67 protein-coding genes and 1 riboswitch (1 of these 68 cut by a window edge) are annotated in these 87,030 nt (G+C 51.2%); of the genes, 32 read left to right on the forward strand and 35 right to left on the reverse strand.

Annotated elements, in window-relative coordinates:
• The 3 genes from FCL47_RS09610 to yhbY all read left to right on the forward strand — a co-directional run.
• A protein-coding gene (locus tag FCL47_RS09610; RefSeq protein ID WP_167496438.1) for a LysM peptidoglycan-binding domain-containing protein crosses the window boundary here: on the forward strand, window positions 1-185 show its final stretch. The gene continues 1,348 nt to the left of window position 1, outside the view; 185 of the gene's 1,533 nt are visible here — the last part of the coding sequence; its start codon lies beyond the left edge, outside the window; it ends in the stop codon at window positions 183-185.
• Window positions 186-341: 156 nt separating this feature from the next.
• Window positions 342-1,547 carry a TraB/GumN family protein gene (locus FCL47_RS09615; RefSeq protein ID WP_136813280.1) on the forward strand — a complete coding sequence of 402 codons (1,206 nt, stop codon included), beginning with the start codon at window positions 342-344 and terminating at the stop codon, window positions 1,545-1,547.
• A gap of 164 nt (window positions 1,548-1,711) precedes the next feature.
• A complete protein-coding gene (yhbY, locus tag FCL47_RS09620) occupies window positions 1,712-2,059 on the forward strand; it encodes a ribosome assembly RNA-binding protein YhbY (RefSeq protein ID WP_136813281.1) in 348 nt (115 codons plus the stop codon).
• A gap of 22 nt (window positions 2,060-2,081) precedes the next feature.
• On the opposite strand, the gene FCL47_RS09625 is transcribed toward yhbY, so the two are convergent.
• From FCL47_RS09625 to rimP, 11 genes are all read right to left on the reverse strand, one after another.
• Window positions 2,082-2,849 (reverse strand): MBL fold metallo-hydrolase, encoded by a 768-nt coding sequence (locus tag FCL47_RS09625; protein WP_136813282.1) that lies wholly within the window; start codon window positions 2,847-2,849, stop codon window positions 2,082-2,084.
• 5 nt (window positions 2,850-2,854) lie between these two features.
• Window positions 2,855-3,310 carry a dUTP diphosphatase gene (gene dut, locus FCL47_RS09630; RefSeq protein ID WP_136813283.1) on the reverse strand — a complete coding sequence of 152 codons (456 nt, stop codon included), beginning with the start codon at window positions 3,308-3,310 and terminating at the stop codon, window positions 2,855-2,857.
• A gap of 106 nt (window positions 3,311-3,416) precedes the next feature.
• Entirely contained in the window at window positions 3,417-5,495 is a 2,079-nt protein-coding gene (gene pnp / locus FCL47_RS09635; protein WP_136813284.1) for a polyribonucleotide nucleotidyltransferase, read from the reverse strand.
• A gap of 198 nt (window positions 5,496-5,693) precedes the next feature.
• Entirely contained in the window at window positions 5,694-5,963 is a 270-nt protein-coding gene (gene rpsO, locus FCL47_RS09640; protein WP_136813285.1) for a 30S ribosomal protein S15, read from the reverse strand.
• 428 nt (window positions 5,964-6,391) lie between these two features.
• Window positions 6,392-7,144, reverse strand: coding sequence for a tRNA pseudouridine(55) synthase TruB (gene truB, locus FCL47_RS09645; RefSeq protein WP_136813286.1), 753 nt, complete (start codon window positions 7,142-7,144; stop codon window positions 6,392-6,394).
• A 49-nt stretch (window positions 7,145-7,193) separates the two neighbouring features.
• Window positions 7,194-8,207: a bifunctional oligoribonuclease/PAP phosphatase NrnA gene (locus FCL47_RS09650; protein ID WP_240744190.1), complete on the reverse strand. Its 1,014-nt coding sequence runs from the start codon at window positions 8,205-8,207 to the stop codon at window positions 7,194-7,196.
• On the reverse strand, window positions 8,176-8,598 hold the full coding sequence (rbfA, locus tag FCL47_RS09655; protein ID WP_136813287.1) for a 30S ribosome-binding factor RbfA: 423 nt from the start codon (window positions 8,596-8,598) through the stop codon (window positions 8,176-8,178). Before rbfA ends, FCL47_RS09650 begins: the two co-directional genes overlap by 32 nt.
• 15 nt (window positions 8,599-8,613) lie before the next feature.
• Window positions 8,614-11,409 (reverse strand): translation initiation factor IF-2, encoded by a 2,796-nt coding sequence (gene infB / locus FCL47_RS09660; protein ID WP_136813288.1) that lies wholly within the window; start codon window positions 11,407-11,409, stop codon window positions 8,614-8,616.
• A 100-nt stretch (window positions 11,410-11,509) separates the two neighbouring features.
• On the reverse strand, window positions 11,510-11,713 hold the full coding sequence (locus FCL47_RS25610; RefSeq protein ID WP_136813289.1) for a YlxR family protein: 204 nt from the start codon (window positions 11,711-11,713) through the stop codon (window positions 11,510-11,512).
• A 2-nt stretch (window positions 11,714-11,715) separates the two neighbouring features.
• Window positions 11,716-13,113, reverse strand: coding sequence for a transcription termination factor NusA (gene nusA / locus FCL47_RS09670; protein WP_136813290.1), 1,398 nt, complete (start codon window positions 13,111-13,113; stop codon window positions 11,716-11,718).
• Window positions 13,114-13,193: 80 nt separating this feature from the next.
• Window positions 13,194-13,649, reverse strand: a complete 456-nt coding sequence (gene rimP, locus FCL47_RS09675) for a ribosome maturation factor RimP (RefSeq protein WP_136813291.1) — start codon at window positions 13,647-13,649, stop codon at window positions 13,194-13,196.
• Window positions 13,650-14,424: 775 nt separating this feature from the next.
• On the opposite strand from rimP, the gene FCL47_RS09680 reads away from it, so the two are divergent.
• From FCL47_RS09680 to FCL47_RS09715, 8 genes are all read left to right on the forward strand, one after another.
• On the forward strand, window positions 14,425-16,884 hold the full coding sequence (locus tag FCL47_RS09680; protein ID WP_136813292.1) for a DNA topoisomerase III: 2,460 nt from the start codon (window positions 14,425-14,427) through the stop codon (window positions 16,882-16,884).
• 30 nt (window positions 16,885-16,914) lie between these two features.
• A complete protein-coding gene (gene rsfS / locus FCL47_RS09685; RefSeq protein ID WP_136813293.1) occupies window positions 16,915-17,292 on the forward strand; it encodes a ribosome silencing factor in 378 nt (125 codons plus the stop codon).
• A gap of 55 nt (window positions 17,293-17,347) precedes the next feature.
• Window positions 17,348-18,745 carry a threonine synthase gene (gene thrC, locus FCL47_RS09690; protein ID WP_136813294.1) on the forward strand — a complete coding sequence of 466 codons (1,398 nt, stop codon included), beginning with the start codon at window positions 17,348-17,350 and terminating at the stop codon, window positions 18,743-18,745.
• Between the two features lie 168 nt (window positions 18,746-18,913).
• On the forward strand, window positions 18,914-19,105 hold the full coding sequence (gene tatA / locus FCL47_RS09695) for a twin-arginine translocase TatA/TatE family subunit (protein WP_136813295.1): 192 nt from the start codon (window positions 18,914-18,916) through the stop codon (window positions 19,103-19,105).
• A gap of 54 nt (window positions 19,106-19,159) precedes the next feature.
• Window positions 19,160-19,414, forward strand: a complete 255-nt coding sequence (gene tatA, locus FCL47_RS09700) for a twin-arginine translocase TatA/TatE family subunit (protein ID WP_136813296.1) — start codon at window positions 19,160-19,162, stop codon at window positions 19,412-19,414.
• A gap of 324 nt (window positions 19,415-19,738) precedes the next feature.
• Complete coding sequence (locus FCL47_RS09705; protein WP_136813297.1) at window positions 19,739-20,878, forward strand: glutamate synthase; 1,140 nt, start codon at window positions 19,739-19,741, stop codon at window positions 20,876-20,878.
• Window positions 20,836-22,476: a glutamate synthase-related protein gene (locus FCL47_RS09710; RefSeq protein WP_136813298.1), complete on the forward strand. Its 1,641-nt coding sequence runs from the start codon at window positions 20,836-20,838 to the stop codon at window positions 22,474-22,476. The genes FCL47_RS09705 and FCL47_RS09710 overlap by 43 nt, the downstream gene beginning before the upstream one ends.
• 227 nt (window positions 22,477-22,703) lie before the next feature.
• Window positions 22,704-25,061 carry an FAD-dependent oxidoreductase gene (locus FCL47_RS09715; RefSeq protein ID WP_136813299.1) on the forward strand — a complete coding sequence of 786 codons (2,358 nt, stop codon included), beginning with the start codon at window positions 22,704-22,706 and terminating at the stop codon, window positions 25,059-25,061.
• Between the two features lie 378 nt (window positions 25,062-25,439).
• Here the strand turns inward: FCL47_RS09715 and FCL47_RS09720 are convergent, their stop codons facing one another.
• Window positions 25,440-25,712, reverse strand: a complete 273-nt coding sequence (locus FCL47_RS09720) for a hypothetical protein (protein WP_136813300.1) — start codon at window positions 25,710-25,712, stop codon at window positions 25,440-25,442.
• A gap of 205 nt (window positions 25,713-25,917) precedes the next feature.
• Between FCL47_RS09720 and FCL47_RS09725 the strand changes: the two genes are divergently transcribed.
• The 3 genes from FCL47_RS09725 (at window position 25,918) to FCL47_RS09735 (ending at window position 30,267) form a co-directional block, all read left to right on the forward strand.
• Window positions 25,918-27,996 carry a metallophosphoesterase gene (locus tag FCL47_RS09725; RefSeq protein WP_136813301.1) on the forward strand — a complete coding sequence of 693 codons (2,079 nt, stop codon included), beginning with the start codon at window positions 25,918-25,920 and terminating at the stop codon, window positions 27,994-27,996.
• 301 nt (window positions 27,997-28,297) lie between these two features.
• Entirely contained in the window at window positions 28,298-28,984 is a 687-nt protein-coding gene (locus FCL47_RS09730) for a TIGR00153 family protein (protein ID WP_136813302.1), read from the forward strand.
• Between the two features lie 17 nt (window positions 28,985-29,001).
• Entirely contained in the window at window positions 29,002-30,267 is a 1,266-nt protein-coding gene (locus FCL47_RS09735) for an inorganic phosphate transporter (RefSeq protein ID WP_136813303.1), read from the forward strand.
• Between the two features lie 28 nt (window positions 30,268-30,295).
• Here the strand turns inward: FCL47_RS09735 and FCL47_RS09740 are convergent, their stop codons facing one another.
• A complete protein-coding gene (locus FCL47_RS09740; protein ID WP_136813304.1) occupies window positions 30,296-32,194 on the reverse strand; it encodes a transglycosylase domain-containing protein in 1,899 nt (632 codons plus the stop codon).
• 87 nt (window positions 32,195-32,281) lie between these two features.
• On the opposite strand from FCL47_RS09740, the gene mutL reads away from it, so the two are divergent.
• From mutL to trmFO, 4 genes are all read left to right on the forward strand, one after another.
• A complete protein-coding gene (gene mutL / locus FCL47_RS09745) occupies window positions 32,282-34,195 on the forward strand; it encodes a DNA mismatch repair endonuclease MutL (RefSeq protein ID WP_136813305.1) in 1,914 nt (637 codons plus the stop codon).
• A complete protein-coding gene (locus tag FCL47_RS09750) occupies window positions 34,177-34,812 on the forward strand; it encodes a 3D domain-containing protein (RefSeq protein WP_240744192.1) in 636 nt (211 codons plus the stop codon). The genes mutL and FCL47_RS09750 overlap by 19 nt, the downstream gene beginning before the upstream one ends.
• A 40-nt stretch (window positions 34,813-34,852) precedes the next feature.
• Window positions 34,853-36,079 carry an MFS transporter gene (locus FCL47_RS09755; RefSeq protein WP_136813306.1) on the forward strand — a complete coding sequence of 409 codons (1,227 nt, stop codon included), beginning with the start codon at window positions 34,853-34,855 and terminating at the stop codon, window positions 36,077-36,079.
• A gap of 68 nt (window positions 36,080-36,147) precedes the next feature.
• Window positions 36,148-37,476, forward strand: coding sequence for a methylenetetrahydrofolate--tRNA-(uracil(54)-C(5))-methyltransferase (FADH(2)-oxidizing) TrmFO (gene trmFO, locus FCL47_RS09760; RefSeq protein WP_136813307.1), 1,329 nt, complete (start codon window positions 36,148-36,150; stop codon window positions 37,474-37,476).
• Between the two features lie 11 nt (window positions 37,477-37,487).
• On the opposite strand, the gene FCL47_RS09765 is transcribed toward trmFO, so the two are convergent.
• The 8 genes from FCL47_RS09765 to FCL47_RS09800 form a co-directional block, all read right to left on the reverse strand.
• On the reverse strand, window positions 37,488-39,275 hold the full coding sequence (locus FCL47_RS09765) for a DnaB-like helicase C-terminal domain-containing protein (protein WP_136813308.1): 1,788 nt from the start codon (window positions 39,273-39,275) through the stop codon (window positions 37,488-37,490).
• A 49-nt stretch (window positions 39,276-39,324) separates the two neighbouring features.
• Window positions 39,325-42,699 carry a cyclic nucleotide-binding domain-containing protein gene (locus tag FCL47_RS09770; RefSeq protein WP_136813309.1) on the reverse strand — a complete coding sequence of 1,125 codons (3,375 nt, stop codon included), beginning with the start codon at window positions 42,697-42,699 and terminating at the stop codon, window positions 39,325-39,327.
• Window positions 42,700-42,765: 66 nt separating this feature from the next.
• A complete protein-coding gene (locus FCL47_RS09775; RefSeq protein ID WP_167496439.1) occupies window positions 42,766-44,148 on the reverse strand; it encodes a TIGR03013 family XrtA/PEP-CTERM system glycosyltransferase in 1,383 nt (460 codons plus the stop codon).
• A gap of 191 nt (window positions 44,149-44,339) precedes the next feature.
• The gene (locus tag FCL47_RS09780) at window positions 44,340-44,966 is read right to left on the reverse strand and encodes a nucleoside triphosphate pyrophosphatase (protein WP_136813311.1); all 627 of its coding nucleotides are present in this window, start codon (window positions 44,964-44,966) and stop codon (window positions 44,340-44,342) included.
• A 128-nt stretch (window positions 44,967-45,094) separates the two neighbouring features.
• The gene (gene fabL, locus FCL47_RS09785) at window positions 45,095-45,838 is read right to left on the reverse strand and encodes an enoyl-[acyl-carrier-protein] reductase FabL (RefSeq protein WP_136813356.1); all 744 of its coding nucleotides are present in this window, start codon (window positions 45,836-45,838) and stop codon (window positions 45,095-45,097) included.
• Window positions 45,839-45,914: 76 nt separating this feature from the next.
• Entirely contained in the window at window positions 45,915-46,850 is a 936-nt protein-coding gene (locus tag FCL47_RS09790; protein ID WP_136813312.1) for a DUF362 domain-containing protein, read from the reverse strand.
• A 332-nt stretch (window positions 46,851-47,182) separates the two neighbouring features.
• Window positions 47,183-48,364: a phosphoglycerate dehydrogenase gene (locus FCL47_RS09795; protein WP_136813313.1), complete on the reverse strand. Its 1,182-nt coding sequence runs from the start codon at window positions 48,362-48,364 to the stop codon at window positions 47,183-47,185.
• A gap of 125 nt (window positions 48,365-48,489) precedes the next feature.
• Complete coding sequence (locus FCL47_RS09800) at window positions 48,490-50,205, reverse strand: B12-binding domain-containing radical SAM protein (protein ID WP_136813314.1); 1,716 nt, start codon at window positions 50,203-50,205, stop codon at window positions 48,490-48,492.
• A gap of 158 nt (window positions 50,206-50,363) precedes the next feature.
• On the opposite strand from FCL47_RS09800, the gene FCL47_RS09805 reads away from it, so the two are divergent.
• Together FCL47_RS09805 and FCL47_RS25425 are read left to right on the forward strand one after the other, a co-directional pair.
• Window positions 50,364-53,447 carry a ChaN family lipoprotein gene (locus FCL47_RS09805; RefSeq protein ID WP_136813315.1) on the forward strand — a complete coding sequence of 1,028 codons (3,084 nt, stop codon included), beginning with the start codon at window positions 50,364-50,366 and terminating at the stop codon, window positions 53,445-53,447.
• 247 nt (window positions 53,448-53,694) lie between these two features.
• Window positions 53,695-54,660, forward strand: coding sequence for a peptidylprolyl isomerase (locus FCL47_RS25425; RefSeq protein ID WP_304992073.1), 966 nt, complete (start codon window positions 53,695-53,697; stop codon window positions 54,658-54,660).
• 85 nt (window positions 54,661-54,745) lie between these two features.
• On the opposite strand, the gene FCL47_RS09815 is transcribed toward FCL47_RS25425, so the two are convergent.
• The 5 genes from FCL47_RS09815 to FCL47_RS09835 form a co-directional block, all read right to left on the reverse strand.
• Window positions 54,746-55,312, reverse strand: a complete 567-nt coding sequence (locus FCL47_RS09815; protein WP_136813317.1) for an HDIG domain-containing metalloprotein — start codon at window positions 55,310-55,312, stop codon at window positions 54,746-54,748.
• 35 nt (window positions 55,313-55,347) lie between these two features.
• A complete protein-coding gene (trpS, locus tag FCL47_RS09820; protein WP_136813318.1) occupies window positions 55,348-56,313 on the reverse strand; it encodes a tryptophan--tRNA ligase in 966 nt (321 codons plus the stop codon).
• Window positions 56,314-56,514: 201 nt separating this feature from the next.
• Window positions 56,515-58,422: a molecular chaperone DnaK gene (dnaK, locus tag FCL47_RS09825; protein ID WP_136813319.1), complete on the reverse strand. Its 1,908-nt coding sequence runs from the start codon at window positions 58,420-58,422 to the stop codon at window positions 56,515-56,517.
• Window positions 58,423-58,580: 158 nt separating this feature from the next.
• The gene (locus FCL47_RS09830; RefSeq protein ID WP_240744193.1) at window positions 58,581-59,210 is read right to left on the reverse strand and encodes a nucleotide exchange factor GrpE; all 630 of its coding nucleotides are present in this window, start codon (window positions 59,208-59,210) and stop codon (window positions 58,581-58,583) included.
• Window positions 59,211-59,440: 230 nt separating this feature from the next.
• Window positions 59,441-60,817, reverse strand: coding sequence for a sigma-54 dependent transcriptional regulator (locus FCL47_RS09835; protein WP_136813320.1), 1,377 nt, complete (start codon window positions 60,815-60,817; stop codon window positions 59,441-59,443).
• A 197-nt stretch (window positions 60,818-61,014) separates the two neighbouring features.
• Here FCL47_RS09835 and FCL47_RS09840 point away from each other — a divergent pair, with 197 nt between their 5' ends.
• The gene (locus FCL47_RS09840; RefSeq protein WP_136813321.1) at window positions 61,015-61,503 is read left to right on the forward strand and encodes an asparaginase domain-containing protein; all 489 of its coding nucleotides are present in this window, start codon (window positions 61,015-61,017) and stop codon (window positions 61,501-61,503) included.
• Window positions 61,504-61,547: 44 nt separating this feature from the next.
• Here FCL47_RS09840 and FCL47_RS09845 read toward each other — a convergent pair whose 3' ends face one another.
• Together FCL47_RS09845 and FCL47_RS09850 are read right to left on the reverse strand one after the other, a co-directional pair.
• Complete coding sequence (locus FCL47_RS09845) at window positions 61,548-65,348, reverse strand: translocation/assembly module TamB domain-containing protein (protein WP_136813322.1); 3,801 nt, start codon at window positions 65,346-65,348, stop codon at window positions 61,548-61,550.
• The gene (locus FCL47_RS09850) at window positions 65,348-67,042 is read right to left on the reverse strand and encodes an autotransporter assembly complex family protein (protein ID WP_167496440.1); all 1,695 of its coding nucleotides are present in this window, start codon (window positions 67,040-67,042) and stop codon (window positions 65,348-65,350) included. The genes FCL47_RS09845 and FCL47_RS09850 overlap by 1 nt, the downstream gene beginning before the upstream one ends.
• 161 nt (window positions 67,043-67,203) lie before the next feature.
• Between FCL47_RS09850 and rlmD the strand changes: the two genes are divergently transcribed.
• From rlmD to FCL47_RS09870, 4 genes are all read left to right on the forward strand, one after another.
• Window positions 67,204-68,565: a 23S rRNA (uracil(1939)-C(5))-methyltransferase RlmD gene (rlmD, locus tag FCL47_RS09855; RefSeq protein ID WP_167496441.1), complete on the forward strand. Its 1,362-nt coding sequence runs from the start codon at window positions 67,204-67,206 to the stop codon at window positions 68,563-68,565.
• A 15-nt stretch (window positions 68,566-68,580) separates the two neighbouring features.
• Window positions 68,581-68,692, forward strand: a riboswitch (TPP riboswitch).
• Between the two features lie 267 nt (window positions 68,693-68,959).
• On the forward strand, window positions 68,960-70,003 hold the full coding sequence (locus tag FCL47_RS09860) for a thiamine ABC transporter substrate binding subunit (RefSeq protein ID WP_136813325.1): 1,044 nt from the start codon (window positions 68,960-68,962) through the stop codon (window positions 70,001-70,003).
• Window positions 70,004-70,042: 39 nt separating this feature from the next.
• Entirely contained in the window at window positions 70,043-71,734 is a 1,692-nt protein-coding gene (locus FCL47_RS09865; protein WP_240744194.1) for an iron ABC transporter permease, read from the forward strand.
• A gap of 17 nt (window positions 71,735-71,751) precedes the next feature.
• A complete protein-coding gene (locus FCL47_RS09870; protein WP_136813326.1) occupies window positions 71,752-72,816 on the forward strand; it encodes an ABC transporter ATP-binding protein in 1,065 nt (354 codons plus the stop codon).
• 12 nt (window positions 72,817-72,828) lie between these two features.
• Here the strand turns inward: FCL47_RS09870 and FCL47_RS09875 are convergent, their stop codons facing one another.
• The gene (locus FCL47_RS09875) at window positions 72,829-73,575 is read right to left on the reverse strand and encodes a DUF4197 domain-containing protein (RefSeq protein ID WP_136813327.1); all 747 of its coding nucleotides are present in this window, start codon (window positions 73,573-73,575) and stop codon (window positions 72,829-72,831) included.
• A gap of 236 nt (window positions 73,576-73,811) precedes the next feature.
• On the opposite strand from FCL47_RS09875, the gene FCL47_RS09880 reads away from it, so the two are divergent.
• From FCL47_RS09880 to FCL47_RS09885, 3 genes are read left to right on the forward strand one after another with little or no spacing between them, the layout of a single operon-like run.
• The gene (locus FCL47_RS09880) at window positions 73,812-74,456 is read left to right on the forward strand and encodes a LysE family transporter (protein ID WP_136813328.1); all 645 of its coding nucleotides are present in this window, start codon (window positions 73,812-73,814) and stop codon (window positions 74,454-74,456) included.
• 10 nt (window positions 74,457-74,466) lie between these two features.
• Complete coding sequence (locus FCL47_RS24535; protein WP_167496442.1) at window positions 74,467-74,637, forward strand: hypothetical protein; 171 nt, start codon at window positions 74,467-74,469, stop codon at window positions 74,635-74,637.
• Between the two features lie 39 nt (window positions 74,638-74,676).
• Window positions 74,677-75,318, forward strand: a complete 642-nt coding sequence (locus tag FCL47_RS09885; RefSeq protein WP_136813329.1) for a thiamine diphosphokinase — start codon at window positions 74,677-74,679, stop codon at window positions 75,316-75,318.
• 214 nt (window positions 75,319-75,532) lie between these two features.
• Here FCL47_RS09885 and FCL47_RS09890 read toward each other — a convergent pair whose 3' ends face one another.
• Window positions 75,533-76,222 carry a glycine zipper domain-containing protein gene (locus FCL47_RS09890; protein ID WP_136813330.1) on the reverse strand — a complete coding sequence of 230 codons (690 nt, stop codon included), beginning with the start codon at window positions 76,220-76,222 and terminating at the stop codon, window positions 75,533-75,535.
• A gap of 867 nt (window positions 76,223-77,089) precedes the next feature.
• Between FCL47_RS09890 and FCL47_RS09895 the strand changes: the two genes are divergently transcribed.
• The 3 genes from FCL47_RS09895 (at window position 77,090) to FCL47_RS09905 (ending at window position 80,409) form a co-directional block, all read left to right on the forward strand.
• Window positions 77,090-78,391 (forward strand): Nramp family divalent metal transporter, encoded by a 1,302-nt coding sequence (locus tag FCL47_RS09895; protein WP_136813331.1) that lies wholly within the window; start codon window positions 77,090-77,092, stop codon window positions 78,389-78,391.
• A gap of 12 nt (window positions 78,392-78,403) precedes the next feature.
• Window positions 78,404-79,318: a universal stress protein gene (locus tag FCL47_RS09900; protein WP_136813332.1), complete on the forward strand. Its 915-nt coding sequence runs from the start codon at window positions 78,404-78,406 to the stop codon at window positions 79,316-79,318.
• Window positions 79,319-79,533: 215 nt separating this feature from the next.
• Window positions 79,534-80,409, forward strand: a complete 876-nt coding sequence (locus FCL47_RS09905; RefSeq protein ID WP_136813333.1) for an alpha/beta fold hydrolase — start codon at window positions 79,534-79,536, stop codon at window positions 80,407-80,409.
• Here the strand turns inward: FCL47_RS09905 and FCL47_RS09910 are convergent.
• The 4 genes from FCL47_RS09910 to FCL47_RS09920 form a co-directional block, all read right to left on the reverse strand.
• Window positions 80,402-81,295, reverse strand: a complete 894-nt coding sequence (locus FCL47_RS09910) for a polyphosphate kinase 2 family protein (RefSeq protein WP_136813334.1) — start codon at window positions 81,293-81,295, stop codon at window positions 80,402-80,404. The genes FCL47_RS09905 and FCL47_RS09910 overlap by 8 nt on opposite strands.
• A 57-nt stretch (window positions 81,296-81,352) precedes the next feature.
• Window positions 81,353-83,035, reverse strand: a complete 1,683-nt coding sequence (locus tag FCL47_RS09915) for a SulP family inorganic anion transporter (protein ID WP_136813335.1) — start codon at window positions 83,033-83,035, stop codon at window positions 81,353-81,355.
• A 231-nt stretch (window positions 83,036-83,266) separates the two neighbouring features.
• Window positions 83,267-83,422, reverse strand: a complete 156-nt coding sequence (locus FCL47_RS24380; protein ID WP_153306364.1) for a hypothetical protein — start codon at window positions 83,420-83,422, stop codon at window positions 83,267-83,269.
• A 299-nt stretch (window positions 83,423-83,721) separates the two neighbouring features.
• Window positions 83,722-84,333, reverse strand: coding sequence for a hypothetical protein (locus tag FCL47_RS09920; protein ID WP_136813336.1), 612 nt, complete (start codon window positions 84,331-84,333; stop codon window positions 83,722-83,724).
• Between the two features lie 696 nt (window positions 84,334-85,029).
• On the opposite strand from FCL47_RS09920, the gene FCL47_RS09925 reads away from it, so the two are divergent.
• On the forward strand, window positions 85,030-85,704 hold the full coding sequence (locus FCL47_RS09925) for a hypothetical protein (protein ID WP_136813337.1): 675 nt from the start codon (window positions 85,030-85,032) through the stop codon (window positions 85,702-85,704).
• 190 nt (window positions 85,705-85,894) lie between these two features.
• Here FCL47_RS09925 and FCL47_RS09930 read toward each other — a convergent pair whose 3' ends face one another.
• Window positions 85,895-86,713 carry an SDR family oxidoreductase gene (locus tag FCL47_RS09930; RefSeq protein WP_136813338.1) on the reverse strand — a complete coding sequence of 273 codons (819 nt, stop codon included), beginning with the start codon at window positions 86,711-86,713 and terminating at the stop codon, window positions 85,895-85,897.
• Between the last annotated feature and the right edge of the window lie 317 nt (window positions 86,714-87,030).

Here is an 87,030-nt window from a genome sequence, read left to right on the forward strand (position 1 = left end):
ACAAGACCTTACTGTCACAAGCTGTACCCGAGTCACCGTTTGCGCAATATAGCGTGCAGGACGGCGATTCGCTCTGGACCATCTCGAGAAAATTCAGTGCATCAACTGCAGAAATCAAAAAATGGAATAATTTGACCTCCGATTTGATTCAGCCGGGTTCCATACTCAAACTGAAAAAAGTGTAGCCGCAGACACGCAACATGAATTATGCATGACAAAAGGAATGTTAATGCCTACCTTGAGTCATGCTGCAGGCAACCGTCTCGATGTATCTAATGCCTCTGAAAGGCCCTACTCCGCACCCAACCGGTGTACCTCTCCCGAAATAACGAAAAATACTCATGTCAACAATCGATGCACCTTACCCAGCTCACCAAGACTATGGCAATGATGTTCATGTGGTCGAATACGGTGAGCAAACAATCATTGTAGTAGGAACGGCTCATATATCCCAGGAATCGGTAAACCTGGTAAAGAGGGTCATTGAACAGGAACGGCCTGACTGTGTCTGCCTGGAACTCGATGACAAAAGATATCAGGCCCTTACGCAAAAACAGCAGTGGGATGCTCTCGACCTGAAAACAATTATTAAAAACAAGCAGCTTTCAACCCTGCTCATTAGTCTGCTTATGGCTTCCTACCAGAAACGACTGGGGGGAAAGCTCGGCGTGATACCGGGGGCGGAACTGCTGATGGCTGCCCAGACGGCAAAAGAATTGGATATCCCTGTTTCATTGTGTGATCGTGACGTGCGTATCACTCTGCGACGGGCGTGGAAATCCACCTCTTTTCTCAAGAAGGGGTATTTAGTCGCCTCACTGCTGGCCAGCCTTTTTGATAAAAGTGAAATATCGGCGGAAAAACTTGAGGAACTCAAGCAAAAGGATGTACTTACCGAGTTGATGGATGAAATGGGTGACACCCTGCCCGATCTCAAACGGGTGTTGATCGACGAGCGGGATCTGTATCTTGTTGAAAAAATAAAATCCTCTCCCGGTAAAAGAATAGTTGCCGTCGTCGGTGCCGGCCATGTTGCCGGTATGCTCGATAAATTCGCCATCGACAACAGGCATAAAATAGCGGAGGTCACCCTCATCCCTCCGGTATCAAAAGGATACAAAATTGCCGGCTGGACCATTCCTTTGCTGATAATCGGGTCTATCGGGGTGATCGGATCCCAGAAAGGTGTCGCCGAAGCAGGCCACAACATTCTGTTCTGGGTCCTTGCAAACGGAATCCCATCGGCTATCGGCGCGCTGCTGGCCCTCGCTCATCCATTGACGACACTGAGCGCCTTTGCCGCAGCCCCCCTGACCAGTCTGACTCCGGTCATCGGTGCAGGCTATGTCACCGCTTTTATCCAGGTGCTCACCTGCCCGCCGGTTGTTAAAGAGTTTGAATCCGCCGGTGAAGATATCGGCTCCTTTGCCGGATGGTGGAAAAATCGTCTTCTCAGAATATTTCTTGTTTTCCTTTTTACCGGCCTGGGTTCCGCCATTGGAACCTGGGTTGGCGGTTACGAAATATTTAAAAATCTGGTCAGCTGATTACACCACAGATGAGAGTATTTAAAACATATATCAGAATACAGGCACTACAAGTTGCAGTTAACGATCACGGAGCAGAAAGCCGTAGGTGAGGATTGCTCACGCCGTTGGCTCGCTTTTATCACACCCTCTATTATTATTTACAGGAAAAAGGTACCCTTTCAATGTCAGAAAAGAAGACGCAAGCAGCACCAACATTAACCACCAGACAAAAACAGTTCCTTAAGGGGCTTGCCCATCCACTCAATCCGCTGGTACAGATCGGCAAAGACGAGTTAAGTCCGGGCGTTATAGAAACTATAAAAACAGAACTGACCCGTCACGAGCTTATCAAGGTAAAGATCGGCAGTAATTGCGGTCTTGATAAAAACGAGACATCTGTCACCCTCTCCGAACTGACGGCAAGTGCTCTGGTGCAATTAATCGGCAAGACAATAGTGCTCTATAAACCAAATCCGAAAAGAGCCAAAGACAAGAGAATTCTTCTGCCCAAGGCAAGCGTAACCATGTGAATGGCCAGTGTCTACGATGCCATCATAGCTCCACCAGAGGGGTGGCGATATCCTGGCCCGCGATAACCAGCGAGGTTTCTCCCCATTGCTCAACTGCCTGAAGGGCCGCCGCACGAGCCAGTTCAGGGGTGTTATTGATGGCACTGAGATGGGCCAGAACTGCCGTACGGAGATGCTCGCCGATGAGTCCGGCCAGGAAGTCGGCGGCATCCTCATTTGACAGATGCCCCCGACTGGAACGGACCCGCTGCTGGAGCGGTAAAGGGTAGGGTCCATTTTTCAACAACTGCAGATTGTGATTGAACTCGAGAATGAGTCCATTGCATTGGGCCAGGCGTTGGCCTATCAGGTGTGAGACCTTCCCGGTATCGGTTAGGTAGCCGAGACTGCTCTTGCCATCACTGATTACATAACCGACCGGGTCGGCGGTATCGTGGGAGATGCGAAACGATCGAACCTGCAGGTCGCCGATCTGCAGAATATCACCGGTCTCAAACTCCTTATGCACGGCAAGTCGCCCTATCTTTTTTTCTCCGGCCGCAAAGGTCCCGCCATTAATATAGGTAGGAATTTTACATCGCCGTGAAAGAACACCGACGCCGCAGATATGGTCGTTATGCTCATGGGTAATGCACAGTGCATGCACCCTGGCCAAATCACGGCCAATCGACTGCAAGCGCGCCTCAATTTCTTTACCGGAAAACCCGGCATCTATTAAAATACCGGTCCGGCCACTTTCAATATAAACGGAATTGCCTCGACTTCCACTGCCCAGAACTGAAAAACGCATCCCTGTCAACCTCCGGTATGACCAAAGCCGCCGGCATCCCGGTCGGTCTTGTCGAGCACCTTTACTTCGCGAAGCACAGCCCGGACAACAGGGGCCAGGACAAGCTGGGCAATACGAGCACCTCTGTGTATGGTGTAGGGATCCTTGCCAAGGTTTACGAGGGCAATCTTGACCTCACCCCGATAGTCGGCATCTATTGTACCCGGACTGTTGAGGATAGTTATACCATGTTGCACGGCCAGTCCGCTGCGGGGGCGCACCTGTAGTTCGTATCCCTCGGGCAGCGCAACCCCGAAGCCGGTTGGAATCAAGACCCGTTCCCCGGGCTGCAGCACGATATTCTCTTGAACCCCGGCTTCGACATCCATGCCCGCCGCACCGATGGTCTCGTAGTGCGGAGGATGCAGATCCCGTTCGTTGGCCGGGATCAGCCAGCACAATTTCACTTCTATTCCATCCATATTTGCCACCGTCTTGTCCTTGACCCACGGTCGATTCATGAATAAAAAAGCCGACATTCTTTGCAGAACGCCGGCTCATTATCAACACCTTACACCGCTGATAGTCTTATTCTTCCATCAGGGCCTTACGGCTCAGGCGGATCCTGCCGCGGTTATCTACGTCGAGAACCTTGACTTCAATCACATCGCCTTCTTTTACCACGTCGGTAACCTTCGCCACCCGTTTGGTATCCAGTTCGGAGATATGCACCAGTCCATCAGTGCCAGGAAGAATCTCGACAAACGCACCGAAATCCTTAATGGTTTTAACAACCCCTTTATATACGGCACCAACTTCAGCTTCGGCGGTAATTGCCTTTACCCTGGCAACAAGGGCATCGGCGAGTTCTCCGCTCAACGCGAACATTTTTATAAGTCCGGAATCATCAACTTCAATCTTGGCATCAAATTCAGCGGAAAGTTCCTTGATGATCTTACCACCAGGACCAATGATATCGCGAATCTTATCCGGATTGATTTTGTGAACCATATACTTAGGCGCGTGTTCCGCAACATTGTCACGTGATTTGGAGATTCCTTTCTCCATTTCAGCAAGAATATGGACCCGTCCTTCTTTTGCCTGGTCAAGGGCTTTCCCCATGATAGCCCGATCGACACCATCGATTTTAATGTCCATCTGCAGCGAGGTGATCCCGTCGCAGGTGCCGACAACCTTGAAGTCCATATCGCCGAGATGATCTTCGTCACCGAGGATATCTGAGAGGACGACAACTTTATCCCCTTCTTTGATCAACCCCATGGCAATACCGGATACCGGCCGTTTCAAAGGCACACCGGCATCCATCATCGCCATACTGCCACCACATACCGTGGCCATGGAGGAGGAACCGTTGGATTCAAGAATTTCTGAAACCACCCTGATCGAATAGGGAAAGTCTTCTTCCGCCGGGAGTACCGCTTCAAGTCCACGGGTCGCCAGATTGCCATGACCTATGTCACGACGGGATGGACCTCGTAAAAATCGTGCTTCCCCTACGCAGTAAGGAGGGAAATTATAATGCAGCATGAACCGATTGGTCTGTTCGCCCTGCAGGGTCTCAACTCGCTGCTTATCACGTTCGCTGCCGAGGGTGGTAGTCACCAGCGCCTGGGTCTCGCCACGGGTAAACAGTGCTGATCCGTGGGTACGCGGCAGATACTCTGTTTCGCAGCTGATCGAGCGAACTTCATTAAATTTTCGTCCACCGATCCGAATCTCACTGTTGACTATCTTCTCGCGCATAAAAGATTTTTTATAGGCAGAAAGCAAATCTTTAACCTTACCGCTCATCTCCCCATCAGGATCAATCGCAGCGAGAACCTCTTCCTTGAGAACGTCATAAACATTGCCCCGTTCAAGTTTATCGGAGGTATTGAAAACCTTCTCCATTCCTGCGGCGGCAACTTCGCGAATCTTTGCCAACAATTCTTCGTCAACCGGCGGTGTCTCAACGTGCTGTTTCGGTTTGCCGGAAGATTTCTGCAGCTCGTCCTGCAAATCGATTAACGGCTGCAGGTGCTCAAAGGCGTAAAAAATACCGGAAAGGACTTCATCTTCACTCAATTCATCAACCTTTCCTTCAACCATGACTACCGCTTTTCTGGTACAGGCAACAATGATGTCCATTGAAGATTTAGCCAGTTCAGCAATTGTCGGATTAAGGATATACTCCCCGTTGACCAAGCCGATCCTGCCTCCGGCAACTGGACCGGCAAAAGGGACATTGGAAATGGTCAGGGCACAGGAAGCACCGGTGAGCGCCAGAACATCAGGCAGAACGTCGTGGTCTGCGGAAAGAACGGTTGCAATAACCTGCGTTTCTGCGGAATATCCCTTCGGGAAAAGGGGTCGAAGCGGTCGATCGATAATTCTGCAGGTAAGCACTTCATTATCGCTTGGCCTGCCGATTTCGCGTCGGAAGTAATTTCCAGGTATTCTGCCAACCGAGGCAAGTTTTTCCTGATATTCAATGGTGAGTGGCAAAAAGTCGGCATCCGGTTTACTCAAACCTGCGCCGACGACAGTGACCAGCACAATGGTGTCCCCTGAACGTATGACGACAGAGCCTGATGCCTGTTTGGCAATTTTTCCTGTTTCGATGGATATTTTTTTTCCACCAATTTCAGTTTCAACTTTATTAAACATGTTTTCTCCAGATGTGTAGCATCAGGGAAAGGCGCAGCGCCAATTTATCCGACTGGATTATCCACCAGCCCCGTATGCTTTTTTTCTCGGTTTTCCTTAAACAACAAAAACCCCAAACAATCCTTAAACTGGGGGACTGTTTGAGGTAAAAAATGGCACTATGCCCAGTTCAACAAGTGAACCGTCCGGCAACAAAATCTATTTACGAAGACCAAGTTCCTGCAGCATCGTTCGATATTTGTTGACGTCTTTCTTCTTCAGATAATCAAGCAGACTGCGTCGCTGTCCGACAAGTTTAAGGAGTCCCTGTCTTGAATGATGATCTTTTTTGTGCACCTTAAAGTGCTCGGTGAGGTACTGAATTCGATCAGTAAGAAGGGCAATCTGCACCTCTGATGAACCGGTGTCGGTCGGATGAATCTTGAACTTCTCAATTATTTCATTTTTACTGACTGCTGACTGTGCCACGACACTCCTCCTGAAACTTTATAAAAAACCTTTTAGTTTACATTCATTAGATACATATTACAACAATTGGTCTGCGCAATCGGTGGCGAACCTGCAGACCTGCTAGATACTTTATTAGTGACTTAGAAATAATTTTCCTGTGTTTTTTACAAGACGATTATTTCGTGAAGGAACTTATCCCGCAAGGCTATTTGGCGGAGTGAGCACCTTAGAAATTCTTACCTGCTCTGCAAGAATAGAATTTCATGTCGAAGGGAGAACTGTACCGACTATTATATAGTCATTTTGTTAAAAAACAACCTGGCACAGGAACTTCCATCGCCCAAAGAGACATGATCGTTTCCCCCCATTCATGTCCTGTCGCACAGAATCTCTGTTTACGGTAAAGGATCTTCCCCTGAACGCCGCATACTAGCTAACAAAAGACATTATTGCAACAGATTACATACCTGTTCGACCGTTATCATTTTCTTAAGACATGCATTCAATGCATCATCGCCGCTTAAATCATCCCAGGTCAAACTCTCATCCACTGAAAAACAGCCACTCCGCGTCCTTCGCAGCTGGACCAGATGGGCACCACAGCCAAGAGACCGGCCGATATCAGCCGCCAGGGTCCGGATATACGTACCTTTGCTGCACACGACCCTGATACAGAGTTCTGCTTCTTCTCCGCTGAGGGTTCGGTTTGCATCGGTGCGCTCAAGGGTTGATATATTTACTTCGCGCGCGTCTTTGCTGATCTCAATTCCCTTCCGGGCATAATAATAGAGAGGTTTGCCGTTATGCTTGAGTGCGGAATATGCAGGAGGTACCTGCATCTGCCTGCCCCTGAATCCCTGCAGGCATTCCTCCACTTGAAGGCTTGATATCTCACCTACCGGACAGCGTGCAGTCACTGCCCCTTCCGTGTCCAGCGTCTCGGTTTCAACTCCCAGCCGAAGCGTCGCCAGGTATTCTTTTTCTCCGTCCATAAACCGTGAAATCAACCTGGTCGCAGGGCGTCCGGCACAGAGGATGAGCAGTCCCGTCGCAAAAGGATCAAGGGTTCCCGCGTGACCTACCTTTTTTATCTTGAGGATTCGGCGTAACCTGCTTACCACCTTAAAAGAGCTGATGCCGACCGGCTTATCGACTAGAAAGACACCGGCGGCAAAGTCTTGAGCAATATCTGGGGCCATGATAACCGTCATTGTGTCAGTCTGTCTCAGAAAAACGAAGCATCGGCACTCAGTTGTTCTCTTGCAATGCCTTGGAGAGTACCTCAACTATTTCCCGGCGTACCCGCTCAATCGATTTTCCCTGACAGCTATAGCCAGCGGCATTGCGGTGACCACCACCATCAAACAGTTTCGCAACTTCTGCGACATCGCATCTGCCTTTGGCGCGCATACTGACGGAAACAAAGCCATTTCCTGTTTCTTTAATAAAAACTGCCACTTTGACGGATCGAAGAGATCGAGGATAGTCTATAAAACCTTCCACATCCTGCAGTGTTGCACCACTTTCCTTAATCATCTGATCCGACACATGCATGAAAGCGATCTGATTGGACTCGTAGAGATTGAGCGTCGAAAGGACCATCTCCATCAATTTCAACCGCTCACGACTATAGTTATCGTAGAGATGACTGCAGACCACCGCCGGTCGGACACCTCTTTCCAGAAGTTCAGAGGCAATCTGCATAGTTCTCGGCCGTGTTGCCTCATAACGAAAAGAACCGGTATCGGTGCAGATGGCAACATACAGGTTAAAGGCACATTTATAGCTTATCGGAACATCAAGCGCCATTGCCAGCTCATACACCATCTCGCCGGTAGAGGAACGTCCCGCTTCAACCCACCGGGCAGTACCGAACTCACTATGCGATTGATGATGATCAATAACGACAAAAGGAGAAACCCGCAAGAACTCCTGTTTGCTTTTACCAAGGCGATCGTCATCACCGCAATCCAGGGCAATACTCATTAAGTTTTGACCGGCAGCAGCAACGAAAGCGCGATACTCATCCATTCTGGTATGGGCCTTGTCGATATCCGGCATGAAAGCATACAGGTGCGTGACCTGTTCTTCCAGGTAACAGAACACATTTTTACCGAGAGTTTCCAGAATATCCGCCAAACCAAAAAGTGATCCTAGAGCATCGCCGTCGGGATGTACATGTGTGAAAAGAACAATATTATCAATTGCTCTAATATCCTGAAGTATCCGTTCAGGAATCATCCTCGCGGGATTCTCTCTCATTGGCTATTTCCTGAAAAATTTCCTCCAGCTCGGCTACCTTCTCCACCACATTATCATAACGGAACTGCAGAGCTGGGGTAAAACGCAGATTAAGCGTTTTGGCAATATGACTGCGCATGAATCCCTTGGCCGCATCAAGGCCTATTCCCGCCTCTTTGATTTCTTTTTTCCCGCCGAGAACGGTGAAGAATATCTTGGCCGTGCTCAAGTCATCCGGCACCTCCACCCGAGAGAGGCTCACTCCCTGCAGACGTGGATCACGCACCTTGTTCAGCAGCAGAATAGCCAGTTCGTTTCTGATAGCCTCGGCCACCCTCGATGAACGCTTTTTTTCACTTTTTCCACCTATACCGATGGAGTCCAGTGTCTGTTTGGGATCCCAGATTGTCACAGTGTAACCTTTTCTCTAAAGGGTCGCCTCGACTTCGTTCATAACGAAAGCCTCTATATTGTCGCCCACTTTTATATCATTAAACTTCTCGACGCCGATACCGCATTCATACCCCGACGCAACTTCCTTCACATCGTCTTTAAAGCGCCGCAACGAATCGATCTTGCCGGTATAAATAACCACTCCGTCTCGGAGTACGCGAGCCTTGGCAGTCCTGAGAATCTTGCCGTTAAGCACAGAACAGCCGGCGATTGTACCAATTTTCGGGACACTGAAGGTTTCGCGAACCTCCGCCAGACCAATCACCTCTTCTTCAAAGGTAGGTTCGAGCATCCCGACCATTGCCTTGCGAATATCGTCAAGGGCATGATAAATAACATCATAGGACCGGACATCGACGTTCTCTTTGAGCGCCAGTTCCTTAACCTTCACACCAGCCCGGACATTGAAACCGATGATGATGGCGTCAGATGCGGAGGCGAGCAAAATATCAGATTCGGTAATCGTACCGGTCCCTTCGTGCAGGATCTTCACCTTGATTTCCTTGGTGGACAAATCAGCAGCGGCTTTGGCAAAAGCCTCCAGGGTACCCTGTACGTCTGCTCGCAGCACGATACGCAGTTCCTGAACATCGCCTTCGCTCATCTGTTCGAACAACTTATCAAGGGAAATCTTGCTGTTGGCGCCAAGTTCACTTTCTCGCGCCTTCAGGGATCGAACCTGCGAAACACTTCTGGCCATTTTTTCATCCGGCACGACAATAAACTCATCACCGGCACTCGGCACGCCTGAAAGTCCTTGAACTTCCACGGGAATTGAAGGCCCGGCCTCTTTGATTCTCCGCCCCTTATCATCGAGCATCGATCGCACTTTACCACTGTACTGGCCAACAACAAAATATTCGCCGAGACGCAGGGTACCGTCCTGAATCAGAACAGTAGCCACCGGCCCTCTGCCTTTATGCAGCTGCGCTTCGATAACCCGGCCTCTGGCCTTGCGGCTGCTGTCAGCCTGCAGTTCCAGGACTTCCGCCAGCAGCTGAATGGATTCAAGCAGATTATCAATACCGATATGTTTCTTCGCTGACGTCTCACAGTACATGGTGTCGCCGCCCCAATCTTCGGGCATCAGATTGAGTTCAGAAAGTTCTCGTTTAACCCGGTCTATATCCGCATTGTCCTTGTCTATCTTGTTGACTGCGACGAGGATCGGTACTTCGGCAGCCTGGGCATGGTGTATGGCCTCTTTGGTCTGATCCATGACCCCATCGTCGGCGGCTACGACCAGCACGACAATATCGGTAACCTGGGCGCCGCGCGATCGCATTTCGGTGAACGCAGCATGTCCAGGTGTATCAACGAAAGTCACATCCCCAGAGGCGGACCGCACGTGATAGGCACCGATGTGCTGGGTAATACCGCCTGCTTCGCCTTCGGCAACATCGGTTTTTCGAATAGCGTCAAGAATTGAGGTTTTTCCGTGGTCAACATGGCCCATAACCGTAACAACCGGTGACCGGGTTTTCTGCACACCGCCTTCCTCAGCCTCGTTAAGCATTTGCATACCGAGTTCTTCGGTAATCCCCTGCTCGACTTCATAGTCGAAATCAGCGGCGATGAGTACGGCCGTTTCCACATCAACTGATTGATTGATCGTGGCCATCACCCCAAGCCCCATGAGTTTGGCTATAACATCACTGGCTTTAATCTTCATCCGCTGAGCAAGATCGCCAACCGTTATGGCGTCATACACTTTGAAGCGCTTTTTGCTCGCCTTCATTTCCGCGGGCGGTGAAATCACTTTTGCCGCCTTTCTGCTTCTCTTGCCGCGGCGTCCACCTTCTTTCGCCTGATAGTCTTGAGCAAAATGGGTGAATTTGACATTTTTCTGCCCCTTTTTTCCTCCTCGACGAACTTCGGCATTTTTCTCTTCTTTTACCAGCACATTTTTTTTGCCTTTTTTCTTGATCCTGCCGGTATCATCGACGGTGGGTGCAATGGGCGTTCTTGAGGGCGCCGTATCGGGCTGTCTCTGCTGAACCGGTCGTACCCCTTTTTTCTTCACCGGGCGGGGGGACCTCTCCTCAACCGTCGGTAATTCGATAGTGCGCACGACCCTGGCCATAGGTTTTTTCTGTGCCGGCAACTTTTCTTTCTTTCCGGGGCGGGAGACCGCTGCTACTTTCACAGCTTCCTTTGCTTCGCTTACAGCGGAAGAAGGAACTGCTGTTTTCTCGTCAGTTGCTGCCTCGCTGGCAGCAACTGTCGGCTTTTTGTCCTCTGCGGCGACTGTCTCCGCAGAGACGCCACTCTTCGGTGCGTTGATGCTCTCAGGCTCCTCCACCGGGGGTGCTACTGGAGCGGCGGCTACAGGGGCCTGGGGCGTGACAGGCTGTTTCTCTTCTATAACCGTAACAGTTTCCTGCAAAGAAACCTCCTCTGCTTGTTTTTCTTCTACACTTTCGCGCACGGCGACCGGAGGTTTCTCAACAACCTCTTCCGGCTTTGTCGCGGACAGGTCGGTCTCTGGTTCAGTTTCCGGAGCGTCCTCAACAACGGCAGGCCTGCGCCTGATTACCGTTGCCCTGCGCCGGATTACTGTCGGGCCATCTTTATCGCTATCAATACGCTTTTCGACAAGCTCGGTATTTGCCGATTTCAGAATGGTATTCCGAATCATCTCAGCTGTTTCGTCGTCAACAGATGAACTGTGGCCTTTAATGTCAAAGCCCTGTTCAATCAGTTTATCCGTCAACGCTTTACTGCTCATGCCAGCCTCCTTGGCCAACTCATACACCCTGATTCTGCTCATCCTTTACTCCCGTATTGCATCGCAACCATCATTTCATTTATCAATTACCTAGGTGAACACAACCACCCGACTCCTGACAAATCATTTTAAATCTCTTTGTTCAAAGACGAAACAACCTTTTCCACTTTTTTTTCCTGTCAAGCAAAAGCCTCAAACATTGTTCGCTTTTACAACAATAGGCGCCTCTCCCGGGCTGTATCTGCCTTGGATCGAGTTCCACCATTTCATTTTTCCAGACAAAACGCTGAAGCGATTCTTTTGGTTTTTTAATTCCGCATGAGCAACAGGTTCGTAATGGCACCATTATTATTCAGCTTTGTCGACAGTCCCTGCCTCTTGTGTCCCTTCCACTTCGCTTTCATTTGTTGGCGGGACTTCGACTGCACCTTCTATCTCAACTTCCGGAGCCTGTATTCCGCTTTCCGGTTCTTTCATCGGTGCAATTTCTTCTTGTGTACTTTCTTTGGCAACAAAAGGAATTAACTTCGCCTCGTCGATCAGCCTTTGGGCAAAATCTTCATCAATGGATCGTATGACTATCAGATCGTCAACACTTTTTTGTGCGAGTACCGCCGTTGAAAATATATTTTTGCCGAAAAGCTGGTCGGCCAGGGATTCGTCGACCCCAGGTAATTTCAACAGAGATTGATAGCCTTCATCCTGAAGATTATTATAACGCTGTTCACTTTTTACATCTATTCGCCAGCCGATAAGTTTCGAGGCCAGTCGAACATTCTGGCCCTGACGGCCGATAGCCAGCGAAAGTTGATCGTTTGGTACAACAACCAGCAGTGAGTTGGCGTCCTCGTCGGCCATAACCATACTGACATGGGCAGGGGCCAGGGCATTGTAAACATATTTGGCAGGGTCAGGGCTCCAGGTAACAATGTCAATACGTTCGCCCTGTAGTTCCTGGACGACGTTTTGAACACGGGACCCTTTCATGCCGACACAGGCCCCTACCGGATCGACATCTCCCTCGGAGGAACTGACAGCTATTTTCGCTCTGAAACCAGGTTCCCTGGCGACACCCATGACGCGGACAATTCCTTCCGCCATCTCCGGGACCTCCAGCTGAAACAGTTTGCCGAGGAAATCATCACAGGTTCTGGACAGGATCAGCTGTGAATCACGACTGGTCTGCCGAACTTCTTTGAGATATGCCCTGATTCGATCCCCCTGTTTAAAAGAACGTTTGGGAATCTGTTGGTCTTTCGGTAAAATTGCATCGGTCCGGCCAAGATTAACGATCATATTGCCCCGTTCAAACCGCTGCACTATGCCACTGACCACTTCACCGATACGATCCTTGAACATATCATAAATGACTTCTCGCTCAGCATCCTTCATGCGGTGAATGATCACCTGCTTGGCGGACTGGGCAGCTATTCGGCCCAGATCGGAGATATCCAGCATCTTTTCCCCGAGTTCATCGCCAATCTGCACTTCAGGATCAAGCTTTATGGCTTCATCGAAAGAAATCTCAGTCTGTTCATCTTCAGCTTTCTCAACAACAATCCTGAACTGAAACACTTCAACTTCGCCAAATTCTTCATTATAGCGAACTTCCATGTCCCGGCGGCTCCCGAATTTTTTCCTGGCAGCAGACTGGACCGCCTCTTCGATGGCCTCTATCAGTAATGTTTTATCAAAACCTCGATCTCTACTGATCTGGTCGATTATGCGTTTCAAATCTGATAGCATTCTCTTACCCCGTCATAATGACTTGCAGCTCCGCTACGCGGAGAAACATTGCATTGTTCAAAAAAATGGACCCGTTCTGCTTAAATTGCCAGCCTGGCCTTGTTTATCTTTTCAAATGAAAACTCTATAAAACGACCATCGTCGAGTTGCAGTTGTACCAGGTCATCAATTCCTTGCTGAATAATACCTTCGAACACTTTCTCGCCGTCAATGGCCTCGTGCACTTTAACCCGGGCCTTTTTACCGCAATATCGGCGAAAGTCTTCGATTGACCTCAGCGGTCGTTCCAATCCTGGGGAAGATACTTCTAAATAATATGCATGATCGATGATATCTTCCACATCGAGATAACGCCCAAGTTCACGACTGACAATACTGCACTCCTCCAATGTCACTCCCGAAGCCGAATCTATGAAGACACGCAGCACCCAACCATGACCTTCCCGGCGAAACTGCACATCAAAAAGTTCAAGTTCCATCGTCGGCAGCAGACCGCGAAGATAGCCCTGCACTGTATCGATAATTAATTCACTCATTACTAACCTAACAAAACCAGCCGCTCAGACCCCATGGACCAAAGAATGATCTCCTGCCATAAACACCTGTTGCGACCAATATGTGGACATAAAAAAAAGCGGGCAAAGCCCACTTCCAAAAGCCGTCCCGAAGCGAAAAGCAACGGAAGGTATGGCCAAATAATCCAACCCCGGTAGAAGGGAGTAAAGCCGGGATTCTTTCTAATGCTCGATTGCCTGCATCAAAAAACTACCAGGTATGCCACATGGAGATAACACCGTAAACGGCTCCAAAAATGAAGCAAAATCAGATTACTCAACCAGCAAACTAAACATAAACTTTCCGGATTGTCAAGCCGAAAGGCATTTTGTCGTTGTATATGCTTCATTATTCAGGTTTGCTCTCCGAGGTGGTTTTGTGTCAAAAGATTGCATATTGGAACGCTGTTGCTCTTGTTCCGTGGCCCTCGGTCATCAAACATCAACCGCTGATCCTTGCCCGTCTGATTCTGTTTTGTTATTTTACCGTCAGTTACACTCTCCAGCACACCTTCTGAATTCTACTTTTACCTGTGTATTTTCATATAGTTGCCCCATTGAGATTGACACACGGAAGCATGCTCCAGATTCCTTCAAAATCGGGAATAGATAAAAAATTCTATTTGACAAACAAACCTTGTACCTTTATTTAATCCACTGTTCGTAGCACCTTCCAATGTTGCACTGTTTACCGCATCTCAGCTAAGCAGCATCAATATTCCTCTGTAATTTTACATAAAAATAAACTTTCGATGTCATGCCAGAGAAGACTCTCATAATTGCAGAAAAGCCAAGCGTTGCTGCTGATATAGCTAAGGTACTCCCCGGGAAATTCAAGAAAGAGAAGACCCATTTTGAAGGGGATCAATATGTCGTCTCCTATGCTATCGGCCACCTTGTCTCCATTTGTTATCCGGAAGAAATTGATCCGGCATTCCAGAAATGGAATATGGAAAATCTGCCCATTTTGCCCGAATCTTTTCCATTGAAAGGTCTCGAAGGCACCAAAGGACAGCTGAATGCACTGCAGAAACTGATCCGCCGTAAAGATATCACGGCAATTGTCAATGCCTGTGATGCCGGCCGCGAAGGTGAGTTAATCTTCAAATATATATTGAAGTATGTGTGGAACAGCTCCGTCGCGAAAAAATCCCTGAAACGGTTATGGCTGCAGTCGATGACCACCGACGCTATCAAAAAAGCCCTGGATTCTCTCAGGGAGAACGAAGAAATGGTGCCGCTGGAAGACACGGCCCTCTGTCGTTCTGAATCCGACTGGCTGATCGGCATTAATGCAACCAGGGCGCTCACCGGTTTTAACTCTCGCCGCGGCGGTTTTTTCCTCACCCCCTGCGGCAGGGTGCAGACCCCGACCCTCTCTCTGCTGGTCAAGCGGGAAAGGGTGCGTCATGAATTTGTCTCCCGACCCTACTGGAGCCTGCTGGCCCACTTCTCCTTCAACGACGAATCGTACGACGGCAAATGGACTGATCTTACTTTTACCAAGGATCCGGCCGATTCCTATAAAAAAGCCGATCGTATCTGGAAACGTGAGGACGCCGATGCGATCATCGCTAAATGCACCGGCCAACCGGCTTCCGTCTCAGAAGAGAGCAAAAAGACCAGCCAGAACGCGCCGCAACTCTATGACCTAACCTCACTGCAGAGAGAAGCCAACTCACGGTTTGGCTTTTCCGCCAAAAATACGCTGGGGATTGCCCAGGCGCTCTACGAACGGCACAAGGTGTTAACCTACCCGCGAACCGACAGCAAACACCTGCCCGAGGACTATATTGCCACGGTAAAAAATACTCTGAAGAGCCAATCTGACTGGCAGCTTGGTAAATTTGCCAGGCAGGCACTGGATAAAAATTACGTCCAGGCCAATAAGCGGATATTCAACAACACCAAAATTTCAGATCATCATGCCATTATTCCCACCATTCTGCTTCCCACCAATCTGGGGGAACCTGAATTCAAGATCTACCAGATGGTGGTTCAGCGGTTTTTAGCAGTTTTTTTTCCAGCGGCTGAATTTCTGAACACCAGGCGCACCTCGTGCGTCATGGACGAGACTTTTCTCACCGAGGGCAAGATTCTGCTGGAAGCCGGATGGAAAGCTATATACGGGACGATCGGCGGCGAAGGCCAGGACAAGATACTTGCACCCGTACCGGAAAACGCTGCAGTCTCCTGTCATGCCATAGACAGAGAGAACCAGGAGACGAAACCGCCCCCCAGATTCAATGAAGCGACTTTGCTGTCGGCCATGGAAAATTCCGATAAGCTGGTTGAAGACGATGAACTCGCCGATGCCATGAAGGAAAGAGGCCTGGGCACACCGGCCACCCGGGCGGCCATCATTGAAAAGCTTATCAAGGAGAAGTATGTTGTCCGGGAAGGAAAGGACCTCACTCCCACCGGCAAAGCATTTGAGCTTCTGGCCCTGCTGGAAGCAATGAAAATTGACGTGCTGGCGTCTCCGGAAATGACCGGCGAATGGGAATTCAAACTTAATCAAATTCTCAAAGGTGAATTCACCCGGGACAAATTTATGGCTGAAATCAGATCGATGACCAGGCATATTATCGATCAGGTCAAAAATTTCGAAAACGACGAGGTCCGCAGGGAAGCACCTTTTAGCCCGGTCAACGGAATCCGCATTTTCGACTCCCCTACTGCCTACATCTCGGAGGATCAGAAAATAAATATCCGCAAGATTCTCGGTGGCCGCATGCTGACGGAACAAGATGTGGTGGCCCTGCTCAAGGGGGAAACTATCGGGCCTTTCAGCGATTTCAGATCAAAAAAAGGCAAACCTTTTACCGCCTCGGTAAAACTGACCGATAATAAAATCGATTTTATGTTCGCCGATTCAAACGCCGATCTCGACATTGATGCCATCAAAAACGGCCCATCCCTCGGGAAATCGCCGATTGACGGAACCAAAGTGTTTACTGCACCGATGGCTTTCATGTCTGAATCTGCGCTCGATGGAGATGCAAAAGGGCTAAAAATAAATAAAATAATTCTCTCTAAGGAGATCACTGAAGAAAACATCACCCAACTTCTCAGAGACGGCAGAACAGAATTGATTGAAGGTTTTATCTCCAAAAAGAGACGACCTTTCGATGCCTATCTGGTTCTTGCAAAAAATGGTAAAGTAAGTTTTGAGTTTCCACCGAGGAAATCAAAGCGCGAAGAACAAAAAAATTGACAGCCCTGGCAGAAAAGGGAAGAAATAGATATGAAACAAATAAAAAAAGAGTACCAAGATAAGTCAGGCCATGAACTGGCACAGATTTGTGCCCGCGCCGCACTCGACACGAAAGCCGAAGAGCTTGTCATTCTCGATGTCCGCGGCCTGACAACTTTCACCGATTATTTTTTAATCATGAACGGCACCTCGACCCGCCATGTCCAGGCCCTGGCGGAATCGATCGAAGGGCAATTACGATCGAAACGAGTCAAAGCATCAAATGCTGAAGGTCTCCGGGAGGGCATGTGGGTTCTCCTGGATTTTGATGATGTAGTAGTCCATATTTTTTATCATGAACAGCGGAAATTTTACGATCTGGAAGGACTCTGGTCCGATGGCAAGCGCGTAGAAGTTGAATTGTCATAAACAGGAGAGCCTTCGGGCAGAAATCTGTTGAACAAATAGAGAAAATAATAGGATTATGCAATACTTAAGCACAAGGGGAGGAATTACTCCAATCTCCTTTACCAAGGCTGTAATGATGGGTCTGGCCAACGACGGCGGTCTGCTTCTTCCTCGCACCATCCCCAGGATAGGCAGCGAAACATTCAATTCCTGGCAAAAACTGAGCTATGGTGACCTGGCCTTCGAAGTGATGTCAAGGTTTATCGATGACATTCCCAGCAGCGACTTGAAGGATATCATCAAACGCTCCTATGCAACCTTTGACGTTGAGTGCGTGGCCCCGCTGGTTCACAAAGGCGGTCTCCACATCCTGGAATTGTTCCATGGGCCCACCCTGGCTTTCAAGGATGTGGCACTGCAGTTTCTCGGAAATCTTTTCGAGTATCTGCTGGCTAAAAATCAATCGGTCCTGAATATACTCGGGGCAACTTCCGGAGATACCGGTTCGGCAGCGATATATGGAGTACGGGGCAAGGAAAGAATTAACATCTTTATCCTCCATCCCCATCATCGGGTAAGCGCGGTGCAGGAAAAACAGATGACCACGGTACTCGATAACAATGTTTTCAATATCGCTTTTCGGGGCTCTTTTGACGACGGCCAGACGATCATAAAAAAAATATTTGGCGATATTGAGTTCAAAAAAACCTATAATCTTGGCGCCATCAACTCCATTAACTGGGCCCGTGTTCTGGCTCAGGTGGTCTACTATGTGCACAGCTGTCTGCATGTTGCCATGCATGAGAAGGATTCATCGGTCGATTTTGCCATCCCAACCGGGAATTTTGGCGACATCTTCGCCGGATTTATCGCAAAAAAGATACTCCCTGCCGGCACCATCCGCCAACTGATCCTGGCGACCAACGATAACGATATCCTGAGCAGGTTTGTCAACCATGGCGATTATTCGCTGGGGGAAGTGAAGACAACCTCCAGCCCGTCTATGGACATCGGAACCGCCTCCAATTTTGAAAGATATCTTTATTATCTTATGGATAGCGATGCGATACGAACCAGAGAGCTGATGGAAGAATTCGCCAGGAATGGCAAAATCGATCTTGCCGGTTACCAGGATCAGATTCGCCGGGACTTTGTCGCCACCTCAGTCTCTGAAGAGACCGTCCTGGAAACAATCAGATCCTTTTACAAAGAGCATGACTATGTGCTTGACCCGCACACCGCGATTGGGGTGAAGGCCGCTCAACAGTTCAGGACCGGCGGAGTACCGATGATCTGCCTTGCCACAGCACATCCGGCAAAATTCGCCACTGTAGTTGAAGATGCCATAGGCATCCCACCAAGTGTTCCGGATTGTCTCGTCGGCATTATTGACAAACCTGCCCGTTGCGAACTGATGGATGCCGAGCTGCAAAAAATAAAAGAATTTGTAGCAAAAAATGCACTGCAGCAATAAATGGCTGGTAAATTCACGCCCCGAAGAACGGATGCAGAGAAGTACAGACTGATGCGGACCTTGACAAGTACAGTAGACTACTCTAATGTCATCTGCACGAACAATCCCCGGAGCCTCGAAATTTTAAAGGCCCTGTTTATTCACAGTATTTTTTGATGAGGTAGAGATATGTTTGGATTAGGAATGCCGGAACTTATCGTAATTCTGGTGATAATAGTCATCATCTTCGGAGCCGGCAAACTCCCTGAAATCGGCTCCGGCATTGGTAAAGGAATAAAAAATTTCAAAGAGGCCACCAAGAAAGAGAGTGAGCCAGACAAAATAGATAAAGACGACAATCAAACAAATAACAAGGCCTGACAGCCTGACGAAATGGGAAATAATCTTTAGACCTTAACCTGGAGGAAAACGAACATGTTTGGCCTTGGAACCCCGGAACTTATAGTCATCTTAGGCATTGCCTTTCTCATCTTCGGCGGGAAGAAACTTCCTGAAATCGGAGCAGGTCTTGGCAAAGCGATTTCTTCCTTTAAGCACGGCCTGCGCGATGTTGAAGAAAGCGGCAAAGAAATTATCAATGATATCCCTGGAATAAAAGAAGCAGCAGAAGTCAGGCAACAGGTTGATTCAGTAAAAAACCTGGGCAAGTTCGAAAGTATTCTCAAATAAGCACCCAGTCTCGTCCTGTGCAGCCCCCTTTGTGACAACTCCCGGCAAATGCCGGGAGTTGTCCTTTTTTACCGCTTTTCATCCTTATCCTTTCAGCCAAGCCCCGGCAAATACGCCGAGAGATCGGCGGTTAAACCCTGCCCCGGAATCACCAGCTCTCCCTCTTTGCAATACTCTTGACTTTTTTGTCGTTACTGGATAAAAAAACCATTCAGTCATACGTTTTTGTCCTTGTTTATCAAGCAGGAATCCCCCAGCAGATCTGCATCCGACAGACGTTTACCGCAACCGACTACCAATTAAGCCAAGCATCAGGAGAGAGGTATGTGTCGTTTAGCCCTGAAAACCGCCAATGAACCGTTTTCACCTTACGAGGTTCTTTCGGCAATGGAAGCTATGCAGGAAGGGTACGATGGATCTGGACTAGGTCTGTTGCTCCGGGGTATGGAGTTTGAAGATTTCAAATATAATCCCCGCTTTCCTATTCTGTCTGGAATCGCCCATACGGAAACAGCATGGAAAAGAGTTACTGAATATATGGAAAAACGCGGTTACGAGCTGAAATATGACCACCGTTTCCACATGGAACCGGACCTCATTGAAGCCGACGACCGTTTTCGCTATTTCCTTCGGGCTTACCGTATGCCGGTTGCCTTCCGGGATCAAAGTGACGACATACGAGAAGCCGAGCTGCTGCGCACCCGCCTGGCACTCAGAAATCTGACCGATGAGGTCGACAAGGTTACTATCTTTTCTTTTTATCCGGACGTCGCCATGATCAAGGAAGTCGGCTGGCCAATGCAGATCGGCAACGCGCTCTGCCTGCACGACGGCCAGATAAAATCCCGGGTATGTATGGCCCAGGGGCGTCAGAACACCAATTACGGCATCAACCTTTACGCCTGCCATCCCTTTTTTATTCAGGGTATTTCTACCATGACCAACGGCGAAAACACAGCTTTTGTGCCCATCCGTGACTGGCTGGTCGGCAAGAAGTTTTCCGGGTATACCGGCTATCAAAGCGACAGTGAAGTCTTCACCCACATCCTCCACTATACCCTGAAAAAACTGAAGCTGCCGCTTCAGGCATACAAACACATCATCACCCCGCTCAATCCTACGGAGCTGGCCGAGCATCCCCAGGGAGAATTCCTTGCCGGGCTGCGCCAGGTCTGCAAACGGCTCATCATCGACGGCCCTAATGCCGTAATCGGCAGTTTGCCCGACGAAACCTGCATGCTGGTCATGGATCAGAAAAAGCTCCGCCCGGCGACCGTTGGTGGTCGAGATGGGGTATGGGCAATCGCCTCCGAACTTTGTGGCGTCGATGCGATGATCCCGGATCGAGATCCGTCCCTCGATTTTCAACCGATGCGTGAACATACAGTTATCATCCCCCCCCATAGAAAGGAATTAGAAATATGGTCTCAGTACGATCCGTTTCCATTACCCCTAGCAGCCTGACCCCTGCAGATCTACCCTGGATTATTGAGCACCGGGAAGACCGATGTACCCTCTGTGGCCGATGCACCGCGGTATGCCCGAAAGGGGCCATCCGGCTGGCCCATATGCGGCAGAGAGTCCCGAAACTGGATGTCTTTAACAAAAACAGGGGTAACGACTACCGAACCTTTACCGGCATCCGTCAAGAGACCGATCCGGCGAAACTTTGTATCGGCTGCGGCATGTGTTCCATGGTCTGTCCCAATGAAGCGATAGCTCCCGTACCCGGCACCAACGAAAACCGTACCGCCTTCTTTCAAAATCAGAAAGGCGAGCCAATGAAGCGTGGCGGCCGTCGCAATACAACAGGCCCAACCCTTCTTGACCGGATCATGTTCAACCGGATTTCCATGCTCACCGATCCAGCGCTTGATGCAGGCCGACATGAATTTACGACCACGACAACCCTCGGCCGGATACTCTCCCCCGAAGATTTTCTCGACCGCACCTTAAATGGCGGATGGATTCCACCCTCCAGGGAAGTTTTCCCCTTTATTATTGGATCAATGTCCTTTGGGGCCCTCTCCCCGAACATGTGGCTTGGTCTGCTGCAGGGGGTCGCCTACTGCAACGAGGTCCTTGGAATTCCCGTTGTCATGGGTACAGGAGAAGGCGGATGTCCTCCCTGGGTCCTCAGGAGCCCGTATCTGAAATATATCATTTTACAGATTGCCTCCGGCTATTTCGGCTGGGATGAGATTATCCGTGCCATTCCGGAAATGCAATGTGACCCGGCGGCGATTGAAATAAAATACGGCCAGGGTGCAAAACCTGGCGATGGCGGCCTGCTCATGTGGTACAAGGTTTCCAAGCTCATTGCCCGCCTGCGCGGTGTCCCCGAAGGAGTAGACCTGCCGTCCCCGCCGGTCCACCAGACCCTATACTCCATTGAGGAAAGCGTCATGAAGATGATCCAGACGCTTTCCACCGCTTTCCAGCATAAAGTACCAATTTATCCGAAGATCTCCGCCTCGACATCGGCCAAATCAGTCTTGAACAACCTGGTCCGCAACCCGTATGCCGGTGGACTGATGATCGATGGCATAGACGGCGGCACCGGGGCAGCCTATAACGTCTCCATGGACGCCACTGGGCATCCGATAGCCTCCTGTGTGCGGGACTGTTATCTGGATCTTGCGGCTCAGGGCAAACAGAATGAAATTCCCATCTTTGCGGCTGGTGGTATCGGCAAAAACGGCAACGTCGCCCAGAACGGTATGGCGATGATCATGCTGGGCGCCTCCGGTGTCCATATCGGCAAATATATCATGCAGGCCGCCGCCGGTTGCCTGGGGAACGAAAAAAATCGCTGCAACGTCTGTAATCTTGGCATCTGTCCGAAAGGAATCACCAGCCAGAATGCCAAACTGTATCGGCGGCTCGATCCCGACAAGGTGGCCGAAAGGGTCGGGGACGTTTTCATGTCGATTAACACCGAGGTCAAAAAAATAATGGCACCGCTGGGGAGATCCCAGAGTCTGCCGATCGGCATGTCTGATGCCATTAGTATTCCCGACAAAGACGCTGCCGACAGATTACAGATAAGATATGTCTGTTGATGGCGTCGTAAAACTCTTCATCTGGGTCGTTGTTACAATTTTTCTATTATTACGACGTACTTTGGTACGCCGAAATAATAGAAAAATCTTACACCTCGCAGATGAAGCTTTTTACTTAGCCATCTCTGATTAGGGTTTTTATTGAACCATCAGATTATAAGTGAATTAAAAGAGGCGGTGTTTCATGAGGGTACTCCCTCCCGCACCCCTGCACTAAGGAGTTTCCAGTGGCTACTACGGTTGTAAAAGGTCTCAATGAAAAAGGTGAGCGCATCGGCTCAATGGTATTCGAGAAAATGGTGCGACACGCTGCGTCATCGTCGGTCGACCTTACCCTCGAAACATATGGCCAGCACAATATAGGCATCAGACTCCAACGGGAAGAAGGACTGAAAATTACCGTCAAAGGTCCGTCCGGACAGCGTCTCGGCTGCATGGGGATGCCCGGCACCACCATCGTTTGTGAAGGGTCAAGTTCCGATGATGTCGGATATCTCAACATTGGTGCGGAAATTGCCGTTCTCGGCGATGCAACCAACGGTGTCTGCAACGCCATGGCCAATGGAAAAGTATTCATCGGCGGCTCCATCGGCGCACGCGGGTTGACCATGACCAAATGGAACCCCGAGTATGAACGACCTGAGTTGTGGGTTCTGGGCTCCACCGGCGACTCGTTTGCCGAGTTCAACTGCGGCGGCATTGCCGTTGTTTGCGGCATCAATCCCAAAAGCCCCGATAATATCCTCGGCTACCGTCCCTGTGTCGGCATGGTTGGCGGCACTATCTATTTCCGCGGCAAAATCGATAACTCGTTTTCTAAAACCAACGCCAAACTGACTGTTCCAGATGATGAACAATGGCAGTGGCTCCAGTCCAATATCGGCAACTTCCTGGACAAGATCCGCCAGCCCAAGCTTCTCGAGACCCTCACCAAGCGCGATGAATGGCAGATGCTCTTACCGATAACCCCGCAGGAAAGAGCACTGATGTTTGCCGGCCCCATGCCCATGGCAGAATTCAGAAACGAGCACTGGAACAAAGCCTTCGGTGGTGATCCCTTGCGCGATCTGGCACCGGGCCTTGACCGCAGCGTCATCGACACCATTGTTACCGGCGAACTGCGCCGAAAAAAACCGTATTGGGCCAACTGTGAATCAGCTGCCCCGTGCACCTACTACTGTCCGGTACATATCCCGACGGTTGACCGCCTGCGGCTGATACGCGAGGGTCGAATTGATGAAGCCTATGAAATGCTCCTACGCTATACGCCGTTGCCGGCGTCGGTCTGTGGTGCAGTCTGCCCTAACCTCTGCATGGAAAACTGTTCCCGCCAGGGAGTAGACGATTCCATTGATGTACAGGTACTTGGCAGGTCGGTCAATCGTATTGCTGCACCGGCTGTAGCTGATTCTCTTGACAGGAAGGTGGCCATCATCGGTGGAGGCCCTGCCGGAATGAATGTAGCATGGCAACTGGCCCTGGCCGGAATTGAAGCACATATCTTCGAGCAGGACGACAAAATCGGCGGCAAACTTGCCCAGGTTATTCCCTGGGAACGCCTTTCTCAGGCCATCTGGGACCAGGAAATAAAACGGTTTACCGAAATGCCCAACATTTTTATCAATACGGGCGTTACCATGACCCAGGAAAAATTCATCGCCCTCAAAAAAGACTTCGATTATGTCGTGGTAGCTGTCGGGACCCATGTCCCCCGGAAATTAAATTTTCCCGGCAGTGACAAGGTGTTGACTGCCCTGGAATTTCTGAAAAAGGCCAAAAGTGCATCTCCTCTGCCGGTTGGCAAGGAGGTGGTCGTCATCGGTGCCGGTAACGTCGGATGCGATGTCGCCTGCGAGGCATACCGCCTTGGGGCCCAAAACGTTACCCTGGTGGATATTCAAAAACCGCTGGCATTCGGTAAGGAAAAAGAGGCCGCTGAAGCACTTGGGGCCAGATTCAAATGGCCGGTTGTCACCAAAAAAGTGACCGGCAGCGGGCTGCTCACCGATGAAAACGAGCTCATTCCCGCCCAGACCGTCATCATCTCCATCGGCGATATCCCCGCCCTGTCTTTTCTGCCGAAATCAGTCGAGACCATAACCGTCGGCGGAGCAGCCTGGGTTACTACCGACAAGGCCCACCGTACCTCGGATGCCCAGGTTCTCGCGGTAGGAGATGTGGAAAGGCCCGGGCTTGCCACACACGCTCTGGGGGCTGGAAAATCTGCAGCAGAATATATTATTGCCGATTGCAAAGGGATCACCTGGAAACCTTTTGACAAACCCGTCATTCCGCAAAAGGCCTTGACTATCACCCACTACATCCCGATGGAAACCGGCAGTACCGAAACCGACCAGGCCAACCGTTGTCTTTCCTGTGCCTCTTGCCGCGACTGTCACCTCTGCGAGACGATTTGTCCCACCGGCGCCATAAGCCGGCGAGAACTGGAGTTCGGTTCGAAAAGCGGCTATCAGTTTGGCCTGGAAGCAAGCTACGAATATGTGTCAGACGATAAAAAATGTATCGCCTGCGGATTTTGCGCCGATACGTGCCCCTGTGGAATTTGGACGATGAATGTGTATTAGTGACTTAGAAATAATTTTCTTGTGCTTTTTACAAGAAAATTATTTCGTGAAGGAACTTATCCCCGCACAGCACGGGGACTGAAAAGAGCACCCCTCAAGGGGGTACTAAAAAGAGTCCCGCAGCGCTTTTGGGCGGGATTAGTGAGCTATTATAGCCATTGATTGACTCTTCCAAGACGAAAATTTCGTGAAGGAACTTATCCCCGCACAGCACGGGGACTGAAGAGAGCACCCCTCAAGGGGGTACGGAGAAGAGCACCCCTCAAGGGGGTATTGAAAAAATCCCGCAGCGCTTTTATGCGGGATTAGTCCCCCAAATCCATTCAGTCTCCGGTTTTTACACGAATACCCCACCCGCCATCCCAGCCAATCCCATACCTACCGGCGAACAAACCGCAGAGAAACCTCATACCGTCCACTGTCAATATCAGCCGGCAACTGTCGACCATCCGCCACCATAAGCGTCAGTACCCGACCTATCAGAGGATCGTTTACCGGTTTATTTCGCCGCTCCATTCCTGACGGACCGGAAATGCCTTTTCTCGGCGGTCTGACATGAAGCAATTGCGCCGCAATGAAAGAATTATTTCCCTGGGTCACCTTTTGACTCTGCGCTTTCAATGGGGGAACGGAACCGATAATTATTTTCATAATACCCTCTTGCTATCAGGATGCAGTCAACCCTCGTCTAGCCAATTATATCAAAAAACCATATCATATTGGAAATTCGAGTGTATATTTAGCTCACCTGTTTTTTTCCACAACTGAACCAGACAGGCGGCAATGTATTCATCATGATTTATCTTTACCGATAACGGCAGGTAACTCAACAATCTTTGCAAAATCTACCAGGACAATGACTGATCCTTTAAAAAAAATCCTCGAACCGATCAAGAAGCTGCAAAACATCCGTGGCATTGAACTGCCTATCGGCATGGAGTTTCTGCAGCTGGTGGTAACTGGACCGCCAGGGGCCGGCAAATCTTACTATATCGAACAGATACGAGGATGGCCCAATGAAGGATATCTTGACCTGTCCCTCAATGGCTGGTGGAAAGATCAATCACTTATTTACCGCCCCCGCGAAGTCCATCTCGGTTTGCCGTTCCATGGCTATAAAGAGGCACTGACAGTCTTTGATAAAGAATGGCTGGAGAGCACTGTTCCCCTCGAACTAGAGCTTAATCGAATCAGGATTCCGCCTCGCAAGAAAAACTTTCTCCAGACCAATTGGTTGAACCGCTATATCTTTGAATTTTTGATTCCAAGTCCATCAATTATATACCAGCAACGACTTGACCGACAAAGCAAGGGCTATTTCCCGGTCGACGAAAAGCTCAGCCTCGACATGGTAAAACGACAGGTCGAAGTATACCGGGAAGTAGCCCTCTATCTGCACCGGGCAGGAGTCAATGTCTATGTGCGCAAAAGTCTTGATAAGCAGCCGATGCGCATCGCGGAAAAAGGGATAGCCAATGTGCCCAGCTGGATCCTGGACCCGAAACCTGCACGCCCCAGCTTAAAAAGTGCGGCTGGATGGAAATGGCTCATCCGCAGGCGCTACCCGATCCAGTGGCTGACCCTGGGGAACAACCCGCTGACTCTGACGCGCGAAGGGAGAATTGCCCATGATGGCAGAGGCTTCGAACTCATAGTTGGTGACGTGCATTTGCGGTTCCTGCCGGAAATTGCCCTGGGCGTAAAAAAGAAAGCCGCACATAAAAACTGGATTATTAACACGGAGCAAGGCTGTTCTACGCGAAAAATCAACGGCTTCATCCGGGTTCGCGTAGGCGAAACGATTATTATCGGGCAATCGAATAATGAGTTGAACGAGCTGTTCCATTTCAATGATTCAGTCGCCAAACGGCACGTGAGTGTAACCAATCGCCGGGGGGATCTCATCCTCGCGCCTTTGGCACCTGACCGGGAAACGAAAATTGTCAGATACGACAATCTTGATTATCGTGAACAGTTGGAACGCGGCAGATATCATGCGCTTGTCGAGATTCGCCGTATTTATGGTCAGAAGATTGAGCCTCTCCCCGCGGAAAAAGCACTGCAAACCATAAAAGCCGTCAATGCAATGCAACACGATGCGTATCGGCCGAAAAACAGGTTGGGCGATCCCGGCGGGCTGGTGGAAATTACCGGCAGCACGGTCCCGGTCATTATCGGGGATCTCCACGCCCAGGTAGATAATTTTCTGAAAATTCTCAGCGAGAACTGCCTGCTCGACTGTCTGCGCTTGAAAACTGCGACGCTTATTATTCTCGGTGATGCCATCCATTCGGAAAATATCGACGAGATGGACAAATTCGACACTTCCATGCTCATTATGGATCTTATTTTTCGATTTCATCTCAGGTTCCCCGACAACTTCTTTTATCTACGGGGCAACCACGACAGTTTTGATCCGGAAATCAATAAAAACGGGTTTCTCCAGGGGGCCCTGTACCGGGAGAAGCTCCTTGAAATTCGGGGCGCAGAATATGTTGAGCAGATGCAGATCTACTATGACCGACTCCCCTATATCATCTGTTCCGATACCTTCATCGCCTGCCATGCGGGGGCACCCCGCAATGAGATCAGCAAAGAAAATCTTATCAATATCGCCGAAGACAGAAAACTGGCGGGACAATTGACCAACAATAGACTCCAGCGGACAAATTATCCAGCGGGCTATTCCAAAAGAGATGTGAAAAATTTGCGGAAATGCCTTAATCGACCGCCGAAAACCAGGTTTATTGTCGGCCACACCCCCCTTGATCCTTTTGGCAGTTTCTGGCTGCACGCCGGTGCCATTAAAAATCACCATATAATTTACAGTGCCCAGATCGAGGGACCGAGTGTCTTCATCCAGAGTGGCGCGAACTTTATGCCGATCAGTTTCCCGGCTGAACCGCTCACCGATCTGATAAACGACCTGCAATGATCTGTTGCCTGTTCCTGCCCCCTTTGACAACAGGCAACAGCATATTTTCCTGAAAGGATGGGGATATTGCTGAAGAAAAAAGAAATACAATTCGCCGGCCGTGGAGTTTGCGCCCCGGCACTTTACCAGAGCTGACAATAAAACAATTGACATTCCTGCAGAACTTAGTAATGAATCGATCAAATTTAACACCCTTGTAATATAGTTCTACTCTTTAAACCGCCGACGGTTCCACCGTCACGCCGGCGCGTTTTATCGACAGCTCGAAAAGAGCATTTTGTGCTCAGGAGGTTGCCGTATCATGCCAATCATGTCTAATCGTCACTTGTCCGGCCTTCTTCGCGGTTCGCCATTCAAACCTATCCAGGAGCATATGCGAATTGTTTTTTCCTGTGTATGCCTGATACCACCGCTGTTTGATGCGGTCTACCGCGAAGACAGTGCATCGGTTGCCGATTTTGCCGAACAGATCAAACTACTGGAAACTGAGGCGGACAAGCTGAAATCGACCTTCCGGCTGAACATGCCGAGATCCCTTTTTCTGCCCGTCGATCGCAAAGATCTTCTCAGCCTTATCGGCGATCAGGATAAAATCGCCGACATCACAGAAGATATAGGCAAGATCTTCCTCTTCAGAGAGATGACCGTGCCGACCGAGATAAAAGCGCTGTTGGACGAACTGCTGGAAGGGACGATGGAGATTGCCGCTGCCGCCAAAGACATGATCGAACAGCTCGACGAACTGCTTGAGGTAGGTTTTGCCGGACGGGAGCTGGACAAAGTTTCGCTGATGATTGCCGGAGTTCGTCGAAGCGAGCACAACATCGACGAGATAATGCATCGCATCAAAAAGAAACTTTTTTCCATCGAAAAAAACCTGGATCCCGTTTCCGCCATGTTCTGGTACCAGATGATCGATCTGGTGGGGATCATTTCCGATCAGTCGGAAAATCTGGCAGATCGGCTGCTTCTTTTTCTTTCTAAATAAACTACAAGAGGCTTTCTATGGAAATTATAGCTGCATATGGAACGGCCATGATGATTCTGGCAGTTATCTTCGGCCTCTATATGACCTGGGGTATCGGGGCAAACGATCTTGCTAACGCGATGGGAACATCGGTTGGTGCCGGTGCGGTATCAGTGAAACAGGCTATCTTCATTGCCATGATTTTTGAATTCCTGGGTGCCGTCCTGGCCGGCGGCCACGTTACCGAAACCATTCGGAAAGAGATCATCGATCCAACGGGAATCATCAACAATCCGGAAATTCTTGTTTATGGCATGCTGGCATCGCTGCTGGCTTCGGCGGTATGGCTGATGATTGCCTCAGCCAAGGGCTGGCCGGTCTCGACCACCCACTCGATCATCGGTGCACTTATCGGCTTCGCCCTTGTCGGCATCGGTCCCGATGCAGTCAAGTGGAGCAAGGTCGGAAGCGTGGTCATGAGCTGGATTGTTTCTCCGGTGGTTGGGGGGACCATCTCGTTTTTGTTGGTGATGAGTACCAGGAAACTGATTTTCAATACCGACGAACCTCTAAAAAATGCCAAGAAATACGCCCCGGGATATATCTTTTTAGTCGGCTTTGTCATCTCGTTGGTCACCCTCTTTAAAGGGCTCACCCACCTCCATCTCAAACTCACCACCCTGGAAAGTTTTGCGGCCGCAACTGTTTTCGGGCTGATAACTGCTACCATTGGCTGGTCTTTCATCCGTAAGGTTAAAGACGATCCTCGGGCGAACAAGTCCTTCAGCTATGCCAGTGTGGAAAAAGTATTCACCCCGATGATGCTTTTCACCGCATGCTCCATGGCTTTTGCCCATGGTTCCAACGATGTTGCCAACGGTATCGGGCCCCTGGCTGCCATATACAGTATTGTCAGTTCCGGGGGGCAGGTGATGCAATCGTCGGCGCTTCCTTTATGGATTCTGCTGCTCGGTGGCGGAGGCATAGTACTCGGCCTGATAACCCTTGGTTACCGGGTGATGTTAACTGTCGGCAAAAAAATCACCGAACTGACTCCTTCCCGCGGCTTCTGTGCGGAACTTGCCGCAGCTACCACGGTGGTCATCGCCTCAAGGACCGGTCTTCCCGTCTCCACTACTCATATTCTGGTTGGTGCCGTGCTTGGCGTAGGGCTGGCGAGAGGCATTGGCGCCCTTGATCTGCGAGTTGTCCTGAACATTGTCATCTCCTGGCTGGTAACCCTGCCTGCCGGGGCACTTATGGCGATGCTCTTTTTCTTTACCCTGAAAGGCATCTTCGGCTGATGGCCTGACAGATTCACGAGGAGCACTATCATTCAGTTCGGGCCGCGAGCATAAAGTCACGCCAGATGGGTGCAGCGGTGGTACCGCCGCTCTCCTTGTTGCCCATCGACTGGTTATGGTCGTTGCCCACCCAGACCCCCGTAGTATACCGCCCATCGTAGCCGACAAACCAGGCGTCGCGATTGTCATCGGACGTCCCTGTTTTACCACCCCTTACACCGGGGACGTCGGCTACTTTACTGCCTGTCCCGCCGGTTACAACCCCCCGCAGCATAGTCCGCATCTGTCCCATTACCGGTGCGCTGGCAATAACCTGTTTGCTTCTGCTCTTCTCAGGTAACAGGATGGTCCCGTCTGCTGCGATGATTTTGCTGATGAACGAGGGCTCGGTAAAACTTCCATCGCCGGCAAAAGGGGTATAGGCGGCGGTCAGCTCCAGAAGGGACACATCCGCCGCCCCGAGTGCGAGCGAGAGATCCGGCTGCAGTTTGCAGGTAAAACCTACCTTTCTGGCAATTTTATGAACCTCTTTATAGCCGATCTGCTGCATCAGCCGCACCGTTGCCGCATTGAGGGAATGAGCCAGGGCATCGGCGAGGGTGGTCTGCCCATGGTACTTCCCGGAGTAATTCTTCGGGCTCCAGCTTCGACCATCCCGGCCGGATATCGAGAGCGGACTGTCGTCGATACTCGATTGAGAAGACCAGCCCTGGTTCAATGCCGCTGTAAAGACAAAGGGCTTAAAGGTCGATCCTGCCGGTCTTTTTGCCTGACTTGCCCGGTCAAAGGGCGATTTGCTAAACGAAGTGCCCCCGACCAGAGCCCTTACTCGCGAAGATGCTGTTTCAATGCAGACCAGACTCCCCTGCGGCACAGCCTCAATTTTATCTCCCGCCAGGGTTTTTCGACTGAGCCCCGCCCTCACCCCGCGTCGCACCGCACTGAGCGCCTGGGCCTGCATTTTTGTATCGAGATTGGTATAAATTCGGGCTCCGGCGGTCTGCAGCGCGCCTTGCAGAATATCCCGTGCCTGCTTCTTCACCAGTTCCAGGTAATATCCGTTTTCGTCAGTTGCCTGCTGCTTTCGCGGATTGAGGGCAATCACCTCATCATAGGCTTTCTGAGCCTCCTCCGGGGTGACAAAGCCATCGGCCGCCATGCGATTGAGAACATACTTCTGTCGTTCTACCGCACGATCAAGATGGTCAAAAAGCGAGTATCTGCTCGGTGCCTGGGGCAGACCGGCAAGCAGAGCACATTCACCTAAGGTGAGGCTCGCGGCGCTTTTATCAAAATATACCTGTGCCGCCGCCTCTATCCCGTGAGCCCCTTCACCAAGATAGATCTGGTTGAGATAAATATAGAGGATTTCATCTTTGCTGAGCAGCTTATCAATGCGCCAGGCGAGAATGGCCTCTTTAAATTTACGGACGTAGGTTTTTTCCGGAGTCAGCAGCAACGATTTGGCGACCTGCTGGGTAATGGTCGATCCCCCCTGACTCTTTGCCCCATCTTGAAAATTATGCATTGCAGCCCGAAATACCGAAATAAAATCGAGCCCCGGATGCTCATAAAAGCGCCCGTCCTCGGCCGCAACAAAGGCTTTCGGCAGAAAAGGCGACATGGCTGCAAGCGGTATCACCGTTCTGTTTTCGGTAAACATCCGCTCGACAATCATGCCCTTACTGTCGTAAATGATAGTTGCCTGCGCCGGTCGATACCTGGTCACTGACCGGATATCAGGCATATTCAAGCTGATGAGGAGATACAGCAGGCTGCCGAGGAAGGCTGTCTGCAGCAGACAGATAATAATAAGAAAAGTATAGATATGTTTTTCAGTATAGACGTTTCGTCGTGGCGCGGGTTTTCGAGTCGGCCTCTTGCTTGTGTTCTGTGGTTTTGGGGGTGACACTTTCCGGACACTCATGGTAATATTCAACTGCTCACTTGGGTTTTTGCCAATCTGGAGCAATGTAACATCTGCCTATGAACTATCAACAGGAAAGTCGGTACCATGTCAAAAATACGTATACTTCCCGAACAACTTGCCAATCAGATCGCGGCCGGCGAAGTCGTTGAACGTCCCGCCTCGGTCGTTAAAGAACTCCTGGAAAATAGTCTGGATGCGGGGGCAGATCGTGTTGAAATTGAAATCGAGGGTGGCGGCACCAGGTTGATCCGCATCATCGATAACGGCGAAGGAATGGATGAGGATGACCTGCTGCTCAGCCTGGAACGCCACGGCACCTCGAAGATCAAGACCCAGGAAGACCTGGGGGCCATCGGCACGCTTGGTTTTCGCGGAGAGGCGGTTCCGTCTATTGGATCGGTTTCGCAAATGACCATAACCTCCCGCCCTGAGCAGGCTGAACTCGGCACAAGCGTGGTGCTGCACTTCGGCAAATTAAGCAAGGTGCATGAAAGCGGCTGCAGTTTCGGCACGACCGTTGAAGTGCGTAACCTTTTTGGCAATACTCCGGCCCGGCGAAAATTTCTGCGAACCGCGCGCACCGAACTTGGCCATATCGAGGAAGTGGTAAAAAATTACGCCCTCGGCTCCCCTGGTGTCACCTTTATTCTCCGTCTTGACGGCAGAGACGCAATTTATCTGGATAATTCTCTATCAATAGAGCAGCGTCTTGCCAATATCATGCACTATGACGGCCCTTTTATTCCCGTCGGCAAACCTGAACACACCCAGGCGCTACGCCGGGTATCCGGTTTTTTGGTGCCCCCGGAGAAGGTAACCGCAGGACCTTCCAGAATGCGCCTCTTTGTCAATGGCCGGGCGGTGCGGGACAGAATGATACTGCATGCGGTTACCGAAGGTTTACGCGGCTTCCTGATGAAAGGCAAGAATCCATCCGGTCTGATACATCTCACCCTGCCCCCGGAGGAGGTTGATGTCAATGTGCATCCGGCCAAGCATGAGGTCCGATTTCGCAATTCCCGTGACATCCACGCCCTGCTCAGTCAATCGGTTACCGACGCCATGCGGGCCCATCAACTGGCAATCAAAACAGCAATCTTCGGTCCGGATCGAATACAGGAAAGGACTCGATTTCCCTCAGACTCAAAGCCGGAACATCCCCCCTCTTTCGCCTCGCCCGATTATTCTACCGAGCTGCCGGATGACCATTTGAGCCAGAGAAGACAAGACAGCCCCTCCGGCGCGGTCAATACGCGCCGGAGTACTCCGGTTCGGGAAAAATCGCTCTCCTCGAACGTACGTGCACCGGACCCGGTTCAACCACTCTTTGTCACCGCCGAGCCGATGCAGCGATTATCGTCCGAACCAGAAACGGTCCCCGTTCAACGGGACAATCATCAGCAGGATAAGAGGGCAGTCGGCCACAACCTGATTATTGTCGGTCAGTATGACGATCTCTATATTTTCTGTAAAACAAGCGAAGGACTGCTGGTCATTGATCAACACGCCGCCCACGAGCGATTGCTCTATGAAAAACTGCGCAAGCAGTATCTGGCCAATACGGTCGTCCGCCAGACCCTGATGTTTCCGGAAACGGTCGAGTTGTCGATTTTCCAGGCGCAGCTGGTGGAAAAAAACGAGGAGGAGATCGACCGGATCGGTTTTTCCATTCGGGAATTTGGCGGCAACACGTATATAATATCTGCAGTTCCGGCCCTTGCCGGTCTGGCCAATGGTCGCGAACTCTTTCTCGATATTCTCGAACAGTTCGGCAGCGAAAGCAGTAAGGGGGATACCGGCGGATACCTCGATACGATACTCGCGACCATGGCCTGTAAAGCGGCAGTGAAGGCCGGGACGAAACTTTCCAATCCGGAAATAGATACCCTTCTCAATGAGATGACCAGGGCAGATTTATTTTCCCACTGTCCCCATGGACGGCCGGTGGTCAAACTGTTCACCAGAGATGAGGTGAAAAAATGGTTCTACCGCACCTGAGAACGGCAGCGCGTACCCCTGAATCGCCAGGCAGGGATGGACGGAGAGACACCGTATGGGTCTGGGAAACAAGCAGCTTTTCAGGCCGTGCACTCCTTTTCCTGGCTCTGCTGGCGGTTCTGCTGCAGAGCGGCTGCGCCAAACCTCCGGTCGCCAAAATTATGGAGACGACTGCCTATTGCGGCTGCTCCTCCTGCTGCAGTTGGGAAAGAGGGAGCTGGGCCATGCTGAAGCTTGATTTCTGGAACCGCTATGTAAGTGCCGGCCCGAATGCCGGCAGGCCGTACAGCGGTCTCACCGCCAGCGGTACGGTTCCTTACGAGCCCGAAGAGGGGCTGCTTTCCGTAGACTCCATCTACCGCCCCTGGATGATACCGGTTCGCCTTATCCTGTTCCCCTGGTACCTGCTGCCGCATGACGGTACCATTGCCGCAGACACCAAATATTACCCTTTCGGAACCCGGATGTACGTTCCGGGGTATGGCCAAGGCGTTGTCGAAGACCGTGGCGGAGCGATTAAAGGGCCCAACCGGATCGACCTTTATTTCGATTCGCACAGCGATGCACTCGCCTGGGGCAGGAAAAAGGTTCGAGTTACCATCGAATATCCCCGATAATTCCCTGAGGGTCAATGGACCTTAATTGGCAAAACAGCTTATGAAAATCCACCCCATGACTCTCTTGCGTGTCTTTCTGCCCTTTGCCGCCGGTTATTTTATATCCTATATCTACCGGGTAGTGAATGCGGTAATTGCCCCCGATCTCGTCGCCGATATAGGCGTCGGCCCTTCCGCTCTCGGCCTGCTCACCGCGACATACTTTATTTCTTTTGCCTCCTTTCAACTGCCACTGGGAGTTCTGCTCGACCGCTTCGGCCCCAGAAAAGTTGAAGCCGGCCTGCTTTTTTTTGCCGCTCTCGGGGCCTTCATTTTTGCCCGGGCTGAAAGTCTCGCCGGCCTTATCACCGGCCGGGCTTTTATCGGGTTTGGGGTATCCGCCTGTCTTATGGCAGCGTTCAAAGCCTACACCCTCTGGTTTTCCAGGGAAAAATGGCCGCTGGTCAACGGATTCCAAATGGCTGCGGGTGGGCTCGGCGCACTCGCTGCGACTTCCCCGGTGGAGGCAGCCCTGCAATTCACCGACTGGCGCGGCGTATTTATCGGACTCGCTCTCCTTACCCTGATAATCGCCGGGTCAATTTTTTTCATCGTCCCGGAAAAAACAAGCGAAGGCACCGGAGAAAGTCTGCATAACCAGATGCGAGGTATCCACGAGGTGTTTGCCAGCCGAAAATTCTGGCGAACGGCACCGCTCACCACCGTGTCGCAGGCGACGTTTCTTGCCATTCAGGGTCTCTGGGCCGGCCCATGGCTTACCCATGTCGCCGGCTTTGAGCGCACCCAGGTAGCCCGCCTGCTGTTCTGGGTCGCCGTGGCCATGATTGCCGGCTTTATCGTACTTGGCACCATTGCCGAGCGGTTGAGTAAGCGTGGTGTCTCCGTTGGTGCTACCGCTGTCACCTGCATGTTTTTGTTTATGATCGTCCAGGTACTGCTCATCCTCGGCCCACCAGCCTGGTGTGTTCCCGTCTGGCTGGCCTTTGGATTTCTGGGTACCTCCAGTATTATTGCTTATTCCGCACTTTCTCAGTCTTTCCCGGTCCATCTGTCCGGCCGGGTTACCACCGCCGTCAACCTGCTGGTCTTCATCACTGCCTTTGTCGCACAATGGGCTCTGGGAGGAATCATCGATTTTTTTACCAGGGGAGAGTCGACTCTTTCTCCCACTGGATTTACCGCCGGATTTTCCCTGTTGCTGCTGCTCGAACTGGCGGGAATCGCCTATTATGTCCTGGCCGGCCGAAAACAAATTGACCACTCCTGAGACATGCTTACCATAAGCCAGGTTGGACGACGCATCTCCCCTGTAAACTTTTACTGCGAGAATTCCCCATGACTGAGAAAAACACAGTCACCATTATAGGTGGCGGGCTGGCTGGCTGCGAGGCGGCATGGCAGATTGCCGAAAGAGGCTGCAAGGTCTGCCTGATAGATATGAAACCGCTGCGATTCAGCCCGGCCCACCATTCGGAAAAACTCGGTGAACTGGTCTGCTCCAATTCGCTTCGATCAAATGACCGAACCTCTGCGGTCGGACTGCTCAAAGAGGAGATGCATCGGTGCAACTCCCTGATGATGCGCATTGCCTATGAGACACAGGTACCTGCTGGCAAGGCTCTGGCAGTCGACAGGGAAAAATTTGCCGCCCGGATCACGGAGATTATGGCAAACCATCCCCTGATAGAGATTACCCGACAGGAGATTTTTGCCATCCCTACGCCGGCGCATGGCAACCCCCCGGTAATTCTTGCGACCGGACCACTCACCTCCGATCCCTTAGCCGAATCCCTTGCCGAACTGACCGGCAGAAAAAGACTGGCTTTTTATGACGCCATTGCGCCGATTGTTGCTGCCGACTCGTTGGATATGTCCATTATCTACTGTAAATCACGCTACGATGATGGCCCAGGCGATTATTTGAACTGTCCGATGGACAAGGATACCTACCTGAAATTTATCGATGCACTCGGCAAGGCAGAATGTATGCCCTTGCAAGAATTTGAGGAAGCCAAATACTTTGAAGGCTGTCTGCCGGTGGAAGTAATCCGTTCCCGGGGTGATGACACCCTGCGTTTCGGCCCGATGAAACCCGTTGGCCTGGCCGATCCCAAGACAGGAGAGGATCCGTACGCGGTGGTCCAGCTTCGCAAGGAAAACCGGGAAGGCACTACCTATAACATGGTCGGTTTTCAAACCAAATTGACCTACCCGGAACAACAGCGCATTTTTCGACTTATCCCTGGCATGGCAAAGGCCGAATTTGCCAGACTGGGGTCGATCCATCGCAATACCTTTGTCCTCTCGCCTGAATTACTGCAGCCGACCCTGCAGTTCAAGATTCGTCCGGATCTGCTGCTGGCCGGCCAACTCTCCGGGGTCGAGGGATATGTTGAATCTGCGGCAATGGGCCTATTGGCCGGAATCAATGGCGCCCGTCTGGTACAAGGTCTCGCCCTGGTTGTCCCTCCCCGCGAGACGGCTCTCGGATCGCTCGTCTTTCACCTTACCGAGAGCGATCCCCTTCGTTTTCAGCCGTCAAACATTAACTTCGGTCTCTTTCCCGCCTGGGAAAAGAAAATCAGAAAAAAATACAGAGGAGAGGAACGGGCGCAAAGATCACTGGCAGCACTTGAAAAATGGCAGCTTGCGGTAAATCTTTAACCAGGAAAAAGTCAGTCTTTTTCCGATACAGGATGCTCGGTAAAACCCCAGTAAGGAAAATCCTGACGATATTCAGCAACCTGACCGGGACTATGTTCCCTGCTTGCCACTAAAAAGAGCCTGTTGGCGTTTCCTGCTGCCTTGGCGGAGCCATCTCTTTGAGGAGATGCCGGGTAGAGCACCATAGCATTATCCGCACTGTACTCGATGTCTCCGGATCCTTTGAAAACACCGAGGTGTGGCTCTTCAAGATAGGCGCCCGCCTGCCCTCTGGACAATTCTGAGATAACCAGGAAAGACACCTGCAGTTCATCACGGATAGATTCCATCTGCCGCAGCCAGGCATCAATGCCGGTGCGCCTCTCGGTAAACTCGTTAAACGGCAGTTTATGCAGGCTGTCGACCACTACGACTGTATAGTCGCTTCGTGTCTCATGACGGATAAAATCAATATGTTTGCGCATCAACTCAGGCGTCACCTTCCGGTCGTTGATCACCCGCCAGAAAAAGAGCATTTTCTGCAGTTTTCGCCGGGCTGCCTCGAAGTTGATTTTCTGCTGTTCCGGCAGGCTCTCGTCGCTTAGCTGCTCCGTGGACAAACGGGCCAATCGACTCAAGGTCCGCCGATAAATTTTCTGTCGACCATTTTCAAAATCATAATACAGCACAGGAATATGCCGCAGGGCCATCTCTGATCCAATCTGGATAAGAAAAGTTGATTTGCCGACTTTAGGAGCCCCGCCAATCACATTAATGCCGTGTATTCCACCAAGAGCGTCATCTAAACGAGAGAATCCTGACGAGAGGTTCCGGTACTGCTCTCCCTGTTCCTGCTCAAGAGACTGGAGGAAATGACGATACTCACGTTCAGGTGAAGAAAAAGGCGAGAAAGAACGGGAGTTTTTGACCATTTCACCAAGAGCCTCAGCGAACCCTCGACCCGAGTCTCTTGCCAGCTGCCAAAGTGAATATTTCCGGGGACTATTTTTTTGCCAGACCAGGATTCTGGCCTTGTAGCCGATAATCGAGGCCAGATTTCTGGCGGCATTCTCCGACTCCAGGCTATTGGCGACACAGATAAACAGTGTTTTTACCTTATCGAACAACTGCCCTGGCATCCTCTCAAGTTGAGCATAATGGGAAACCGCCACCCCGGGAAAACCGAGTTGCTTCAGAGGAAGAAGATTTTCCTCACCCTCGCAAATAAACAATGCTCCGTTCTCGCAACGCGCGATGTCCTGAACATTAAAGATATTGTGCGGTTCTTTACTGAATTGTTCAATGCCGTGCCAGAAAGTGTCTTCCGGTCGCTCCGGGTGAACGCAACGGGCGGAATAGCAATTGCCATCGTCCTGTATGTAGGGGTAAACAAGATAGCGCCCGTTGAATCCGACCTGCATTTCTTCAAGAACACTCCGGGAGACAGTGCTCTGCTGGAAAAGGCTATAGATGGCATCGGTGATCCTGTCCCGGTATCCACGTATCTCGTCGTTGATGTTTTCTGCGGGGTACAGTAGCTGCTCGGTGATAATTTCCTGGTCCGGATCATACTCCGGCACTTCAGTGAGGGGGATGCCGGCAAGACGCGCAAACCAGAGAGGAAAACCACCTGGCACACAACGGTTCACACAACGAAAGTAACCATGGAAGAAACTGGCGGTGTTCAGAACAACGCTCAACCTGCCGTCGGCAGAGCCATGTTCTTTACAAAAGGGGCAATCGGCACTGAACTTTTCCTGCCATCGTCCCTTGAGATGGGTGAGGTAAAACCGGGAAACAGCATCTTTGCCTTCAGCCATTCCCTGCTCCACATGAGGTTACGAAAGAGATTCTAACCGGCAAAGACATTTATTTCATCACCTGTGGCATCTCACGCATGGTCAGAACAATTTCGTGAAGAAGTTTCCGGTTAATCAATGCATCGAATTTCAAATGGAGGGAATAGTCATTTCCTGAAGCCTGGCTGATTTTAACTGCGAGCACATCACCGGTAAGCGCCACCCCTTCCGCCGAACCACCAACGGCCGGGATCACAATCTGCATCTTTCTCCCGAGCAATAGACGGCCATTGATTTTCTGGGCGATTCTGACCAGAAACGAAAGCCCTCCCTCGGAAATATCACAGAGGTCCACCTTAAAGTCAGTGCCGAGACTTCGCCCCCGGCTGTTTATCAGGGTGGTTATGACTGTTCCTGAAATGCGGTATCGCTGATACTCCCGCCGATCATTTGTGCTGAGCTTGATGAAATCTTCTATGCTTTGAAATTTTCGACAAAAGGTATGTAATTTTGCTTCGAGCCCAGGGAAATTTTCCCGCCACTCACGTAGCGCATCGAGCTTTAAAATCGATATGTCCGCATTGCTGATGGAGGCAACCGATATGGTCGACACTGAAGCTTCAAAAAAAGCCTCCGCGCCGAATATTTCTCCTCTCCCCATGGTTTTGACTAAAACTTCATTCCCCTTGTCGTCGAAATAAAGTTTAACCTGTCCGGAATTTATGAAGAAAAGGGTTTCCTGGAGAGCACCCTGCTTGATGATACTCTCTCCATTCTGATACTTTTTATGTTTTAAGGCATGATACACCGCACTGAATTCATCCGTATTTAAGATATCATACAGTGCGCTCCATATCTCTAAATGACCTTTATCTATCGCCGCAACTTTTTCCCGATCAATTATCTCAGCTGCCCGCAGTATGTGACTGACCGCAGTGGAGTCAATCTCGATGAGCCATTCACGCAATTTTTGTGCCTGCATGAAATTGCGCTGACGGGCGACTCGTTCGATGAGTATCAGCAGCTGTTCCACCGCTGCTTCTTTATCTCCGCGGGCAAGAAACGTTCGTGCAGCCTGTTCTTCCGGTAAGCTGGTGACAACCCACTGGGAAATCGGTGTCTTGCTTATTTTTGAGGCCTGTTTGAGGGCGTTTTTGCGCAGCTGACTGGCCTGGACATGTTTTTTCCGGGTTTCCTGCAGTTCTTTCTGCAAAAACTTCAATGCCTTTTCCGCTGCACCCCAGACCTGCTCGGAAATTTTTTTCGATCCCCGCTGCCCCCGCGTCTCGAGAAATGTCTGCACCCCTTTATATGCCTGCGGACAGGGACAACGTCCGAGAGTCTCCATTAATTGCAGAAGAAGACCATTCCTCAAGGTGTCGCTGAATTTTTCATGGGATTCGAGCAGTTCAACAAGCTTATCAGCGATTTCAGGATCGCAAAAAGCGGCAAGTGCATCGATAATCTGCACTTTAATCTGTTCAGATGACTCGTCTAATGCTCGCAGCAGAAGTTGTTTCCTGTTTTTTCCACCGATCTTGTACAGAGTAAGAAACGTTTCACGCTGTACCCGAAAATCCTCATGCTGCAGATAAGGAAGGATACTTTCAGCATCCTCTTCGGTTCCAGTCTCGCCGAGCAGTTTGATGAGATTGCGCTTGCCATACCAGACCATGTGCTCCTGGAGGCGCTCATGAACAAGGGAAGGCACGTAATCCGGGCTGTCGGTGAGCAGATCGATTATTTTCAGGCGATCGGCCGCATTGTCGGCATTAATTAACGATTCGACGAGGAAACGCCCAGCGACCGGTCCCTGGTATATCAAGCGAAAGCTCAACTTCTTATCCTGGGGCGCTGCAAGGCACTGACTGAGCAGGCCTGGCAGGCTGGCCCTTTGGATTCCACGATCCTGCACCTTGGCAACAATGGCTTTTATTGACGCGGAATGCGCTGTCAGCCCGGAGCGGATCTGATGCAGCAACGTGAGAATCTTATCCCCGCGAGAGGTATCTCCTGCCTGCCAGCTCTTTTGCATCACCTGCTGCAAAAAAATGATAATTTGTTCGGCCAGTTCTTTCTGGCATCCGGATCGTCGAATTTTTTCAACGAGCGGAGAAAGAACGAGATCGAGATGACGCCACTGCCCCGTAGCCAGAAGGTTTTCGCCAATAGCTATCATACTTTTCAGCAATGGTTCCTGCTCTTCTTTACCCACATCCGAAAGATAGGCAATCATCCCGTGCAGCAGCTGAGAAGCCTGGTCACCATCGTTATGTTTCTGCATCCGGCGAAACGCAGCAGGCAGATACTCAACCAACTCCTCGCTTTGCAGCAGGCTGGTATTGCCCTGTAAAAAACTTTTAATACCCGCCTCCAGGCGACGTTTTTTCCTTTCTCTTTCGCCTTCATCCATAAGGTTTCTGGCTTTTTCAGTACTGAGGAAATGTTTTCCTTTCCTGCTGCCCGTCAGCTTCGTCAACGCCCTTTCAAGAAACTGCACCTGAAGTGAATTTTCTCCATCAATGCGCTTTGCTTTTGACAGTTGCTCTCTAAAGAGCAGTATCATTCCGGAGATTTTTTCATGGGTCAGAGCCACAAGCAGCCCTTCAAACACCTCCCCGCCCCAGCCGGCAGGATAGTCCTGTGCCGCCAAAACACACAAGGCAGGTTCCTTGAGGCTTTCAACATATACTGTTGCCAGTCCCAGGGCGACCTCCTGCCTGCTGCCCGGCGCAATAAGCGTCTCGGCCCGGCTCAGCATCAAGGGGAAATATCGTGAGGCAACAATCATTTTTCTTTTCTGAATGTCCTGCAGTATGTGCGCTGTACCCGCAGCCAGGATTTCGATTGCCGTTGTCGGGCTGGCCATCTTCTTCTCCAGCTCAGCCACGATGACCGGTCTTTTGTCCTTACCGAAAAGACAGGCGACAATTTCCGGCCGAACCTTTACCAGGTTTCGGGTCCTGAGGCCGTCAGCCTGGCCGTTTTTACCACTCTTTTCTCCCGTTTCTTCTTTTTTTTCCGGGAAATAGCCAGCCAGACCAAGACTGGTTATATACTCGAGTCCCCCTCCCTCGTTTTTGATTTTTTCAACTGAAGCGTTAAAAACCGAAAGAAGCTGGCTGAAAGCCAAACGATCCATCTCCGCACTGATATCCAGTTCAGATAAACCCAGCAGGCGCAACTGCCGATAAATGACAAGATTGGAAAAGGATTCGACTATTTCCTGGTGCAGAGGCTGCCCGCACAAGTAGGGATTCCCCTCTTGCAGGGAGTACGTCAGACGGCCATGCTCGCGGAGATAGTTTTTGATACTTTTGTAACCGCGGTCTACGGCGGCTGCGGCCTGGGGAGCATCCGGGGGATAAATACGGCAGGTGACAATAGTGTTATTAAATGATTTCAGTATGTCAATACTTTTACCCAGCAACTCAATCTGATTCATTGTTCGACACCATTCTGCAAAATATCTGCCGTTCGATGCTGTGCATCAGAACAGCCTTTTTCCAGATCACCTGGAACCTTTTTTAAAAAGGACTGTTTTAACCGTCTTGAAAATTACCAGCAGGTCTAAAGCGATGGATACGTTTTTCAAGTAATACAGATCGTACTCCAGTTTTTTCAATGCATCCAGCTCAGATGCGCCATAAGGATAACAGACCTGCGCCCAGCCCGTCACTCCCGGCTTGAGGGTATGGCGGATGGAGTAATAAGGTATTTTTTTCTCCAACTCATCAACGAAGATTTTTCGCTCCGGCCGTGGACCAACCAAACTCATTTCCCCTTTCATCACATTCCAGAGCTGTGGTAACTCGTCAATTCTCAGACGTCGAATTATCTCACCAACCCTGGTTACCCGATCATCATTTACCTTGGCCCAGACTGCACCATTTTTTTCCGCATCCTGACGCATGGAACGAAATTTAATTATTTTAAAGATCCGGTTTCCCTGTCCGACTCTTTCCTGTAAATAGAAAATCGGGCCCGGGGACTCCATCTTGATGAGGATAGCTGTTATCAGCAGGACAGGCAGGGTGATTACCAGCAAGACAGCGGAAAACAAGAGATCGATAAACCTCTTTACATGATATTTCCAGCGGCTGAGAGAGAAGCCATCAGAAAAGATAATCCAACTCGGGGCGATCCTTTCCACCAGAATCTTCCCGGTAATCCGTTCATAAAAAGTGGTGCTCTGTTCGATGGTTATTCCCCGCAGCTTGGCATTCAAGAGAGCGGTTATCGGTGTTGCTCCCCGTGGATTATCAAGCGCGACGATGATTCGTTCAAGATCCTGCGTCGAGAGAAGCTCTTCGAAGTCATCAAGAGAGGCACGAACCGGCGCATTGTGCGGATTATAGGCGGGTTTTGTATCCCCGACAAATCCTCTTACCCGGTAGACTGAGTCCTGTACCCCCTCAATCTCCCTGGCAATATCGGACGCCAGGGCTCCGGTGCCGACCAGCAGAATATTCTGGACAAAAAGCCTCTTACGCAGAATGTGATTGTAGGCGCCTCGCCAGAGAGCAACCGACAAACAGATCACCAGGTAACCAAGCCAGAAAATCCGGGTGGAAATTATCATAAACGGAATCGAATAATAGACTCCGCCTAACAGGATGCAACCAACGCCGAAGGCAAGGGTCATCCGGGTAAAAGTATTGATTAGCGACACCTCATTTCTCAGATCATATTGATCGAAAAAATAGAGGCAAAGCTGAAAGATAATTGTGACGAGAATAGCCCTGAAGGAATTAGGCAGAAGATCAAGAAAGAATAATCCCGGTCCCAACATGACCCAGTCTACGATAAGAAGCGATGAAAAGATCAGTGCCCCTTCACCCAAAAAGAACACGATCGTTCGCAGCGGATAATATTTATTGACCAATGTCGGCATTGTTATGATCTCATCTCTTTTAAAACTCCCCCCGCCAAATAGCATAGCAGGACTTCATTCCGTACGCACTTGTCGGGTCTACGTTTTTTCACGAAATACTTTTCCTCGAGAAAGCACAAGAAAAGTATTTCCCGGTCACGAATGAACCTTGATAACAGTATATTGCAAATTGGATCAGACACCAAAAATATTTATGAAAATTTTCTATTCCTTTTAGAGCCTGCAAACACCGTTGGCGCAATAACTCCATGTGCCTGCAAAACTGTCAGCAGCTCATGAAGCGGCAGGCCAACGACATTGGAGTACGACCCTTCAATAGCCTTAACCAGGAAAATACCTTTACCCTGTATGCCATAGGCTCCTGCCTTGTCAAGGGATTCTCCCGCGGCAACATAGGCGCGAGCGACTTCCTTCGAAAATCCGGCAAAAACCACCTTCGTTGAAACGACCTGCAGAGTTTTGACACCACGCAATTCATGCGCTACACAAAAACCTGTTTTGACGCAATGCTCCCGCCCGGAAAGATCCATGAGCAGGGCAACGGCGTCATCTTCATCAACGGGTTTGCCGAGAATTCTATCACCAAGACACACCACGGTATCGCCACTTATCACCCAGGAATCCGGAAACTCTGCGCTCACCACAGCCGCCTTCTCCAATGCCATCCTCAGGACAAAGCTTTCAGGGTTTTCCTTATCGAACGGGTGTTCATCGACCAAGGCCGTCTGGATGGTAAATTTTATCCCCATTTCAAGCAGGTACTGCCGTCGGCGCGGGGAGCCCGATGCGAGAATTATCGATTCTGTATTTTGATACATACTCTTTTTCTGGATTTTTTGCTGGTAATGCACGAAATTTATCAAACAACGGTATCTTGCAATACGGGATTGCTATGCCCAGGTGAAATAAAGTGGAGGTAAACGTCACTGCCTGGCACCACCCGGGCTTATCCCCTGATGGCGTACCCGCCATCGACGGTAATCACCTGGCCCTGAATCATGGCTGACAGATTGCTGCAGAGAAACAGTGCAATATCAGCGACATCCTGAGGTGTTGTCAAACGCCCGAGCGGGGTCCTGGATATAGCCGTATTGAGGATCTCGTCCCGATTGGGGAAATGCTTGAGTGCATCGGTATCAACGGCACCGGCACTGATGGTATTGACATTGATCCCCTGGGGACCAAGCTCCACGGCCAGATGCCGGACGAGCGATTCCAGCGCCGCCTTTGACGCTCCCACCGTCGTATAATTTTCAATAGCCCGAACGGATCCAAGGCTTGAGACAGCCATAATTCGACTCCCCCGGTTCATCAGCGGCAATCCGTGCTGCACCAGTGTCAGCAAGGCCCTGGCATTTATCTCCATCGCCCAGTTCCAGTGGCGTTCTGTCAATTCAAGAGCAGGTTTCAAGACCCCCGAAGCGGCATTACTCACCAGGATATCCAAACGGCCGAATTGTTCAACTATGGCAGCAAACATCTTTTGAACATCACCATTATTGGCAACATTAGCCTTGACCAGAAGACATTTCCGACCGATTTTTTCCACTTCTGCTGCCGTTTCTTCGGCATCCCGTCGATGACGAACATAATTTACGATAACATCCGCACCCTGTTCGGCTAACCGAATGGCTATAGCCCGGCCGATACCCCGCGACCCTCCGGTAATCAGAGCGATTTTCCCTTGCAAATTAAACATGTAAAGCTTCCTTTTCAGGTACTGATTAATAATCTTTATTTTCTGTAATAGAGTGCACTACACCACCTCAGCCGGCGATTTTTATAGCCACTCTCTTTACCAATCCTCGTACAAATCGCCAAGGATTAAACCGGATAGCCTGCAATTTATAAGGCGCCAGAAATCCGGAGCCATAAAAATCCCGAGGGACAAGAAGAGGATAGTCAAGCCTGGCTGCATTGCTGCCAGCCATCCCCCGCTTCGCTGCTGCCTGCCAGAGAGGGCTTCTGGTCCGGTCCAGTTCCAGCAGCTCGAGCAGTGCGGTATCGAGTGCTACCGGATTACGGGCCGCGGCGATACAGCCAAGCATCAATGGGCTGCCGTCAAGGGGACCGGAGCCGTGCATTACCTCGATACCGTCCACCAGATGTATCTGGTGCGGTAAAAGCGTCAGCAGATCAAGAATTATTTCGGAAAATTCTGCATGGCTATCGCCATGCACCATGTGCAACATAGCTTTGTTGACACCTTTTACAATGCCAAACATGTTCTTGACTGCCATGGTCACCAGCATCTGATTATGCGCCTTTATTTTGGGCAGCCCGACAAAAAGATCACACTCCAGTGCCTCACGAGCTATCGATACACTGACTCCGCCGGCAAGCCGTCTTTGTACCGGAGTGGTGAAATTGATCACCTTGACCTGCAGACCACAGAGGGCCTCAGCAATTCCAAAGGTGCGACACACCTTTTGCGCGGAACCAAAGGCCGGAGAATCGCCAACAAGCACCCGGGCACCCTGATCGAGAAACCAACCGGCAACAGCGGCAATAAAACGCCCGTCCGTGCACGCAAGGGCCGGGCCGTGGCTGCTGATGAAATTTGGCTTGAGCAGCACAACTTTACCATGGAGCGAGCCAGACAGACCGAGATGTTCCCCGATTTTATCGGTGCATGCAGCTATGGTCAATGGGTCGTAGGAGGTGCACCTCTGCAATACCACTTGATGTAATGCGTCATTCATGGACGTGCAGATGAAGAGACCGGAAAGGAAGGCTGAAAACAGAAAAACCGGACCCTAGCAGGGGAGTCCGGTTTTTCCAGGAGAAAAGAGAGAAGAGATAAAGCATAAACAGTGTTGCATATCACATGCCACCTTCCTGTAAATATCTCACAACGTTGCATTTGGGGTGTTAGAGCCGATATTGGTCGCAGAGTTGGCAATTTCCATCCGGCTTTTATACAATTTTTTATACTATAATTGCTCTTAAAACACCAAATCAAAGTCTCTTTCCTGTAATATCAACACAATAGGCTATCTAGTTTTTTATACCGTCCTGTACCGTTTTTTTACTCTTACTTGAAAGAAATGACCCGGGTACGGATTACATCGGAATTTTTCACAATTTGCTCAAGTACTATTGACGGAATCGCCGACTCGACATCGATAATATTATAACCGACCTTGCCGTTGGACTGGTTCAAATAACTGGCAATATTCACCTCGTTGTTGGCAAAAATATTTGACACAAAGGCAATCATGCCCGGAACGTCCCGGTTGATGACAATCAACCTTGAATGCACCTTATCACTCGGAGTCGATTCGATGTTGGGGAAATTAACGCTGTGGGTGACATTGCCGTATTTGAGATAGCTGGAGATTTCTTTGACCGCCATGACGGAACAATTTTCTTCCGATTCCGAAGTCGACGCCCCCAGGTGCGGCGTTGTCAGCACTTTGTCATGTTTCACCAGGGCCGGCGTTGGGAAATCGCAGAGATAGGCCTCCAGGTAGCCGCTGTCCAACGCCTCGATAACCGCTTTTTCATCGACAATCGGCCCCCGGGAATAATTGATCAAGATGGCCCCTTTCTTCATTCTGGCAATAAACTCGGCATTGACCAGATTGCGGGTTTGATCGATGAGCGGCAGATGCAGGCTCACCATATCGGCATCCCCGACGGCATCCCCAAGATTCCGACACACCCGGACTTCAGGAGAAAGCTGATGAATATTGGCAAGGGAAGGAGCCGGGTCAAAGCCCTTGACCTTCATGTGCCGAAAGACCCCGCCGTTGGCCAGGCGGACACCAATCTGGCCAAGCCCGACAACTCCCAGGGTTTTTCCGGCGATTTCTTCGCCTTTATATGCGGCCTTGCGGGCCTCGACTTCTTTACCGACCTTATCAGGGGCCATTGCCGCAAGGGATTTACAAAATCCAATACCTCGATAAATATTTCTTTTCCATACCCCAATCATCGGAAAAACCAGATCGACGACCGCATTGGCATTGGCTCCTGGAGTATTGAGGACACAGATACCTCTTTCTGTGGCTCTTTCAACATTTATGTTATTGGTGCCAGCTCCAGCCCGGGCAACGACCAGAAGGGTCGGATAATCATCAACATTTAAGGGAGAACTGCGCAGGATAATGCCGTCGGGAGCCTCTTCCTCTGCGGAAACCGTAAATCTGTCACTAAACAGTTTCAAACCCTGCCTGGCAATGCTGTTGATTTTCTTTATTTTATAAACCGGCATCAAACTCTCCCTGGCTCTTTTTAGTATTTCTTTCGGAATCTGCATTGGTTGGAATAAAAGTAGCTGTCCACTATATAAACGGCTATCGAGAAGATCAACTTTTTTCCACAATTTATTTATTTATATCAAAATATCAAAATCTTATTAAATTTATGCAAAGACATTTCCCGCTCCTGCAAAATACAGAGACATGGTTGGCCGGAGTGTTCCGGCATCCCGATTTCCGGCAGCATTGCCTGAGAAATCCGGAGAAAATACGATTTCCGGAAAAACTGGTTGCGATTGTTTTTACGGTACACGCCATCAAGCTCCGCAGGCAGGCTCTGATAGAGGATGGATTTGGTCTGTTCCGGCGCCTCCCGGCTTCCCTCCACCTGGAGACAGTCGGGCAGAAAGCGAAAACCACAACGCAGCCAATCATAGCGCAGCAGCTCAACGACCAGATCCCTGTCATCTCGCCCGGCGGCGAGCTGGACCAGCTTTGTGCACATCAGCTCCTGGGTCGCAGCGAGCTGAAAGAAACCGCTGCTTTGACAGATCACCAGGAGTTCTTTGAAAAACAGGGCAATATCTTCCTGCCGCCGGCGCAAATAGCGCCACAGCGAAACGAAGTATCGATTGTTATGAAATTTTTCAACAAGCTCAGAAAACCAGAACAACCCACGCAAAGTTGCGTGATCCATCCAGTTGGTTTGCAGGACGGCATAGGGCGGCTCGTGACAGAAAAGGTACCCTGAAGCCTGCGCCTCGCGAAAAATGGGTGTATCCGGCAGAATTTTCAGCAGGCCCATCTGGATATAGTGGGCATCCATAGCGAAAACATCCCTGAAAGAAGCCATAAAGCTTTCCTGTGTCTCATAGGGCAGGCCGAGAATGAGATCGACATGGAGGTGAATGGTACCAAGCCCGGCCAGCCGATAAATCGTCTGATGGGCCTGGACCGGATCGACTCGCCGGTTGACGGCGGCAAGTGTTCTTTCATTGGTTGACTGAATCCCCAGCTCAAACTGAAATCGGCCCGGTTCAAGTGTCGCCAGAAAAGCGTACATCTCCTCGGTAAATCGATCCGGGGCCATCTCAAAATGAAAAAGCGTTGCACCACCCCGAGCCGCAAGAAATTTCCAGATGGCCAGGGATCTGTCCGGCACATCATTAAAGGTGCGGTCAATAAACCGGACCACTCCGGGCTGATGGCTGAGAATATCGCCCAGTTCCTTTTTCACTTTCTCTAAGTCTTTATGATACAATCCTGTTTCTGCAGCGGACAGACAATAGGTGCAGCCGAAGGGACACCCCCTGCTGCTTTCATAGTAGATATGCCGGTTTTTGAGGTGGTCGGCAAAATCAGTTGGCCGATACGGATAGGCAAAAGTGCGGTCTTTCATGGCAAAAAAAGATCCTGCATAGCGAGGCTGCATTCTGCCGGCCTGCAGGTCACGATAAAAGGTTTGATCCACCGCCTCGATCTCACCCAGCACCACGGTGCAGGTGTCCTTGTCGCCAGGTGCACCATGGTTGAGCCGCTCCCCCAGCACTGTGGCCTGAGGTCCGCCGATGACAACCCGGCAGGCTGGAAGACAGGCACGCAGATCAAGCGTTAATCTGGCAATAAGACTGCTGTTCCAGATTGCCGCTGAGAAAAATATATAGCCGGGGTTCCCCTCGCTCAGACGGAGGAGCATCTCGTAGTAATTGTCATTGATCGTAAACTGGAGCAGTTCAAGAGCTACAGCAGGACAGTTTTTTTCCAGTTCGTTGCGGACATAAAAAAGTGCCAGGCAGGAATGGGTAAACCTGGCATTGATACCGACTAATTTGATCTGTTTATGTATATCGTTCACCTGGAGTACCTTGCAGTGGTTGTGAAAGCACAAAGATTTTTAGCGGAATGGGACTATTGATCTTACTTTGTTTCCCATGCGATTTGAAATTTACCTGCGTTTTTAAAATAACAGCAAGAAACGTATGACATATTCATCTATTTTATGAGAGAGCGCAAATGACATATTATACCCATCACTTCCCGGCCGCGTCCCTCTTCCTCGCCCTCGTCCTCATCTCCTGCGTATGTTGCAGCAGGGTTGCCGAGGCGACAGCGCCGCAACAGAGCAGCTATGACCTCGCACTGTCCTTTGTCCCTGAGGAAGGACGGCTGATCGGGACAGCCAGAATTACCATCGAACCAGGCCAGGAACTCAGCCTGTATGTGGCCGGGCTCGAGATTACCGGGTCGCTGCTGCGAGACGAAAGCGGCAACGAGCTGAGCATTCAGCCAGTCCAGGAGAATCTGGTTCTCGCCGCTGTAAAAGTGCACCGGACTCTCTATATCTCGTATACGAAAACGAGTAAAAATGATTTTGACGACCTCATCAGTCCGCAGGGAATTGCCCTGACCGGTCACTGGTATCCTGCCCCCTCACAACCGATGCGATTCCACGTTACGGCCACCTTACCCGATCGTTTCTCAGCCATCGTGGAAGCCGACAGCTTTCCTCTGGCCCAACAAGGCAACACCGTCAGCGCAGTTTTTTCCATGCCGGCAACCGCTATCCACTTCATCGCCGGACCATACGCCCTTGACAAACAACAGGTTCGCGAGGGTCTCGTGGTCTATTCGATGTTTTTTAAAGAAGATCAAGGCCTGGCCCGCGGCTACCTGCAGGCGGCCACCGATTACCTGCGCCATTACGAGCAGGAGATCGGCCCATATCCCTACAATCATTATGTCATCGTCGCCAACCGGCGTCCCACCGGCTACGGTATGCCGACCTTCACCCTGCTCGGCCAGGCAGTTCTGCGTCTCCCCTTTATAAAGGAGACCTCCCTTGGTCACGAGATTGTCCACTCCTGGTTCGGCAACGCCGTGGAGGTCGATTACACCACAGGAAACTGGTGTGAAGGACTGACTTCCTTTCTGGCCGACCATGCCTTCCGGGAACAAAAGGGCGAAGGTGTAGCCGATCGACTGGAAAGTATTACCAGATACCTCAGCTATGTGCACAAGGATTCGGCTATTCCCCTGGCGGCTTTTACCTCTGCCAGCCATAACCAGCCAATGGCCCAAGCGCGGCGTGCGGTTGGGTATGACCGGGGGGCCTATCTTTTTTATGAGCTGCGGGAAAAAATCGGCCGCCAATCATTTGCCCAAGGGTTGCACCAGTTTTATAGAGACAATATCGGTCGACACGCCAGCTGGGAAGACGTAGAAAAAAGCTTTGCCACGGCGTCGGGACAGAATCTGGCTGATTTTTTTTCCGAAAGACTACAGAGAAATTATATTCCATCGTTGGCAGTAGAAGACATCAGGACCGAATATGCCAACGGCACACCAACGCTTTCTTTTGATGTGCTCCAGCTCCAGGAAAAACCGTATTCGCTGGTTGTGCCCATCCGTATTCAAACCATGACATCGACTGTCAATCGCATCGGCGAGATAACCGGACCAAAGACCCGGCTCTCCATTCCCCTTGAGGCGGCGCCTTTAGAGTTCACCGTCGACCCGGACTACTCATTTCTCAGGCAAGTGTCAGAGGAGGAACTGCCCGCCGTCTGGTCGCGTTTTCTGGGTGCGGAAAAACAACTGATCATTCTCGCAGATGAGAGCGACCGGCAGCTGTATCAACCGCTGCTTGACGTCCTCGCGGACACTCACCCGACCGTCAAAACAGCAGCCCAGGTCAGCAACCTGGAGCTGAGCGACAACGACCTGCTCTTTCTTGGAATTAACCAGGCTCCGAGCAGAGCCCTTTTTGCGCTGCCAAACCATCCCGACGAAGGTTTTACCCTCGATGTCCGGCGCAATCCCTTAAACGGCAAGCGTGTTGCCGTGCTGGTTTCGAGCAGCGGCAAGGATCAAAGTGCGGCTGTTGCAAGGCGACTCAGCCATTACGGAAAATACTCCTACCTGGAGTTTAAAAAAGGCCGCAATGCGGTAAAGAGGATACAACCAGCCCGGTCCGATCTCCACTTCGTTGTCGAAGAACTCCCCACCGGGGGAGCAACATCCGCCTTATCTCCTTTTACCCAGGTAGTTGCCAGGCTTGCCGATGCCCGGGTGGTGTATGTGGGAGAAACCCATACCTCACTTGCCGACCACCTGCTGCAATTGCGCATTATCGAAGCAATGCATAAAAAAAATCCGCACCTGGCAATCGGCATGGAGATGTTCCCTGCGTCATCGCAACCTGCGCTCGACAAATACACACTCGGGGTCGAGACAATGGATGAACGGACTTTTTTAAAGGAATCGGATTACTATAATGTCTGGCGATTCGACTACCGGTTTTTTCAGGAGATACTGAATTTTGCGAGGAAAAACCACCTGCCGGTCATCGGTCTCAACCTTGATCGGCAGGTTGTCTCCGAGGTTTTTCGTGCGGGCGGAACCGACAGTCTGACCAGGGAAGTACAGGACTCGCTGCCAAAAGACCGGGATCTCGATATGCCCGGTTACCAGGAGCGACTGCTCATGATGCATGACGTCCACATGCAGGGCAGCCATGGCAGTGGTGCGGCAAGCGGCTTTATTCAAGCCCAGGGGCTGTGGGACGAGACGATGGCGAAAAATATCACCACTTTTCTGACCAGTCATCCCGATTACCGGATGGTGGTTCTGGCCGGTACGCAGCATACCCGCAAAGACTCCGGCATTCCTCCGCGGGTGGCGCGAAGGATCCCTGTACAGCAGGTCTCGGTTGTCAACATCTCTGATGAAAATGCACCCGGCAACCTGGCCCAGCTTGCTGACTATTACTTTCTTGCAGCACCGGCAGAGCTCCCCGCAGCGCCCAAAATCGGTATCGTCGTCGATGAACAGACCAAAAACAAGCAGAGCTTTCTGAAAATCAGTCAGCTCAGCCCCCACGGCAAGGCCGCGGCCGCCGGCCTTCTTAAAGGAGATATTGTAACAGAAGTCAATGGGTTTGCTGTTTCCGACATGGCCGATCTGCGCATTGCCATGCTTGGCACCCGCGAAGGGCAAACGATCGATGTACGGATCAAGAGATTGGAGGGGAACCAGGAGCGGGAACTTCATCTCCCGGTAGTACTGACCATCCCCCCGATTGGACAAGCGCATCCTTAATAAACCAGGCAGCGATCAGTCATTGTAATTCGTGGCGTTCATCCGTTATAGTGGCAGACAAAACTCTCCCCGCCAATCACTGGGAACGTTTGGCTTATCACCTGGCTGGCAGGAAGATGGTGATAATTAATACCGCAAAATGGTACTATTTTTCTCTTAAAACTTTGCAAAAGGAGAATCCATGCATAAGGTTTGCACCCTGTTTGTACTTATTTTTACTTTTATACTTTTATCTGGAGAATATGGAATGGCAACAACAAAGCTCAAAGACGGTCTTTACGCAAAATTTGACACCTCGAAGGGAGAAATCCTCTGCAAGCTCGAATTTGAAAAAACTCCCCTCACCGTGGCCAATTTCGTTGGTCTTGCCGAAGGAACGAAAGATCTCGGCGGCGGCGCCAAGGCCAAAGGCGACAAGTATTACGACGGTCTGAAATTTCATCGGGTCATCCCCGACTTTATGATCCAGGGCGGCTGTCCACTTGGCACCGGAACCGGCGGCCCTGGCTACACCTTCCCTGACGAGATTGACCCGAGCCTGACCCATTCCGGACCCGGGATCCTGTCCATGGCCAATGCCGGACCGGGCACCAACGGCAGCCAGTTTTTCATCACCCATGTGGCGACCCCCTGGCTCGATGGCAAACACACCGTCTTTGGTCATGTCGTCTCCGGGATGGATGTAGTGAATAAAATTGTCGCCAACGACGTCATCCATTCAGTAGAGATCATCCGGGTCGGCAGTGCTGCCGAAGCTTTCCAGAGCGACCAGAAAGCCTTTGATTCCCTGTTGGTCAATGTTGACAAAAATAAACGGGACAAAGAACTGGCGGCAATGGAAGAAGAACAGGCCCTCATCAAAAAACAGTGGCCCAAAGCCGTAACGACTCCATCCGGTCTGCAATACGTGGTTGTTGCAGAAGGCGAAGGTGAAACACCCAAAAAAGGCGCAGTCGTCACCGTCCACTACACCGGAAAACTGCTCAATGGTCAAAAATTCGACAGCTCCTATGACCGCAAACAGCCCATCGACTTTCCCGTTGGCGCAGGTCAGGTCATCAAAGGCTGGGACGAGGCATTACTCGGCATGAAAAAAGGCGAGAAGCGTGTTCTTATCATCCCGCCAAGTCTTGGTTACGGTCCATCCGGACGCGGGCCGATCCCACCGAACGCGACCATGATCTTTGATGTTGAACTGGTAAACTTCCAGTAAGCAGCACGGGTATACCGAAAAAGAAAGGGGGCTGATGGAACACCTTTTCCATCAGCCCCCTTGTTACGTTGTGCCGGCAAGCAGGTCAAAGACCGATATCTTCAGCGATGGCCTGCATGGCAACGAGACTGATCTCACAAAATTCGGCCAGCGGAATCCCCGCCTCCTCGCACTCGGCAATGATCTCGCGGTCGGCCCCGCGGGCAAAGGCCTTTTCCTTATAGCGCTTCTTCACCGATTTCGCTTTGACCGCAGACAATTTCCTGGCGGGATTAACCAGAGCAGACGCTATGATCAATCCGGTTATAGTCTCTCCTGCGGCAAGAGCGTGATGAAAAACGGTCGTCCGCCGCTCCCCCGGCCAGGCGGCCAGATTATGCAGCTTTATGGCCTCAATTATCTCCGGATCGACTCCCTTTGCGGCCAGGATCCCCGCCGCCTCTGAGGTGTGGGTAGCCAGATCAGGCTGGGTTTCACTATCGAGGTCGTGGAGCAGCCCGGCCAGTCCCCACTTCTCCTGGTCTTCGCCAAGCCGCTCGGCCATGGCGCGCAACACGGCCTCAGCTGCCAGTGAATGGTTGACAAGATTGTCATTTTTCAAGTAGGTACGAACGAGTTCCAAGCCCTCGTCACGGGTCACACCATAGCTCATATCTTCTCCTCAAAATTGAGCTTTTTACCACACCATCAATATTTCAATCCAACACGACTGCGTACCAGGTCAAGCGTCACAACGGCTTTCGCCCGGGCTTTTTCAGCACCTTTGGCGAGAATCTCCCGCAGCATGGCCGGGTCCGACAGATACTGCTGCTTTTTCTCTCTGGCCTGGCCGAACTTGTCGTTGAGCAGATCCAGCAGTTCTAGTTTCAGATAGCCATAGGCTGCACCACCATTGACATACAGTCCATGTATTTCCTGCATTCTTGCCGGCGAGGCAAAAAGCTGCATAATCTTGTACAGATTACACTTCTCCGGGTCTTTCGGCTCGTCGACGGGCGTTGCATCGGTCTCAATTGCCATCACCCTTTTTTTCAGCTCCTTGCCCTCCATAAAAATAGGGATAGTGTTGCCATAGGATTTGGACATCTTCTGTCCGTCGAGACCGGGTACTATCGCCATGGTTTCACTGATCGATGGTTCCGGCACAACAAAGGTGTCGCCGTACTGGTTATTGAATTTAATAGCCAGGTCGCGGGCGACCTCCAGATGTTGTTTCTGGTCTTTGCCCACCGGTACCTGGTCCGCCTGATACAGAAGGATATCGGCTGCCATCAGAACCGGATAGGAAAAAAGTCCGTGGCTGGGAACAATGCCCTTGGCTACCTTATCTTTATATGAGTGGCAGCGTTCAATCAGTCCCATGGGAGCCAATGTTGACAGCACCCAGGTCAATTCGCACACCTCCGGCACATCGGATTGCACCCAGAAAGTACATTTATCCGGATCAAGCCCCAGTGCCAGAAAATCCGCGGCCGCTTCGAGGGTCCCGGTCGCAAGCCTGGCTGGATCACGTACGGAGGTGAGCGCATGAAGGTCGACGATAAACACATAGAGGTCATCGCTCTCCATATGGGCGATCATGGTTTGCATCATACCGAAGTAGTTGCCGATATGGAGCTGGCCTGAAGGTTGAATGCCTGATAATATTTTCATGGGTATCTTTAGAGGGTAAAAATTTGATAAAAACTGAATAAACGACCTGTAAGCCGCATACAATAACGTAAAAAACAAAAAAAAGGGAGAAGAGAATTACTCATTCTCCCCTCCCTTTATCAGCAGTGCGAATACCCCCGGGGTGAAAACGGAAACTAAGCCGGGATAAGTACTCTGTAAGGTACTAACGCAACCTGAGAGTTACTTCACCTCTTCAAAATCGGCATCTACCACATCGTCATCGTCATCTTTCTTAGGCTTTTTGCCGCCTTCAGCACCTTGGGCAGCATCAGGATTTTCCTTTGCCGCCTGGGCATACATCAGCTCGGCCAACTTATGCGAAGCCTGGGTCAGGGCTTCAACCGCCGCTTTAATTGCGTCAAGGTCGTCGCCATCTTTTACCTTCTTGAGGTTTTCCATCTCTTTTTCAACACTGGCCTTTGTCTCCGCATCAACCTTATCGCCAAGATCTTTCAGGCTTTTCTCTGTGGCATGAACGAGTGCATCCGCAGAGTTACGGGTCTCGACCAGCTCCTTGCGCCTCCGGTCTTCATCGGCATGGAGCTCCGCATCCTTGGTCATCTTCTCGATTTCTTCTTTGGTCAAACCGGAGGACGCGGTGATCTTAATGGACTGCTCTTTGCCGGTTCCCAGATCTTTGGCCGATACACTGAGGATACCGTTGGCATCAAGATCGAAGGTAACCTCAATCTGTGGCACCCCGCGTGGCGCGGTCGGAATATCTGTCAGCTCAAATCGACCGATGGTCTTGTTATCCTGAGCCATTCCACGCTCACCCTGCAGTACGTGAATGGAAACCGCCGGCTGGTTGTCGGCCGCGGTGGAGAAGATCTGGCTCTTTTTGGTCGGAACCGTAGTGTTCTTTTCGATCAGTTTCGTGGTTACCCCGCCGAGAGTCTCAATGCCCAGAGACAGCGGTGTAACATCAAGCAACAGCACATCTTTTACATCACCGCCAAGCACACCGCCCTGGATTGCCGCACCGATGGCCACAACCTCATCGGGATTGACTCCTTTGTGCGGTTCTTTACCAAATATTTCCTTAACCTTTTCCTGTACTTTGGGCATCCGGGTCATACCCCCGACGAGGATAACCTCATCAATATCAGAGGCCTTCAGCCCGGCGTCTTTTATCGCCGTCCGACAGGGACCAACCGTACGCTCAATCAGGTCGTCAACCAGGCTCTCGAGTTTGGCTCTACTCAGTTTTAAATTGAGATGCTTGGGACCGGTGGCGTCTGCGGTAATAAACGGCAGATTGATGTCAGTCTCTTTGGTCGTCGAGAGCTCCATCTTGGCTTTCTCTGCCTCTTCTTTCAGGCGCTGCAGAGCCATCTTGTCGGACCTGAGATCAATGCCCTGCTGACGTTTGAATTCATCGGCCAGCCAGTTGACAATTCTCATGTCGAAATCTTCCCCGCCAAGAAAGGTATCACCGTTGGTCGATTTAACTTCAAAGACGCCGTCACCGATTTCCAGTACGGATATATCAAAGGTACCGCCACCAAGATCGAATACGGCAATTTTCTCCTCGCCTTTCTTATCCAGTCCATAGGCAAGCGAAGCAGCGGTCGGCTCGTTGATGATACGTAAAACATTGAGGCCGGCAATCTTTCCGGCGTCTTTGGTTGCCTGGCGCTGGGAATCGTTGAAGTAAGCGGGGACCGTTACCACGGCGTCGGTCACCTCTTCGCCCAGATACTCCTCGGCGGTCTGCTTCATTTTGGTGAGAATCATCGCCGAAATTTCTGCCGGCCGGTATACCTTGCCGTCGACATCGACAGAGACACTGCCGTTGCTGCCCTCAACAATTTTAAATGGACTGACCTCGATCGAACGTTTGACCTCGGCGTCGGAAAACTTCCGGCCGATGAGACGTTTGATTGCATACAGCGTCCGTGTTGGATTGGTTACAGCCTGACGCTTGGCAACCTGGCCCACTAATCTTTCTTCATTGTCCGTGAAGGCCACAATCGAGGGAGTTGTTCTGTTTCCTTCAACGTTGGCAATCACCTTTGGTTCGCCCCCTTCCATTATTGCCACACATGAGTTGGTGGTACCGAGGTCAATTCCAATAATCTTAGCCATCTTTTTTCTCCTTAAATCATTCTCGGCGGATATTGTATCCGTCTACCATTCCATAAATGTTATTTTAATTACTTTACCTATCGTGGCAACCCCTTGTAAAGTTGTCATCTTCCCCTGTTTGTCAAGGGATTGTCACGGTTTTCGGTATTACTTCTCGGTTATGCCTTTTCGTTCGATTCCTCGTTTTTTTTCCCTGAAGAGACCACAACCTTGGCAGCTCGCAGCAGCTTGTCCTTGTAGTTGTATCCCTTTTCGAATTCGGTAACGACGTGATTGGCGGGGACGCTGTCGCTTTCAGCCATGGTCAGTGCTTCCTGATGTGTGGGATCAAACGGTTTGCCGACACTATCGATGGACTTCACTTCAAACTTTTCCAGCGTTGCAATGAGACTCTTCAGCGTCAACTGAACCCCCTCCAGCAAAGCCGCGAGATTCTGTTCTGCCGGGGCACCTTTGGTTATTCCCTGGTCAACAGCCCTTTGCAGATTATCCACGACAGGCAGCATCTCTCTGAAGATTGTCTCCCCGGCGTACTTCAGGCTCATTTGTCGCTCGCGTTCCACCCGCTTCTTGAAATTCTCATTTTCTGCTGCCGCCCGCAGCATTCTGTCGCGAAGATCTGCTATTTCCTTCTGGGCATCAGCAAGTTCTTTTTCTATATCACGTTCCAACTCAGCCCCCGCTTCGTCTCCGTTCATGGTTTCCCCGGGGCCGGTTGGACCGGTTTCAAAATCAGCCTCAACATCGGAATTATCCAAAGGCTCTACATTTACTTTTTCCTGGCTCACCCACTCCTCCCTTCTTTCTACAAATTAGCATTGTTGTGCTGAGTGTCTGAATAATCGACAGCAGCCACCCCAAATTCAAACTTGTCCAACAATAAGGAGCTGCTTTTTCATTGTCAAGTAAGCCCCAGCCAATAATAATAAACGCGGGGAAGTCCTGGGAAACTAAGGAAAATGGAGTAAAAAAGAGAGCTGATCAAGCAAGAGAAGCGACAGTCCGGCATTCCACCAGGCTATTGTTTCCCATATCTGTTCAACTTGCTCTGCAGCGTCTTACGGGTGATCCCCAATCTTCTTGAGGCCTCACTCTTATTGCCGGCAGTGTCGGCAAGTGTTTTAAGGATGAGCTGTTTTTCAGCATCAAAGAGAGATACAGGTTCGGTGGGGTGAGGAGCGGTGTATTTCATGGCTTGATTCTGGATGGGCAGGGGCAGGCTTTTTTCCGTCAGTTCCGTTCCCCGCATAAGAATAATGCCCCGTTCAATGGCATTCTCCAGCTCCCTGACATTGCCGGGCCAATCATACTGGACGAGAAGGTCCATACATTCGACAGTTATCTTGTCGAGAACCCGCCTGTTCTTGTCGGCAAACTTGCGGGCAAAATGTTCAACCAGCAAAGGGATATCTTCCCGCCTCTCCCTGAGCGGGGGGACAGTCAGCATGACCACATTCAATCGATAATAGAGATCCTCGCGGAAATTATTTCCGGCGACCGCTTCTTCCAGGTTTCTGTTGGTGGCGGCGATAATACGAACATCCACATGGATCGTCTCTTCACCGCCCACCCGCTGCAACTCCTGCTCCTGAAGGACGCGAAGCAGTTTAACCTGCATTGCCTGCGACGTCTCACCGATCTCGTCGAGAAACAGGGTGCCGCCATCCGCCTGGACGAACTTGCCCTCACGCTGTTTCTCCGCCCCGGTAAAAGCCCCTTTTTCGTGGCCGAAGAGCTCGGACTCGAGCAATCCTTCGGCCAGGGCGGCGCAGTTGACCTTGACAAAAGGCTGACTGTATCGCTCGCTGTTGTTGTGCAGGGCCTCGGCGATCAACTCCTTGCCGGTGCCGGATTCGCCATACACAAGCACCGTCGCCTCGGTTGGTGCCACATACCCAACCATCTCCAGTAATTCAATCATCGGCGGGGACGTGCCGATAATAGTCGTTTTCAGCTTCAACCCGCCTGGCGCTGCCTGCAGTCGGCTGCTCACGACCTGGTGGTGATCAACCGCCCGCAGCAAGGCCAGACGCAGGCGATCGAAATCAAGCGGTTTGGTAAGGTAGTCATGCGCCCCCTGCTGAATAACCTCCACGGCGGCATCCACTGACGAATAAGCGGTCATGATGATCACCGGCAGGCTGGGATAACGGGCATGAATGCGCGTGAACGCCTCGCGACCATCCATTCTGGCCATGCGCACATCCATCAGGACCGCGTCGTAGCTGTTCTTGTCTACAGCCGCCACCGCCGTTGCACCGTCATCCGCCTCAACACAGCGCCAGCCCCACTTTTTCAGCAAAGAACAGAGCATATAGCGATGCACCTGATCGTCATCCACCACCAGAATTGTCACCGGATTTTTTTTCACTCCTCCTCCAATATATCGATCCATGTCAAAAGCTACTCCCTTCAGTACCTTACAGATTGTGTTGTTGTTTTTGCAAAAAAGACAACCTGTCTCAAGGCACCTACAATATATGTGGCGATCTCCTTTGAAAAGCAAGGCAAAAAACTGCGATTACTGGTACATATACAATTCTGGAATTTTCCCTTGCCAGTCAAATTATCCTATTTTTCCGGAGACATATAATGCACGAAATTTCGATAATCACCGTTGGCGGTACAATCGACAAGGTCTATTTCGATGCTAAAAGCGAATATGAGGTCGGCCCGCCGAATATCGAAAAGGTTCTGCTGGAGTTACATCTTTCCATCAGCTACAGGATCAACTCTCTGATGCGAAAAGACAGCCTCGACCTGACCGGGGAGGACCGGGCATTGATCGCCGCAACAGTCGCCGCAGACCCATGCAACCGGATTGTCATCACCCACGGAACCGACACGATGGTGGAAACGGCACGGCAACTGACAAAAATCAGTCACAAAACCATCGTTCTTACCGGCGCCCTGGAACCTGCACTTTTTAAAACCAGCGACGCAGTTTTTAACATAGGCTGTGCCTTTGGCGCCGTTCAATCGCTGGGACCGGGGGTCTATATTGCTATGAACGGCAAGGTTTTCCCTGCAGACAATGTGCGGAAAAATCTGCAGGAGAACAGATTTGAAACCGTATCCTGAGGTTGCTTCTCGCGCCACATCACTGTTGTTTGTGTCCTGTACGGCTATCGTTCAAAGGAATAAATCAGATCTGTTCCAGTCGACTCTGACGAGCTTCTGGTCTCCACGGAAAAACCGCGTGTCAGATCGTATCGGACCCGAAACTGACCGAGTTGATTGAACATATTCAGGTCATAACCGATATACAGGTCCTTGGTAAGGCGTTTACCGACGACCAGTGACACATTTTCCTTGGTACTGCTCCCCTCAAGGTGCAGGTCGTCGAGAAACAAGAGGTTCCCAAGCTTCTTGACAAAACCGGTACTGCCGTTCACCCCAAGCATGACTGCGGCAGCCTCGAGAACACTTCCCTCCGATTGCGTGGAGCCGGCCAGGGAATGTCCAACCATCATCATCGACAGGATCTCGGTATCCTCCATAAATGGATCGGAAAAAAGATGATATTTAAGGTCCTGGACCAGGCCGCTGATGTCCACCCCCACAACATAAGCCACCCCGCTATTATTCTGGCCATCCACTTTTACCTGGGCCCTGACATCAACACCGGGATTATCGATAGGCCCTCCGGTAAACAGCATTCGCCCCCTCTCAATACTGAGGGACCGACCGTAAATGGTAAAGGTGCCGCCGACAAGATCGAGTTCTCCCCGGCCGGCCAGGGAATTGTCGGGATTGGTGTTGACCATCAATTGTCCGCCTAACCTGCCGGCCAGTCCATAGCCATTGATACGGACATCGTCCCCCAGTCGGACCTTAATTTGCAGACGTACTGGCCAGCCGGCAATCTGCTCTTTTGCCGTATCATCGACGAGAACAACATCATCGGAAACACTGATCGAACCACTCATCTGCTCCGGAGTTATCCGTCCATACGGCACGTCGATGGTGCCACGAACCTGAACATTTTCGGCGGAGAAGGTTACCTGGATATCCGGATTGACCCGAATAAAATACTCGGGAAGATTCACCAGAAGGAATTCGTTGCCCTTTATATCTACCGTACCTTCTATCCCTTTCGGGCCATATTGCAATGTACCCTCGGCGGTCAGTTTCCCGGAACCGGAAGTCGCTGCAGCGGTTATCTTTGCCGATTTCTCTCCAGCCTGAATGGATAAGGTCACATTTGTCAAAGTGATTCCCTGATAGGGCAGATCGATCCCCCCATCCTGAATGCTCACGGTCCCGTATATCTGCGGCTTCCCAATCGTACCGGCAAGGGTAAACGAATTGTTCACCCGGCCAGACGGTTCCACCCCATAACTGGTAAAGGCGGTGACGGAAGACAGATCGAAATGATGCAATTCAAGGCTTCCATGCACAGGCAGAGAGCCTAACGGGGTCGCAAAGCTCCCCACTCCGCTGGCATCACCATTCAGGATAACCTGGCTGCCATTGCGCATGCGGATATCCGCATGCGCCTGCACAAGCGAGTCAGCCAGCTGAAGAGACAGCACGGAACCGGCAAAGTAAAAGGGGGTCTGCTCATTTTCCTTGATTTTTGCCAATGCCCCAGAGGCCTGAACACGACTGTCCACTCTGGCTGAAAGCAGGCGATGCCTGTTGCCGGCAGCCTCTATGTCCGCATGAAGCTGGCCTCTGACCGGAACAGCAATCAACTTGAGACGATTAAGCCACTGCAGGGGCAGCGAAGTAAGTTTGCCATGCATCCGCCATGCGGTTTCTTTTTCCAGCTGTACATCGCCTCCGAGACAGACTGCGCTTTCGCCATTCGACAGACAGAATGCATCAACAAGAGCGCCATGACTGTCGGCGGTAACTGCGCTGTCTTTCTGCTGCCGCCAGATGCCATAGTCGAGCGTAGACAACTGAAAATGAGACAATACCCCCTGCCATGTATCACGATACCGGCCATGAATTCTTCCTGCCAGACGGCCCAGCGGCCCGACACCTTCCACCTCAGCGGAATGGTTCGCCGTCGTCCCATGCAGCGTAAGCCCGACTTTATCCAGAGGTACCCCGGCCAGAGACATTTTTTCCCCGACCAGCGAACCGCGCAGTTGTCCTTTACCGGTAAAATCAGCCTTGATTTCTGCCTGCATCCGGCCAAAAGCATAGTCCTGATAGCTGAGCCCCTTCCCCTGGAACTGCGCACTCAGCTGCGGGGTGTTACGATTGCCCTGCAGGTTACCCCGAAGCGATACGCTGCCGGCAGCTTTCGGCAGAAGCGCGCCGATCCCCGGAGAGACAAAGGAGAAATCCAGGGCCAGACGATCTCCCGCCCGGCCATTGACCACCAGCTGCGACAAGCCGCTTTTCAGCACCAGACCGGAGGTTGTCAGGATCTCGTCGGTGAGGGTGATTTCGCCTCCCCCGGAAAGTTTGTTTCCGCGCAGCGTACCGCCAATTTTTTTTATATTGAGAGAGCCCTCCGGTCCGTTTTTCCCCAGTTTGCCCTCTGTTGCAAATTCACCGTTGATACTGCCCGGAAATTCGGCATACAACCAGGACGGGTCAAAGTTGTCCAACCGTACCTTAGCTGACCAGCCTGGCTGTGCCGCCCATGAGAACGAGCCTTCTTCGATCAGGGCAAGACCGGTCACCTCGCCGCTGCGAATGGTCAGGCCATCGGTGTACACGTCGTTTTCACGGAGAAAGACATTGCCGGATGCCGAAACCTTGTGATCACGCAGCAGGCCATCGAGGCGGGAAACTGCGAAAGATGCGACAACACCATGCTCTTTAACGTCTCCCTTACTGACCAGTTCGGCGTTGAGTTTCCCCTGCAGCTCCGTGGTTATGACGGAAGGATCGAAGTTTTTGAACAGAAAACGCCCCTGCCAGGAAAATATATCCCGCCAGGAAATTTTTCCACCCATTGCTTCCGCGGAACTGTCTTTGCCGTAAATACGCAGGGATTGAAAATCGATGCCCCAGCCATCGCCATCAATATCGCTGACCAGATGCTTGTCAGTCAGGGCATCCCATGCCCCGTCCGCCTCGACATGCCCCCGATAGCTGGAAAAATCACCGGTGAGCTCGCCGGTTACCGCCGCCAGCTCTATTTTCGGACAATATTCGATAAGGGTCGACAGATCGACATCTTTGGCATCAAGTCTTGCCGTCCACGTCGGCACGGTCAGAAGATTGACGAAATCGCCTTTGACCCGGATGGAGCCGGGACTATGGATACCGATCTCCACATGGGGAGCCTCGAGCGGTCCGCCGATCGAAAAAGTGCCGGCCATCGGATAAAATCCGAAACCGGCCAGGCGCCAGTTACCGAGCAGATCCACGCGCCGGTTCTCCTGCACTTCGATATTTCCATGCAGCGTCAGTCCGAGGTCCGGACCCTGCATGTCAAATTCATTGACGGTAAGCCACTCGGCATCGCCCGAAAAGGCGGCAGTGAGGCTGTCGATCCGCACCAGCTCCACCCCCTTACTGTCAACTACATCCAGCCTGTTCACGACCAGGCGGTCAACTTGAACAGAAAAAGGCAGACCCGTGGCAAACAGGTTATTGGCGGGCTGCCGGGCTGCATCGCCTGACTGTTTATTGGCCGGACCAGCATCGAGAACGACACTCACCCCGTTCACGGCAATTTCTGCAATAGCCAGCTTCGCCCTGAAAAGGTTTGCCGGACGCCAGGACACGTCCACCTGTTGCACATCGATATCTACACCTGCGCCCGGCAGTCGAACACCTTTAAAGCGCATGTCACCAAGCAGGCGCCCTTCAACCTGGCCAATAGAGACAATGCCACCGCCAAACCGATTGACCCCCTTCTGGATAACAAGCAGACCGCGCTCTGTCGAGAAGAGGAACACGAAACCGACCAGCAGCAGGAGTAACATCGATAACAGGAAGAATGAGGCGTGTTTCATCACAGATCGCCTCCTACGGTGATATGAACGTGAAGCGGATATCCATCTTCCGTTACTGCCGAGGCGAGGTCGAGGCGTATCTGACCGAATGGTAACCGAAACCTGACCCCAGCTCCCGCGCCCTGGCTGAAATCAAGTGACAGATCATCGGTCGCCGTTCCAACATCCCAAAACGTGGCGAGACTCCATCTTTCGGTGACAACACGCTCGAGCTCAATACTGCCTACCACCAGGTAACGACCGCCGATGACCGTGCCGGAAGAATCCTCAGTACCAATTGATTTATAACTATAGCCACGGACACTGCTGTCACCACCGGTATAAAAACGTAAGGATGGCGGAAGTTTATCTATCGAATCTACCAGGGTGACTCCGAGCGAGCCTCGGCCGATTACCCGCCAGTCTTTGAGCGGCGTAACGATCGCCTTACCATTTACCGTAGTCTGCAGAAAATTGACGTCGGAAACCAGCCCGTCGACGCCCCCCAGAAAACCAACCGATGTCTGTAGACCGTTTCTGGTATACAAAATATCGTCGGCCAGCACCATTCCGGCTTTAAACGAGGGAACCAGCAGGGTTGAGGCACCACTGGTACTGCCTATATCATAAACCTCATCACGCAACTCCACACCGCCGCCCAGGGTGTAGCGAGGTCCTGCATATTCATGGGCCACCGAGGCGGTAAACAGCGTGGTATTCGTGTCATTCCATTGTTTATCCTGATACGTGAGACTGTTGATCAGTTTATTATAGCGCGGCTCGCTGCCAGGAATTTCATAACGCAACGATATTGCGTTTTCGAATTGCGAGAGTTGCAAGGAACTGCTGATCTTATGGCCTTCAGAATTAAAAAGCCTGTTGGACCAGTCCACTTTCCCTTTAATCCCGGTATCGGTGGCGTAGCCTAATCCAAGGCTGTATTTATTCAGGTGCTCAGGTGCCGTCAGCTGAACATCGACGGGAACACGAAAATCCGTTGCCCGACGCGTTCGCCCCTGCACCTCTACCCGACTGAAATAATCAGTGCGGTAAAGTATCGACTGCAGTTCGAATATTTTTGCAGGGTTGTACGCATCGCCTGGCTTATACGGCAGATATCGATCCAGCAGATCCTTATTGAGGATATTCCGGGTACTGGTGGTTGTGCCGAAAACATACTGCCGGCCGCTATCGAAAACCAGATGGACCGCAGCACTATTCGTTTGCGTATGTATCCGCAGGGCTCGTTCAGTAAAGCCGGCATCGAGAAACCCTTCTCCGCGAGCGAGATAGATCAGTTGCTTTTTTCCCTGTTCGTACACTTCCTGATTCAGGATGTCGCCTTTCTTGACCGGAAATGCAGCGACGCCCTGCACCAGCTGCACATTGTTACTGCCTTGTCCAGTCAGCTCAAGGGCCACATCGCCGACAATAACCGGCGGTCCTTTGTCTATTGTGTACATTGCAGTGAAGGTTTCACCATCTTTTTTCAGCTGGCTTTCAACAACCGGATTATAATAGCCAAACGGAGCCAAGGCAGACTGGATATCCGCTTTTGCCTGCCGGTGTAACCGCTTGATTGCTTTCGGCTGCAACCTTTCATTGTTTTTCTGGAGATTAATGGCCAGCCGGGCCATGACATTTTTGTAAAGGGGGCCGCTGACTCCTTTCACCGCAACATCAAGGTGAACGGTTGCACCTGCCGCCACAGGCATCAGTGTCAGCAAGACCATAAACAAGAATACTATTCGACAGAACAAGGATGGTATACTATGAAAGAATGAAATTTCAGAATTGAATAGAGGCATCCGTACCATTCATCGCAACCGCATGGATGTCGTATCCTGCCGGCGAGACACAGAAAAATAATCGAACAATGACACTTGAAAAAATCCACATAACAAAGATAGTTAACGGAGGGTACGGTTTTGCCCGACTTGCCACCGGACAGATTGCTCTCGTCCGGCAGGTGCTGCCGGATGAGACCGTTATATTAACCACAGAAGAAGCGAAAAAAAACTATCTTTTTGGCAGTGCACAACAAATCCTCACCGAACACCCCGGAAGGATTCTGCCCCCCTGCCAGTATTACGGCCAGTGCGGAGGTTGCGATCTGCAGCACTGCAACTACACTACCCAGTTGATTCTCAAACGAGGTATTATCGAGGACCTTCTCCTCCGGCAAAACAACCAGGCAGTCAGGGAGTCAGCTGGTCTGCTGGCAGATCCGGTCCCCTCACCCCATGCCTTTGGCTACCGGCAGCGCATCCGACTGCAGATCGGCCGCCACGGGGTTGTCGGTTTTCATCGATATCATTCCCATGATATTATCCCCATTGAAAGGTGTCTGCTGGCCGGTGATTCCATAAACAAAACCCTCACCGCGCTACAGGTTCATGAAGATGGACGCAGGTTGTGCGAACTGTCAACTGAGGTGGAAATTCAGCTTAACCCACAAACCGGACAGACGGTCTGTATTTTCCATTTCAGCAGAAAAATCCGCCCGGCCGATAGTGAATCGGCCAAACGATTCTGCCGTGATGTCCGCGACGTCGAACGGATATTTTTCATTGGCACAATCTTCCCCATCACCGGGCCTTTTTTTGACGAACACGATAAGAGCAATACACATTCCGGCAACAACCTCACGGTTCATTATCCTGCTGCCACCGGCGCAGAAAACCCCTTCGCACTCTCCTGGGAAGCCGGCGGGTTCTGCCAGGTCAACCTGACCCAGAACAAAAATCTTATTGAAATTGTAATTGAGTTCTGCGACATCACGCAAACAGAAACCGTCCTTGACCTGTTCTGCGGTATGGGGAATTTCTGCATCCCCCTGGCCATGAAAGCACAAGAGGTTTTCGGCATCGAAGGCCAGGGTTCCGCCATCCGCAGCGCGAAAGTTAATGCGGCACATGCCGGACTGACCAACACCCGATTCCTGAAAAGTCCGGTAGACACTGCCTGCATGGACCTTGCGGAAAAAGGCCGCCAGTTCGATTGCGTGGTCATGGATCCGCCGAGACAGGGGGCACCGGGACTTGCGCATCAGCTGGCAAAAATTACAACCAAACGCCTGATCTACATTTCCTGCGATCCGTCAACCTTGTGCCGCGACCTGGCAGATCTGAGCTGTGAAGGGTTCACTATCCGCAAAATCCAGCCGGTCGATATGTTCCCCCAGACCCACCACATCGAAACCGTGGTTCTTCTGGAGAAAGGTTGCAAACCGGCATAATATTACCTATCTTGTGCACAATGATGCGGGAGTTCGGGGCAACCGGGCTGAGAGGGGTTTCATTAGTAACCCGACCGTTTAACCTGATCCGGATAATTCCGGCGGAGGGAACAGTGTGACCTATACAGCCGTCTCCTGCCCGGAGGCGGTTTTTCTTTTGGGCGACACATGCCCTGAGATATAATCTTTTTTCTGATTGCCCCGGAACGCAGCCTGTCGGAATGGAAGGGTGTGAGCTGTTCGTTTTTCGGGTCTCTGCAGCCAAGGATGGCTGCAGCGAAGCCCCCAGGGATGGGTTTACGGCGTCCCGGAAAACGAACAGCTCACACCCTGGCCCAGTAGCTGAACATTAGGGGTAATCAGAATCTTTTTTCACATTATTTTGGAGGATGGTATGAACAAAACCGTATGCCTGGCAGGGAGCGTATTGCTTGCGGTCGGCGTATTCTGGACCAATGTGCTGCACGCGGAAAAGACCATCACCGTCATGACCCATGACAGTTTCAACATCGGCAGAGAGGTGATGGCGAACTTTGAAAAGGAAAATCACGTCAAGGTCCATTTCTTAAAATCGGGCGACGCTGGAGCCGCGCTGATACAGGCTATCCTCTCTAAAGAAAACCCCCTGGCCGATGTCTTTTACGGGGTCGACAACACCTTTTTTTCCCGGGCAGTCGCGGCCGACATCTTCCTCCCCTATGCCTCGCCACTGCTCGCTGATATCCCCGCTCCGCTGAAACTCGACAAACTCAATCGACTGCTGCCCGTCGACTACGGGGATGTCTGCCTGAACTACGACAAGGAGTGGTTCAAAAAAAAGAAGCTGATGCCCCCGACCGATCTGACCGATCTGATCAAACCGGCATACAAAGGGCTGACCGTGGTGGAAAATCCAGCCAACTCCTCCCCCGGCATGGCTTTTCTCCTCGCCACCATTGGCAGATTTGGCGAACAGGGGTATCTCGACTTCTGGCAGAAACTGCGCGACAATAAGGTCATCATCGCCAACGGCTGGGAGGATGCCTATTACGGTCATTTCACCTCTGCCTCCAAAGGCGACCGGCCGATCGTCGTCAGCTACGCCTCCAGTCCGGCGGCGGTTGTCCATTTTTCCGACAAACCATTGACCGAAGCGCCTACCGCCGCTGTCGTTGCCGGCAACACCGCCTTTCGCCAGATTGAATTCGTCGGCATCTTAAAGGGCACCAGAGAAGTTGAACTTGCCCGAAAACTTGTCGATTTCATGCTGAGCAGACAATTCCAGGAAGATATCCCATTGCAGATGTTTGTCTTTCCTGCGAACGCAACCGCTTTGCTTCCATCGGTCTTCAGCAAACATGCGCTGGTCGCCGACAACCCGATAGTGGTCAGCCCGGCGGATATAGAGGCCAATCGGGACAGATGGATCGAAGCCTGGACGAATGTCGTCCTGCGCTGAAAGATCAGCTTTGCATGATTTTCACATGGAGAACAGTACGTGCAACGGTCTAACCCACTTTTTCGCTGGCTACTGTTCTCTCTGCCCCTGATCTTTCTGATCCTTTTCTATTTCTATCCGCTGCTGAAAATAGTACTGCTCAGTTTTTTGCCGGAAGGTTCATGGAATCCGGCCAGACTGGGCAGCCTGATACATTCCCCCATCTATGGCCGAATCCTGTGGTTCACCTGCTGGCAGGCCGCTGCCTCCACCCTTATAACTCTGACACTGGCCCTGCCCGGGGCCTATATTTTTGCCCGCTATCGCTTCTTTGGCAAAAACCTGCTCCAGGCCCTGCTGACCGTGCCTTTTGTGCTGCCGACCGTTGTCACCGCCGCAGCCTTCAGGGCATTGCTCGGAACCAACGGCCTATTGAACAATTGGCTGATGGCAGGTTTCGACCTGTCCCGGCCGCCGATAAACATTGATCAAACCGTGGCCTTTTTCCTCCTCGCCCATGTGTTTTATAATTACACCCTGGTGGTTCGGATCGTCGGCGGCTTCTGGGCCGGACTCAACCCCGACCTGGGGGCGGCCGCCGCGATGCTGGGGGCCTCGCCCCGGCAGATCTTTTACCGAATCACCCTGCCCCTGCTGCTGCCGGCCATTGGATCGGCCGCACTTCTCGTCTTCATTTTTTGTTTTACCAGCTTTGGCGTGGTGCTTATTCTCGGCGGCCCGGGATATGCGACCCTTGAAGTGGAAATCTACCGCCAGTCGGTACAGTTCTTTAATCTGCCCATGGCCGCTGCGCTTTCTCTGATCCAGATCGCCGTCAATTTCCTCCTTATGTGGCTCCACGCCAGGTTAAGCAGAAAATCGCAGGTCGCCTTCTACGCCGAGTCGGCGACAGGGACCGCAATACCGCTTGAGACAACTGGCCAGAGGGTTTTTGTCGGCACAAACATCCTCTTCATGGTGCTTTTGCTGCTCACCCCGCTGCTCGCCCTGCTGGCCCGTTCAGTAACCGGGGAAGATGGCCTGACACTGACTTACTATTTGGCACTTTTTTCCACCCAGGCCAGATCGGTGTTTTCCGTTGAACCGATTGCAGCGGTCGCCAACAGCGTCGGTTTCGCGCTTGCAGCGATGTCTCTCGCCGTCATCCTTGGCCTGCTGGCCGCAACCTTTCTTGCATCAGATAGGGACAAAACATCTACCGGCTCGACTATCTGGGACGCCATTATTATGCTGCCGCTCGCCACCTCGGCGGTAACACTCGGCTTTGGCTATATCATAACCCTGAACAGGCCACCCCTGAACCTGCGCGATTCCCTGGCGATCGTTCCTCTTGCCCATGCCCTGGTGGCCTTTCCCTTTGTGGTCCGCTGCATCCTGCCGAGTCTGCGCCGGATCCCTCCGAGTCTGCGCGAAGCCGCCGCCCTGCTCGGCGCCTCGCCTTACCAGGTCTGGCGTCGGGTGGATATCCCCATTATCAGCAGGGCGATCCTGGTTGGCGCCGTTTTTGCTTTCTCCATCAGTATGGGCGAATTTGGCGCCTCGGCTTTTGTTACCCGGCCGCATACCCCGACCATGCCGGTGGCTATCTTTCGTTTCCTCGGCCAGCCGGGTGATTTAAACTATGGACAGGCCATGGCCATGAGCAGTATCCTCATGCTGGTCACCTGCTCCGGCTTCTGGCTGCTCGGCAGGCTGGAGGGCAGAAACACATCGCCCGGCTTATTGAAGTGAAAACACAAGAGCAATCCATGCAGGACAGTCAAAAAATACTCGAAGTAGTCCACCTGTCGAACCTTTATGACGGCAAGCCGCTGCTGCAGGACATCAATTTCTCACTTATGAAAGGAGAAATCCTCTGCCTGCTTGGCCCATCAGGCTCCGGCAAGACGACCTTGCTCCGTCTGTTGGCGGGACTTGAAAAGGTAGATGCCGGCACAATCTTGTTCTGCGGCCGGGATATCCGGCACGTTCCGCCACATCAACGTAATTTCGGCATGATGTTTCAGGAGTATGCCCTTTTTCCGCATAAATCAGTGCAGCAAAATATCGCTTTTGGTCTGGAGATGCAGCACTGCCCGGTTGCGGAATTGACCAGTCGAGTGGAGGCAGTGCTCACTATGGTCGGTCTCACTGGTCTGGCACACCGCAATATCGATGAATTGTCGGGCGGAGAACGGCAGCGGGTGGCACTGGCCCGAAGCCTTGCCCCAGAGCCGCAGCTGCTGCTTTTGGATGAACCCCTCGGCTCGCTCGACCGGGCCCTCAGGGACCGGTTGACCGGTGAAATCCGCACCATCCTGAAAACCCTGAACGTCACCGCAGTTTTTGTCACCCATGACCAGGCCGAAGCCTTCAGCATTGCCGACAAGGTGGCCATCCTGCACCATGGCATCCTCCAGCAGTTCGAGACCCCGGAGAATCTTTACCGACACCCGGCCAACAGCACCGTCGCCAGGTTTCTTGGTTTTCACAACCTCATCGCCGGCACGATTACAAGCGACAATATGTTCCAATCCCCTCTGGGCGCCTTGCCGGTAAAAAACACGGCAACCGATACAATCACCCGGTCTACCCTGCTGATCCGTCCCGAAGGGGCTCGCCTCGCGCAAAGTTTACCGGCACCACAAAATGCGCTGCAACTCTCAGGTACAATTACCGACCGGCAGTTTCAGGGCAGCACGTACCGATTGAACCTCGACGTGAATGGTCTCGCTCTGTCTTTCGATCTTCCGATCGACCCGCCGCCACCGGAAATCGGCCGGCCGATACAGCTCGTGTTGAACCCTTCGGCCCTTGTTCTGCTGGGCAGTTAAGCCAAACAGGCTCTATTGAAACACTTTTTTCAGGAGGTCGGTGACCCGGGCCGCCGGATCGGTTCGAATTTTCGCCTCTTCTTCGGCCAGCCGGACAAACAGTCCAGCAACTGATTTTTCGGTGACATAGGTATCCAGATCGACCATATAATTACTGGCGAAAGGAATGGTTTGAATTTGATTCTCTACGGTTTTATAGGATCGCGTGACGCCAGCGGCAGCCATGGATTTTTGCACTATCGGCTTAAGCAGTACCTGCAGCTTGCCCGATGTTTTTCCCTGAAAATATTGCGTGGCGGCATTATTTCCGCCCTTGAGGATCCCTTCAGCATCGGCAATTGTCATCTGTTTTATGGCATCAACGAACAGGGCCTCCGCCTTCGGCGCGGCTTTTTCCGCCGCACGATTCATGCTCAGTTCAAACGCATCGACCTGCGAACCAAACCCGGTGGTTCGCAAAATTTTTTCAAATTTCTGCATCGCCCCAGGCAGTGGGATTTTCAGCTTCGGGTTGGTATAGTAGCCATCTGTTTTGGAAAGTGCCTGCACAGTATTGCTGGTACCAATCTCCAGGGCCTGCTTCAAGCCATCGACCACTTGCCCCTGGGAGAGATTTGTGCCGCCACCCCTGGCGGAACCACCACCCGCAGTTTCCTGCACTTTTTTAAAAAGACTCCCGTAATCAACGGCTGCAGACGGTGATGGGTTCATAACCAGCAAAAAAAGATAACAACCTACCATAAAGAATATTTTACGCATCGCTTGGTCCTTTTGCCTTGAGTTTATCTGCCGGATATTGGCTTTTCCCTTGATAATCGATCTTCAGGCCAGATTGTATGCATCAACCGACAAAAGACAATTTCAGAAGAGCTTTTTTGCGTCAGGCATTCTTTGTCGATACTTCTCGCTCTCTTTTCTTACAATCCGTTATTGAGAAACCCCACCCGGCCCGGTATAGTCAAATTTCTTCTTTCTTTTTGCCAATGGAACAGTCTATGGAATTTGCTCTTGTAACTATTTTCTGTACCTCCTTTGTTCTCGCGCTTTCCGGTGCGCTCATGCCCGGGCCACTGCTGACGGTCACCGTCAGTGAAAGTTCGAGACGGGGAATGATAACCGGACCACTGATGATTTTCGGCCATGGTCTTCTTGAACTGGCTCTTGTCGTCGCCCTTATTTCCGGGCTGGCCCCGATTCTTGCCCGGGACGATGTCTTTATTCTCATTTCCCTTACCGGTGGCGCGGTCCTGCTCTGGATGGGGTTTTCCATGCTGCGCAGCCTGCCGGGACTGAGCCTCGATTGTCAGGCGACAAACCAGAAGTCAAGCAATCTTGTGATGATGGGCATAGTTATGAGTGCGATCAACCCTTACTGGCTGATCTGGTGGGCGTCAATTGGTCTGGGGTACATCATGCATTCCCTTAAATTCGGCCTGCTGGGCGTTACCGCTTTTTTTCTCGGCCACATTCTGGCCGATCTGGCGTGGTATGCATTCATCTCTTTTGGCGTCGCCAAAGGGAGGCATCTGTTCAGTGACCAATTTTACCGGAAGTTGATCGGCGGCTGCGCCGTTTTTCTCATCTGTTTTTCCGGTTGGTTTTTCTATAGCGGCGTGCAAAAGACACTGGCCGTCATCTGAAAGTTACGTCATGAGCCGCGATCAAGATAAAGCTGCCCCGCAGTATACCTGTAACGACTACCGGGAAGAGATGATCCTTCTTGCCTTGCGCCAAAAATTGCAGCGCTCCGACCTTACCGATGACCAGCGCGCAAAACTGGCCCGGGAGATAGCAGATCTTGAGAAATCTCTCGGTTTCTGAAAGCAAACATTTCGCGGTATCTGAGGAATAAGGAATAATATGTTCGCTGTTATTTTTGCCAACGGCATTCTTGACCCATCAGCAGAGCTTGATAGTCTCATTGACCAGGCAGAGCTCATAATCGCTGCCGACGGGGGGGCCAACCACTGCAACAGACTCGGCATCACCCCGGATATTCTGCTCGGCGATCTTGATTCCATAGATCCACCACTTCTGGCTGCGTATCAAGATAAGGCAATTGCCATCCATCGCCATCCCCGACACAAAGACGCGACGGATCTGGAACTGGCCCTCGATCTGGCGGTAGAACAAGGCGCCCGGGCAATCCGGTTAATCGGGGCACTGGGCGGCAGATGGGATATGAGTCTTGCCAACATCATGCTCGCCGCCAGCGACAAGTATAAAAACCAGGAAATCCTGCTATCGGGCCAAGACTGCTCCATGCAGATACTGCATCCCGGCAGGGACTGCACCCTCAGCGGCAGACCTGGCCAGAAGGTTTCCCTGGTTCCCCTTAAAGGCGATGTGCACGGCGTTACCTTAACCGGCTTTGCCTACCCCCTTACCGGACAGACCATCCTGTTCGGCTCCAGCCTTGGGGTAAGCAATATCATGCACACCGACCAGGCAACGGTGCAGCACCGCGAGGGTATTCTGCTCTGCGTTCTTTTCAGCGAATAAAGCAATCCCGGCAACTGGTCATTGTTGCCTTATTTTCAGGGAGGGATTGCAAGAATACAAAAGTTCCAGCGATCTGCCAGCCATCCGTTTACCAGTACAAACAGCCCAGGCGCACAAGGTAGACCCGCTGGAACCATGAACCACCTGCAGTGCCGCAGCAAATGCACCACCGCAGTATGAGAAAACCGGAGTGTTGATCAATCTGCTCGTTACCCTACCATCGCCGATATCCGCCTCGATATCCGCCCCGATATCCCCACCCGTAACCACGATACGGCCGGTGCCAGTAACCACGATTCCACATCCAGCGGTCCCCGAGCCACAGCCATGTACCACCTACCCAGAAATAATCGGGCCCCGGTGCCACGTATATCGGTTCCGGCAGCGGTGCCGGCGGGGTTGCCCCTACCTCGCCCCCTACGTAGGCTGGATCGGCCTGGGTCTGGGTGTTGATCATGAAATCGATGACGGTTTCACTGACCCCGGAGTTTTTCAGACGGATGATATCTGACGTGCTGAGGTGATAGACCGTGCGGGAGTTGCGAATCTGGCTGATAATAAGATCATCGCTGATCCCGGCCCGCGACAGGGCCTGAACGTCCATCTCCGACAACGGCTGTCCCTGTTCAACCCGCACCAGTGTCTGGGGGGCCTGGGCCCGCAATCGTGCCTCCTGTTCCTGGTCCATGCCATGACCGATAAGGCCGCCAACTACTGCCCCCACGGCCGTTCCGACAGCTGCACCGGCACCGGGATTACGTGTCATGCTGCCGATTATTGCTCCCGTCGCCCCGCCGGCCAGAGCTCCCGAGGCCGTATAGTCTGGCCTTCCCTGCGGTGAATAACAACCGGTTAGCGAGAGACCTGCTACGGTTACAGCCATCAGAACAATTGATTTTTTCATGTTTTTTTCCTCCACTGGGTTGTATAACGCACTTTAACGCCGACATATTGTTGCCATGCTGGCCCGCTTACGATCAACACTCTTTATGATAGTGCGCCTTTCCCTGATTCTCTGCTGTCATTATGAAGCAGCCCCCAATAAAAGTACCAGACAATAATTGAGAGAAATCGAACAGTAAGAAAGAGTGACACGACAAAAAGGCTGTTGCATTGATCGGCACCAATAGAGAACAATAGTCAAATTCCCAACGCGATAGTATAATCATTCCTGTGTGTGTTTCAATTTATTGTATATACTTGATATTAAAATATTTTATATAAGACTCACCACTTTCCAGCTCACCTGAAATGATGCTGTGAAATAGAGTATGATCTGGCTGTTGTGCACGCAGGAGTCAACCTGCATAGATAGCAGGAGAATGTGCAGCAAATATGGACGAATTACGGAAACAGAAACTGGCTGGTAAGGTTCTCCCTCCCTTCCTTTATTATATAATCTGATTACCCCTCAAGTTCAGCTACTGAACCAGGGTGTGGGCTGTTCGTTTCCCGGGACGCCGTAAACCCATCCCTGGGGGCTTCGCTGCAGCCATCCTTGGCTGCAGAGACCAGTAAAACGAACAGCCCACACCCTTCCATTTCGACAAACTGAGCTTGAAAGGTAATCAGATTACATAATGCAAAATTAACTTTTCGTCATATTATTACAAGCGACACAAAGAGGTTGTTCCTTTCAGAAAAGAGGGGTATCCATTCGAGAGGCCCTGAAAAACCATGTCTCTTGTTACACAAATCACTGACGCTCCCCTCCCAGCTCCCCGAGAAAACGACAGCATGCGTTTTTTTTTGATCGGCAAGGACAATAACCATGCATGACAAGCAAACAAAAAATAAGTCTCAAAGTGCAGATAATAAGACAGTGCAGAGTGCCTTGAAGATCCTTGGCACTCCTTCCGGTAAAAACCGGCTGACCCGTCTGCTGCCATTTCTTGGCCCCGCCTTTATCGCCAGTGTGGCCTATGTCGATCCGGGTAACTTTGCCACCAATATCCAGGGTGGCGCCCAATTCGGCTATATGCTGGTCTGGGTTATCGTGGTCAGCAACCTGATGGCCATGCTTATCCAGACTCTGTCCGCCAAACTCGGCCTGGTCACGGGTAAAAACCTGGCCGAACACTGCCGGGAACAGTTTCCCAGGCCGGTTGTTCTGGTCATGTGGGTGTTGATGGAACTGGTGGCAATTGCAACCGACCTTGCAGAATTTTTAGGAGCAGCACTCGGCTTCAACCTCCTCCTTGGCGTACCTCTGCTGGTGGGTGCCCTTCTCACCGGTATCGCCACCCTGCTTATTCTTGGACTTGAACGTTATGGCTTCAGGCCGCTGGAAGCAGTTATCTCGGCGATGGTGGGGATGATCGCCCTGTGCTATCTGGTGGAAACAGTTCTTGACAAACCAGACTGGGCACAGGTCTTTCATGCGACCTTTGTTCCGCAATTTGCCGGGCCGGAAAGCGTAGTGCTGGCGGCCGGGATTCTCGGGGCAACAGTCATGCCCCACGCCATATTTCTGCATTCTGCGCTGATGCAGGGGCGAATCGTGGTCACCGAAAAAAGTCAACTGCAGGGGCTCTATCGTTATGAGATCATGGACATTGTTATTGCCATGGGCTTGGCCAGTTTTGTCAATGCAGCGATGCTCATCATGGCCGCCGCGACGTTCTATAAGACGGGCCTTACCCATATTGCCACCATCGAAGAGGCGTATCGAACGCTGGAACCACTCTTGGGCTCGGCGGCGAAATGGTTTTTCGGTATGTCGCTGCTTGTTGCCGGGTTGTCGTCATCCACGGTGGGAACCAGTGCCGGGCAGATAATCATGCAGGGTTTTTTGAAGACGCATATCCCTGTTCTGGTGCGGCGACTGGTTACTATGCTGCCGGCGATCCTGGTCATCTGGATCGGTCTGGACCCCACCCGCACCCTGGTTATGAGCCAGGTTGTCCTCAGCTTCGGGCTGCCTTTCGCCGTTGTGCCCCTGGTCATGTTCACCCGGAACCGGATTATTATGGGGGAAATGGTCAATAAGCCGGTAACCACAGCTCTGGCCTGGCTGATCGCATTTATCATTATCAGTCTTAATGTGTACCTTCTCTATCAACTGCTCGGTTAACGGAGTTTTATCATGTTCAAACATATTCTCGTTCCGTTGGATGGCTCACGACTGGCTGAATCGGCTCTGCCGTCCGCTGCCTATATGGCAGACAAGCTGGCCTCGAAGGTTACGCTTATCCATGCAATAGAACACAATGCCCCTCAGGAAGTACATGGACAGCCACACCTGAGGAGTGCCCGGGAAGCTGACCTCTATTTAAAGGAAATTGGCAATCGATGGTTTCCCGATGTTCGGCTGCTCGACTGCCATGTCCATACCGCCGAGGTCGCTGATGTCGCCCGCAGTATTGTCGACCACTCAGGCGAGCTGGACTACGACCTGATCGTCATGTGTTCCCATGGACGGGGAAAGGCAATGCAACTGTTTATGGGCAGCATGGCCCAGACAATCATCGGACTCGGTACCATTCCAGTGCTGCTTGTCCGCCCGGATGCAACGGGCGCTTTTCCTGAATTTACCTGCAGCACCATCCTGGTTCCCCTCGATACCGACCCGGAGCACGCCCAGGCATTGCCGGTCGCCAAAGAGCTGGCAGGAGAATTTGGTGCAGCGCTCCATCTAAGCATGGTGATTGAACTTTTCACCACCTTGTCGGGGGTCAGGGCGGTGACCAGCAGGCTGCTGCCGGGCACCACATCGAGACTACTGGAAATTTCCGCCAGCAATGGAAAAAAATTCGTCCACCGACTCCTCGGAGAACTCGTCGATCAGGGTTACAATGCGAGCGCGGAGGTACTGCGCGGCGACCCTGCCGCGGTCATTGTTAAATCGGCCCAGACCAACAAAGCTGATCTCGTTGTCCTGGCGACCCATGGAAAATCCGGCATGGAGGCGTTTTTAGCCGGCAGTTTCAGCCATAAACTGTGCAGCCTCTGCACAACACCGCTGCTGTTGCTCCCGGTGGCAGGCGAGCCTGCGCAATAATTATGGAGACATGGAGTTACAATTCTTTTCGGTCATAAGTTTTTCTTCAACTCTCGACCATGTGCATACCGTGACACGCATCGTATTATGTACTGGTCAGTTCAAATGATCAAACTTTTGATAAGTTTGTGTTGGATTAATCTGTACCGAGTATTGCCGAGTTCCATTTTGTCGAATGTGGCGGTACCGGGTATTTATCGATAGGTGTTGATGATATGAAGCGACAATGGCTGGTGGCAGGAGCTCTTTTGCTGGTGCTGGCGACTGCAGCGGCAGGAGTGTGGTTTCGGCCTGTACCAGGTAATTTTCTATATTACCTGGTCTGGCGATTGGCTTCCCGGGCGTCGGCAGAGAGGGGAGAAATCAGTTATAATGGGGCCAATATCCATTATGTCGCCTACGGTGAGGGAAAGCCGGTGTTGCTGTTGCATGGGGGACTCAGCAATAGACTAAGCTGGTTTTCGCAGATACCATGGCTGGTTGAAGCGGGCCGGCGGGTGGTGCTGGTGGATACGCGAGGCCATGGCAAATCGACGCTGGGCCATGTTAAATTAAGCTACCGCCTGTTTGCACAGGATGTCATTCAGGTGCTGAACCGACTGAATATCGGCCAAACAGACATTATTGGCTGGAGCGATGGCGGTATTATTGCTCTGCTGCTGGGCCGCGACTGGCCAAAGAGAGTGGGCAAAATCATTGCTATCAGTGCCAATTTTGATCCATCGGGAGTAAAAGCAGAGGCGGGCATAGCACTGCAGGCCAAAGACTCCGGACATTTGCGCTGGTTATGGCTGTGGCTGCGGGGCTGGTGGTCGGGTGCGGGAGAAAACTTCGCGGCACTGGAAACGAGGATCTGGCGACTGTGGCGCACTGCGCCGCGTCTGGGGCAAGAGGATCTGCACTCCATCCATGCACCGGTACTGGTAATCGTCGGGGAAAAAGATGTGATCTCGCTGGAGCATTCGGCGCAGCTGGCGCAGTGGCTGGGGAACGGTCGACTGGTGGTGATACCGGGGGCGGGACATTCGGCTCCGGTGAGCCATGCAAAGGATGTGGACGGGATTGTGGCGAGTTTTTTGGGGATTAAGTGATTTTTCTCTGTTTGTGCCCGGCCTTTTCTCCGTCACCGGCATCACCGGTTTTACCTTCCGCCACAACTATCTCGTGGTACTTCTTTTTAATCTCAGCAATATCAACGGTCGGTTCCGGAAATTTCATATCCAGAGAGTCCAGGGTGTCTGCGACTATTCTGGAAATCGCCAGATTGCGAAACCATTTATGATTTGCGGGAATGATAAACCATGGTGCGTGTCTGGTACTGCATTTGCTGAGCGCATCCTCAAAAGCCTCAGTGTAGGCATCCCAGTAAGGACGCTCCGCATAATCCCCATCGCTGATCTTCCAGTGACGGGTCGGGTCATCGATCCGCTGCTTGAAGCGTTTGAGCTGTTCCTCGGGGTCTATATGCAGATAAAATTTCAGGATATGGGTGCCGTTTTCATAAAGCATCCGTTCAAAGTCATTGATATGCTCGTAACGCCTGGACCAGATGTCTTTCGGTACCATATTATGAACCCGCTGCACCAGAACATCCTCATAATGTGAGCGGTTGAAGATTGCCACCTGTCCCCTGCCCGGTGTGGCCTTGTGGTAACGCCAGAGAAAGTCATGGGCGGCTTCTTCTCTGGAAGGCACCTTAAAGCCAGTAACCGTACAGCCTTGGGGGTTCATACCGGTCAGCACGTGATTGATCGTGCCGTCTTTTCCGGCAGCGTCGCGTCCCTGCAAAACGATGAGCAGGGATCGCCTGTCCTCCGCATAAAGCAGGTACTGCAGTTCCTGCATCTTCTTCACATAGTGTTTTATTTCCGGCAAAGCATGCTTGTGGGATTCATGCTGATCTGAAAAATCAGGGTCGATTTTACGCAGATGAACCTTGCTGCCCGGTTTTACGCAGAAATTTTTGAGGTAGTCCATAGGAGTCATTTCCATCGGTGAAGATTTATGCTTTGAATCTCGCACTCCGCCAGGGCGTTAATCACTCTCCCGGCGATACGCTGCCAGGAGATCCTGCAGGTCGGCGAAATATTCATCCTGTTCGAAAATTTCGCCCAGCCTTTTGGCACTCTCAGTTCTCACGTTCTCCATCATTTCGGCCATCACCAGACGTACCCCTTTCTGGTGCAGCTGAAAATGCAGGGAACGCAGGGTTTCACCGGCAGAATAATCCACATCATCCACTGCCGAAGCATCAATGCAGAACCAGCGCAATCGTGGATTGGCCTTATCGACTAATTGTATCACCTCAGCCACGAGCTGATGGCAATTGGCAAAATACATGCTATGGGTGAAATGATAAATCATCAGTCCCGGCAGAGCCTGCGCGTGGCTCGAGACCGGGTGCCGGGACATAATACCGGTCTCGTCCGGCACCAGTAATAAGTTATTGGGATGATAACCACGCCGGGTATGGTCGATCAGCGACAGGACGATCGCCACAACGACGCCCTGCTCTACCCCGACAAACACTACCATAATCATGGTCATCAGAGCTACCCAGAATTCGGAACGGCGCTGGTTGTAGATCCTGCGTAAACCTGCAAGATCGACCAGATCAAGCCCAATCAGGAAAACCACCGCCGACAACACTGCATCCGGCATGTAGGCCAGGGGCCCGGTAAGAAATAACAGCACCAGCAAAACGATAACCGCCGTAAAAATCGGTGCCAACTGGCTGCGTCCGCCGGCACTGTCCACCATCTGGGTCTTGGTAGGGCTGCCGTTGACCACAAAGGTCCCGGACAAGCCGGCGGCAATATTTGCCATACCAAGGGCCACCAGATCGGTATTCTCGCTGAACCTCTCGTTGTAACGGGCAGCATAGGCACGGGAGGTTGCCGCGCTCTGCGCCAGAATAACCACAAACATGGCAAAGGCGGTGGGAACAAGTCTGATGATCAGCTCCCAGCTCCAATTCATCTGCGGCAGACCGAGATGCGGCAATCCACCCGGCACTTTTCCCAGTACCGGCAGATGGATTTTCAGATCCAGAACCCAGCTTACAATGATGGCGACAATAACCGCGAGCAAGGCGCCGGGGATTTTGTGCGATATTTTCCTGGCACCAACCGTAGCCACCACCACGGCCAAAGCAGTGACCAGCGCATAGCCATTGACCTCCTGGACCTGTTGCAGGTCATTGATAATTTTCTGCAATGTGCCATGTCCGCCCCCTTTTATCCCGAGCATTCCAGAAATCTCGCCCAGCGCAACCTGTATGCCGACTCCGGTCAGAAAACCGGTCAGCACCGTGCGGGAGAGAAAATCCGCCATAAATCCCAGGCCGATCATTCGTGCCAGCAGAAGAAAAACGGCCGCCATAAGTGCCAGTACTCCGGCGAGCGCCAGATACAATTCTGAACCCGTGGATGCCAGTCCTGCAAGACCTGACGCTAGAATTGCCGCAGTTGCCGAATCTGCTCCTACCACCAGATGACGTGAAGAACAGAAAATGGCATACACCGCCATGGGCAGAAGGAGAGTATAGAGGCCGGTAATCAATGGCGTGCCGGAAATCTTCGTGTAGCCCATCACTTCCGGAATGGCCAGGGCAGCGAGGGTAAGACCGGCAACCAGTTCGCCGGGGATCTGACTGCCTTTGATCGGCAGCACGCCCTGTAATATCGGCCAGCGGGAGCCGGCGAATGGCTTGGTCATCTCAGATAATTAGAAGCAGGGCGATACTGCAGGGTACCACCCCTCTTACTCTTAATTTTGATGGGCCAGGGCGGACTCTGTTCGCAGCCTGCACCGCTGCCGGAACCGGCCAGCTGGTTGTTACCGGAGAGTTTTATCTTCCGGCTTGGTTTTTTCCCGTACAATCTTATGATGCAGCTCGACTGTCAGCATCTCTATGCGCTGGCTGAACTGCCGTGTCAGTTGAGTCAGTCAGGTGTTGTGCTGGAGTAATTCCACCAGTTGTTCCGCATGTTTTTCGGTGATTGCAAGACGCGGGTCATTGACCATGGCCAGATCCTCTCGATGGCGGCCAGCAACATCGGCATGAACCTTGTCCCGGTCCGCCTGACGGGTCGGACAAGCCAAACACAAAAAAGCCCATGCACCCGACAATAAACCAGAACGGCTTGCGGCCGAGTGTTAAAAGGATGCCACCGATCATGCCGTTCAGGAGATACATAAAATACACTCTCTGTCTTTCAGCATGTTTTTTTTAAGTAGCGCGAATCACATCAATCATACCTTGGGCCCGGGCATTTTCCGTATACCCCCACAAACCGTGCGGCACCGGCTGGTACCAATATTACCATAATCGACTCTATTCACTTTACGACCAAGAGCAGATAAAAAGTGAACCCGTGGCAATAATTGCCTGTAAAAGCAGCTTAATACCTCCTGTCCTCTCTCTCATATTTTCTTTTTGATGGAGAATGTGATTTTTGCTGATTGATTTTTTTCTGACGGTGCTCAACTGCGGGCTTTTGCTGATATCGCCTTGGCTCCTTATATACTGGCTGCTCTCGGTAGAGTCGAGGGCGATAGTTCTCAACCCCCCAACTTCCTCGCTTTTCCCAGTGTCGATCATTGTGCCATGTCTGCCAGTTCCGATGCAGTCGTTTCACCGGGATCCTTTCATAGCTCCATCGTTTGCCGTGCCAGTTAGAGCCCTTGTAGAACCGTCGCCAACCGGGATCAACGTTACGATAAAAAGTTGGCACTCTATCGTAGTATGACCAACCATGATCGTAATGATTTGATCGATACCAACGCCCCTGCCAAGGACGCCACCACCAGCCATCAGAGAAGAAGATATCTACGTTTACATCGGGAACAGCGTAGGCATATGTACCCGGCAAGGCAATCACCGCCGGCGGTGCGGCGAAGACTATGGGGGGTGGCAGGGGAAATCCAATGCTTATATTCACCTGTGCCTGTATCATCCCCGGCAGGAAACTTAACAGAACCCAAAAAACTGTCCCAAAAAGTAGCTTTTTCATTTGGTTCACTCCTTTACGCATCATCGATGCCATACGGGTTAAAAAGAATCTCGTTCCATACAGAGATTACACCTTCATACTAATCATCAAATTCTGAAAGAGGTACACCATTATTCCAAGTTTTCTGAAGAACCTTATCCCGTGACTTTATCATCGATCACTGTGTATTTTACAAACAAAATTTCTTTAGATTTTTTCCTATTCTGCTTGACCTAATACCGTGGGCTCGATCCTCATTTCAGCCTATAGCAAAACAGTTCCATGAGGCTCTCCAGTAAACCTCCACAACACGAGGGTTCCACCTGTCACTGCCGATAGTGCTGTAACGATTCAGTCCGTTTTGCATGATGCCCGGCTCCGCAGTTCTCCTTGCAGTATATATTATGCAACATTTTTTCTATTATTTCACTCAACTCATGACGGCTTAAGATGATAGATTTTCATAGGTTAAACGAAAATTACGTATATCTGGCAATCGTCATCGGTACTTTTCTCGAGGGAGAATCTATTCTCGGAAAGAATGACGCAATTTGCTCTCATATACAGAGAAGGGCACCTGGAAATTCTCAGATTTCACGGACATTTATAGCTACGACAAGAAACTGACTATTTTTCTTGTATGCGCATCTGCCTAAAGTCATTCATTTATGTTGTGGATTGCTCGCCATAGGACCTCACTGTTGCGGAACGTCTGTATTGGTTAGAGACTACAGACACGAACAGGTTTTTGATCATTATTTAAGAGAAGAATTCTTAGTTGATCAGATGGAGCAGCTGGAATCATCTGGAGAACTTGTTGAATCGGTTCAAATTTATTGGCTTTCTATGTCGAGAGTAATGGAACTTGCTTTGCTCTGTGCTGGTAATTATGCTGACTTTGGACAGATTCGTGAAGCAGGTGATTTAATGGTAAATCCAAGACATACTGAAGTTCATATCGATGGCACCTGGGAGCCGGTTAGAGTCAAGAGGTATGAAAGGATGACAGAACAGTTTACAGATCATGCTCCTGCAGGAACAAATGTAGGAGAATGGCTGCGTGATCATACGCATCTTGTGCATGTCAAGGATCCTTTGATACCAGATTTGTATGATATGCTGAAGGGGGCAGATATGCTGTCAGATTCATATATTTCATCTGTCTATTCAAGGATGCAAAAGATTTCACACACGATGACCTGTATCATGCAAGGGCAAATTATGGATCCCAATTATCCACTCAGTGGAGTGATTCCAGAAGAGAAAGAATGTGTTGAAGCGAATCTGTGTAGATATAATAGAAAAAAATTCCATCAGATAGGTATGGATATTGATTGGTTATTAAATGATGAGTATTATTGCAGCAGTTTTTTAAAGAGTGAGGTGAGGTAATACGTCATCGTTGTTTCTGGCGATCTTAAAGAATCGCCTCCTCATTGAATCACTGCTCGCATCCTGATATGGTCCACTTACTTATTCCCCGAAAAATCTGGAATCCGGTCAGCTGAATCACCGGAAAACACTTGCCCGGCAGCAGCCTCCTGATAAAGTCAGGTTTTCGCTCTCTGGCCGGGTTCATAATTCAACCGTTACTGGTAAATCCCGGATAGCAGGTCATCCCCCCATCCACAAAAATCGTCGTGCCGTTTATATATTCTGATTCATCTGAAGCGAGCCACACTGCGACACGGCCAATGTCTTCCGGTTCCCCTATGCGTTTATACGGGATGAGCCTGTTCAACTCATCCAAAGCCTCAGGAGTTTTCCAGGCATCCCTGTTTATTGGTGTTTTTATAGCTCCAGGCGCGATGCTGTTACAGCGTATTTTGTGCGGGCCATACTCCTGGCAGATACTTTTCATCAGCATGACAATTGCTCCCTTTGATGCCGCATAGTTGGCATGGCCTGCCCACGGGATTATCTGGTGTACAGAACTCATATGGATAATCTTCCCCAGGGATCTGGAAACATCGGGGCGCATTCCTCGTCTCAGAAACTCCCGAATGGCCTCCCGGGCACATAAAAACTGCCCGGTAAGATTTACATCCAGCACAACATTCCAATCTTCAAGAGACATCTCGTGCAACGGCGAGTCACGCTGCAATCCGGCGTTCGGCACACAAATATCCACGGTTCCGAAATGGTTGACGGCCTTCTGGAACATTGCCTCTACCTGGTTTTCCTGGCTTACATCACAATGAATCGCGATGGCCTCCCCGCAAAGACAGTCCTTTGAAATTTTATGGGCGATATCCTCAGCTATCTCAGGGTTGGATACATAGTTTATCACTACATTTGCCCCATCCCGGCCAATCGCCACGGCGACTGCTTCACCGATTCCTGAATTTGCTCCGGTAACAATACAGGTTTGACCCGAAAGTCTTTGCTTGTTTTTTTGCATATCATTATTCCAGTGTCTCTTGTTTAAGATGATCTGTAAGACGAAGAACCACAGTCGTTCAAGCAGGGTTTACCGCCGAGCTGAAAACAAAAAAGCTCGCATGTTTCAGTACCCCGGTTAGCAATATCATAAGGATTCATTGCAGATTGTCTTGCAATAGCTCATAGGGTTTTCGTAATCATTCACCTAACCCATGTTTAACACAGCAAAAATAATATCTAGAAAATATAAACACATACAGCCATTAAATATTTCCAGTGGCACTACATTCGCATTATTTTGCATCAGTTGAACATTTTGCGAAGGCCCACCGGGGA

This window comes from Desulfopila sp. IMCC35006 (assembly GCF_005116645.1).
In the GTDB taxonomy this organism is placed as follows: Bacteria; Desulfobacterota; Desulfobulbia; order Desulfobulbales; family Desulfocapsaceae; genus Desulforhopalus_A.

Excerpts from the sequence above, each read along its gene's own strand:
- FCL47_RS09615 (WP_136813280.1), top strand. The coding sequence starts at position 342 with ATGTCAACAATCGATGCACCTTACCCAGCTCACCAAGACTATGGCAAT.
- yhbY (WP_136813281.1), top strand. The coding sequence starts at position 1,712 with ATGTCAGAAAAGAAGACGCAAGCAGCACCAACATTAACCACCAGACAA.
- FCL47_RS09625 (WP_136813282.1), bottom strand. The coding sequence starts at position 2,849 with ATGCGTTTTTCAGTTCTGGGCAGTGGAAGTCGAGGCAATTCCGTTTAT.
- dut (WP_136813283.1), bottom strand. The coding sequence starts at position 3,310 with ATGGATGGAATAGAAGTGAAATTGTGCTGGCTGATCCCGGCCAACGAA.
- pnp (WP_136813284.1), bottom strand. The coding sequence starts at position 5,495 with ATGTTTAATAAAGTTGAAACTGAAATTGGTGGAAAAAAAATATCCATC.
- truB (WP_136813286.1), bottom strand. The coding sequence starts at position 7,144 with ATGGCCCCAGATATTGCTCAAGACTTTGCCGCCGGTGTCTTTCTAGTC.
- FCL47_RS09650 (WP_240744190.1), bottom strand. The coding sequence starts at position 8,207 with ATGAGAGAGAATCCCGCGAGGATGATTCCTGAACGGATACTTCAGGAT.
- infB (WP_136813288.1), bottom strand. The coding sequence starts at position 11,409 with ATGAGCAGAATCAGGGTGTATGAGTTGGCCAAGGAGGCTGGCATGAGC.
- FCL47_RS25610 (WP_136813289.1), bottom strand. The coding sequence starts at position 11,713 with ATGGTGCCATTACGAACCTGTTGCTCATGCGGAATTAAAAAACCAAAA.
- nusA (WP_136813290.1), bottom strand. The coding sequence starts at position 13,113 with ATGCTATCAGATTTGAAACGCATAATCGACCAGATCAGTAGAGATCGA.
- rimP (WP_136813291.1), bottom strand. The coding sequence starts at position 13,649 with ATGAGTGAATTAATTATCGATACAGTGCAGGGCTATCTTCGCGGTCTG.
- FCL47_RS09680 (WP_136813292.1), top strand. The coding sequence starts at position 14,425 with ATGCCAGAGAAGACTCTCATAATTGCAGAAAAGCCAAGCGTTGCTGCT.
- rsfS (WP_136813293.1), top strand. The coding sequence starts at position 16,915 with ATGAAACAAATAAAAAAAGAGTACCAAGATAAGTCAGGCCATGAACTG.
- thrC (WP_136813294.1), top strand. The coding sequence starts at position 17,348 with ATGCAATACTTAAGCACAAGGGGAGGAATTACTCCAATCTCCTTTACC.
- tatA (WP_136813295.1), top strand. The coding sequence starts at position 18,914 with ATGTTTGGATTAGGAATGCCGGAACTTATCGTAATTCTGGTGATAATA.
- tatA (WP_136813296.1), top strand. The coding sequence starts at position 19,160 with ATGTTTGGCCTTGGAACCCCGGAACTTATAGTCATCTTAGGCATTGCC.
- FCL47_RS09705 (WP_136813297.1), top strand. The coding sequence starts at position 19,739 with ATGTGTCGTTTAGCCCTGAAAACCGCCAATGAACCGTTTTCACCTTAC.
- FCL47_RS09710 (WP_136813298.1), top strand. The coding sequence starts at position 20,836 with ATGGTCTCAGTACGATCCGTTTCCATTACCCCTAGCAGCCTGACCCCT.
- FCL47_RS09720 (WP_136813300.1), bottom strand. The coding sequence starts at position 25,712 with ATGAAAATAATTATCGGTTCCGTTCCCCCATTGAAAGCGCAGAGTCAA.
- FCL47_RS09725 (WP_136813301.1), top strand. The coding sequence starts at position 25,918 with ATGACTGATCCTTTAAAAAAAATCCTCGAACCGATCAAGAAGCTGCAA.
- FCL47_RS09730 (WP_136813302.1), top strand. The coding sequence starts at position 28,298 with ATGCCAATCATGTCTAATCGTCACTTGTCCGGCCTTCTTCGCGGTTCG.
- FCL47_RS09735 (WP_136813303.1), top strand. The coding sequence starts at position 29,002 with ATGGAAATTATAGCTGCATATGGAACGGCCATGATGATTCTGGCAGTT.
- FCL47_RS09740 (WP_136813304.1), bottom strand. The coding sequence starts at position 32,194 with ATGAGTGTCCGGAAAGTGTCACCCCCAAAACCACAGAACACAAGCAAG.
- mutL (WP_136813305.1), top strand. The coding sequence starts at position 32,282 with ATGTCAAAAATACGTATACTTCCCGAACAACTTGCCAATCAGATCGCG.
- FCL47_RS09750 (WP_240744192.1), top strand. The coding sequence starts at position 34,177 with ATGGTTCTACCGCACCTGAGAACGGCAGCGCGTACCCCTGAATCGCCA.
- FCL47_RS09755 (WP_136813306.1), top strand. The coding sequence starts at position 34,853 with ATGAAAATCCACCCCATGACTCTCTTGCGTGTCTTTCTGCCCTTTGCC.
- trmFO (WP_136813307.1), top strand. The coding sequence starts at position 36,148 with ATGACTGAGAAAAACACAGTCACCATTATAGGTGGCGGGCTGGCTGGC.
- FCL47_RS09765 (WP_136813308.1), bottom strand. The coding sequence starts at position 39,275 with ATGGCTGAAGGCAAAGATGCTGTTTCCCGGTTTTACCTCACCCATCTC.
- FCL47_RS09770 (WP_136813309.1), bottom strand. The coding sequence starts at position 42,699 with ATGAATCAGATTGAGTTGCTGGGTAAAAGTATTGACATACTGAAATCA.
- FCL47_RS09775 (WP_167496439.1), bottom strand. The coding sequence starts at position 44,148 with ATGCCGACATTGGTCAATAAATATTATCCGCTGCGAACGATCGTGTTC.
- FCL47_RS09780 (WP_136813311.1), bottom strand. The coding sequence starts at position 44,966 with ATGTATCAAAATACAGAATCGATAATTCTCGCATCGGGCTCCCCGCGC.
- FCL47_RS09790 (WP_136813312.1), bottom strand. The coding sequence starts at position 46,850 with ATGAATGACGCATTACATCAAGTGGTATTGCAGAGGTGCACCTCCTAC.
- FCL47_RS09795 (WP_136813313.1), bottom strand. The coding sequence starts at position 48,364 with ATGCCGGTTTATAAAATAAAGAAAATCAACAGCATTGCCAGGCAGGGT.
- FCL47_RS09805 (WP_136813315.1), top strand. The coding sequence starts at position 50,364 with ATGACATATTATACCCATCACTTCCCGGCCGCGTCCCTCTTCCTCGCC.
- FCL47_RS25425 (WP_304992073.1), top strand. The coding sequence starts at position 53,695 with ATGGCAACAACAAAGCTCAAAGACGGTCTTTACGCAAAATTTGACACC.
- FCL47_RS09815 (WP_136813317.1), bottom strand. The coding sequence starts at position 55,312 with ATGAGCTATGGTGTGACCCGTGACGAGGGCTTGGAACTCGTTCGTACC.
- trpS (WP_136813318.1), bottom strand. The coding sequence starts at position 56,313 with ATGAAAATATTATCAGGCATTCAACCTTCAGGCCAGCTCCATATCGGC.
- dnaK (WP_136813319.1), bottom strand. The coding sequence starts at position 58,422 with ATGGCTAAGATTATTGGAATTGACCTCGGTACCACCAACTCATGTGTG.
- FCL47_RS09835 (WP_136813320.1), bottom strand. The coding sequence starts at position 60,817 with ATGGATCGATATATTGGAGGAGGAGTGAAAAAAAATCCGGTGACAATT.
- FCL47_RS09840 (WP_136813321.1), top strand. The coding sequence starts at position 61,015 with ATGCACGAAATTTCGATAATCACCGTTGGCGGTACAATCGACAAGGTC.
- FCL47_RS09845 (WP_136813322.1), bottom strand. The coding sequence starts at position 65,348 with ATGAAACACGCCTCATTCTTCCTGTTATCGATGTTACTCCTGCTGCTG.
- FCL47_RS09850 (WP_167496440.1), bottom strand. The coding sequence starts at position 67,042 with ATGCCTGTGGCGGCAGGTGCAACCGTTCACCTTGATGTTGCGGTGAAA.
- rlmD (WP_167496441.1), top strand. The coding sequence starts at position 67,204 with ATGACACTTGAAAAAATCCACATAACAAAGATAGTTAACGGAGGGTAC.
- FCL47_RS09860 (WP_136813325.1), top strand. The coding sequence starts at position 68,960 with ATGAACAAAACCGTATGCCTGGCAGGGAGCGTATTGCTTGCGGTCGGC.
- FCL47_RS09870 (WP_136813326.1), top strand. The coding sequence starts at position 71,752 with ATGCAGGACAGTCAAAAAATACTCGAAGTAGTCCACCTGTCGAACCTT.
- FCL47_RS09875 (WP_136813327.1), bottom strand. The coding sequence starts at position 73,575 with ATGCGTAAAATATTCTTTATGGTAGGTTGTTATCTTTTTTTGCTGGTT.
- FCL47_RS09880 (WP_136813328.1), top strand. The coding sequence starts at position 73,812 with ATGGAATTTGCTCTTGTAACTATTTTCTGTACCTCCTTTGTTCTCGCG.
- FCL47_RS24535 (WP_167496442.1), top strand. The coding sequence starts at position 74,467 with ATGAGCCGCGATCAAGATAAAGCTGCCCCGCAGTATACCTGTAACGAC.
- FCL47_RS09885 (WP_136813329.1), top strand. The coding sequence starts at position 74,677 with ATGTTCGCTGTTATTTTTGCCAACGGCATTCTTGACCCATCAGCAGAG.
- FCL47_RS09890 (WP_136813330.1), bottom strand. The coding sequence starts at position 76,222 with ATGAAAAAATCAATTGTTCTGATGGCTGTAACCGTAGCAGGTCTCTCG.
- FCL47_RS09895 (WP_136813331.1), top strand. The coding sequence starts at position 77,090 with ATGCATGACAAGCAAACAAAAAATAAGTCTCAAAGTGCAGATAATAAG.
- FCL47_RS09900 (WP_136813332.1), top strand. The coding sequence starts at position 78,404 with ATGTTCAAACATATTCTCGTTCCGTTGGATGGCTCACGACTGGCTGAA.
- FCL47_RS09905 (WP_136813333.1), top strand. The coding sequence starts at position 79,534 with ATGAAGCGACAATGGCTGGTGGCAGGAGCTCTTTTGCTGGTGCTGGCG.
- FCL47_RS09910 (WP_136813334.1), bottom strand. The coding sequence starts at position 81,295 with ATGGACTACCTCAAAAATTTCTGCGTAAAACCGGGCAGCAAGGTTCAT.
- FCL47_RS09915 (WP_136813335.1), bottom strand. The coding sequence starts at position 83,035 with ATGACCAAGCCATTCGCCGGCTCCCGCTGGCCGATATTACAGGGCGTG.
- FCL47_RS09920 (WP_136813336.1), bottom strand. The coding sequence starts at position 84,333 with ATGAAAAAGCTACTTTTTGGGACAGTTTTTTGGGTTCTGTTAAGTTTC.
- FCL47_RS09930 (WP_136813338.1), bottom strand. The coding sequence starts at position 86,713 with ATGCAAAAAAACAAGCAAAGACTTTCGGGTCAAACCTGTATTGTTACC.